The 115343-nt window shown below is 62.1% G+C and carries 98 protein-coding genes, 4 tRNA genes and 1 pseudogene (2 of these 103 only partly in view); 83 read left to right on the plus strand and 20 right to left on the minus strand.

The genetic code is table 11. From position 1 onward, the window contains the following. The 6 genes from J3T93_RS03420 to era form a co-directional block, all read left to right on the plus strand. Window positions 1–225, plus strand: partial view of a 16S rRNA (uracil(1498)-N(3))-methyltransferase gene (locus J3T93_RS03420; RefSeq protein ID WP_267399887.1) — the final stretch only. Its footprint begins 576 nt before the window's first position; 225 of the gene's 801 nt are visible here — the last part of the coding sequence; its start codon lies off the left edge, out of view; the stop codon is at window positions 223–225. 97 nt (window positions 226–322) lie between these two features. Then, entirely contained in the window at window positions 323–670 is a 348-nt protein-coding gene (locus J3T93_RS03425) for a histidine triad nucleotide-binding protein (protein ID WP_267399889.1), read from the plus strand. Between the two features lie 40 nt (window positions 671–710). Next, window positions 711–1826 carry a PhoH family protein gene (locus J3T93_RS03430; protein WP_267430504.1) on the plus strand — a complete coding sequence of 372 codons (1116 nt, stop codon included), beginning with the start codon at window positions 711–713 and terminating at the stop codon, window positions 1824–1826. Then, window positions 1823–2377, plus strand: a complete 555-nt coding sequence (ybeY, locus tag J3T93_RS03435; RefSeq protein WP_267399891.1) for an rRNA maturation RNase YbeY — start codon at window positions 1823–1825, stop codon at window positions 2375–2377. Before J3T93_RS03430 ends, ybeY begins: the two co-directional genes overlap by 4 nt. Continuing rightward, entirely contained in the window at window positions 2370–3782 is a 1413-nt protein-coding gene (locus J3T93_RS03440; RefSeq protein WP_267430505.1) for a hemolysin family protein, read from the plus strand. Before ybeY ends, J3T93_RS03440 begins: the two co-directional genes overlap by 8 nt. Then, window positions 3779–4732: a GTPase Era gene (gene era, locus J3T93_RS03445; protein WP_220235883.1), complete on the plus strand. Its 954-nt coding sequence runs from the start codon at window positions 3779–3781 to the stop codon at window positions 4730–4732. The genes J3T93_RS03440 and era overlap by 4 nt, the downstream gene beginning before the upstream one ends. A 6-nt stretch (window positions 4733–4738) precedes the next feature. On the opposite strand, the gene J3T93_RS03450 is transcribed toward era, so the two are convergent. After that, window positions 4739–6730, minus strand: coding sequence for an AMP-dependent synthetase/ligase (locus tag J3T93_RS03450; protein WP_267430506.1), 1992 nt, complete (start codon window positions 6728–6730; stop codon window positions 4739–4741). A gap of 265 nt (window positions 6731–6995) precedes the next feature. On the opposite strand from J3T93_RS03450, the gene J3T93_RS03455 reads away from it, so the two are divergent. The 3 genes from J3T93_RS03455 (at window position 6996) to J3T93_RS03465 (ending at window position 9923) form a co-directional block, all read left to right on the plus strand. Continuing rightward, window positions 6996–7619: a 50S ribosomal protein L25/general stress protein Ctc gene (locus J3T93_RS03455; protein ID WP_267399895.1), complete on the plus strand. Its 624-nt coding sequence runs from the start codon at window positions 6996–6998 to the stop codon at window positions 7617–7619. 187 nt (window positions 7620–7806) lie between these two features. Beyond that, the gene (locus J3T93_RS03460) at window positions 7807–8934 is read left to right on the plus strand and encodes a branched-chain amino acid aminotransferase (RefSeq protein ID WP_220235880.1); all 1128 of its coding nucleotides are present in this window, start codon (window positions 7807–7809) and stop codon (window positions 8932–8934) included. Between the two features lie 182 nt (window positions 8935–9116). Then, complete coding sequence (locus tag J3T93_RS03465; protein WP_267430507.1) at window positions 9117–9923, plus strand: trimeric intracellular cation channel family protein; 807 nt, start codon at window positions 9117–9119, stop codon at window positions 9921–9923. A gap of 36 nt (window positions 9924–9959) precedes the next feature. Here J3T93_RS03465 and rpsT read toward each other — a convergent pair whose 3' ends face one another. Beyond that, window positions 9960–10220 carry a 30S ribosomal protein S20 gene (gene rpsT, locus J3T93_RS03470; protein WP_015021872.1) on the minus strand — a complete coding sequence of 87 codons (261 nt, stop codon included), beginning with the start codon at window positions 10218–10220 and terminating at the stop codon, window positions 9960–9962. Between the two features lie 145 nt (window positions 10221–10365). Between rpsT and lepA the strand changes: the two genes are divergently transcribed. The 12 genes from lepA to metF all read left to right on the plus strand — a co-directional run bounded on the left by lepA (window position 10366) and on the right by metF (window position 30204). After that, entirely contained in the window at window positions 10366–12243 is a 1878-nt protein-coding gene (gene lepA / locus J3T93_RS03475) for a translation elongation factor 4 (RefSeq protein ID WP_267430508.1), read from the plus strand. Window positions 12244–12286: 43 nt separating this feature from the next. After that, complete coding sequence (gene hemW / locus J3T93_RS03480; protein ID WP_416378825.1) at window positions 12287–13591, plus strand: radical SAM family heme chaperone HemW; 1305 nt, start codon at window positions 12287–12289, stop codon at window positions 13589–13591. 124 nt (window positions 13592–13715) lie between these two features. Then, entirely contained in the window at window positions 13716–18290 is a 4575-nt protein-coding gene (gene gltB / locus J3T93_RS03485; RefSeq protein ID WP_267430510.1) for a glutamate synthase large subunit, read from the plus strand. A 1-nt stretch (window position 18291) separates the two neighbouring features. After that, window positions 18292–19839 (plus strand): glutamate synthase subunit beta, encoded by a 1548-nt coding sequence (locus J3T93_RS03490; protein WP_267399902.1) that lies wholly within the window; start codon window positions 18292–18294, stop codon window positions 19837–19839. A 45-nt stretch (window positions 19840–19884) separates the two neighbouring features. Then, the gene (locus tag J3T93_RS03495; protein ID WP_267430511.1) at window positions 19885–20337 is read left to right on the plus strand and encodes a tripartite tricarboxylate transporter TctB family protein; all 453 of its coding nucleotides are present in this window, start codon (window positions 19885–19887) and stop codon (window positions 20335–20337) included. Between the two features lie 2 nt (window positions 20338–20339). Further along, window positions 20340–21179, plus strand: coding sequence for an ABC transporter ATP-binding protein (locus J3T93_RS03500; protein ID WP_267430512.1), 840 nt, complete (start codon window positions 20340–20342; stop codon window positions 21177–21179). Window positions 21180–21322: 143 nt separating this feature from the next. Next, the gene (locus J3T93_RS03505; protein ID WP_267430513.1) at window positions 21323–23086 is read left to right on the plus strand and encodes an ABC transporter ATP-binding protein; all 1764 of its coding nucleotides are present in this window, start codon (window positions 21323–21325) and stop codon (window positions 23084–23086) included. Further along, on the plus strand, window positions 23087–25033 hold the full coding sequence (locus J3T93_RS03510) for an ABC transporter ATP-binding protein (RefSeq protein ID WP_267430514.1): 1947 nt from the start codon (window positions 23087–23089) through the stop codon (window positions 25031–25033). Window positions 25034–25039: 6 nt separating this feature from the next. Next, the gene (locus J3T93_RS03515) at window positions 25040–26173 is read left to right on the plus strand and encodes a tRNA (adenine-N1)-methyltransferase (RefSeq protein WP_267430515.1); all 1134 of its coding nucleotides are present in this window, start codon (window positions 25040–25042) and stop codon (window positions 26171–26173) included. Window positions 26174–26254: 81 nt separating this feature from the next. Further along, entirely contained in the window at window positions 26255–26815 is a 561-nt protein-coding gene (locus J3T93_RS03520; RefSeq protein WP_267430516.1) for a SixA phosphatase family protein, read from the plus strand. 178 nt (window positions 26816–26993) lie between these two features. Continuing rightward, window positions 26994–29330, plus strand: coding sequence for a 5-methyltetrahydropteroyltriglutamate--homocysteine S-methyltransferase (metE, locus tag J3T93_RS03525; RefSeq protein ID WP_267430517.1), 2337 nt, complete (start codon window positions 26994–26996; stop codon window positions 29328–29330). Continuing rightward, window positions 29323–30204 (plus strand): methylenetetrahydrofolate reductase [NAD(P)H], encoded by an 882-nt coding sequence (metF, locus tag J3T93_RS03530; RefSeq protein ID WP_267399909.1) that lies wholly within the window; start codon window positions 29323–29325, stop codon window positions 30202–30204. Before metE ends, metF begins: the two co-directional genes overlap by 8 nt. A gap of 58 nt (window positions 30205–30262) precedes the next feature. On the opposite strand, the gene J3T93_RS03535 is transcribed toward metF, so the two are convergent. The 3 genes and pseudogenes from J3T93_RS03535 to J3T93_RS03545 form a co-directional block, all read right to left on the minus strand. Then, window positions 30263–30583 (minus strand): hypothetical protein, encoded by a 321-nt coding sequence (locus J3T93_RS03535; RefSeq protein WP_024627982.1) that lies wholly within the window; start codon window positions 30581–30583, stop codon window positions 30263–30265. Between the two features lie 16 nt (window positions 30584–30599). Further along, window positions 30600–31361: pseudogene (locus tag J3T93_RS03540) on the minus strand (ATP-binding cassette domain-containing protein); the annotation flags it as partial. Between the two features lie 93 nt (window positions 31362–31454). Then, complete coding sequence (locus tag J3T93_RS03545; RefSeq protein WP_267430519.1) at window positions 31455–32648, minus strand: ROK family transcriptional regulator; 1194 nt, start codon at window positions 32646–32648, stop codon at window positions 31455–31457. 237 nt (window positions 32649–32885) lie between these two features. Between J3T93_RS03545 and J3T93_RS03550 the strand changes: the two genes are divergently transcribed. From J3T93_RS03550 to J3T93_RS03615, 14 genes are all read left to right on the plus strand, one after another. Beyond that, the gene (locus J3T93_RS03550; protein ID WP_121914824.1) at window positions 32886–34040 is read left to right on the plus strand and encodes a sugar-binding protein; all 1155 of its coding nucleotides are present in this window, start codon (window positions 32886–32888) and stop codon (window positions 34038–34040) included. A gap of 77 nt (window positions 34041–34117) precedes the next feature. Continuing rightward, entirely contained in the window at window positions 34118–35674 is a 1557-nt protein-coding gene (locus J3T93_RS03555; protein ID WP_267430520.1) for a sugar ABC transporter ATP-binding protein, read from the plus strand. Continuing rightward, a complete protein-coding gene (gene mmsB, locus J3T93_RS03560) occupies window positions 35671–36906 on the plus strand; it encodes a multiple monosaccharide ABC transporter permease (RefSeq protein WP_267430521.1) in 1236 nt (411 codons plus the stop codon). The genes J3T93_RS03555 and mmsB overlap by 4 nt, the downstream gene beginning before the upstream one ends. Before the next feature lie 972 nt (window positions 36907–37878). Continuing rightward, entirely contained in the window at window positions 37879–38556 is a 678-nt protein-coding gene (locus tag J3T93_RS03565; protein ID WP_267430523.1) for a hypothetical protein, read from the plus strand. Window positions 38557–38629: 73 nt separating this feature from the next. Further along, window positions 38630–38833 carry a helix-turn-helix domain-containing protein gene (locus J3T93_RS03570; RefSeq protein WP_416378826.1) on the plus strand — a complete coding sequence of 68 codons (204 nt, stop codon included), beginning with the start codon at window positions 38630–38632 and terminating at the stop codon, window positions 38831–38833. A 117-nt stretch (window positions 38834–38950) separates the two neighbouring features. Continuing rightward, window positions 38951–42031 carry a bifunctional [glutamine synthetase] adenylyltransferase/[glutamine synthetase]-adenylyl-L-tyrosine phosphorylase gene (locus J3T93_RS03575; RefSeq protein WP_267430524.1) on the plus strand — a complete coding sequence of 1027 codons (3081 nt, stop codon included), beginning with the start codon at window positions 38951–38953 and terminating at the stop codon, window positions 42029–42031. Between the two features lie 136 nt (window positions 42032–42167). Further along, complete coding sequence (pyrB, locus tag J3T93_RS03580) at window positions 42168–43109, plus strand: aspartate carbamoyltransferase (RefSeq protein ID WP_267430526.1); 942 nt, start codon at window positions 42168–42170, stop codon at window positions 43107–43109. Then, window positions 43106–43519, plus strand: a complete 414-nt coding sequence (locus J3T93_RS03585; protein ID WP_267430528.1) for an aspartate carbamoyltransferase regulatory subunit — start codon at window positions 43106–43108, stop codon at window positions 43517–43519. The genes pyrB and J3T93_RS03585 overlap by 4 nt, the downstream gene beginning before the upstream one ends. A 1-nt stretch (window position 43520) precedes the next feature. Next, window positions 43521–44945: a dihydroorotase gene (locus J3T93_RS03590; RefSeq protein ID WP_267430529.1), complete on the plus strand. Its 1425-nt coding sequence runs from the start codon at window positions 43521–43523 to the stop codon at window positions 44943–44945. Between the two features lie 2 nt (window positions 44946–44947). After that, the gene (gene pyrF, locus J3T93_RS03595; RefSeq protein WP_267430530.1) at window positions 44948–46009 is read left to right on the plus strand and encodes an orotidine-5'-phosphate decarboxylase; all 1062 of its coding nucleotides are present in this window, start codon (window positions 44948–44950) and stop codon (window positions 46007–46009) included. After that, the gene (locus tag J3T93_RS03600) at window positions 46006–46851 is read left to right on the plus strand and encodes a dihydroorotate dehydrogenase electron transfer subunit (protein WP_267430531.1); all 846 of its coding nucleotides are present in this window, start codon (window positions 46006–46008) and stop codon (window positions 46849–46851) included. The genes pyrF and J3T93_RS03600 overlap by 4 nt, the downstream gene beginning before the upstream one ends. Further along, window positions 46848–47795 carry a dihydroorotate dehydrogenase gene (locus J3T93_RS03605; RefSeq protein ID WP_267430532.1) on the plus strand — a complete coding sequence of 316 codons (948 nt, stop codon included), beginning with the start codon at window positions 46848–46850 and terminating at the stop codon, window positions 47793–47795. Before J3T93_RS03600 ends, J3T93_RS03605 begins: the two co-directional genes overlap by 4 nt. A 53-nt stretch (window positions 47796–47848) precedes the next feature. After that, window positions 47849–48541: an orotate phosphoribosyltransferase gene (gene pyrE / locus J3T93_RS03610; RefSeq protein WP_267430613.1), complete on the plus strand. Its 693-nt coding sequence runs from the start codon at window positions 47849–47851 to the stop codon at window positions 48539–48541. Window positions 48542–48696: 155 nt separating this feature from the next. Further along, window positions 48697–49797, plus strand: coding sequence for a DsbA family protein (locus J3T93_RS03615; protein ID WP_267430534.1), 1101 nt, complete (start codon window positions 48697–48699; stop codon window positions 49795–49797). 85 nt (window positions 49798–49882) lie between these two features. Here J3T93_RS03615 and J3T93_RS03620 read toward each other — a convergent pair whose 3' ends face one another. From J3T93_RS03620 to J3T93_RS03630, 3 genes are read right to left on the minus strand one after another with little or no spacing between them, the layout of a single operon-like run. Then, on the minus strand, window positions 49883–50821 hold the full coding sequence (locus J3T93_RS03620) for a LysR family transcriptional regulator (protein WP_267430535.1): 939 nt from the start codon (window positions 50819–50821) through the stop codon (window positions 49883–49885). A gap of 24 nt (window positions 50822–50845) precedes the next feature. Continuing rightward, window positions 50846–51628, minus strand: a complete 783-nt coding sequence (locus J3T93_RS03625; protein WP_267430536.1) for a 2,3-bisphosphoglycerate-dependent phosphoglycerate mutase — start codon at window positions 51626–51628, stop codon at window positions 50846–50848. A gap of 28 nt (window positions 51629–51656) precedes the next feature. After that, window positions 51657–53564: a bifunctional ADP-dependent NAD(P)H-hydrate dehydratase/NAD(P)H-hydrate epimerase gene (locus J3T93_RS03630; RefSeq protein ID WP_267430537.1), complete on the minus strand. Its 1908-nt coding sequence runs from the start codon at window positions 53562–53564 to the stop codon at window positions 51657–51659. A gap of 137 nt (window positions 53565–53701) precedes the next feature. On the opposite strand from J3T93_RS03630, the gene J3T93_RS03635 reads away from it, so the two are divergent. Beyond that, window positions 53702–54391 (plus strand): MgtC/SapB family protein, encoded by a 690-nt coding sequence (locus J3T93_RS03635; protein ID WP_267430538.1) that lies wholly within the window; start codon window positions 53702–53704, stop codon window positions 54389–54391. 12 nt (window positions 54392–54403) lie between these two features. Here J3T93_RS03635 and J3T93_RS03640 read toward each other — a convergent pair whose 3' ends face one another. Both J3T93_RS03640 and J3T93_RS03645 read right to left on the minus strand, forming a co-directional pair. Beyond that, complete coding sequence (locus J3T93_RS03640; RefSeq protein ID WP_267430539.1) at window positions 54404–56005, minus strand: ABC-F family ATP-binding cassette domain-containing protein; 1602 nt, start codon at window positions 56003–56005, stop codon at window positions 54404–54406. A gap of 117 nt (window positions 56006–56122) precedes the next feature. Continuing rightward, window positions 56123–57301, minus strand: coding sequence for a TspO/MBR family protein (locus tag J3T93_RS03645; protein ID WP_267430540.1), 1179 nt, complete (start codon window positions 57299–57301; stop codon window positions 56123–56125). A gap of 185 nt (window positions 57302–57486) precedes the next feature. Here J3T93_RS03645 and J3T93_RS03650 point away from each other — a divergent pair, with 185 nt between their 5' ends. The 12 genes from J3T93_RS03650 to hemH all read left to right on the plus strand — a co-directional run bounded on the left by J3T93_RS03650 (window position 57487) and on the right by hemH (window position 72233). After that, window positions 57487–58089, plus strand: coding sequence for a DNA-3-methyladenine glycosylase I (locus J3T93_RS03650; protein WP_267430541.1), 603 nt, complete (start codon window positions 57487–57489; stop codon window positions 58087–58089). 162 nt (window positions 58090–58251) lie between these two features. Next, on the plus strand, window positions 58252–61173 hold the full coding sequence (gene uvrA, locus J3T93_RS03655; protein ID WP_267430614.1) for an excinuclease ABC subunit UvrA: 2922 nt from the start codon (window positions 58252–58254) through the stop codon (window positions 61171–61173). Further along, window positions 61170–63470: an excinuclease ABC subunit UvrC gene (uvrC, locus tag J3T93_RS03660; RefSeq protein ID WP_267430542.1), complete on the plus strand. Its 2301-nt coding sequence runs from the start codon at window positions 61170–61172 to the stop codon at window positions 63468–63470. The genes uvrA and uvrC overlap by 4 nt, the downstream gene beginning before the upstream one ends. A 61-nt stretch (window positions 63471–63531) precedes the next feature. Continuing rightward, a complete protein-coding gene (locus J3T93_RS03665) occupies window positions 63532–64491 on the plus strand; it encodes a shikimate dehydrogenase family protein (RefSeq protein ID WP_267430543.1) in 960 nt (319 codons plus the stop codon). A gap of 2 nt (window positions 64492–64493) precedes the next feature. Further along, window positions 64494–65387 carry an RNase adapter RapZ gene (rapZ, locus tag J3T93_RS03670; RefSeq protein WP_324123863.1) on the plus strand — a complete coding sequence of 298 codons (894 nt, stop codon included), beginning with the start codon at window positions 64494–64496 and terminating at the stop codon, window positions 65385–65387. Window positions 65388–65507: 120 nt separating this feature from the next. Continuing rightward, on the plus strand, window positions 65508–66467 hold the full coding sequence (gene whiA / locus J3T93_RS03675; RefSeq protein WP_267399937.1) for a DNA-binding protein WhiA: 960 nt from the start codon (window positions 65508–65510) through the stop codon (window positions 66465–66467). 79 nt (window positions 66468–66546) lie between these two features. Further along, window positions 66547–67743, plus strand: a complete 1197-nt coding sequence (locus tag J3T93_RS03680; RefSeq protein ID WP_267430544.1) for a phosphoglycerate kinase — start codon at window positions 66547–66549, stop codon at window positions 67741–67743. A gap of 90 nt (window positions 67744–67833) precedes the next feature. Further along, window positions 67834–68616 carry a triose-phosphate isomerase gene (tpiA, locus tag J3T93_RS03685; protein WP_024628060.1) on the plus strand — a complete coding sequence of 261 codons (783 nt, stop codon included), beginning with the start codon at window positions 67834–67836 and terminating at the stop codon, window positions 68614–68616. A gap of 60 nt (window positions 68617–68676) precedes the next feature. Continuing rightward, window positions 68677–68925: a preprotein translocase subunit SecG gene (gene secG, locus J3T93_RS03690; protein ID WP_101432389.1), complete on the plus strand. Its 249-nt coding sequence runs from the start codon at window positions 68677–68679 to the stop codon at window positions 68923–68925. A 232-nt stretch (window positions 68926–69157) separates the two neighbouring features. Beyond that, entirely contained in the window at window positions 69158–69916 is a 759-nt protein-coding gene (gene hemQ / locus J3T93_RS03695) for a hydrogen peroxide-dependent heme synthase (RefSeq protein ID WP_267430546.1), read from the plus strand. A gap of 54 nt (window positions 69917–69970) precedes the next feature. Then, a complete protein-coding gene (locus J3T93_RS03700; RefSeq protein WP_267430547.1) occupies window positions 69971–71317 on the plus strand; it encodes an MFS transporter in 1347 nt (448 codons plus the stop codon). Beyond that, window positions 71310–72233, plus strand: coding sequence for a ferrochelatase (hemH, locus tag J3T93_RS03705; RefSeq protein ID WP_267430549.1), 924 nt, complete (start codon window positions 71310–71312; stop codon window positions 72231–72233). The genes J3T93_RS03700 and hemH overlap by 8 nt, the downstream gene beginning before the upstream one ends. A gap of 118 nt (window positions 72234–72351) precedes the next feature. On the opposite strand, the gene tal is transcribed toward hemH, so the two are convergent. Together tal and tkt are read right to left on the minus strand one after the other, a co-directional pair. Beyond that, entirely contained in the window at window positions 72352–73461 is a 1110-nt protein-coding gene (tal, locus tag J3T93_RS03710) for a transaldolase (protein WP_267399950.1), read from the minus strand. A gap of 156 nt (window positions 73462–73617) precedes the next feature. After that, window positions 73618–75720 carry a transketolase gene (tkt, locus tag J3T93_RS03715; RefSeq protein WP_267399952.1) on the minus strand — a complete coding sequence of 701 codons (2103 nt, stop codon included), beginning with the start codon at window positions 75718–75720 and terminating at the stop codon, window positions 73618–73620. Between the two features lie 184 nt (window positions 75721–75904). On the opposite strand from tkt, the gene hrcA reads away from it, so the two are divergent. Next, window positions 75905–76978 carry a heat-inducible transcriptional repressor HrcA gene (hrcA, locus tag J3T93_RS03720; protein ID WP_267400256.1) on the plus strand — a complete coding sequence of 358 codons (1074 nt, stop codon included), beginning with the start codon at window positions 75905–75907 and terminating at the stop codon, window positions 76976–76978. A gap of 84 nt (window positions 76979–77062) precedes the next feature. Then, a complete protein-coding gene (gene dnaJ, locus J3T93_RS03725; RefSeq protein ID WP_267399954.1) occupies window positions 77063–78199 on the plus strand; it encodes a molecular chaperone DnaJ in 1137 nt (378 codons plus the stop codon). Window position 78200: 1 nt separating this feature from the next. On the opposite strand, the gene J3T93_RS03730 is transcribed toward dnaJ, so the two are convergent. Next, entirely contained in the window at window positions 78201–78995 is a 795-nt protein-coding gene (locus J3T93_RS03730; protein ID WP_267399956.1) for a fructosamine kinase family protein, read from the minus strand. A gap of 145 nt (window positions 78996–79140) precedes the next feature. Between J3T93_RS03730 and J3T93_RS03735 the strand changes: the two genes are divergently transcribed. Both J3T93_RS03735 and J3T93_RS03740 read left to right on the plus strand, forming a co-directional pair. Then, the gene (locus tag J3T93_RS03735) at window positions 79141–80016 is read left to right on the plus strand and encodes an undecaprenyl-diphosphate phosphatase (RefSeq protein WP_220235834.1); all 876 of its coding nucleotides are present in this window, start codon (window positions 79141–79143) and stop codon (window positions 80014–80016) included. Between the two features lie 731 nt (window positions 80017–80747). Next, window positions 80748–81401 (plus strand): helix-turn-helix transcriptional regulator, encoded by a 654-nt coding sequence (locus J3T93_RS03740; RefSeq protein WP_267399957.1) that lies wholly within the window; start codon window positions 80748–80750, stop codon window positions 81399–81401. A 651-nt stretch (window positions 81402–82052) separates the two neighbouring features. Here J3T93_RS03740 and J3T93_RS03745 read toward each other — a convergent pair. From J3T93_RS03745 to J3T93_RS03760, 4 genes are all read right to left on the minus strand, one after another. After that, window positions 82053–82125 (minus strand) — tRNA-Val (locus J3T93_RS03745). Between the two features lie 31 nt (window positions 82126–82156). Next, window positions 82157–82228: transfer RNA gene (locus tag J3T93_RS03750), tRNA-Val, on the minus strand. 23 nt (window positions 82229–82251) lie between these two features. Beyond that, window positions 82252–82322, minus strand: a tRNA-Cys gene (locus J3T93_RS03755). Window positions 82323–82349: 27 nt separating this feature from the next. Next, window positions 82350–82422, minus strand: a tRNA-Gly gene (locus J3T93_RS03760). Between the two features lie 162 nt (window positions 82423–82584). On the opposite strand from J3T93_RS03760, the gene J3T93_RS03765 reads away from it, so the two are divergent. From J3T93_RS03765 to J3T93_RS03845, 17 genes are all read left to right on the plus strand, one after another. Then, window positions 82585–83415 (plus strand): PAC2 family protein, encoded by an 831-nt coding sequence (locus tag J3T93_RS03765; RefSeq protein ID WP_267399958.1) that lies wholly within the window; start codon window positions 82585–82587, stop codon window positions 83413–83415. 76 nt (window positions 83416–83491) lie between these two features. After that, window positions 83492–85537, plus strand: a complete 2046-nt coding sequence (thrS, locus tag J3T93_RS03770; RefSeq protein ID WP_267430550.1) for a threonine--tRNA ligase — start codon at window positions 83492–83494, stop codon at window positions 85535–85537. 3 nt (window positions 85538–85540) lie between these two features. Next, a complete protein-coding gene (gene pgsA, locus J3T93_RS03775) occupies window positions 85541–86215 on the plus strand; it encodes a phosphatidylinositol phosphate synthase (protein ID WP_267430551.1) in 675 nt (224 codons plus the stop codon). A gap of 4 nt (window positions 86216–86219) precedes the next feature. Next, window positions 86220–87230 (plus strand): phosphatidylinositol mannoside acyltransferase, encoded by a 1011-nt coding sequence (locus J3T93_RS03780; RefSeq protein WP_267430552.1) that lies wholly within the window; start codon window positions 86220–86222, stop codon window positions 87228–87230. Further along, window positions 87205–88482, plus strand: a complete 1278-nt coding sequence (locus J3T93_RS03785) for a glycosyltransferase family 4 protein (RefSeq protein ID WP_267430553.1) — start codon at window positions 87205–87207, stop codon at window positions 88480–88482. Before J3T93_RS03780 ends, J3T93_RS03785 begins: the two co-directional genes overlap by 26 nt. A 71-nt stretch (window positions 88483–88553) precedes the next feature. Next, window positions 88554–89309 (plus strand): YebC/PmpR family DNA-binding transcriptional regulator, encoded by a 756-nt coding sequence (locus J3T93_RS03790; RefSeq protein WP_267399963.1) that lies wholly within the window; start codon window positions 88554–88556, stop codon window positions 89307–89309. 4 nt (window positions 89310–89313) lie between these two features. Further along, complete coding sequence (gene ruvC, locus J3T93_RS03795) at window positions 89314–89895, plus strand: crossover junction endodeoxyribonuclease RuvC (RefSeq protein ID WP_267399964.1); 582 nt, start codon at window positions 89314–89316, stop codon at window positions 89893–89895. Between the two features lie 42 nt (window positions 89896–89937). After that, entirely contained in the window at window positions 89938–90549 is a 612-nt protein-coding gene (gene ruvA / locus J3T93_RS03800) for a Holliday junction branch migration protein RuvA (RefSeq protein ID WP_121914658.1), read from the plus strand. Between the two features lie 3 nt (window positions 90550–90552). Then, window positions 90553–91629, plus strand: a complete 1077-nt coding sequence (gene ruvB / locus J3T93_RS03805) for a Holliday junction branch migration DNA helicase RuvB (RefSeq protein ID WP_211120622.1) — start codon at window positions 90553–90555, stop codon at window positions 91627–91629. Between the two features lie 66 nt (window positions 91630–91695). After that, on the plus strand, window positions 91696–92253 hold the full coding sequence (locus tag J3T93_RS03810; RefSeq protein ID WP_267399965.1) for a preprotein translocase subunit YajC: 558 nt from the start codon (window positions 91696–91698) through the stop codon (window positions 92251–92253). A 108-nt stretch (window positions 92254–92361) separates the two neighbouring features. Further along, complete coding sequence (locus tag J3T93_RS03815; protein ID WP_267430554.1) at window positions 92362–92946, plus strand: adenine phosphoribosyltransferase; 585 nt, start codon at window positions 92362–92364, stop codon at window positions 92944–92946. 22 nt (window positions 92947–92968) lie between these two features. After that, complete coding sequence (gene sucC / locus J3T93_RS03820) at window positions 92969–94183, plus strand: ADP-forming succinate--CoA ligase subunit beta (protein WP_267399968.1); 1215 nt, start codon at window positions 92969–92971, stop codon at window positions 94181–94183. Further along, window positions 94180–95103: a succinate--CoA ligase subunit alpha gene (gene sucD / locus J3T93_RS03825; RefSeq protein WP_267399970.1), complete on the plus strand. Its 924-nt coding sequence runs from the start codon at window positions 94180–94182 to the stop codon at window positions 95101–95103. Before sucC ends, sucD begins: the two co-directional genes overlap by 4 nt. Beyond that, window positions 95100–96476, plus strand: a complete 1377-nt coding sequence (locus tag J3T93_RS03830) for a DUF6350 family protein (protein ID WP_267430555.1) — start codon at window positions 95100–95102, stop codon at window positions 96474–96476. Before sucD ends, J3T93_RS03830 begins: the two co-directional genes overlap by 4 nt. Window positions 96477–96528: 52 nt before the next feature. Beyond that, window positions 96529–98130: a bifunctional phosphoribosylaminoimidazolecarboxamide formyltransferase/IMP cyclohydrolase gene (gene purH / locus J3T93_RS03835; protein ID WP_267430556.1), complete on the plus strand. Its 1602-nt coding sequence runs from the start codon at window positions 96529–96531 to the stop codon at window positions 98128–98130. 131 nt (window positions 98131–98261) lie between these two features. Continuing rightward, window positions 98262–99635: an NAD-dependent succinate-semialdehyde dehydrogenase gene (locus J3T93_RS03840; RefSeq protein WP_267399975.1), complete on the plus strand. Its 1374-nt coding sequence runs from the start codon at window positions 98262–98264 to the stop codon at window positions 99633–99635. A gap of 133 nt (window positions 99636–99768) precedes the next feature. After that, window positions 99769–100116 (plus strand): DUF3017 domain-containing protein, encoded by a 348-nt coding sequence (locus J3T93_RS03845; RefSeq protein WP_267430557.1) that lies wholly within the window; start codon window positions 99769–99771, stop codon window positions 100114–100116. Window positions 100117–100122: 6 nt separating this feature from the next. On the opposite strand, the gene J3T93_RS03850 is transcribed toward J3T93_RS03845, so the two are convergent. Next, window positions 100123–101397: an MIP/aquaporin family protein gene (locus J3T93_RS03850; protein ID WP_267399977.1), complete on the minus strand. Its 1275-nt coding sequence runs from the start codon at window positions 101395–101397 to the stop codon at window positions 100123–100125. Window positions 101398–101567: 170 nt separating this feature from the next. On the opposite strand from J3T93_RS03850, the gene J3T93_RS03855 reads away from it, so the two are divergent. Beyond that, window positions 101568–102341 (plus strand): pseudouridine synthase, encoded by a 774-nt coding sequence (locus tag J3T93_RS03855; RefSeq protein ID WP_024627734.1) that lies wholly within the window; start codon window positions 101568–101570, stop codon window positions 102339–102341. After that, a complete protein-coding gene (gene der, locus J3T93_RS03860) occupies window positions 102338–104446 on the plus strand; it encodes a bifunctional cytidylate kinase/GTPase Der (RefSeq protein WP_267430558.1) in 2109 nt (702 codons plus the stop codon). Before J3T93_RS03855 ends, der begins: the two co-directional genes overlap by 4 nt. Window positions 104447–104663: 217 nt before the next feature. On the opposite strand, the gene J3T93_RS03865 is transcribed toward der, so the two are convergent. Next, window positions 104664–105392 carry an SdpI family protein gene (locus J3T93_RS03865; RefSeq protein ID WP_267430559.1) on the minus strand — a complete coding sequence of 243 codons (729 nt, stop codon included), beginning with the start codon at window positions 105390–105392 and terminating at the stop codon, window positions 104664–104666. A gap of 10 nt (window positions 105393–105402) precedes the next feature. Further along, window positions 105403–105741, minus strand: coding sequence for a metalloregulator ArsR/SmtB family transcription factor (locus J3T93_RS03870; RefSeq protein WP_267430560.1), 339 nt, complete (start codon window positions 105739–105741; stop codon window positions 105403–105405). Between the two features lie 284 nt (window positions 105742–106025). Between J3T93_RS03870 and J3T93_RS03875 the strand changes: the two genes are divergently transcribed. The 12 genes from J3T93_RS03875 to J3T93_RS03930 form a co-directional block, all read left to right on the plus strand. Further along, window positions 106026–106700 carry an HAD family hydrolase gene (locus tag J3T93_RS03875; protein WP_267430561.1) on the plus strand — a complete coding sequence of 225 codons (675 nt, stop codon included), beginning with the start codon at window positions 106026–106028 and terminating at the stop codon, window positions 106698–106700. Between the two features lie 120 nt (window positions 106701–106820). Further along, a complete protein-coding gene (locus J3T93_RS03880; RefSeq protein ID WP_267430562.1) occupies window positions 106821–107444 on the plus strand; it encodes an endonuclease III domain-containing protein in 624 nt (207 codons plus the stop codon). 251 nt (window positions 107445–107695) lie between these two features. Beyond that, window positions 107696–108736 (plus strand): zinc-dependent alcohol dehydrogenase family protein, encoded by a 1041-nt coding sequence (locus tag J3T93_RS03885; RefSeq protein ID WP_267430563.1) that lies wholly within the window; start codon window positions 107696–107698, stop codon window positions 108734–108736. A 335-nt stretch (window positions 108737–109071) separates the two neighbouring features. Further along, the gene (locus J3T93_RS03890) at window positions 109072–109782 is read left to right on the plus strand and encodes an ABC transporter ATP-binding protein (protein ID WP_267430564.1); all 711 of its coding nucleotides are present in this window, start codon (window positions 109072–109074) and stop codon (window positions 109780–109782) included. A gap of 32 nt (window positions 109783–109814) precedes the next feature. Continuing rightward, window positions 109815–110870: a hypothetical protein gene (locus J3T93_RS03895; protein ID WP_267430565.1), complete on the plus strand. Its 1056-nt coding sequence runs from the start codon at window positions 109815–109817 to the stop codon at window positions 110868–110870. After that, window positions 110867–111202 (plus strand): hypothetical protein, encoded by a 336-nt coding sequence (locus J3T93_RS03900; protein WP_267430566.1) that lies wholly within the window; start codon window positions 110867–110869, stop codon window positions 111200–111202. The genes J3T93_RS03895 and J3T93_RS03900 overlap by 4 nt, the downstream gene beginning before the upstream one ends. 312 nt (window positions 111203–111514) lie before the next feature. Beyond that, the gene (locus J3T93_RS03905) at window positions 111515–112048 is read left to right on the plus strand and encodes a ClbS/DfsB family four-helix bundle protein (RefSeq protein ID WP_267399988.1); all 534 of its coding nucleotides are present in this window, start codon (window positions 111515–111517) and stop codon (window positions 112046–112048) included. A gap of 210 nt (window positions 112049–112258) precedes the next feature. Beyond that, window positions 112259–112855 (plus strand): RNA polymerase sigma factor, encoded by a 597-nt coding sequence (locus J3T93_RS03910; RefSeq protein WP_267399989.1) that lies wholly within the window; start codon window positions 112259–112261, stop codon window positions 112853–112855. Window positions 112856–112869: 14 nt separating this feature from the next. Continuing rightward, window positions 112870–113715 (plus strand): hypothetical protein, encoded by an 846-nt coding sequence (locus J3T93_RS03915; RefSeq protein WP_267430567.1) that lies wholly within the window; start codon window positions 112870–112872, stop codon window positions 113713–113715. Window positions 113716–113824: 109 nt separating this feature from the next. After that, entirely contained in the window at window positions 113825–114442 is a 618-nt protein-coding gene (locus tag J3T93_RS03920; RefSeq protein WP_267430568.1) for a hypothetical protein, read from the plus strand. After that, window positions 114439–115197, plus strand: a complete 759-nt coding sequence (locus J3T93_RS03925) for a murein hydrolase transporter LrgB (protein ID WP_267430569.1) — start codon at window positions 114439–114441, stop codon at window positions 115195–115197. The genes J3T93_RS03920 and J3T93_RS03925 overlap by 4 nt, the downstream gene beginning before the upstream one ends. 31 nt (window positions 115198–115228) lie before the next feature. Beyond that, window positions 115229–115343 carry the 5' end (the start) of an ABC transporter ATP-binding protein gene (locus J3T93_RS03930; protein WP_267430570.1) on the plus strand. It continues 746 nt past the right edge of the window, so the window shows 115 of its 861 coding nt (coding positions 1–115); it begins with the start codon at window positions 115229–115231; its stop codon lies off the right edge, out of view.

Below are 115343 nucleotides of genomic sequence, written 5' to 3' on the forward strand. Positions count from 1 at the left end.
AAACGCGTAGACAAGCTGCCAGAGAGCTCGTCGGTCGCCGTGGTTGTGGGTCCTGAAGGCGGAATTGCCGATCAGGAGGTCCAGACCATGATAAGGGAGGGGGCCCTGGCAGTCCGGTTGGGGGACAATATCCTCCGGGCTGCCCTGGCTGGACCTGTGGCCCTGACCCTGCTGGCGGACATGCTGGGTCGCTGGAAGTCAGAGGCCCCTGAGCCCAGCGCATGAAGTCGCACGCAATATACATCCTCGACAATAAGATGGAAAACAGCGAAAACACCAAAAACAGCAATTTCGGCAAACAGTAAGGAAGCAAGGAGTGGTCATGAGCGATGACGATCGACAGGAGGACTGCATTTTCTGCAGAATCGTGGCAGGGGAAGTCCCCAGCGAAAAGGTCTATGAGGATGAGACCGTCTACGCTTTCAAGGATGCCAACCCCAAGGCCGCCGTCCATGTCCTGATCGTCCCGCGTCACCACTATGCGTCGGTGGCCGACCTGGCCAAGGCTGATCCTGACACTCTGGCCCACATCGTCCAGGTGGCGCAGCAGATCGCCGATCAGGACTATCATGGAGCCTACCGGCTGATTTTCAACACGGGGGAGGATGCCGGCCAATCAGTCTTCCATGTCCACGCACACGTCCTGACCGGACAGGTGTTGCCCGAGTGATGCCCGTGTTCACCATCGTCATCGTGCAGGAAGGGAATCCGTGGCGGTAACTACGCGAACCCTGGAGATTCCGGAGGGGATCGACCCGGTTCAGGTGCTGGGGCCGGAGGATGCAGTCATCGACAGGATTGAGCGCGCCTTCCCGGCAGTGTCCATCCTGGTTCGTGGCAACCAGATCATGCTGCAGGCTCAGGACCGGCAGGGGGACGTTCAGGCGGCTCAAATACGGGATCTGCTGACCGAACTCATGCAGACAGCCGACCAGGTCCCAGTGGATGCCGATCAGGTGGGGCGAATACTGGACCATCGCCGCTTGGGGACGGCCGACGCAGCCGATTACTCCCCTCCAGAAGGGCGGACAATTAACATTACAGACCGCAATTATCAGGAGACAGCCATTGCAGAGTCCGAGGGGGACAACACACTGGAAGGCATCAGCCAACTCCGCCAGGCGGCCCCCGCTGCAGTTCGTCGCCGCCCTCTGACCCAGGCCTCCAAGGGTCCGATCAGGCCCAAGACTGCTGGCCAGTCTGCTTACGTGGCCGCCATTGAAACGCATACCATCACTTTCGGCATCGGCCCGGCCGGCACCGGTAAGACCTATCTGGCGGTGGCCAAGGCTGTGCAGGAATTCCGGGCCGGGCGCATCGGGCGTATCATTCTGACCAGGCCTGCCGTGGAGGCGGGGGAGAGCCTGGGCTTCCTGCCTGGCACCCTCAATGAGAAGGTAGACCCCTATCTGCGGCCCCTCTACGATGCCCTGGCTGACATGCTGGGCACCTCGCGGCTCCATCGGCTTCTGGCTGATGAGACCATTGAGGTTGCCCCGTTGGCCTACATGCGCGGGCGTACCCTGAACGATGCCTTTGTGATCCTGGACGAAGCGCAAAACACCACCCGCAGGCAGATGAAGATGTTCTTGACCCGTCTTGGATTCAACACCAAGATGGTCATTACCGGCGACGTCACCCAGGTGGATCTGGGCGGGCCCGCATCTGGTTTGGCCACTATAGAACAGGTGCTGCACGGCATCAACGATATTGCCTTCGTACACCTGCAGGCGGCCGATGTTGTGCGCAACCGACTGGTTGGGCAGATTGTCCGGGCCTACGACCGTGCCAATCAAGCCAGCAACCGGGGACGGGAGCAGGCATGAGCGTAGAAGTGACCAACGAGACCCAATGGCTGATCGATGCCAAGACCTTCTCCGACTTGGGGGTGTGGGTACTGGACCAGATGCGGGTGAGCACCCAGTCCGACATGACCATCATCTTCAACGATCCCGAGCCCATGGCGGTGCTGCATGAGCGCTGGATGAACCTGGACGGTCCTACCGATGTCATGAGCTTTCCCATGGACGAGCTGCGCCCCGGCGATGAAAACCATCGGCAGGAGGGAATCCTGGGCGATATCGTCATCTGCCCCTGGGTGGCGGCGCAGCAGGCCTTGGCAGCCGGCCATTCCACCATGGAGGAGATGCTGTTGCTGGCCATCCACGGTACCCTGCATCTGCTGGGGTATGACCACGTCAGCAGGGAGCAGGAGGCGCAGATGTTTGGATTGCAGCGCCAACTCCTGTTGACCTTTTTGGCCCTGCGCCAGGGGCCCATCACGGATGCCGCGCTGCCGGCCGGGGCCACCAATGCTCTGGAGATCTATGAGCGGTACGGCCGCGAAGCCCATCAGGGAGGCAAATCCCATGAGTGAGCGGACCATCGCCGCCCTGGTGATCATGGCTTTGGCCGTAATCGCCCTGGTCGTGCTCTCCCTGGCGCTTGCCGAGGCCCAGGGTGCACTCAACCGGGTGACCCGATCCAGTCTCAACAATTTGATCTTGGGATTGCAGACCGATCAGGAACTCAGCCAGTTCTCTAGGATGAAGCGAATCGACCGTATTCATCGGGCCCACAGTCTGATCTCCCAACGGCAGGTGACCGGAAGCGCCTGTGCCTTTTTCCGCATCATCTGCGACATCATGGTCGGCGTCCTGGTGGCCAGCATGGCTGCTCTTGGCGGCCTGTCCCTCTGGGAGCAGCTGCTGTGTGGAGTGGTCATGGCCATCCTGGTGGCCGCCGTCTCCGTCACCCTGGGTCCGCATGGCCGCTCCCGCCAGCCTATGGAAACGCTGCTCAAGCACGTGCGTCTGGTCGGGCTGGCCGTTCTTCTGACGCCTTTCAAGCATCGGCGGCAGGCTGAGGCCCGTTCCCGCAAAAACCATCGTGGCGACCTTTCCGACGACGAGGAACTGGAGAAGATCCAGATCGAACAGGGCCGTGCCATGGTCGACCAGCTGGTGGAGGCCGGCGCCTTCGATCCGGAGATCTCCGAGATGCTGAAGAACGTGCTGACCCTGTCGACTACGCTTACCCGGGAGATCATGGTTCCTCGCACCGATATGATCTGCATCTCCAAGGATGCCACTTTGGATTCGGCCCTGAAGCTCTTCTCCCGGTCGGGATTCTCCCGCATTCCCGCCATTGGCGACGACGTGGATGACCTGGTCGGCATCGTCTACTTGAAGGATGTGGTCCGCGCCCTGGCCTTTAGCCGTAAGGGCGACAGATCGATCGCCTCCATCATCCGTCGGCCCGTCCTGGTGCCTGAATCCAAGCCGGTGGACGACCTCTTCCACTACATGCAGCGCTCCCGCCACCACCTGGCTGTGGTCGTGGACGAATACGGGGGCATCGCCGGCCTGGTCACCATTGAGGACGCCATCGAGCAGATCGTGGGCGAGCTGGAGGACGAGCATGACCAGGTCCAGCACGATGAGCCCAAGCAGATCGGCCCACACACCTGGCAGTTGCCGGTCCGCACGCCCATTGCCGACCTGGAGGAGCTCTACGAGATCACCATCGACGAGGACGATGTGGATACGGTCTATGGCCTGCTGACCAAGCTGCTGAGCTCCGTGCCAGTCTCAGGCTCATCGGCAGTGACCCGAGGAATCAGGCTGACCGCAGGAGAAGCCGTGGGTCGCCGCAAGAAGATCGCCACCATCGTGGTCGAGCCAGCCAACGGATCCAGCATCGCCCTGGAGGACGGTGTAGGGCAAGAAGACCAACAGGCCGACGGGGATCAACCCGGGCAGGGCAGTCAGGAGAATTCATGACCAAGGAAGAACACAGTGATGCCAAGGCGCCGGTCCACCGATCGGGGTTTGTGGCAGTAGTAGGCCGACCCAATGTGGGCAAGTCCACGCTCATGAACGCCCTGGTAGGCAGGCCCATCGCCATCGCCTCCTCCCGGCCGGAGACCACCCGCAAGGCTATTAGAGGGATTATGACCCGCCCTGAGGCCCAGGTGGTCTTGGTGGATACCCCGGGCATTCACCGTCCGCGCACCCTGCTGGGCCAGCGGCTCAACGACGTGGTGGAGGCCTCCCTGTCGGACGTGGACGCCATTGCTTTTTTGTTGCCTGCCGACCAAGCCATAGGCCCTGGCGACCGTCGCATTCTCAGCCGGCTGCGGTCCGACTTCGCCCGCAAGGACAAGGACGGCAAGTGGATCTGGCGCAAGCCCCTGATCGCCATAGTGACCAAGATCGACCAACTGGGCAAGAGCCAGCTGGTGGACAAGCTTCTGGAGATTGGCGCCTTTGCAGACTTCTCTCAGATCGTTCCGGTCAGTGCCATGGAGGCTGACAACGTGGACGAGGTGGCACAGGTTTTGATTGATGCCATGCCCGAGGGCCCCCAGCTCTACCCTGACGACCAGCTGACCGAGGAGCGTCCAGAAGATATGATCGCCGAGATGGTTCGCGGAGCCTACCTGGAAGAGCTCAACGACGAGCTACCCCATTCCCTGGCCGTCCGTGTGGAGTCCATCGAACCGGATCCGGAGGGCGGACGCGACACAGTTCAGATCGGCATTTATGTAGAGCGCGACTCCCAGAAGCCCATCGTCATCGGGCGTGGGGCCGAGCATCTGGTGCGGGTGAAGAAAAAGCTGCGTACCGCCGTCAACCGGACCATGGGTCGCAAGGTCCGGTTGGATCTGCACGTCAAGGTGGCCCGCAACTGGCAGACCGACCCCAGGCAGCTGGATCGCCTGGGGTTCTGATCGTGCTCAGCGGCGGGGTGCCGGGGTGCGCTTGGCCGTGTACATCCGGGTGTTCAGCAGGTCGGCATAGCGCTCGATGACCTTGGGCCGGATCACCTTCATGGATGGTGTCATCAGCCCGTTGTCCTGGGTGAACTCCTCGGGCAGAATGATGAATTTGCGCACCGATTCGGCCCGTGAGACGCCCTCATTGGCCCGGTCCACATACTCCTGGACTTCGGCCCGTACCACGGCGTTCTGCGCCGCCTCCTGCAGGGACATGTTGCGATCCAGCCCCTTGGATGCCAGCCAGGGCCGCAGGGCGGACTCGTTCAGGGTGACCAGGGCAGAAATGAAGGGGCGCTTGTCGCCCAGAACCAGGGCCTGGGAGACGATCTCGGAACGTTCGATGACCTCCTCGATGGGCCTGGGGGAGACGTTCTTGCCTCCGGCCGTGATGATCAGGTCCTTCTTGCGCCCGGTCAGGAAGAGGAACCCGTCTCGGGAGAGCCGCCCCAAGTCGCCTGTGGCGTACCAGCCGTCCCCAGTGAAGGAATCGCGGGTGGCCTCCTCGTTCTTGTGGTAGCTGTGGAATACGCAGACGCCCTTGATCTGCACCTCGCCGTCCGATGCGATGCGGATGGTGAATCCCGGGAAGGGGATGCCCACCGAGCCCCTGTGGTAGGGGGTGCCCAGAGGGTTGAAGGCGCAGGGCGCAGTGGTCTCAGTCAGGCCGTAGCCCTCATAGACCGGGACATTGGAGCCGCGGAAGAACCCCAGCAGCTCCGGGTCCAGAGGAGCGCCTCCGGAGACGATCCACTTGGCCCGTCCGCCCATGACTTGGCGTAGGGAAGAGTAGACCAGCGGGTCGTAGAGGGCTCTCCGCAGGGCGCTTCGCCTGGTTGGCCAGCCTTGGCGAGAGATGTCCTCCATATAGGTGCGTGCCGCCCGAGCAGCTCCGTTAAAGATTCTGCCCTTGATACCGTGCCCGGCCTTCTGGGAGGCGGCGTTGTAGACCTTCTCGAAAACCCTGGGCACGCCGATAATGACTGTAGGCTTGGACTCCTGCAGGTCGGACAGCAGGGTTGCCAGTCCAGAGGATATGTACACGTGCATGGTTCCGTAGACGACCCCGTAGCTGATGGCCCGAGCGAAGGTGTGTGCCTGGGGCAGGAAAAGCAGGATGGATCCATCCGGGTCAAGGGTCAGATTGGGGATGAAGGCGTTCAGGTTTCTGGCCAGTTGGCAGTAATGCTCATGGGTCATCTCCACGCCCTTGGGCGCCGCCGTGGAACCCGAGGTGTAGACGATGGAGCAGAGGTCAGTCTTGTGGATGGAGTTGATCCGCTCGTCAAGCTCGGTGTCGCTGACCGACTCCCCGTAGGCCTGCAGCTCCTGCAGGGCCCCGGACTCCAGACAGGCGATCCGCTCCAGGGTAGGGCAGTCCTTGTCGGCCCCCTCGGCCTTGGCGCGCATCTCTGCGGTCTGCACCACCAGCAGCCTGGCGTCGGAGTTGTTGACGATGAATCGAATCTGCTCGGCCGAATCGGTGTCGTAGATGGTGGCGATGACCCCGCCGATGGACAGGACTGCGGCATCTACGATGTCCCACTCGTAGCTGGTCCTGCACATGAAGGCCACGGCATCGCCCTTCTTCAGCCCATAGTGCAAGAAGCCCTTGGCGGTGGTTCTGATGTCATGCAGGATCTCACGGCCGGTCCGGTAGGTCCAGCTGCCGTTCTCTACGAAGTGCAGAACCGGCTGGTCGGGGGTGCGGCGGGCCCGGTCGGCGTAGATGTCATAGACAGTCATGTCGTCTGGCACCGGTCCCATGCCGGCGGTGGTGGCCGAAAGCAGCCCCGAGGCTGGATCCATGCGCGTGGTGGTGGCGTAGTCGGCCGACCAGAAATGCGTGTTGGGCAGGGCGAGTGACTCCTCGGCGGCCCGGGGGGAGGCCTGTGACGGATCCCCATTCTCCTCGCCAGTCGGTCCCTCCCCATGACCCACTTGGTGTGCCATAAAAGATTTGGCCGATGCTAGTAACGACACGTTGTCTCCTTCAATAATCGCGGGATATGTCCAGAATAGCCGCCTACTTGGAAAAGGGCAGGCTGGGTGCTAAAGTACATATGTTGCTTTGGCGAGGGAGGATTCATGGCCTCCGTTATCGACTCGGCTGGATCATCGGCGGCCTTTCCTTATGGGCGGTCCGGAATCCGACGCGGCGATGCGCCAGGACCGGCCTAGGTCGGTCTTGAGGAACCACTCAAGGAAGGAAGCCAGCATGGCTAACACAATTAAGCTCGATGGCGAAGTCCGCGACAAATTCGGCAAGGGAGCGGCACGCCGCATGCGCGTGGCCCAGCAGATTCCCGCCACCATCTACGCCGGCGGCGCCCAGCCCGACTACATCAAGCTGCCCATGCGCGAGACCACTCTGGCCCTGCGTCGCGCCAACGCCCTCTTCTCCATCAGCTTCGGCGGACAGACCAAGACGGCCGTGGTCAAGGACGTGCAGCGCAACCCGGTCAAGCGCCAGGTGGAGCACATCGACTTCTACGAGGTCCGCGCCGGCGAGAAGGTCACCGTGGAGGTGCCTGTCTTCGTCAGCGGCGAGACCAAGGGCGCCGCCGTGGCGCTGGTCGACACCCAGAACCTGCAGGTCAGGGCTGACGTGTCCAACCTGCCCGAGCGCATCGACATCAGCGTGGAGGGCCTGTCCGAGGGCGACAAGATCCTGGCAAAGGACGTCAAGCTGCCCGAGGGCTCCGAGCTGGTCATCGACGATATGGAGGATTCCATCGTCTCAGTCGAGATCCCCAAGGAGGAGAGCCTGGAGACCCCCTCCGAGGAGACCGAACAGGCCGATGCGGAAGCTGCTCCGGAGGCCGACGCCCAGGGCGAGTGAACCCAGAGTTCCGTTCTATAAGGCCGTGGGATCATCACGATCCTGCGGCCTTTTTGTCTGAGACGGTCACTATGCGAAATGCGCCGGACAGGTTTGGGTCTGCCTATGCGATAGTTCGGGTACCGGGCATCGCCATAAGCATCGCACCCGAGCAACCAGATACAGCAGCAAGAAGAAGTGGTAGATAATGGCAGAGCAATCACATCACGACCCGAAGGCACTCAATGAGTTAGCGGACGCTTTCCAGGTCATTCCCAACGATCATCCAGCCTCTGACGAGGAACGTGCCCGGCTGATTGACAAGCCCGCCTTCGGCCAGCTTTTCTCAGACAACATGGCCCACATGGGATGGACCTCGGATGACGGCTGGAAGGATCGCAGGGTTGAGCCCTACGGGCCGCTGAGCCTTGATCCAGGTGCCTCGGTGCTTCACTATGCCCAGGAGGCCTTCGAGGGGCTCAAGGCCTACTACCACGACGATGGTTCTATCTGGCTCTTTCGGCCCGATGCCAACGCCCAGCGCTTCTACAACTCAGCCAAGCGCCTGGCCCTGCCCCCGCTCGAGCCCAATGACTTCCTAGGATCGGTCGCGGCCCTGGTCCGCCGTGACGCAGACTGGGTGCCCAAGCGGCGCGAGTACACGCTCTATATGCGCCCCTATATGTTCGCCTCCGAGCCCTTCCTGGGCGTGCGCGCTCCGCATGCGGTGGACTATTGCGTCATCGCCTCGCCCTCGGGACCATACTTCGCCGGCGGTGTCAAGCCGGTCAGCATCTGGGTGGAGGACAAGTGGTTCCGCACCGGCCCCGGCGGCACAGGTTTTGCCAAGTGCGGCGGCAACTATGCGGCCTCCCTGCTGGGTGAGAACCGCGGTGCCGAGCACGGCTGCGAGCAGGTCTGCTTCGTCGATGCGGCCACCAAGACCTACCTGGAGGAGCTGGGCGGCATGAACATGTTCACCGTCCACAAGGACGGACACCTGGAGACCCCCAGCCTGACCGGAACCATTCTGCCCGGCGTCACCCGCAACTCCCTGATCGCTCTGGCACAGGACAACGGCAGGGACGTGACGGAAACCATGATCCGTCTGGACACCCTGCTGGATGACATCCGCTCGGGCGAGGTCACCGAGGTGTTCGCCTGCGGGACTGCTGCCATCATCACCCCGATCGGGCGCTTCAAGTCCGAGAACTTCGACGTTCAGGTGGCCGACGGAGGCTCGGGCGAGGTCACCATGGACTTGCGCAACGAGCTCCTGGGCATCCAGCTGGGTGAGATCGAGGATCCGCACGACTGGATGTGGAAGGTCTGCTGAACGCTGAACCCATGCCTGCCTGGCAGGTCTTAAGAGGAAGGCGGCGCAGGGCGACATTTTGCCCTGCGCCGCCTTCCGTTATCTTTGTGGCCTTGCGCACATCATCGGCCTGTTCAGCTGTGGGGTTGGCTAATCTATAGACAGACTTGAGTGCGGGGCGATTCCGGGAGGAGAAGCGCGGGATGAAGACGGCCTTGGAGGGGAACCTCATCTTCATGGTCATCGAGTACCTGGGCATCTTCAGCTGCGGGCTTTCAGGCGGTCTGGCTGCCGTCCGCAAGGGTTACGACATCATCGCCATCCTTTTGGTTTCATGGATCAGCGCTCTGGGCGGCGGAGTGGTCCGTGATGTCCTGCTGGGCCAGGTGCCCCCCAGCGGCATCACCGACAAGGGCTCGGTCATCGTCACCCTGGCATCAGGCCTGGTGGTGGCTGTCGCCCATCCCGAGATCAGCAGGATGACCTGGTCCATGCTGGTCACCGATGCCATGGCGCTGGGATCCTTCGCCGTCAACGGGACCGCCAAGGCACTGATGTGCGGAACCGGCGGCATGACAGCCATCTTCATGGGCATGGCCACGGCCCTGGTCGGGGGGCTCCTTCGAGACATCCTTCTCAACCAGGTGCCTGCAGTCATCCAGGACCAGCACTGGTACGCGCTGCCTTCCCTGATCGGCTGCTTGCTGACCCTGGCCTCCGCGCGCGCCCGGCAGCATGGGCTATATCCGGTCCGGGTCGACATGGCTCTGGACCTGGCCATCGTGGCCCTGGTGGTCGTCCTGCGCATCATCTCGGTAAAATTCGACATCCTGGTGCCTGGGGCAATGGACCGGCGCTCGGCCCGGCTGCCGCTCAACGATGCCCAGCTGACCATGGCCATCCGGCATCTGATGCGCGGCCGGTCGGACATCAGCGTCACCATCCAGCACGACGACGAGGATGCCAACGAGAATTCAAAAGGGGAGCCGGGCGTCAAAAAGGGCCGGTGATCCAAGCGCCTGGATCACCGGCCCTTGTGGGGCGCTTCAGAGGGCGTTGACGGCGTTGGCCAGACCGGACTTGCGGTTGGCGGCCTGGTTGCGGTGGATTACACCCTTGCCGGCGGCCTTGTCCAGACGGCGGGCGGCCACCTGGTAGGCAGCCTGAGCGGCCTCCTTGTCACCGGCATCCACGGCCTTGCGCACGGAACGCACGGAGGTCTTGATCGCGCTCTTGACCTCCTTGTTGCGCAGGTGCGCCTTTTCGTTGGTGATGACCCGCTTCTTCTGCGACTTGATGTTTGCCAATGTTGCTCCAAACGATGAATGTATCTGTACAGACAAACCACCATACTAGCACCTGACCGCGAGAAGAACCCTCCTGGAGCGGGCGCTTCGGCCCAGGGCATCGTCTAGAATCGTTAGACCAGACGTACGTGAGGAGAGCAGACCGGTGCAGGAAGCCAAGAACCAACCAGGATTCACCGACCAATCGCTGATCCGCAACTTCTGCATCATCGCCCACATCGATCACGGCAAATCCACGGTGGCCGACCGGATCCTGCAGCTGAGCGGGATTGTGCCCAAGCGCGAGATGCACGATCGGTTCCTGGACAGGATGGACATCGAACAGGAGCGCGGCATCACCATCAAGTCCCAAGCCGTTCGCCTGCCCTGGGTCAAGGATGGCGTCGAATACACCCTGGGCATGATTGACACCCCTGGCCATGTGGACTTCACCTACGAGGTCTCCCGGGCACTAGAGGCCTGCGAGGGCGCGGTTCTGCTGGTGGACGCCACCCAGGGCATCGAGGCGCAGACCCTTTCCAACCTGTATATGGCCCTGGAGGATGACCTGACCATCATCCCCGTCCTCAACAAGATCGACCTGCCTTCGGCCGAGCCGGACAAGCACGCCGAGGAGATCGCCAATCTGATCGGCTGCTCCACGGACGAGGTGCTCCGGGTGTCCGGCAAAACCGGCCAGGGGATCCGCGAGCTGGTGGATCGGATCGTGGACCAGGTGCCGGCCCCCAAAGGGGATCCCAAGGCCCCAGCCCGCGCCCTCATCTTCGACTCGGTCTACGACTCCTACCGGGGAATCGTCACCTACATAAGAATGGTGGACGGCGAACTCAAGGAGCGTCAGAAGATCCGCATGATGGGCCGGGGGACCGTGCACGACCCCATCGAACTGGGCGTGATCAGCCCCGACATGACCCCCACGAAGGCCCTGGGGGCCGGGGAGGTCGGCTACGTGATCACAGGCGTCAAGGACGTCAGCCAGTCCAAGGTGGGCGACACCGTCACCACCGAGTCCAACCCGGCCAAGGAGCCCTTGCCTGGCTATCAGGACCCCCAGCCCATGGTTTATTCCGGGCTCTTCCCCATCGACAACGCCCAGTTCCCCGAGCTGCGCGACGCCCTGGACAAGCTCAAGCTCAACGATGCCGCCCTGGTCTACGAGCCGGAGACCTCCGTGGCCCTTGGCTTCGGCTTCCGCTGCGGCTTCCTGGGGCTTCTGCACATGGAGATCGTCACCGAGCGCCTGAGCAGGGAGTTCGGCATGGATCTGATCGCCACGGCCCCCAACGTCACCTACCAGGTGACTATGGAGGACGGCAGCGAGCACACGGTGACCAACCCCAGCGAGTTCCCCGATGGCAAGGTTCGCCAGATTCTGGAGCCCGTGGTCAGCGCCGACATCATCACTCCTAAGGAGTTCATCGGACCGGTCATGGAGCTCTGCCAGGACCATCGCGGGCAGATGGGAACCATGGAGTACCTGAGCCCCGAGCGCGTCGAGATGCACTACCGCATGCCCCTGGCCGAGATCGTCTTCGACTTCTTCGACCAGCTGAAGAGCCGGACCAAGGGCTACGCCAGCCTGGACTACCAGCCCGACGGCACTCAGTCCGCCGACCTGGTCAAGGTGGACATCCTCATCCAGGGGGAGAAGATCGATGCCTTCTCGGCCATCGTCCACAAGGACAAGGCCTACGCCTACGGGGTGATGATGACCAAGAAACTGCGCAAGCTGATTCCGCGCCAGCAGTTCGAGATCCCCATCCAAGCGGCCTTAGGGTCGCGGATTATCGCTCGCGAGACCATCAGCGCCCTGCGCAAGGACGTGCTGGCCAAGTGCTACGGGGGCGACATCACCCGCAAGCGCAAGCTGCTCGAAAAGCAGAAGGCCGGCAAGAAGCGCATGAAGATGCTGGGACATGTCGAAGTGCCCCAGGAGGCCTTCATCGCCGCCCTGAGCACGGGCCAGGCCCAGGATAGGGACACCAAGGACAAGATCCGGGCTGCCGCCAAGAAGGAGGGCTGAACGGGTGGGATCCTACCAGGTCTACATCCATGTGCCCTTCTGCATGCGCCGCTGCGGATACTGCGACTTCAACACCTACACGGCCCGGGACCTGGGCGGGGGCGCCAGCCGGGAGCACTACGCCGACCTGGCCATTCAGGAGATGCGCATGGTCCGCGCCTGGCAGACTTCCCGGGGCCTGATAGAGCCGCCCGTGTCCACCATCTTCTTCGGCGGCGGAACGCCCACCATTCTGCCTGCCCAGGATCTGGTGCGCATGGTCGAGGCCGTGGCCGACCTCTGGGGGTTGACCCCGGGGGCCGAAATCACCACCGAGGCCAACCCTGACACCGTGGATCGGGCCTACCTGGAGCAGCTGCTCCAGGGGGGCATCAACCGGGTCTCCTTTGGTATGCAGTCAGCAGTGCCCAGCGTCCTGGCCACCCTGGACCGCACTCATACCCCGGCCAATGTGGCCACCGATGTAGCCGCCGCCAGGGATTTGGGTCTCAGGGCCAGCGTGGATCTGATCTACGGGACGCCGGGGGAGCGGCTTGAGGATTGGCGGACCAGCCTGCAGGCTGCCCTGGACCTGAGCGTGGACCATGTCTCCGCCTATGCCCTGACGCTGGAACCCACCACCAAGATGGGTCGTGCTGTGCGCCGGGGCCAACTGCCCGCCCCTGATGACGATGACGAGGCGGCCAAGTACGAGATGGCCGACGACATGCTCTCCCAGGCAGGCCTTGACTGGTACGAGATCTCCAACTGGGCCCGCCCCGGCCAGGAGAGCCGCCACAACCTGGGCTACTGGCACAACGTGGACTGGGCTGGCATCGGGCCCGGCGCTCACTCCCACTATCGTGCTCTGGAAGGCCAGGCCACGGGCATGGCACCGGTGGAAGCAACCCGGGAGCAGGAGCCCATGCCCTCCGTTTCGCCCGGGTTCAGAGCCACAGGAACGTCAACAGCGCAAGAGGCCCTTTCCATGGCACACTGGTGGCTTTCGCCGGAGCCCGGCCTGGAGGAGCGGCGTGCCCGGGCTATTCGCTCCTGGGACATCGCCCACCCCAGGGACTGGGCAGCCGCCATGGATGCCGGACATGTGCCCTGGCAGGATGCCGAGCTTCTGGGCTGGAGGCAGGACCTGGAGGAAACGGTCATGCTGGCCCTGCGCCTGCCTGAAGGCCTAGGAATGGATCGGCTGACCAGACAGGCGGGTCGTCCGGCCGACCCGAAGATTCTTAAGGTTTTGGTCGACCAGGGACTCCTGCATCCCGTGAGCGACAGGATCCAGGTGACCCGCCGGGGCCGCCTGCTCAATGATCTGGTCATCGATCAGGTCCTGGAGGCAGTAGGAATTCGTTAGACACTGCGGAACGTTACACGGATGTCACCTGTGAATGCATTATTGTGTTTATTCACCAATGACCAGGCTCTTCAAGGGTGGAGCATGCCGGCCCCGCCCGCGTCCCACGAATGAGGTGATTGCGGTGTCATTCACGGCCCCCCTCGATCTGCATGTCCACGGCCCGCAAGGTCTCTATGACCCTGATACGGAACACGATGCCTGTGGTTTCGGCATGGTGGCCACCCTCAACCGACAGGACGAAAGACTGATTGTTGAGCAGGGCATCCGCGTTCTGGTCAACCTGGACCACAGAGGGGCCGTGGGAGCCGAGCCCAACACCGGCGATGGGGCCGGCATCATGCTCTCCATGCCCGACGAGTTCATGCGCACCCGTGTCTACCAGGATTTGCCTGAAGCCGGCCGCTATCTGGCGGGCATGGCCTTCCTGGACAGGGATCCGGCACAGGCTGCCAGCCAGGAAGAGGCCATCGCATCGATTGCAGGCCAGGAGGGACTGCGTGTCCTGGCCTGGCGGGCAGTGCCCTCCGACCCGGGCGGACTGGGTCTTCAGGCTCTGGCCTCCATGCCGCGATTCCTTATGCCCATCATGTGCGACGCCGGCCCTCAGGGCCGCGGAGGACTGGACCTGGAGCGGCTGGGGTACCGGGTCCGCAAGCGTGCCGAGCACGAGCTGGGCGTCTACTTCGCCTCCCTGTCCTGCCGGACTATCACCTACAAGGGCATGCTGACCGCCAAGCAGCTGCAGGGCTTCTTCCCCGACTTGAGCGATCCGGCCATGAAGGCCCGCCTGGCCATCGTCCACTCCCGCTTCTCCACCAACACCTTCCCCTCCTGGCCCCTGGCCCAGCCCTTCCGGATGATCGCCCACAATGGGGAGATCAACACCATCCAGGGCAACCGCAACTGGATGTCGGCCCGCGAGGGAAAGCTGAGCTCGGAGCTCTTGGGCGACATGGCCCAGCTGCTGCCGGTCAATACGCCTGGCGCCTCAGACTCGGGCACCTTCGACGAGACCCTGGAGCTGCTCCACCTGGCCGGACGGTCCCTGCCCCATGCAGTCTCCATGATGATGCCTCCGGCCTGGCAGCAGGATCCGGACATGGACCCGGACCTGAAGGCCTTCTACCAGTACAACGACACACTGATTGAGCCCTGGGACGGACCGGCGGCCATCGTCTTCACCGACGGAACCCTGGTGGGCGCCCAGCTGGACCGCAATGGCCTGCGTCCGGGCCGCTGGCAGCTGACCGAGGACGGCCACCTGGTCCTGGCCTCGGAGGCCGGCGTCCTGGAGGATACGCCCCAGGAATCCATCGTCGTCAAGGGCAGGCTGGAGCCGGGACGCATGTTCCTGGCGGACACCAAAGAGGGCCGGATAGTGCCCGACAATGAGATCAAACACCAGCTGGCCGGTCTGCACCCCTACAGGAAGTGGGTTTCCGAGCGGACTGTCCGTCTGGACGACCTTCCCGAGCGCGAGCATGTCAATTACTCGCGCATCTCGGTTCACCGCAGGCAACAGGCTTTCGGCTACACCCGGGAGGACCTGGCCATGCTGCTGGGGCCCATGGCCGAAAGCGGCGGCGAGCCCATCGGGTCCATGGGCAATGACGCGCCCATCGCCGTGCTCTCATGCCGGTCCCGCTTGCTCTTCGACTACTTCACCCAGAAATTCGCCCAGGTCACCAACCCGCCTCTGGACTGGGAGCGCGAGAAGCTGGTGACCAGCATCGCCTCAGCCATCGGCCCTGAGCCCAACCTTTTGGAGGACACCCCCGAGCACGCCTGGAAAATCCACATCGACCTGCCTGTGGTGGACTCCGTGCAGATGGCACAGATCAAGCGCCTGGACCGGGCGCCAGTCCTGGAAGGCCGTTTCCGCCCCCGTCTGATCCGCGGCCTCTACCAGGTGGCCGGAGGCGGCAAGGCCCTCGAGGAGCGTCTGGAAGCCATCGAAAGGGAGGTGGACCAGGCCATCGAGGAGGGCTGCAATGTGCTTGTCCTGTCAGACAGGGACTCCAACCACATCTGGGGACCCATACCCTCCCTGCTGCTGACTGGGGCGGTCCAGCACCATCTGCTTCGTCAGCATACCCGCACGCTGGTCTCTTTGGCAGTGGAGGCCGGCGATGTGCGCGAGGTCCACCATGTGGCCCTGCTGATCGCTTACGGCGCCGCCTGCGTCAACCCCTACCTGGCCCTGGAGTCCGTGGAGAACCTGGCCAACAGCGGCGACCTGCATGTGGACGCCAAAAAGGCCTCTGCCAACCTGGTCAGGGCCCTGAGCACCGGGGTCCTGAAAATCATGAGCAAGATGGGCGTGAGCACCATTATGTCCTACCGTGGCTCCCAGCTCTTCGAGGCCGTCGGGCTGAGCCGTGAGGTCATTGACCGCTGGTTCACCGGCACCACCTCCCTGGTGGGCGGCATAGGCCTGGATGAGATAGCTGCCGAGGTGGCCCAGCGCCACCGGGTGGCCTACCCCATCGAGTGGACCGCCGGATCCGGGCATGATCTGGAGACAGGCGGCAACTACCACTGGCGGCGCACCGGCGAGGACCATCTGAACGACCCCGAATCCATCTTTCTGCTCCAGCAGTCCACCAAGCGCGGGGACTACGGGCTCTTCAGGGCCTACACCGACCATGTGAACGCGGCGGCCAAGCGGGGCATGACCCTGCGTGGCCTCATGGAGCTGCACTCCGGCAGGGCACCCATACCACTGGACCAGGTGGAGCCCGCCGAGTCCATCGTCACCCGCTTCTCCACCGGCGCAATGAGCTATGGGTCCATTTCCCAGGAGGCTCATGAGACCATGGCCCTGGCCATGAATCGGCTGGGGGCCAGGTCCAACTCGGGCGAGGGCGGCGAGTCTCCGGACCGGATTGCAGACCCTGCCAGGACCAGCCGCATCAAGCAGGTGGCCTCGGCTCGGTTCGGGGTGACCAGCGACTACCTGGTCTCGGCCGCCGACTTGCAGATCAAGCTGGCCCAGGGAGCCAAGCCAGGTGAAGGCGGACACCTTCCCGGCGCCAAGGTCCCGCCCTGGATAGCCCAGGTCAGGCGCTCCACACCCGGGGTCGAGCTCATCTCGCCTCCTCCCCACCATGACATCTACTCCATCGAGGACCTCAAGCAGCTCATCCACGACCTGAAGATGGCCAACCCTCGAGCCCGCATTCATGTCAAGCTGGTCTCCGAGCACGGGGTGGGAACCGTGGCCGCAGGCGTGGCCAAGTGCCATGCCGACGTGGTCCTCATCTCCGGCCAGGACGGCGGCACGGGAGCGGCGCCCCTCAATGCCATCAAGCACGCGGGAACCCCCTGGGAGCTGGGCCTGGCAGAGACCCAGCAGACCTTGGTCATGAACGACCTGCGCTCGCGGATCGTGGTCCAGTGCGACGGTGAGCTCAAGACCGGCCGCGATGTGGTCATAGCAGCTCTGCTGGGGGCCGAGGAGTTCGGCTTCGCCACCACGGCGCTGCAGGTGGAGGGTTGCGTCATGATGAGGGCCTGTCACAAGAACACCTGCCCCCAGGGCATTGCCACCCAGGATCCGGAGCTGCGTTCGCGCTTCACCGGTCGGCCCGAGGACCTGGTCAACTTCTTTATGTTCATGGCCCGCCAAGTGCGGGAGATCCTGGCATCCCTGGGCTTCACCAGCCTGGAGGAGGCGGTCGGCCACGTGGAGTGCCTGCGCCGGGACACCTCTGTGCACGCCTGGAAAAGCCAGGGCATCAATCTGGACGCCATCCTGCGCAAGCCGGGCCCCACCCCAGGCACTGTGCTGCATCACACCCAGGCTCAGGATCACGAACTGGACAAGTCCCTGGATGTGGACTTGATCAATCAGGCCGTCGACGCCTTGGATGAGGGTCGGCCGGTGGCCGTCAAGGGAGCCGTGCGCAACGTCAACCGGAGCGTGGGCACCATGCTGGGCTATAGGATCACTCGCAAATACGGGGCAGCCGGCCTGCCGCAGAACACCGTGGACATCACGCTGACAGGTTCTGCCGGACAGTCCCTGGGCGCCTTCATCCCCCGTGGCGAGACCATCCGGGTGATCGGCGAGGCTAACGACTATGCAGGCAAGGGCCTGTCCGGCGGTCGTCTGGTCCTCCACGCTGCCCAGGGAGTTCGCTTCGATCCGCACCAAACCGTCATCTGCGGCAATGTGGCAGGATTCGGTGCCACCTCAGGCGATATGTTCGTAGCTGGACGGGCCGGGGAGCGCTTTGCCGTGCGCAACGGGGGCGGCCGCTTCGTGGTCGAGGGCCTGGGCGACCACGGCTGCGAGTATATGACCGGCGGCCTGGTAGTGGTTCTGGGTTCCACTGGACGCAACTTCGGCGCTGGCTTCTCGGGAGGGGATGTCTACCTGCTGGATATGGATGCCTCACGGCTCAATCCTGAAGCCTGGAATGACGGCTCCCTGCTGGCCCTGGAGCCCGACCGGGACCAGGCGGCCATGCTCAGAGATCTCGTCGCCGAGCATGTCCGGCTGACCGGATCAAAGGCTGCGGCCGCCCTGATGGAGGACTGGCCAAGCGCGCTGGCTCGGTTCACCCATCTGGTTCCCCGCCGTTATCTGGCCATGAAGAAGGCCATGGAAGAGGCCGAGCGCGAGCAGGTGGACTTCAACGCGCCCGGCGTCTGGGACGCTACCTACGCCCAGGTCATGGAAGGAGCGCACTGATATGGTCGACCCCAAGGGATTCCTCAAGGTACGCACCCGGCACGAGCTCGCCGAACGCCCAGTGGCTGAACGCCTGAAGGACTGGCGGGACGTGCATCAGACCACTGGTCCAGGTCCCTGGACCGCCGAGCAGGCCGCCCGCTGCATGGACTGCGGCACCCCCTTCTGCATGACCGGCTGTCCCCTGGGCAACCTGATCCCCGAGTTCAACGACCTGCTGTCCCGAGGCCGCTGGGACGAAGCCTACGAGCGGCTCAGCCTGACCAACAACTTCCCGGAGTTCACGGGACGGATCTGCCCGGCTCCCTGCGAATCCTCCTGCGTGCTCTCCATCCACCAGCCGGCCACCACCATCAAACTGGACGAGCAGACCATCATCGACCAGGCCTGGTCCCTGGGCCTGGTCAAGCCCCGACCGCCTCAGAGGCTGACCGATATGACTGTGGCTGTGGTCGGGTCGGGCCCCGCAGGGCTGGCCTGTGCCCAGCAGTTGACCCGGGCCGGGCACACGGTCGTGGTCTACGAGCGCGCCGATGCCATTGGCGGGCTGCTGCGCTACGGCATTCCCGCCTTTAAGCTGGAGAAGTCCCTGCTGGACCGTCGGCTGGAGCAGATGGAGGCCGAGGGGACTCGATTCCGCACTAGCGTCGAAATCGGCCAAGACCTGGGCTGGGATCAGCTGCGGGCCCGCTATGACGCCTTGGTGGTGGCCATTGGTTCCACCGAACCCCGGCGGGTGGATCTGCCCGGACGGGAGCTTAAGGGCATCCACTACGCCATGGACTTCCTGCCCGACCCCACCCGCGAACTCATGGGCCGCGAGCCCATCAACGACATCGATGCGGCCGGCAAGGACGTCATCATCATCGGTGGCGGCGACACCGGGTCGGACTGCCTGGGCACGGCCCTGCGAGAGGGCGCCAAGTCGGTCACCGTCCTGCAGATCCGGCCCAAAGAACCCTCGTCCAGGCCCGATAACCGGCCCTGGCCGACCTACGCCCGGCTCTACAATCCCACCTCTTCCATGGAGGAGGGCGGTCACTACGAGTACGCGGTGGACAGCCTGGAATACCTGGGCGACGGTTCCGATGACCGGATCAACCTGGACCAGACCAGCGCCCCCACGGGCTTCGACCGGGACCATGAGGGACGGGTGCGCGGCGTTCGCGTGGTGGATGTCAGTCGTGACGATCAGGATCGAATCATTCCCCACCCCGACACCGAACGGGTTCTGCCTGCCGACCTGGTGCTGATCAGCATTGGTTTTGCCCATCCGGAGACGGCCACCCTGACCGGACAGACCGGCGTAGGGCTGGACGGGCGCGGGAACGTGGCGCGGGATGCCGACTACGCCACCGAACGTGACGGCATCTTCGTCTGCGGTGATGCCGGACGCGGTCAGTCCCTGGTGGTCTGGGCACTGGCCGAGGGCCGTTCCTGCGCTGCGGCCGTGGACCGGTATCTGACAGGCGCCACTGAATTGCCCGCCCCCATCCGAGCCGATGAGCGCGCTATGACCCTGCCTGCGGCCGACCGGCGCCCACGCTAATATGAAAAGGTATGGTGCCGATCGAAGGGATGGAGGCAGTGGGATATGACCAACCGCGCTGAACGTAGGGCGCAGGCCAAGCGGAACCGCCGTGGCGGCAATGATGACCGGAGGATGACAGCCAAGGGCAGGGCCGGAGTGATGGATGAACGGGCCTTGCAGGAGCGCTCCCGTCGGCTGGAGGCTGGCCAGGGCGCCGAGTGGAAGCCCACCGGGCACACCGATGACCTGGTGCAGAAGGACTCCGTGGACCCCAATGGCCGCAACCCCCGTCTGCTGAGGGCTCCCAGCGGCGTGCGTCAATGGCTGCGAATCCTGGTCTGGGCCCTGATCATCTGCTCCGGCCTGGCCTTCCTGGTCTGCATGTGGCTGCCCCACGTTCCCATCTGGGCCACCATCGCCATCGCGGCGGTCTTCTGCCTGGGCGTACTGGGACTCTTCCTGGTGGGCGGCAACCGGGACAATCCCCGTCTGGACTCCTACGGAACGGCCCTGTGACCATGAGCGAAGGCGTGGCAGAACAGCAGGCCGTGCGCATGCAGCACGTGGGATTCCGCCGTCAGGGCCGGGTCATACTGGACGATGTCAACCTTGAAGTGGGCCAGGGGCAGAAGTGGGTCCTCTTCGGACCCAACGGCGTGGGCAAATCCACCCTGGTGGTCATGATGAGCACCCGAGGCTTCCCCAGCACCGGCAGCGTAGAGATCCTGGGCAACCGGCTGGGCAAGGTGAACGTCTTCTCATACCGGCATCGGATAGGGCTGGCCTCGGCCGGCCTGGCCAAGACCATCAGCCCTCAGGAGGATCCCTACGATGTGGTGCTGACTGCCTTCAGCGACACCACCGGCCGTTGGAGGGAGACCTTCACACCCGAGCAGGAGGAGGCCACCCTGGCCCTGATGTACCGGTTCGGCATCGCCTACCTCAAGGGCAAGCGCATGTACCGGCTCTCCGAGGGGGAGCGCGGCCGTGTGCTGATATGCCGGGCGCTCATGGCCAATCCCGACCTGCTGATCCTGGACGAGCCGACCACCGGGCTGGATCTGGGTGGCCGGGAGCTGGTGCTCAGGGCCTTGAGCGACATTGGCCGTGAAGACAAGGATCGCACGGTCATCCTGGTCACACATCGACTTGAGGAGATCCCTCTGGGCTTCAACCGGATAGCCATGATGGGCCGGCGTCCTGCCGACACTGCAGACACCGGTGACCCGGATCCGGGCACCATCGTCTACCAAGGCCCCTTGGAGGGCGGACTGACCGGTCCGCGCCTGAGCGAGCTCTTCGGTCTGGACCTGACCGTAGTCCACCGCGACGGACGCTGGGGTGCCTTCGCCGTCTGAACGCCACTGCCTGCTGACCACGTTCTGACACGCCCATGTCAGCTCAAGGAATAGCAAATTTGTTCTCCAAGGCGCGGGTATAGACTGTGGTGGTTTGTCTGCCCGGGGACTGCGGCAGACCTGTATGCGTGAAGGATGTTGACGTGATCAAGATATGGACTCGCTACCTGCGGCCTTACTGGCTCCAGGTGGCCGTTCTGGTGCTCTTTCAAGTGGCGCAGACGGCCTTGAACCTCTACCTGCCCAACCTGCAGGCGGACATCATCGACAAGGGCGTGGCCGTAGGCGACCAGGATGCCATTTACCGGATCGGCTGGCAGATGATGGGGATCACCGCCATCCAGATCGTGGCCAACATAGTCGCCGTCTACTGCGCCACCCGGCTGGCCATGAGGATGGGCTACGAGCTGCGCAGGGACCTGTTCGCCTCGGTGGAGGGCTTCAGCCTCAACGAGATCGAGCGCTTCTCGGCCGGTTCCCTGATCACCCGCACCACCAACGACGTTCAGCAGTTGCAGATGACCACCATGCAGACCCTGATGATCATCCTGCAGGCCCCGGTCATGCTGATCGGCGGACTGATTCTGGCCCTGCGCCAGGACGGCCCCCTGACCTGGTCCCTGGCGGTTATCGTCCCCCTGATCCTCCTGGTGGCCCTGGTGCTCATGGGCAGGATGGGACCCCTGTTCACCCGCCTGCAGAACATGCTGGACTCCGTCAACCGTCTGGTCCGCGAACAGATCTCCGGTGTGCGGGTCATCCGCGCCTTTGTCCGCGAGAAGACCGAGGCCGCTCGCTTCGACAAGGCCAACCGCGATGTCTACGGCGTCCTGATCTCCACCGGTCGACTGATGAGCATGATGGTGCCGCTCATGTGGTTCCTGCTGAACATGTCCAACGTGGCCATCATGTGGTTCGGCGGCCGCCGCATCGACTCCGGGGCCATGCAGATCGGCGCCCTGCAGGCCTTCATCCAGTACCTGATGATCATCCTGTCTGGCCTGATGATGGCCGCCATGATGTCGGTCATGCTGCCCAGGGCCGCTGTGGCCGCCCGAAGGATCAACGAGGTCCTGGAGGCCACCAGCGAGATCGCCGCACCCGAGCATCCCTACCGCAACGAGCACCCCCAGGGGCTCTTGGAGTTCAAGCACGTGGACTTCAGCTACCCAGGTGCCCAGGACCCGGTCCTTTCGGACATCTCATTCACTGCCCGGCCGGGAACGACCACGGCCATCATCGGGGCCACGGGATCCGGCAAGTCCACCATCATCCGGCTGGCCAACCGCATGTTCGACGTCACCGACGGCCAGGTGCTGGTGGACGGGCACGACGTGCGCGAGTACGACCCCGACCAGCTGGCCCTGATCTTCGGGCCGGTCCCGCAGAAGGCCACCCTCTTCACCGGCACCATCCGCGACAACATGCAGTACGGGGACCCAAACGCCGACGACGACCGCATCTGGGAAGCCCTGCGCATCGCCCAGGCCGAGGACTTCGTCCGTGAGATCCCCGAGGGCTTGGATGCCCGCGTGGCCGAGGGCGGCACCAACTTCTCTGGCGGGCAGAAGCAGCGGCTCTGCATGGCCAGGGCCATCCTGCGCAACCCCCGCATCTACACCTTCGACGACTCTTTCTCCGCCTTGGATATGACCACCGACCAGGCCCTGCACGAGGCCCTGGTGCCGGTCACCCGCCAGGCCACCCAGATAGTCGTGGCCCAGAGGGCGGCGTCCATCCGCCAGGCCGACCAGATTCTGGTCCTGGATCGAGGCCGCATCGTCGGGCGGGGCACCCACGACCAACTTATGGAGGACTGCCCAACATATCAGGAGATCGTCCAGTCCCAGGGCGGGCAGAGTCCCGACGTGGAAGAGCTCAGCATTGACGAGGGGAGGGCCGAGTAGATGGCTAAGAACTTGAGCGTAAATACAGGCTCGCAGGCCGTGGGCGGCCGCCGTCACACCGTGGGCCGGCTGGTCCACTATCTGCTGGCCAGCCCCTGGAGGGTCATCGTCATGGTCCTCTCCGGCATGATCGCCGTGGCCATGATCGTCATCGGACCCAAGGTCATGGGCGAGGCCACCAACGTCCTCTTCGAGGGGCTGCTGGGGTCCATGCTGGTCAAAATGGGCGCCAAGCCCGGCACCCCCAAGCAGGCTGTGGTCACCTACCTGCAATCCCGCGGGCAGGACAAGTTCGCCCGGATGATCGACTCCATGAACGTCCAGGTTGGCGTGGGCATCGACTGGGGGCGCTTCGGCACCATCCTCATGTTCGTCATCGGCATCTACCTGATCTCCATCCTGGTCAGGCTGGTGCAGAACTTCCTGATGACCCGGCTGGTCTCCGACGCGGTCTACACCATGCGCAGGCAGATCGAGGACAAACTGGACCGGCTGCCCCTGCAGTACTTCGACCGGACCCCGCGCGGCGAGGTCATGAGCCGGACCACCAACGACATCGACAACATCTCGGGCACCCTGCAGCAGATCCTGGGCGAGCTGCTCTTCTCGGTCTTCTCCATCATCGGTGCCTTCATCATGATGCTGACCATCTCGCCCCTGCTGACCCTGATCGCCTTCATCATCATCCCGGTCATGGCCCTGTGCGCGGGCATCATCCTCAAGAAGACCCAGCCGCAGTTCACCCGGCAGTGGATCCGCACCGGCCAGGTCAACAGCCACGTGGAGGAGATGTTCTCCGGCCATATGGTCGTCCGGGCCTTCGGCCACCAGCGCAAGGCCGAGGAGGAGTTCGAGGAGCGCAACCAGGAGCTCTACCAGGCCAGCTTCAAAGCCTCCTTCTTCTCCGCCCTGGTCACGCCCATGTCCACCTTCTTCGGCAACCTGAGCTTCGTGATCGTGGTCATCATCGGCGGCGTGCACGTGCTCAACGGCAGCATGAGCCTGGGCGGCCTGCAGGCCTTCACCCAGTACACCCGTCAGGCTTCCCAGCCCATTGGCCAGCTGGCCTCCATGGGCACCATGCTCCAGTCCTCCCTGGCCTCCTGCCACAGGGTCTTCGACTTCCTGGACGAGACCGAAGAGGTGCCGGACATCGAGCATCCCGACCATATGGGTCAGGAGACAGGAGGCAAGGTCGAGGGGCATGTCCGCTTCGACCACGTCCGCTTCTCCTACGATCCGGCCGAGCCGCTGATCAAGGACCTATCCATCGAGGCCAAGCCCGGGCAGACCATCGCCATCGTCGGGCCCACCGGGGCGGGCAAGACCACCTTGGTCAACCTGCTCATGCGCTTCTACGAGATCCGGGGCGGACGCATCACCATCGACGGCGTGGACACCTCCAAGGTGACCCGCCACGACCTGCGCAGCCACTTCGGCATGGTCCTGCAGGACACCTGGCTCTTTGATGGGACCGTCCGCGACAACCTGCTCTACGGGCTGGACGAGGGACAGACCATCCCCGAGCAGACCATGATTGATGGCGCCAAGGCCACCCATGTGGACGAGTTCATCCGCAAGCTGCCCCAGGGCTACGATACCGTCCTCAACGAGGACAGCAGCGAGCTCAGCCAGGGCGAACGCCAGCTGATGACCATCTGCCGGGCCTTCCTGTCCGACCCGGACATCCTGATCCTGGACGAGGCCACATCCTCGGTGGATACCAGGACCGAACTGCTGGTCCAGCAGGCCATGAACACCCTGCGCAAGGGCAGGACCTCCTTCGTCATCGCGCATAGGCTGTCCACCATCCGCGATGCCGACCTGATCCTGGTGGTCAACCACGGCTCGGTGGTCGAGCAGGGCACCCACGACCAGCTATTGGAGCGCGGCGGGGCCTATGCCTCCCTCTACAACTCCCAGTTCACCAAGGGCGAGGAGGACTGAGGAGGCATGAGCCTTAAACGCGGTCCGCTGAGCGTAGGGGAGCGGGTCCAGCTGACCGACCGGCGTGGCCGCAAGCTGACGGTCATGCTGGAACCAGGCGGCCTGACCCAGACCGACCACGGTCTTCTGCCGCACGAGGCCATGATTGGTCTGCCCGAGGGCTCCGTGGTGGTGACCATCTCGGCCGACAAGTGGCGGCAGATGCGTCACAAGCAGGATGCCGACACCGACACAGGGGTGCCTGACAGGGCCAAGCCTTGGAAGTCCTCGCGAGGCATCGGAGGATGGGCCTTTACCGTCATGCGTCCAAGGCTTGAGGACTATATTCTTTCCATGCCGCGCGGCGCCCAGATCATGTACCCCAAGGATGTGGCCAGGGTCATTCTCCTGGGTGACATCCGTCCCGGCATGAGGGTCCTGGAGTCGGGAGCTGGCTCAGGGGCCATGAGCCTGGGTCTTCTGGATGCCATCGGCACCGCAGGAAAACTGACCAGCATCGAGCGGCGGGAGGAGTTCGCCAGGGTGGCCATGGGCAATGCCACCGTATTCTTTGGGCAGCGCCCTGTCCAGTGGGACCTGCGTACCGGCGACTTCGACACCGTTGCGGCCGACCTGCCAGAGGACGAATTCGACCGTATCGTTCTGGACATGCTGGACCCCTGGAACCGTCTGGAGCAGGCCTACCGGGTCATGGCCCCCGGCGGCGCGCTGACCGCCTACGTGACCACCACCACCCAGCTCAGCCGACTGGCCGAGGCCCTGCGCGCCGACGGTCGGTGGACCGAACCCGAGATCATGGAGAGCCTGGAGCGCTCCTGGAAGGCCGACGGTCTGGCGGTCCGACCCGAGCACGAGATGATCGGGCACACCGGCTTCCTCTTGACCAGCAGGGCCATGGCTCCCGGCCAGCAGGCTCTTCGCAAGCATATCCGGGCTACCAAGGACTACCAGACCGATGTGGATCAGGGGCGGCGGCCTGCCAAGATCAGCGGCTCAAATCACGAGCGCGAAAAGGAAGACCTGGAGGACCTCGAGGATTTGGAGTTGCGCCGGGTCTCCGATCGCAAGCTGCGCAAGGTGTTGCGTGATCTGGACCATCAGGTGCGCACTCTGGAAGACGGCAAGGAGCAAGAAGGCTGATCGCCCATGGCCCGCTCTTTCACCTGGCTCTGTCATAATGGAAAAGACGCCTGATAGGAACTTCGGGAAAGGAAGCATGGCATGGGTTTGCGAAAAGGTCTGAAGGCCGAGGATCTGCACAGGTGCAGCCGAACCCTCATGCTCATGCGTCATGCCAAGACGGAACGCCAGGGGTCACAGGGCGATCGCAGCCGCCAGCTGACCGACCGTGGCCAGAAACAGGCCCGGATCATGGGCCGTGGATTGACCGCTTTGGGCCTGGTGCCCGACCGCATCATCTGCTCGGGTGCGCCCCGGGCCCGTCAGACCCTGGACGGCATGCTCAAACCCCTGGGTGACGGACCCCGGGTCGACTACCGGGAATCCCTCTATGAGTCCGGCATGCAGGCGGTCTTCGACCAGCTGGCACAGACCGAGGACTGTGACCGCCGGGTCCTTATCCTAGGGCATGAGCCCACCATGTCTATCTGCTCACAGTGGCTGGCCGAGGACGACTCCGATCCTGACCTTTTGGACCTGCTCAATCTTGGACTGCCGTCGGCCACTATGGTCGTGCTGGGCTCCGAGCGGCCATTGACCGACTGGGGAACCCATCAGGCCCGTCTGCTTGGCATTCTGGGCCCCCAGGACCTGGAGGACTGACCGGCAGAACAAGCTCGAGGCAAACTTCTGCAGGCAGTCTTGGTGAGCATCAGTCCTGTGCCTGCCGTCTTGTCGTTATCGATTCAGGTTATGGCGACACCTTATTTGCACCAATTACCCGCCTCCCCCCGCCGCTGATAGGCTGACCAAAGATATCAGGACGAAACTGGGAGGTTTCATGGCAGCGATTACATCCGTGTCCGGATTCCCGCGCATCGGCGCGCACCGCGAACTCAAGAGGGCCATCGAGGGCTATTGGAAGGGCGAACGGAATCTGGACGAGGTTCGGCGCACGGCCGCTGATCTGCGGGCCAGACACTGGCAGCTTCAGCAGCAGGCAGGCGTCGACCTGATTCCCGTCAACGATTTCAGCTACTACGACCAGGTCCTGGATACCTCTATCCTCCTGGGCGTCGTGCCAGAGCGCTATCGGAAGCTGGGCCTGGGTCCCGAGGATACCCTCTTCGCCATGGGCCGCGGCTACCAGGGGGAGCAGGGTGACGTGACCGCCCTGCCCATGAAGAAGTGGTTCACCACCAACTACCACTACCTGGTGCCCGAGATCGATCAGAACACCAAAATCGCCCTGGAAGGCGATAAGCCCTTCAAGGAGTTCCAGGAGGCGCGCGAGCAGGGCATCGCGGCCAAGCCGGTGCTGATCGGCCCATATACCTTCCTCAAGCTGGCACGCGGTCCCCAGGGCGAGCTGCTGGATCCGGACCCGGCACTGGTGCAGGATCTGGCCAAGGCCTACGCGACCATACTGGAGCGGTTCATCGGCCTGGGCGCCGACTGGGTGCAACTGGACGAACCCTATCTGGTCCTGGACAAGGAACCGGGCGACCAGGACCTCTTCGAGACCCTCTACAAGCCCATCCTGAAGGCCCGCCAGAGCGACCGGGGCAAGGTCCGTATTCTGCTCAACACCTACTTCGGCCATGTGGGCGACTGTTACGATCGGCTGGCTGACCTGGGCTTCGACGGCATCGGCCTGGATCTGATCGAGGGCAGGGATGAGAATCTGGCGGCCCTCAAGGAGCACGGCGTGCCGGAGGGAACCACCATCTTCGCCGGCCTGATCAACGGCCGCAACATCTGGCGCAACGACTATGCGGTCAGTCTGGGCCTCCTGGATGCCCTGCACCAGGTGACCTCGAACGTGGTGGTGTCCACCGCATGTTCCCTCCTGCACGTGCCCTACACCGTGGCCGACGAGAACGGGCTGGATGCCGTCACCGTGCGGCCCCACTTCGCCTTCGCTCTGGAGAAGCTGGGCGAGTTGCACGACCTGGCCCAGCTGGCCGATGCCAATGAGGACCAGCGCCGCTCCAGCAAGGCCCTTGCTGACAATCAGAAGCTCTTCGACGGCAGCCGCGTCCAGCCTGACCCGCAGGTGCAGCAGCGCCTGGCCGGCCTTGAGGACGGGGACTTCGTGCGTACCCCTGCCCGGCCCGAACGCCAGAGGATCCAGACCCAGGAGCTGGGTCTGCCCCTGCTGCCCACCACCACCATCGGCTCCTTCCCCCAGACCGGCGAGGTCCGCGCCGAGCGGGCCCGCCTGCGCAAGAAGGAAATCAGCCAGGAGGACTACGACAACTTCATCGCCCGCAAGATCGACCAGGTCATCGACCACCAGGAACAGATAGGCCTGGATGTTCTGGTCCATGGCGAGTTCGAGCGCAACGACATGGTCGAGTACTTCGGCCAGAACCTTAAGGGCTATCTGTTCACCCGGAATGCCTGGGTCCAGTCCTATGGCACCCGCTGCGTCAAGCCCCCCATCGTCTGGGGGGACATCTCCCGCGCCCGGCCCATCACCGTACGCTGGTCCTCATACGCCCAGTCCCGCACCAACCATGTGGTCAAGGGGATGCTGACCGGTCCGGTGACCATTCTCAACTGGTCCTGGCCCCGTGAGGACATCGATCACGAGCAGCAGACCCGCCAGCTGGCCCTGGCCATCCGTGACGAGGTCCTGGACCTGGAGGCCGCAGGCATCCGCATCATCCAGATCGACGAGGCCGCCCTGCGTGAGAAGCTGCCGCTGCGGCGCTCCGACTGGCACAGCCGATACCTGGACTGGGCCATCCCCGCCTTCCGGCTGGTCCATTCCGGCGTCAAACCCACTACCCAAATTCACACCCACATGTGCTACTCGGAGTTCAACGACATCATCAAGGACATTGATGCCATGGACGCCGATGTGATCTCCTTCGAAGCCTCCCGCTCCGATCTGACCGTCCTGGATGCCATTCAGGAGGCCAAGTTCGAGACCGAGGCAGGCCCCGGAGTCTACGACATCCACTCGCCGCGCATCCCCTCCACCGAGGAGATCGTGGACCGGATCCACGCCATCCTGAAGAAGCTGGACGTGGCCAAGGTCTGGATCAACCCCGACTGCGGATTGAAGACCCGAGGCGACAAGGAGACATGGCCCAGTCTGGAGCACATGGTGGCCGCCGCACAGCAGGTGCGTGCGGAGCTATCGTCCAGTCAGGAGTCGGATCATGCATGAGCCTATCTTTTCCCTGGAGGTCTTTCCCCCCAAGCGCGATGCCCCGGTGGGCACCATCTATGACACCCTGGATGGTCTGGAAGGGCTGATGCCCGACTTCATCTCGGTGACCTACGGGACCGGCCGGCGCTCAGACCGTACGGCCACGGCTCGCATAGCCAAGACCATCCATACCGAGTACGGCATCCCTGCCGTGGCGCACTTGACCGCCCAGTATGCGGACCGCGAGGTGATCGATCAGGCCCTGGATATGTTCGACGACGCAGGGGTGGCAGCGGTGCTGGCTCTGCGCGGCGACAGCGTGGAGGGCCGCGAGCCTGCCGGAGTCTTCGACCATGCCAGCGACCTGGCAGCCTACATCCGCTCCCGTCGGCCCAACCTGTCGATATACGGAGCCTGTTATCCGGAGACCCACCCGGAGGCCGCCTCGCCTGAGGACGACATTGAGAATCTGAAAATCAAGGTGGATTCCGGCGTGGATCATCTGGTTTCGCAGCTCTTCTACGACAACGCCGATTTTTTGGACTTCCTGGACCGGGCCCGGGCAGCCGGCATCCAGGTGCCCATTGAGGCCGGCATCATGCCCATCACCAACGAGGGCCAGGTACGGCACATGAGCGAGGTCTGCAAGGCGCGGATCCCGGCGGCGGTTGAGTCCATCCTGGAGCGCTGGGGTGACGACCGGGCCAGCCTGCGCGAGGCGGGCATCATCTACGCCTCACAGCAGATCGCCGACCTGGTGGCGCACGGGGTGGATGGCATCCACCTGTACTCCATGAATCATTCTGGCGTCACCAGGCGCATCTGGCACAACGTCCGTCACCTCTTCCGGCAGGTGGGCGCCAAGGAGGAGCCGGTCAGCAGCCAAAAATAACTGCATAAAAGAGGGGAATGCCCCGCATCGATGAACGCAAAAGCGTGATTGCCAGCTTTCAGCGACGCTTTCGGCCTTGATTGTCGGTGCGGGGCCTCAGCCATGGCCAGACCTTGAGTGCAGCTCTGTTGAGCGGCGGTATCATGCCAATCAGCAGACCAAGGATCATCCCTCCGATGGTTACCCAGGAGGCCAGGTCACGTCCCAGCAGAATGAGAACGACCACCAGGCCGACCCCGATCAGGGATAGGATCGGTGTCCAGCGTTGCTGCGAGTCGGTCAGCCGGTCGTTTTTCTTTGGCAGAAATCCGTAGATCAGTCCCACCGCCAGCCCTACCAGGGCGCAGGCAATGGTCAGGAGGATATCGGTCAGCTGCATTCTAGGGTTCCTTCATTCATGATTGCTCAGGCAGGATCTTTCTGGTGCCGCGCAGGGCGTGGACGCGGGCGTTGGCTCTGGCCATGGCATCCAGTTGTTCCTGGTCCTGGATGACATCCTCGGGATCGATGCCTGAAATCAGCGCGATTACAGTCTCATAGGTGGTCTTGGCCGTAGGCAGGACCCCCACCAGCCGACCCTGGCGCATGACTGCTATGCGGTCGGAAACCGCGAAGACATCCGGCAGATCGTGGCAGACCATGAGAATGCTACGGCCCTCGGAACGCATGCGCTTGATGTAGTTGAGCACCTCGGCGGACTGCATGACCGATAAGGAGGCCGTCGGCTCGTCCATGAGGATCAACTCGGGATTGTCCAGCAAGGTTCTGGCGATTGAGACTGTCTGATTTTGTCCCAGGGATAGGGTGGCCATAGGTTGGCCTACACGGATGGGGGAGGACAGCGACTGCAGGACCTGACGGGTACGCCGACGCATGGCTTCGTCATCGCGACGATGGTGACGATCACGCAGTTCCTTGCCCAGGAAGAGGTTGGAGGAGACGTCCAGGTTGTCGCAGAAGTCCTGCCCTTGGAAGACGGCTGCGATGCCCAACTGATTGGCGACTCTGATCGAGGGAATGTTGGTTGGTCGGCCCTTCCAGATAAGCGTACCCCGATCGGGACGGATCAGGCCTGACAAAATCCTGACCAGGGTGGACTTGCCTGCTCCATTGTCGCCCACGACGGCAAGCACCTCGTGTTGGCGAATATCCAGGCTTACATGTTTGAGGGCCTCAACGAACCCGAACCTGATGCAGAGGTCGTCCATCTGCATCAGGACAGTGGTTTCATGCAATCCAGGTCACCTCCTCTACGATGATCGACCCGCGGATTCTGTGGACACATCAATGTGTTCGTTGACGCTATCGACAGCCATCATAGCCGCCCCCAGAGCCGATCCGTTAATCGGATAGCGGGCAGGGAGCACCTCCATGGGGACCATAGCATCGGGGAAGAGCATGCGCTGGAGAGTCTCCCGAAGGGGCTCCAGAAACACGTCTTCTGTTGTGCTCAGGATTCCTCCCAGGACCACTACCTCGGGATCCACGGCGTTGCAAAGATCAGCCACTACATTGCCGATGCGGATGGCGGCATCGCCTACGATCCGTCGGCAGCCCGGGTCCCCCTTGACGGCATTGGCCACCAGATCCTCCAGGGTCATGTTCCCATGGGTCACGCTCAGCAAGGAGACCAGGCGGTTCTCATCCACCACTGTATTCAGGCACCCACGGTTGCCGCAGATGCAGATATCGCCCAGGGGATCCACCTGAACATGGCCGATCTCGCCCGCAAGCCCGGTGGTGCCCCGCCAGACCTCGCCGTTGATGACGATCCCCGAGCCCACACCGTCGTTGGCGTGGATGTAGACAAAGTTTCGCCTGCCGACCGCCACGCCCATTCTCAGCTCGGCCATGGCCGCGAAGTTGGCGTCGTTGTCCACTTGGACCGGCACCTGGAAGGCCTCGTGGAAGGTGCCTATCAGATCCTCCTTGTCCCAGCCTCGCAGGATGCCGGGAATGGCCAGCTGGTGAGTCCTGCAGTCCACAGGGGCCCCCATGGCCAGGCCTATGCCGACAAGCTCGTCCGTTTGGGCACCAATGGAAGTCAGCGTCTCCTTGACGAGAATCATGGCCCGTTCCAGGGTGGTGTCCGGCTTATGCTGCCGTGGCAGGGCCATATCATGCTCTGCCAGGATGGCATGGCTGGCATCGACCACTTCCAGCCGCATCTCGTGACGGCCGATGTAGAGCCCAACCCCGAGGCCCTTGCGGCGGGCCAGCATGACCAGGGTGGCGCGACGGCCGTTTCTGGTGGTGGAGGATGTCTCCAGAAGTCCCTGATCGCCCATCAGACGTACCAGGTTGGAGACAGTTGCTGTTGAGAGCCCGGTATTTTCAGCCAATTCGATCTGAGTCATGGCGCCGAATCTTCGGATCGTATCCAGCAGGAGGGCACGGTTGGCCTCACGCAGTGAGGACTGTGAGCCGAATAATCGATGTGCCATAGGTTCCAGTGTAGCCAAGATCGTGGCTTGCCCCCGCCCAGTGAACCCCCTTGCGCCGGTGGAAGACCAAAGTTCGAGCGAATTATTAAATTCATGTACAAAACAGAAAAATAGGTAATCAGCTTTTTTGAGTTGATAAAGTTAACGCAATTGGGTATGCTGACCACTGGGCCTGCAATGAAGGGGTCCAGGCAGACGGAGATGCCTGCCCGAGAATTCAAGGATGAAGGAGTCTTCATGAAGATGATGCAACGAACCATGGCGGCTGTCATTGGGGTCGCCATGCTGACCGGACTGGGCGCCTGCGGCGGATCACGTGCCTCCAGTTCCTCCCAAGAGGGAGGGGCGATCAGCAAAGGCGCCACCATCGGTGTTTCCATGCCCACCAAATCCGAGGAGCGTTGGAACAAGGACGGCAACAATCTGAAGACCAAACTGGAGAAGGCCGGCTACAAGGTAGTGCTCTCCTTCGCGGATGACAAGCCCGCCCAGCAGAACGCCGACATCGAGAACATGGTCAACAAGGGCGCCAAGATCGTGGTGGTGGCCTCCAAGGACGGCACCGCCGTGGGGCCTGCTGTCGAGAAGGCCAAGGATGCCGGGGCCAAGGTCATCGCCTATGACCGGCTGATCATGAACACCAAGGCTGTTGACTACTATGCGACATTCCAGCTTGAGCGCACCGGCGTGCTGGAGGCCAACTGGCTGATCGATCAGCTGGGACTCAAAAACGGAGCCAAGGGTCCATTCAATATTGAGCTCTTTACCGGTTCTCCCGACGACAACAACGCCAAGTATTTCTTCAAAGGCGCCTGGGAGCTGCTGCAGCCCTACTTCAAGTCGGGCGTTCTGGTCAGCCCCTCCCAGCATGGCGGCGGCGTGACCAAGGACTTCAAACTCTCCGACTGGCAGAAGATCTCAGTCCAGTCCTGGAAGACCGAACAGGCCCAGAAGGATATGGAGTCCATTCTCGATTCCACCTACGCCCATGGCGAGCGGCTGGATGCCGTGCTGAGCCCCTATGACGGCATAAGCCAGGGGGTCATCAACGCCATCCAGTCCAAGAGGCCTGACATCCAGCCCAATACTGACAGCTGGCCCAAGATCACCGGACAGGACGCCATGGAGATCTCCGTGGCCAACATCTCCAAGGGACTGCAGGGTCAGACCGTCTTCAAGGACGTCAACAAGCTGGCCGAGGCCGTCTACGACATGATCATCGAAATTGCCCAGGGCAAGAAGGTTACCGGCATCAACGGCACCTTTGACAACAACAGCATCAAGGTGCCCTCGAAGCTGCTGGATCCCAAGGCCATCACCAAGGACAACCTGACCGATCTGGTCAAGGCGAACTACCTGACCCAGGAACGATTCGATCAGCTGACCAAGTGAGGTCGGCATCACAGTCGCGCCGGACCGTCCCGCTTCCTGTTAAGGGGAGGGACGGTCAGCGCACAGGAGGTGAAAGCATGTCCGACGAGGACGTCTTGTTGCGAATGCAGGGGATCACCAAGACCTTCGGTCCGGTAAAAGCCCTGTCCAATGTCGACATGGACGTGCGCAAGGGCGAAATCCATGCCATCTGCGGGGAAAACGGGGCCGGCAAGTCCACCCTGATGAACGTGCTGTCCGGGGTCTACCCGCATGGCAGCTATACCGGCGAGATCCTGTTCGATGGCAAGCCTTGCCGCTACCGCACCATCAATGATTCGGAGGACGACGGCATCGTCATCATCCATCAGGAGCTGGCGCTGAGCCCCTTCCTGTCCATTGCCGAGAACATCTTCCTGGGCAATGAACAGGCCCACAATGGCGTAATGGACTGGGACACCACCAGGGCCAAGGCCTCGCGTCTCTTGGAGCGTGTGGGCCTGAACGAGAAACCAGACACCAGGGTCATGGATCTTGGAGTGGGCAAGCAGCAGCTGGTGGAGATCGCCAAGGCGCTGTCCAAGCACGTCAGGCTGCTGATTCTGGATGAGCCCACAGCCGCCTTGAACGACGATGATTCCGAGCATCTGCTGGATCTGGTCAGGCAGTTGCGTGACCAGCAGGGAGTGACCAGCATCCTCATCACCCACAAGCTGGGCGAGGTGGGACAGATTGCGGATGGTGTGACCATTCTGCGCGATGGCTCCACGGTGGGCGGTATGAGAATTGATGCGGACCATCCTCTGGATCAGGATCTGCTCATCCAGAAGATGGTCGGCCGTGAGCTGACCAACCTCTATCCCGAGCACGTGCCGCACATCGGCAAGGAGGTGCTCAAGGTCAGCGATTGGACCGTCCACCATCCGCAGGATCCCTCCCGCACCGTGGTCGATCATGCCAATCTGGTGGTTCACCAGGGTGAGATCGTCGGATTGGCGGGACTGATGGGTGCGGGTCGCACCGAAATGGCCATGAGCATCTTCGGGCGGTCCTATGGCAGCCATATCAGCGGCAGAATCGAGATGCATGGCCGTCAGGTCGAGCTGCCGAACGTCCGGTCGGCCATCGATTCGGGCCTGGCCTACGCCACTGAGGATCGCAAGGTTTTCGGACTCAACCTGCTGCAGAACATCAGGGAAAATGCCTCCATGGCTTCGCTCAAGAAGATGAGCAGTCACGGGGTCATGAACGAGAACCTGGAGAGGGCACGGGTGGAGGAGTACCGCAAGGACTTCAACATCAAGTGCAGCAACATCGACGTGCCCGTTTCCACCCTTTCCGGCGGCAACCAGCAAAAGGTCGTGCTGGCCAAGTGGGTGATCTCGGATCCTGATGTGCTCATCCTGGACGAACCCACCCGAGGCATTGATGTGGGAGCCAAGTATGAGATCTACGAGATCATCGACCGGCTGGTCGACCAGGGCAAGGCTGTGGTGGTCATCTCCTCGGAGCTACCCGAGCTGATCGGCATCTGTGACCGGATTTATACGGTCAGCCAGGGAGTCATCACCAACAACGTGGAGCGTCAAGACTTCTCGCAGGAATATCTGATGAAGGGCATGACCCAGGAAAAGAAGGGAGTGGCAGCCAGATGAGCTCGCCCAACAGCAACAAGAGCACCGCGCAGGCGGTGGAACAAGAACAGGCAGGACCGGGCATTCTGGCCTCCCTGGCCAGCAACGCCCGCCAGTATGGCATCGTCGGCGCTCTGGTGGTTATCGTGGTCGTCTTCGAGATACTGACCAAGGGTGTGCTGCTCAAACCCAACAGCTTCGTCTCGCTGATCCAGCAGAACGCCTACGTGATCATTCTGGCCATCGGCATGGTCATGGTCATCATCGCCACCCACATTGATCTGTCCGTGGGCTCCTTGGTGGCCTTCATCGGTGGCGTGTGCGCCATCCTCATGGAACATATGGGAGTCAACTGGATCCTGGCCATCGGCCTGTCCCTGATCGTGGGCCTGCTGATCGGCATCTGGCAGGGATTCTGGGTCGCTGTCATCGGCATTCCAGGATTCATCACCACCCTGGCCGGCATGCTGATCTTCCGTGGTCTGGCCACAGTCATCGTCGGCGAGTCCGTGCCCATCACCTCCGCTCAGTTCAGGGGGATCGCCCGTGACTACCTGCCCAACATCCTGGGATGGTGGGGGCCATTCGACGGCCTGACCGTGGTGCTGGGCATCATCTGCATCCTGGCCTATGCCTGGTCGCAGATCGCCCGCCGCCGCAAGACCCTGGCCGTAGGTCTGGTTCCCGAACCCAAGGCCTTGATGACCGGCAAGATCATCGTGGCCGCAGTCGTCATCCTCTTCGTGACCTACCTGCTGGCCTCCTCCGGCAATGAGAACCAGGGCGGGACACCCATAATGCTGGTCATTGTGGCCGTATTGGTCCTGATCTACAACTTCATCCTCACCAGGACCGTCTTCGGTCGGCATGTCTACGCAGTGGGCGGCAACCGCAAGGCCGCTGTGCTTTCGGGCATCAACGCCAAACGGGTGGACTTCACGCTCTTCGTCCACATGGGCTTCCTGTCGGCCGTGGCAGCCATCTGCATGCTTTCACGACTGGCCTCGGCCACAGCTCAGGCAGGCATGGAGTTCGAAATGGATGCCATCGCCTCCTGCTTCATCGGCGGCACGGCTGTCACCGGCGGCATCGGAACCATTCCCGGGGCCGTCGTTGGAGCCTTCGTCATGGGTGTGATCAACCAAGGGCTGTCCATCATGGGCGTGGACACGGCCATCGTCAAGACCATCAAGGGGCTGGTCCTCCTGCTGGCCGTGGCTATTGATGTCATGTCCAAGCGCCGCAAGAGCTAACCGCCGGTCAGGAGACCTCAACCAAATGCAAGTCCCGGGTCGGGCCAACGGTCATCGGTCCGGGGTACACGGCAGGTCACTATCAGCGCAACCACCAAGGAGTGTCATATGAAAATCAATGAAAAGGGCCGTTCAAGACTGTACTGTCTGACTGCGGCGGCGTGTGCCCTCTGGCTGATTCAGTCCCTGAGCGAGGCTTCGAGGGATGGTAGCCTGCTGAGCTGGCCCACCATCGTTTTTTCGCTCTGCCTAACGGTTGTAACCCTGCATTGCGCGGTTTGCGCCTGGAAGGAGGGCCGGAAGGCGGGGAAGGAAAACGGGGGCCGGGACAATCGGGATTCGCGGTCACGGAACTGAGGCGTCTTGAGCGAACAGCTTCCGACCTGACGATGAGTACCATGCACAAACGGAAATAACGGGTTCGGAATTCTTCATTCCGACCTTGTCCAAGTCGAGTGCAGGAATGAGGAAGTCCGAAATCGTTCGAGCGGCTGCCCGTCTGCATCTTCATGGAGCTGGGGGATTACGGTCCTCGTCCAAGAGCAATCGGATGATACCCCTGCATATTAACCACGATGATGCCACAGCGGGCACCCTGCCGAGGTTCGGCAGTATGGATGGTTCCCGGTATGTCCTGCGGCGAAATGGTCTGGTGGAGGCCGGAGTGCCCGTTGAATCGTTCGCGAGAATCTCGGGGTACGCGCATAGCCGTCTTCCCGTTTCGTCGACTACGGGTGAGGGCGGTACGGATGCCACGCCGGCATGAACCCCGGAGGATCGGGTTCATGCTCGTTGATCCATTGGAACGGCCGGCGGATTCGAAATGTCGAGAATTGGCGTAGGTTCGTGTTGTGCCTAGGTGAAGACTGTTTGCGGCGCGTCTCGTATCCTAATGATCGCGTATCGATAAACGATATGTTATACTGTCGCTGACGTTACGTTGCTTCTTTATTCGATGACGAGGATGCCAACATGTATAAACCGCAGCCGATGGATCGTTTCCTGCACAATCTGACACGTGGTCTGGAGTACCTGCACTGGGCAGGGGCATTGGTGGTCGTTGTGGGAATGACCGTTCTTCCCTGGTCCAATCTCCCCTTCAGGTTGCTGGGGTGTACCGATGCCCTCCTGCCCAACGTCTATAGCGTAGGGCTGAACGTTACACGGTCGAACGGGCCCAGTATCCGGATCCAGGCGGTAATCTCCTATCTTCTTGCCGCCATCATATTGGTCCTGCTGGCATCGTTCTTCCATGACCTTGCCGCCATGTCGACCTATGCGAAATCCGATAGTGAGGAGCGCACACCCGTGACCCCCTTCAACCAGGCCAACCTGCGTCATCTCCATGGCATGGGCCGCTGTCTGATTGCTCTGGCCGTGATTTTTTCAGGCGTGCCTATGGTCATTGGATTTGCTGAAGGAGCCATGGAAGCAACTGCCGAATATACGGCCACAGGGGCCTCCGCCGATCGGTACGGGCCGATGCGGGAATCCGGCCTTGCTGGATACGAAAGCCCGATTCACATTACGATGGAAGACAACTTTACGGTCGTTGCGCTGTTGATTTTGGCCGCTATCGTCGTCTATGCCCTGGCTCGAATTCTTGCATACGGGATCACGCTGCAGAGGGAGGATGATGGTCTCATCTGAACAGGAGAAGGCCGGACCTTCTCAGCGCACGGAACACATTCCTCAAGGTCGGATCGTCCTGAGGCTGGACAGGATCATAGCGGAGCGGCGGATGACCTTAAAGGAACTGGCCGCCAGGGTGGGCATCACCCCGGTCAACCTGTCCAAGATCAAGAACAACCGTGTCTCGGCCATTCGCTTCACCACCCTGGCTGGTATTTGTCGGGAACTGCACTGCCAGCCGGGGGATATCCTGGAATACCGACCAGCGGAACATGGAGACGAGAGCATCAGGTAGGACATGCGTCCAGGAGCAGGTCGGAGCGTCCGCCGGGCGCCTTGACTCCGGCGGTCGGTTTCGATTTTTACCTATAATGACCTGGGGATCTCCTTACAAGTATCGGGTGGAGGCGGCATGGCGGAAGGTGAGCAGCGGCAGCTCAAGGCATCGGACTTGATCCGGCTGGGTCTGCAGGACCTGGACCGGGCCAGGGTCGATCTGATCCGCCTGGACGGGTTGGGCCTGGACGGACGGATCAAGGATGCCCTGATCGGTGCCCTGGAATCGGCCTGCGATCCGGATGTCGCCCTGTCCTCATTGGTGATGATTCTTGACCAGCGTTCCTCCGGTGGACCCCCAGGCTTTCTCCGAGGACAGGCAGAGCTGGCCTGCCCGGCCATCAGATCACTCGTTCGCGTCCTAGGGGCTTCTGAGGCCATGGGCAGATTGATGCGCTCGCGCCCAGCCCTGGTCGAGACAGCGGCCTGTGATCCCTTTCATCTGAGCGACTGCCCTCTTCAAGTCCGAAAGAAAAGGATCGCCAAGGCACTAGATGCCGAGGGGGGTGAACCAGCAGGGGAAGGGACCCTGGCCGAAGAGGTCGATGCCCTTCGCGCCGAATATCGGACACAGCTGGTCGCTGTCATGGCTCGCGACCTGGCCGCCGCGGATCCCGAAACCGTGCAACCGGAGATCAGCCTGTCCCTGTCGGATCTGGCCGAGGCCACCTTGGAAGGGGCGCTGACCATTGCCAGGAAGCAGGTTCCATCGTCGGAGCATTGCCGTTTCTCCGTCATCGGAATGGGCAAACTGGGTGCCAGGGAGCTGAATTACGTGTCCGACGTCGACCTGATCTACGTAGTTGAACCATCCGGAGAGATTGCCGATCAGGACCTGATCGGCATCGGCACCAAGATTGCCACCCTCCTGCAGAAGGTCTGCCAGTCCATCATTCCCGGATCTACTGAGCCGCCCCTGTGGAAGGTTGATACCGCCTTGCGGCCCGAGGGGAAGGACGGGCCCCTGGTGCGCCGTCTGGAGTCTCATGCCGACTACTACCGGTCCTGGGCCGAAAGCTGGGAGTTCCAGGCCCTGTTGAAAGCACGTCCAGTTGCCGGCGATGCCGTGCTGGGATCTGCATACCACGACATGGCCCAACAATTCGTCTGGGGGGCATCCCAACGCAGGAACTTCGTCTATGATTGCCAGGCCATGCGGGCCAGAGTGGAACGGAACATACCCGAAAAACTCAGGGATCGGGAGATCAAGCTGGGCCAGGGCGGATTGCGGGACGTGGAATTCACCGTCCAGATGCTTCAGCTGGTCCATGGCTCCAGCGACCAGGATCTGCGTTGTCCTGCAACCCTGGATGCTCTGCAGGCCCTGTCCCGCGGCGGCTACATTTCACGCAAGCACGGCGACCAGCTGGACCACGACTACCGATTCGAGCGGGTCATGGAGCATCGACTGCAGATGTGGCAACTGCGTCGCACCCATCTCTTTCCGAAAACCAACCGTTCAGGCACTTCCGGCCGGCGGCCGCTCAGCCTGCAGGAGCTGGAGAACAACCGCGATCTGAGACGGCTGGCCCGGGCATTCGGTCTGCACGCCGACCAGATGCTGGCCCAATATCAGGCCACCAGGATTGAGGTCCGCAATCTTCACCAGGCCATCTACTTCCGTCCCATGCTGCCCATCAACGCCCAGGTGGACGAGGACGAGGTTAGCCTGCGCCCCCAGGCAGCCCGTGCTCGGTTCGCATCCATCGGCTTTGCCGATCCCGATGCGGCCATCCGCCACGTTACGGCCCTGACCACAGGAGTTACCAGGTCGGCGCGGATCAACCGTATTCTCATGCCTGCTGTCCTCCAGTGGCTGGGTGAGGGGCAGGACCCCGACATGGGGCTTTTGGGCTGGCGAACCCTTGAGGAGCACTTCGGCGGCAAGAGCACCTACTTGGGCTTCCTGCGGGACTCCACCTCGGCCGCCCGTCGCCTCTGCCACGTCCTGTCCAACTCCCGCTATTTGTCCCGCGCCCTGGCCCGGTCCGTTCAGTCGGTGACCTGGCTGGGCCATGACCAGGACATGATTCCCCGTGATCGGGCCACCTTGGACAAGCGCGCCGCGGCCTATCGAACCCGGCATGCGGATTCGCTGGAGGAGTTCGCCACTGCAGTCCGGGCCATGCGTCGCCAGGAGATCGAGCGGATCGGGCTGGGCTGGATGAGCGGAGTGGACGATCAGCAGGCCTGCCTGGCAGGCATGTCGGATGTCTACGATGCAGCCATCAATGCAGCCTTGGACTGGGCCGTGGACCACCGTCTGGAACAGGCTAGCGCACCAGCCGATCTGGCCGTGATCGGCATGGGTCGCTACGGGGGCAGAGAGGTCAACTTCAACTCGGACGCCGACATCATGCTGGTCTACCGTCCCGTGTCAGGCGTCGACCAGAACCGGGCGGCGGAATTCGCGCGTGGAGTGACCGCCGACCTGCGGGCCGTCCTGGCAGGAAAGGCCAGTCTGGAGCCAGGCATTGACCTGGACTTCGACTTGCGCCCCGAAGGACGCCAGGGGCCTCTGGTGCGTTCCCTGGACTCCTACCAGCGCTACTACCGCGACTGGTCTGAAACCTGGGAACATCAGGCCCTGATTCGGGCCAGATTTGCAGCAGGGAATGCCGGCCTGGCCAAGGACTTTCTGGTGGGCATAGCCAATCCGCTTCGCTACCCTCAGCAGCCGCCCAACGAGGAGGAGCTGGGGCAGATTCGCCGTCTCAAGGCCAGGATGGAGGCGGAGCGGCTGCCGCGCGGGGTGCGTCGGGACCGGCATCTGAAACTGGGCCGGGGAGGGCTGTCTGACGTGGAGTGGACGGTCCAGCTTCTCCAGCTGTGTCACGCCCACGATCTGCCTGAGCTGCAGGTCACCGGAACGATGACCGCCCTGGACGCCTTGGAGAATTCGGGATTCATAGAAGCCAGGGATGCCAAGGCCCTGCGCCGCGGCTGGGTGCTGTGCACCGCAGCCCGCAACGCCAATTTCCTTTGGTCTGGAAGGGTATCCCAGGCGGACATCCTACCTGACGATGGTCAGGTTCTGGGGGGCATCGCAGTCTGTCTGGGCTACCCGGCCCGCCGAGGACAGCACTTTGTCAACGAACTGCTGGCTGCCATGCGCCGCTGCAGGCAGGTCATGGAACGGCTCTTCTACGGAGGCTGACCCTGGGTCCATCCGCGGTCGTATGCTTGTTCAGGTCACATAAGGTGGCCACCTTGAGGAAGGTGAGCCGTTGTCCCAACAAGTTGATCACGCATCCGACACTTCTTCCGCCGTCTTTCCGCTTCGTGGGCGAAGTATGGTAACCCTCGACGACATTCCCATGACCCAGATCCTGGATCTGCTGGACCGGGCGGCCTACATCGACAATCATCGTCGTCAGGTGGCCCACACCTGCGACGGCCGGGTTCTGGCTACGCTCTTCTATGAGCCCAGCACTCGAACCAGGCTCAGCTTCGAGACGGCCATGCTCCGTCTGGGCGGCCAGGTCATCGGATTCGCCGGCGCCCAACTGGCCAGCGTCTCCAAGGGGGAGTCCATCAGCGACACCCTGAAGACTGTCTCCAACTACGCTGACATCGTGGCCATCCGCCATCCCAAGGAGGGCGCCGCCCTGGTGGCCTCCCAGGCGGCCACGGTCCCTGTCATCAATGCCGGCGACGGTGGACACATGCACCCGACCCAGACCCTGACCGACCTGGCCACCATCCGCGCCCGCAAGGGTCGGCTGAACCACCTGACTATCGGCCTGTGCGGGGACCTGACCTTCGGACGCACCGTCCACTCTCTGATCACCACCCTCTGCCGCCTGGGCCACGTGGATTTTGTTCTGATCAGCCCCGGCGAGCTGCGCACCCCCGAATACGTCCTGGAGAGGATTCGTTCCTCGTCCGATTGCACCTACCGGGAGACCGGAGACCTGAACGGGGTCATCGGCGACCTGGACGTGCTCTACATGACCCGTGTCCAGCAAGAGCGTTTCTTCAACGAGGACGACTACCTGCGGCTGCGCGACACCTACATTTTGGATACTGACAAGCTTCGGGCTGCGCGCTCTGACATGGCCATCCTCCACCCCCTGCCCAGGGTCAACGAGATCGCCGTGGAGGTGGACGATGATCCGCGTGCGGCCTACTTCCAACAGGTCCGCAACGGCATGCTGGTCAGGATGGCCCTGGAGAGCGCCCTGCTGGGCGACGAGCTGCCCGGTTACCGCGAACAGAAGGAGGTGGCGGCATGAAGGTCACCAGCATTGTTGACGGAATCATCATCGACCACGTTCGTGCGGGTACAGCCCTGAAGGTCTTGCATTACCTGCGTGTGGACCCGTCGAAGACCCGGCTCGCCCTGATCATGAATACGGACAGCCTCAAGTACGGATCCAAGGACATCATCAAGATCGAGCAGACCGGGGACCTGGACCTGACCGCCCTGGGGTTCATCGCCCCCGAGGCCACCGTCAATGTGGTCCGGCAGGGCAGGATCGTCAGCAAGCATCAGCCGGACCGCCCCAGCCGCCTGGTCAACGTCATCACCTGCGTCAACCCCCGTTGCGTCACCACGGTGGAGACCAGCGTGGACCAACGCTTCCACCTGGACGATGCTGGGGTCTACCGTTGCGACTACTGCGACGAGAAGGCTGAAGACTGACATGCGGCTGCTGGGGTTGACTGATTGGCGCAGCAGACGGGCGGTCGATCTGGTACTTCCCCAGACCATTGACAGTACGCTGGTTGATGAGACCGGTGCCATGTCGACAGAGGTGGATCAGATAGACGCCCGGGGGTTGGTGCTGGCTCCTGCTCTGGTCGACCCCCACGTCCACCTGCGCGACCCCGGGCAGACCGACAAGGAGGACATGGTCAGCGGTACGGCTGCCGCAGCGGCCGGAGGCTACGGGCTGATACTGCTCATGCCCAACACCCAGCCCGCCATGGACGGCCGCACCAGGATGGCCGACGGGCGCACAGTTATCGACTATCTGGAGTCCTACGAGCGGGACCGTGGGCTGAGCCTGCCGGTGGACTACGCCCTCTGTGTGGCTGCCACCGTGGACCGGACTGGCCGCCAGGCCTCAAACCCAGACGACTGGTCGAAGCACCTGGCCGGCCAGGGGTGGACACATCCTGTAGTGGCCATCAGCGACGACGGCTCGGCAGTGACCGACCAAACCCTGGAGGCTGTGGCCGCCAATGCCCGGTCTTTCGACCTGCCCGTTTTGGATCACTGTGAGCACCACGAGCACGGTCAGGTCAACCTCGGATCAGTCAGTCGCCAACTGGGGCTGGAAGGGATTCCCGCCTCAACCGAGACCGCCGTCATCAATCGCGACATCGACCTGGCGGAGCGCACCGGCACCCGGGTGCATCTGCAGCATGTCAGCACCGTCGGCGGATTCGAGGCTGTCAGACGGGCCAAGGCCCGTGGACTGCCAGTCACCTGCGAGACCGCGCCCCACTATCTGGCCCTCTGCGACGAGGACCTGCTGCGCTGCGGCAGCATGGCCAAGATGAACCCTCCGCTGCGCTCCCGCGCCGACCAGCAGGCAGCCCTTGAGGCGGTGGCTGACGGCACTGTGGACATGATCGCCACCGACCACGCGCCGCACACCACCGCTGAGAAAGCCCTGGGGATCAAAGACGCTCCCAACGGCATTATCGGCCTGGAAACTGCCTATGCGGTCTGCAACCAGGTCCTGGTCAAGAGCGGGCTCATCGGCCATGACCGTCTGATCGAGCTCATGTCCCTGGCCCCGGCCGAGCTTATGGGCATGCATCGGCTACTGCCGGAAGACCTGCCCTCGCATACAGCTGACAAGGTCAGTAAGGCCGGCACCGGTCACCTTCAGCTGGAGGTCGACCAGCACAGTGATTCCGGCCAGCCGCCTGTCGACTTGGTCATCTTGGACCCTGCAGCCAAGTGGAAGGTGGATCCCAGCCGTTTCCACTCCAAGGCGAGGAACACCCCTTTCGCCGGGGCGGAACTGGTCGGACGGGTCCTGGCCACCATCAAGGAGGGGCGTCTGGTTTTTTCCCGTCTGCCCGCAAACCGCGTCATCACCAGGGAAAGGATCTGAGCATGGACCGACTGACCGCGCTCATCGAGGACAAGCACAATCCGACCGTGGTTGGTCTGGATCCGCGACCGGAACTGCTGCCCAGCCAACTGATTGAACAGGCCAGGCAGCGTACCGCCGGAACCATGACAGAGATGGGCCTGGACCCCAAGGACCCGCAACAGACCCAGGACGAGCAGGCCCAGGCCGTCTGGGCAGACCATCTGGCCCGGGCCTATCTGCGCTTCAACCTGGCCATCCTGGAGGGCGTGGCCGGCCTAGTGCCCGCAGTCAAACCCCAGATCGCCATGTATGAGGCCTTGGGACCCTGGGGCATCAGGGCCTACACCGGCACCTGCCGGGCCGCAGCCGACCGTGGCCTCTACGTCATCGGGGATGTCAAACGCGGGGACATCGGCTCCACGGCCGAAGCCTACGCAGCCCATCTGGATGGGCTTCCCCTGCCCTTCGCACCAAGGCAGGAAGTAGATGGCCCGGCCCGAACAGGCGGGCGATTCCCCTGGTACGAGGATGCGCTGACCATCAACGTCTACCTGGGTTCCGACGGGGTGGAACCCTTTCTGCAGGCGGCGGAGCACATCCATGGTGACCTCTTCGCTCTGGTGCGCACCTCCAACCCTTCGGGCGGCCAGATCCAGGAACTGGGCCTGGATAGGGACTCGGGCGGCGGCACCATCTATCAGCGCCTGGGCGACCTTGTCGAATCCTGGGGGCAGCCCTCCATCGGTCAGTCGGGCTACTCCAGGCTCGGAGCCGTGGTCGGCGCCACCCACTCCGAAGACGGCGCCCTTCTGCGCCGGGCCATGCCCCACACCTTCTTCTTGGTCCCTGGCTACGGAGCCCAGGGCGGTTCGGGGGCCGATGTGGCGCCCATGTTCGACCGGTTCGGAGGCGGCGCTGTAGTCAACTCCTCACGGGGAATCATCGGAGCCTGGCGGAAGGATCCGGGCTACAGCCCGCAGCTCAGCGTTCAAGCGGCCCTAGGCATGGTCACCCGCGATGCCCGCCAGGCCGCGCAGGCCATGAAAGACGATCTCAATCAGGCGATCAAGGAGGTCCGATGAAACCCAACCTCTTCATATCCACCAGCCAGGTGGAGGAGCAGGCCCGACAGGCAGGCCGGCTACCCGGACGGCGCACCGCCCTGGTCACCGGCATGGAGCCCCTGGACAGGCAAGTCTGGCGGATGACCATCCGCGACCCCTACCTGGCATCCCACGCCCCGGCAGGAGCCTTCATCAATCTCTACTCGGCAGACCGTATAACCATGATGCCCAGACCCTTCGGCATCAGCCGAGTTCTGGATGGCGAGCAAATCGAGATCATCTTCGCCGTGGTGGGCCAGGGGACTTCTGAATTCTCCCGACTGCGGCCAGGCATGGCTGTGGACCTGCTCGGGCCTCTGGGCCATGGCTTCGACCTGGAGAAGCCCGCTCACTATCTGTTGGTGGGCGGCGGCTTGGGCGTCCCTCCGCTTATCCGCGCAGCCCAGTGCCTCCAAGACCGGTCTGGAGCGCGCACCACCGCCCTGCTGGGCTACCGGGATGATCGGTTCGCCGATGCCATCATGGGCTCGCTGACCGACCGGCTTGAGTCCATCGACAACGCCTCAGGGGATGTCATAACCCTTTTGGACCGGGTTCGCGAAGACATCAACCCCGAGCAAACCATCATCCTGACCTGCGGCCCCTTACCCATGATGCGGGCCGTTGCCGCCTGGGCCCGTAAAGTCGGCCTGCCGACCCAGTGCTGCATGGAGTCCCGTATGGGCTGCGGCTATGGCACCTGCGTGGCCTGCGTGGTCAACACCGTGGACGGCAGGCTCAAGGTCTGCAAGGACGGCCCGGTCTTTGCTGCCGACCGTCTGATTTGGAATACAGACGAGGACAAGAAGGAGACACGATGAGCGGGCTGACAATCATGGATCCTTTGGAGCCGCACGCCTGGCGGCATGGAACCGTTGTGGCCGGAACGCTCTGGAAGAACCCGGTGGGCACGGCCTCGGGCACCTTCAACCTGGATGCCTGCGGGGGCTATTATGACGTCTCCCAGATGGGCGCCATCTCCACCAAGGGGGTTTCGCCGGTTCCCTGGGAAGGCAACCCCACCCCCAGGACCGCCGAAAGCCCAGCCGGCATGGTCAACTCCGTGGGCCTGCAGAACCCGGGCGTGGACCATTACCTGGTGGATGAGCTGCCCAGACTCAAGGCCCTTGGAGCCAATGTGATCACCAATGTGGCTGGTCACAGCGACGAGGACTATGCCACGGTCGTGGAACGGTTGGCCGACTCCCCGGCGGACATGCTGGAGATCAACGTTTCCTGCCCCAACGTCTCTCATGGGGGGATGTCCGTAGGCACTGACGCCAAGGCCCTGAACCGGCTGATCACCCGCCTTCGGGCCCTGACCGACAAGCCCATGGTGGTCAAGCTGACCCCCAACGTCACCGACATCGTGGAGGTGGCCCGGGCGGCCGTCGATGGGGGAGCGGATGCCCTCAGCCTGATCAACACCCTGGTGGGCATGCGCATCGATATCAACACAGGCAGACCTATCCTGGCCCAGGGCACCGGCGGTGTCTCAGGCCCCTGTATCCTGCCTATTGCCTTGTCCTTCGTCTGGCGGGTGCGTCAGGCACTGCCCGAGGTTCCCATCATCGGCATCGGGGGCATCGACTCGGGGCTCACGGCCTTGGAATTCCTCTATGCGGGGGCCAACGCCGTGGAGGTCGGGGCTGCGGCCCTGGTAGACCCTGTGGCGCCCATGAGGGTGGCCCGGGAGCTGGACGATCTGTTGGACGAGCGGCCCGAGCTGGCCGATTTGCTCGAGAAAGGGGAGTGCTGGCGATGAGCTCATCCGCAGCCGAAAACACGACCAATCAAGACGGGGAAGCCCAGGAGCAGATCCGCCGAATCCAGGAGGGCTTCACCAGCTTCCTGCTGCAGAGCGGGGCTCTCAAGTTCGGTGACTTCACCCTGAAGTCAGGGCGGCGCTCGCCCTACTTCATCAACGCCGGAGCCTTCAACGACGGGCGGTTGATCGCCCTGCTGGGGGAGTTTTACGCCCGGACCATCGTGCAGGCCGAGAAGCAGGGGACCCTGCCCGCCGACATCGACACGGTTTTCGGCCCGGCTTATAAGGGGATTCCCTTGGCCGTCTCCACAGCCATCGCCCTGAGCGGGGCGCACGACATGCCGGTCGGCTACACCTTTGATCGCAAGGAGGTCAAGGACCATGGCGACGGAGGCCTCATGGTCGGCACCCAGCTCAGAGACCGCATGAGGGTGTTGCTGGTGGATGACGTCATGACCGCAGGGACCGCGGTACGCCAGGTGGTGCCCAAGATCATGTCCCAGGCCAAGGTGACCATCGTCGGCCTGGTGCTCTCCGTGGACCGGATGGAGCGCACCGGACAGGGCCAGGGCTCGGCTGTCGAGTCCATCATGGACGAATTCCACTTCCCGGTCATCAGCATTGTTAACGTCCGTCAGATCTTCGATGCGGCTGCCTCCATGAAGGGCCCGGACGGGTCGCCCATTCTGGATCAGCGCACGGCCGATGCCGCCAGGGACTATCTGGAGCGCTACGGGGCCTGAGCAAGGACCGGCTCATATCGGCAGGCCTATTGTGGATGCAGGCCACATGAGCGCACATTCTTCGGACGGTCATGCTGTCGGCCGACCCTCGTGTAGATTGGTAAAGGTCCGGCGGGCAGGCCGACGGATCATCATCGCAAGGAAGGCCATGGATCATGACAAAACCTCTGGGACAGAACAGTCATGAGGAACCGGACCAGACTACAGCAGACGCGGTGGATGCGACCAAGCCTGCCGTTTCGGCCACTTCGGCTGATGCAGCAGAACCTGCTGATGGGCGAATTGCCACTGAGGAGAAACCCGTAGAGACAGGTCAGCCTCAGGAGAGTGGCTCTGAAGACAGTGCACCCGCACTGAGCCCGCGGAGGGTTCCGTTGATACTGGTGGCGGTAGCTCTTGTGCTGGTGCTTGCGGCAGGTATATACATGCTTTGGGCTGATCATTCCGCAGGCAACCAGTCAGCCCAAAAGCCTTCATCAGGAGCGTCGGCCGCGCAAGTCAGCCAGGGTCCCAGCGGGGATGCCAAGGCCTACAAGGCCCTGCAAGAGGTTACAGTCAAGCCTTCGGTGGCCGACGATCAGGGAGGGCTGACTGTTTCAGCCAAGGGGGTCGGCAGCAAGAAGAAGGTTGCCGACGCACCGACCCTTGAGATCTTCATGGACCCCATGTGCCCCTGGTGCGGCAAGGTGGGCCGGGTCATCGATCCCCAGCTGCAGCGCATGATCAGCGCCGGTCAGATCAACGTCACCTACAACTTTTTGAACTTCCTGGATTCGGCCTCCAGCGACCAGTACTCCAGCCGCGTGGACAACGCCCTGGCCATGGTGGCCCAGGAGGATCCGGATCATCTGCCGGCCTTCGCTGCCGCCGTCTTTGCAGCAGACTTCCAGCCCAATGAAAGCTCCTATCAGGCGGTCTCCGATGCACGTCTGGCCGACAAGGCCGTGGGCGTGGGCGTGCCCAGGACTTTGGCAGACCGTTTCGCCCAGGGCACCTACAGGCCATGGGTGGACAAGGTCAATGCCTATGCCATCACCCGCAAGGACGCCAAGGACGCCAAAGGGGAGTTTTCGACTCCCACCATCATGATCAACGGCAGGGTCTGGGATCTGACCGCAGCGGCCAAGAGCCAAGGCGGATTGGAACATCTGGATCGAGCCCTGCTCAAGGCCCTGGGACTCAAATCGCAGGATGTGAGCCACCAGGGGAAGATGCCCTCCATCGGAGCGCAGGGAAAAGCGCTTGCAGTAAAGTGAACCGCGACTAGTGACCAGCGGCGAAGTTCACTCGTCACCGCTGCAGGAGGAACTGTTACCTCTTGGACTGTCGCTTGCCTGGCTCTTACTTGTCTGACTCCTGTTCAATCAGCGAATATCCGTGGTTGGACACCACCTGGCGCAGCTTGTCCAGATAGAGGTCGGCGGCATGGGACAGTTTGGTCCGGCTGTTGACGATCCAGCCCACCAGCATGGATTCATCCGACTCCAGGGGGACGCTGACGATTTTCTCGTTGTTCAGATCTTCGTTGTCGATACCGGTGCAGACCGTGTAGGCGTTGAGCCCGACGATGAAGTTGAGCATGGTGGCCCGGTCACTCACGGTGATCTGCTTGGGGGAGTAGTCGGGCCAGACCGCCTCCTCAGCGAAGTAGAAGGAACCCTCTTCGCCCTGCTCGTACTGCAGGAAGGGGTAGGGCTCAAGATCCTTCATGGTCACCATGGCCCGATCGGCCAGGGGGTTGGTCCTGGCAAGGAAGACATGCAGGTCCGCCCGGAAGAGGGGGTGGAAGTCCAGATGTTTCTCGCGGAGCATCTTGGAGAGGACCCGTTTGTTGAAGTCGGACTCGTAGATGATGCCGATCTCGGACTGGAGGGTGGCCACCTGGTCGATGATGTCCCTGGTACGCGTCTCCCGTATGGTGAATTCGTACTCGTCCGAATCGATGGAGTTGATCATCTCCACGAACGCTTCCACGGCGAACATGTAGTGCTGGGTGGAGACCCGGCAGAGCTGCTTGCGGGGCCTGACCTGTCGGTATCGGGCCTCCAGCAGGTCGGTCTGGTCCAGAATCTGCCGGGCGTAGGTCAGGAATTCCGCACCGTCCACGGTCAGAGCAATTCCTTGCGAATGGCGGGTGAAGATTTCGATGCCCAGCTCGTTCTCCAACTCCTTGACCGATGAGCTCAGGGCCGGCTGAGAGATGTAGAGCTCATGCGAGGCCTCGTTCATGGAGCCGCATTCGACAATCTTGACGATGTAGCGCAGTTGGAGCAGTGTCATATAAGCCAATCTATACCCAAGGCCCTATCGGCCCAGGGCCGCGGTTTCAGCCATGCCCTGGTTTGCGGCCTCCTGATCCAGATAGCGACCCGGGCCCTGGACCTGGGGGCTGCCGTCTTCATCGGTCTCGAAGCTGTAGACCATAGGCACGCCGGTGGGCACATTGATGGATCGGATGTCCTTGTCATCTACGCCCTCAAGGACCTTGATCAGGCTGCGGACCACGGAACCATGGGTGACGATGAGCACGGTCCGGCCCTGGGCCAGGTTGGGGGCTATCCGGCTGCGCCAGTAGGGATGCAGACGAAGCAGCAGGTCCTTGAGGCACTCGGCGCGGATCTCGGCCGGATTCTGGCTGTCCAACCCGTCGCGCATGGCCGGGGCATAGCGCGGATCCCCTCCCTGAAAGTAGGGTGAATCGGTTTCGATGGCCGGAGGCCGAACATCGTAGGAACGTCGGTAGATATTGAATTGCTGCTGGCCGTAGCGTTCCAGCATGGCCGGTCGCGTCTGTCCCTGGAAGGCGCCATAGTGGCGTTCGTTCAGCCTCCAGGTGCGCTCCACCGGAATCCAGGCCCGATCAACCAGATCCAACACCGTGTTGGCGGTGACGATGCTGCGGGTCAGCAGTGAAGTGAAGACCATGTCGGGCAGCAGACCTGACTCCTTGAGCAGCTGTCCGGCATGGCGGGCCTGGTCCAGTCCGCGATCCGTCAGAGGCACGTCCACCCAACCGGCGAAACGGTTGACCGACTTCTGAGTCCAGACGCTTTCCCCATGACGCATGACGATGAGCTGCGAGGTCATCGAATCTACTCCTTTCCTGATGACGTGGTCAGAACCAGAGCGAGCTGTTCTCAAAGAACTGAGAGACATCGTCCACATCTTGGATGGATTGGTCGATCTGCTCGGCAGTCCCCTCGGTTCTGGACATGACCATACCTATGGCCCTGGGCAGGGCATCCGCTATCTGTCCAGCACGGATCGGCTGCCCCATGCGTCCCGTAACGACTCCCTGGCCTTTCGGTTGGTTATCCTGGGCTACCAGATCCGCAAAGTCCTGAGGCTTGCGGGGATCGAAGATCAGCGGCTGCTCCCAGCCGGTCTGTCTGCCGCCGCTGGCCAGGGAACCGGCAAGGCCATGCAGGAAGGCCGCCGCAGCTGTCAGATCCACCATCAGCGTGGCATCATCCTGAATCGGTCCGGCGTTCTGGGCCAGCATGGCCCCTATGGTTCCGGAGAGCACGTCCCCTGAGCCGGCCGTAGACAGCCAGGCCGGACCGAAACCGGTGGTCATGACCCGAGGGCGGTCGGTGCCGTCCTCGCCGACCACCAGCGTAATGGCCCCCTTGAGCAGAATGGTGGCCCCGGTCAGCTGGCAGGCGCGGACAGCCCAGCGCAGGGGTTCGGCCATGACCTGGTCACCATCCACGTTCTCGCCATGCGAGTTGAGCAGGGCGGCCATCTCGCCGGCGTGCGGGGTCAGTACGGTGCGAGGGCCCAACCGGTCCGGCAGCAGGTCCAGGGCTCCGGCATCGGCCACCACCGGCGGATCGGCTGCTGCCTCGTCCTCGTCCAGATCTGCGGACTGACGATTGAGTATTTCGGCGATCAGATCCCGCTGCCCGTCCTGGCATTCAGGCCCTGCGGCCTCCTGGGCCTGCCGGGTGGGTACGCCCGAGCCCAGCACCCAGGACTCGACCCGTCCACGGCCCAGGACCGTTTCGGGCAGCTCCTGTAGGATCAGGTCACCCACCTGTTCGGGACCGCAGTATCGGATCATGCCTACGTTGCCGCTGGCCGCTGCCCTGCTGGAGAGCAGCCCCGCTCCATGGTAGAGGGCGGATCCGGTGACCAGGCCGACCACGCCCCGGCTGTACTTGGTGTCATCGACCCTGGGCGCCCGCAGAAGTCCGGCGCAGTCCTCGGCGTTCATGCAGGAGACGCTGGGAACCAGGGCCGAGGTGTCGAAGCCGAAGTCCACCAGGACGATTCTGCCGCAGACGTAGGCGGCCGGAGGCAGCATCAGGCAGGGCTTCATGGCCCCCATGGTCACGGTCACATCAGCCGGGATGTAGGCCCCGGGCAGGGTGCCTTCATCAATGTCCACGCCGGAGGGGGTATCCACGGCCAGCACCAGGGGCCCATCCTGACTGGCGGGGTCGTGCCAGGCGGGTCTGTCCGGCAGACCGCCATCCATACCGAGGTCTGCGGCCAGAGCGGCGGGAATGCCGCGCAGCGCCCCCTTGAGGCCGATACCCGTCATGGCATCAATGATCAGATCCGCCTGCCGGCATAGCTCCAGGGTCTGGTCCAGCTCCTCGGAAGCCTGATCCGGTCCGGCCGGTGCCTCGCAGCCGGGGATGGCTGCCTGGGGATCCAGGGCCGTAACCACTCCGCCGGCGCGCAGGAGGGCGTCCAACCCGCCCTGATGCAGGCTGCGTCCGGTGGCCACCACGGTCACGTCGGCCCCGTGCCCGGCCAGATCAGCCGAGGCATAGAGCCCGTCGCCGCCATTGTTACCGGCCCCTGCCAGCAGGACGATCCTGGCTCCTGCCGGCTCCAGCCCGGCCTGGGTCAGCATGACGTCGGCCACGGAGGCCAGGGATCCGGCGGCGATACGCATCAGGGGCACCCCGTCATCCAAAAACGGCTGCTCCAGGGATCGGATCATGTCGGCGGAATAGGCACTGGTAGCCAGAGTCCGGCGGGCTTCGCGGCGTTCATCTGGTGACGGCTTCATGGCATCACACCCCTCATTCAAAAGGTCCACGTGCGGCGGCGGCGCGGCCGGCCACGTGCTGGCTCCACTCTATCCGATGGCCTTGTCCTGCAAGCGTTATAAGGTCTGCCTATTTACCAGGGCAGGAAGGGAAATACATGCAGGGATCCGCAATGCCGAACCAGGGCCAGATTATGGCGGTAGTCCTGACGGTGGTGCTCTGTGGCCTGATCGGCTTCGAACGCGAGTTCCTCAAACACGACGCCGGCATCCGCACCCACATTCTGGTGGGGCTGGGCAGCTGCCTGTTCACCATGGTCTCCCTCTACGGCATCCAGGCCGCTGTGGGCAACTACTCCTGGGACGCCTCGCGAATTGCGGCGAGTGTAGCCTCGGGCATCGGCTTCATCGGCGCCGGAGTCATCTTCTTCAACCACGATTCGGTCAAGGGTCTGACCACGGCCAGCGCCATCTGGGTGGCCGCCGCAGTGGGCATGGCCTGCGGGGTCCAGCTCTTCGCCATCGCCATCCTGGCGGTCATCTTCTACTTTCTGGCTGTCCTGGTCATCGCGCCCATCCTCAAGTGGTTCCTGCGCAACCGTCAGAATACGGTTCTGCGCATCATATATCAGGACGGCCACGGCTGTCTGCGCGAATCCCTGCTGCTGGCCACCCGCATGGGATTCGAATCCCGGGTGCTGACCATCCATGAGCTGCACCGGGATGCCTGGAAGGGCGCCGATGTCACCGTCAACCTGCTGGGCAAGGGGGATGTGACTGAGCTGGTCGAATCCATTGGCCAGACTCCAGGGGTCAAGGGCGTGGAGGTCCTGGGGGAGGACGACTGACCCCCTTCCGCTTTACTCTTCGGCCACCAGATCCAGGTAGTCGTCGCTCCAGAGGTCCTCATCCCCGTCGGGCATGAGCAGTACCCGCTCAGGGTTGAGCGCCTTGACGGCCCCCTCGTCGTGGGTGACCAGCACGATGGCCCCCTTGTACTTGGCGATGGCCTTGAGTATCTCGTCGCGCGAAGCGGGGTCCAGGTTGTTGGTGGGCTCGTCCAGCAGCAGGACGTTGGCACGGCTGGTCACCAGGGTAGCCAGGGCCAGGCGGGTCTTTTCACCGCCCGAAAGCACCTTGGTGGGCTTCATGGCGTCGTCCCCTGAAAAGAGGAAGGTTCCCAGGATGGTCCGCGCCTGGGTGTTGTCCAGGTCCGGGGCCACATGCTGCAGGTTCTCCAGAACGGTGACATCGTTATCCAGGGTGTCGTGCTCCTGGGCGAAGTAGCCGATCTTGGCCCCATGCCCCAGGGTCACCTTGCCCGTGTCGGGCTGCTCGATGCCGGCCAGCAGGCGCAGCGTGGTGGTCTTGCCAGCGCCGTTGTACCCCAGGATGACCACCCGGGAGCCCTTGTCGATGGCCAGGTTGATGTCGGCGAAGACGATGTTGGAGCCGTAGGCCTTGGACAGATCCTCGGCCATGATGGGCGTACGGCCGCAAGGAGCAGGATCCGGGAAGCGCAGGTCAGCCACCTTCTCGGCCTTCTCCGCCTCCTGGGTGTCGGCCAGCAGGCGTTGGGCGCGGCGCATCATGTTCTGAGCGGCCACGGCCTTGGTGGCCTTGGCGTGCAGGCGAATGCCCTGCCGCATCAGACGGTCGGCCTTCTTCTCGGCCACCTCCCGCTCGCGGCGTCGGCGCTCCTCGTCCACCACCCGCTGGCGCAGGTAGGCCTTCCATCCCATGGTGTACATGTCGATGCAGGAACGCTGGGCATCCAGGTGCCAGATGCGGTTGACGGTCTCGTCCAGCAGCTCGGTGGAGTGGGAGATGATCAGGAAGCCGCCCTCGAACCGGCGCAGGTATCCCTTGAGCCATTCGATGGAGTCGGCATCCAAATGGTTGGTGGGCTCGTCCAAAATCAGGGTGTCAGCGTCGGAGAAGAGGATTCTGGCCAGCTCGACCCGTCGGCGCTGACCGCCGGAGAGGGTGCCCAGTGCCTGCTGCAGGGTCTCCTGGCTCAGCCCCAGGCTCTCACCCATGACGATGGCCTGCGATTGGGCCGCATAGCCCCCGGCATTCTCGAAGTCCTGTTGGGCCTTGTCGTAGCGCTTCATGGCCTTTTCCATGACCTTGGGATCGGGACTGGTCATCTCGGTCTCGGCCTTGCGCATCCGCTGGATGATGGATGCGATGTCTCTGGCGCTCATGACCCGGTCCAGGGCGCTCTGCTCGGAGTCACCTGCATGGGTGGACTGGGGCAGGTATCCCAGCTGTCCGGTCACCCGCACCTTGCCGGCCGAGGGGAGCATGTCGCCGGTGATGACCCGGGTCAGCGTGGTCTTGCCTGCGCCGTTGCGGCCCACCAGGCCGATCCGGTCGCCCTTGGTCACGTGGAAGTCGGTGGCTTGCAGCAGTAGTCGGGCACCTATCCGGATCTCAAGTCCCTGCGCCTCAATAGCCATGCCGCCTCCGACCCCACTTTCCTCATGGATTCAAAACTTGCAAGGAATCATGGTAGCAAGAAGCAAGCCCCGCCAGTGCGTCTCGGCTGACGGGGCAATGGATGCATCATGGATGGATCAGCGGCGGACCACCCTGAACTTGTTCCAGGGGAAGTAGACCAGGAAGGCGCCTACGGCGGTCAGCGCGATGACCAGCACACCCATGGCGGCCGCGAAGGAGAAGATCCTGATGCCGATGCCCAGGCAGGCCCAGATGACCACCAGGCCGAAGACCCAGTCCTTGCCATGCCTGTTCATCAGATAAGCGACGGCCAGGAGGGCGCCGACCACAATAATGGTGGCGAATCCCTGGACGGCACTGCCGACCTTGTGCCCGGCGACCACCATGTATCCGGCGTTGACCAGGGTGGCCACGCTCAGCCAGCTGGCGTAGATGGACAGGGGAATCCAGTCCAGGGCCTTGGCTGCGGTGGGGGTTCCGGCCTTGGTGGCGTCCCTGCGTACCAGGGCGTAGAGCATCCAGGTCAGTACGGTCAGAATCAGGATGATGACCAGGGCCCAGAAGTTGCGTTCCATGTGCCACAGGGCCAGCCAGGCGATGTTCAGGCAGCAGGTGGCCACGAAGAGCAGTCCGCTCAGTGTAAAGGGCAGGAAGCCCAGACGTTTGCGGCTGGGACCTGCCAGGCAGAAGCGGAAGAGCCAGATGGCCAGGGCGATGTAGATGACCCCCCAGATGGCGAAGACATAGCCGGCGGGCATGATCCACAGATCGACCTTGCGAGCCAGACCGCCCACGGTCGTGCCATTGAAATGGTAGACCTCCGCATAGCCGTTGAAGCCCACCATGGCCACCCAGGCCACCCAGAGCAGGATGTCCTCGAAGAGCTTCCAGCCGCGTCCCTTGGAGGATTCCTGCTCCTTCTCAGGCTGACCCTGCCTTTTGGTCTGATTTGATTCCTGTGCTGCCTCAGTGCTGCTGTTATCAGAGTGTTTCTCGCCTCTATTGGCGGTCTCATTGGCGCTGGTTTTTTCAGTCGATGACTTCTTCGACGAGTCACCAGACTGCTTGGCTGCGGCACTTGAAGACGATGAACCTGAGCTAGACGAATTTGAAGTCGAAGAATTTGAAGTCGACGCACTAGAAGATGCTGAACTCTCATTCCTCGAACTCCGGGCTGCCGATGACGAGCCCGAGGTTGATTGGTTGCCCTGCATGGCAGGGGAGGTGCGCTTGGCCCTCTCGATCGGGTCCTCATCGTCGGTCCAGAGTCTGCGCGGATTGTCCTTGTCAGTCATGGCACATGCTTCCTCTCCTTGCCGGTCGCAACCATACTGCCGCCATGGGGATGGCCCCGGGCATGGGCCCGACCGGCCTCTATTCCAACTTTAAAGCGGCCCGCCTGGCTCAGTGGTATTGACCACCCGGTCTGGGTGACCGCCGGTGCTAGCCTGAAGCCAAATACTGGAGAGGGGAGTGTGAAGTGGCCGAACCTTTATATCGATGCGACTGGGCTCGGGTGGACGATCCGCTCATGCGTAGCTACCACGACCACGAGTGGGGCCGACCCCTGCACGGTTCCCAGAGGCTCTTCGCCATGCTCTCCTTGGAGATATTCCAGTGCGGGCTCAGCTGGCAGCTGGTCCTGCACCGCCGCCAGGCCCTCTTCAAGGATTTCGACAACTTCGATATTCAGGCCGTCGCAGCCTTCGACGCCGACCGCATCAACCGTCTCATGGCCGACCCGGCCATCATCCGCAATCGGCGCAAGATCGAAGCCACGGTGGCCAACGCGGCCCTGATCGCCCGCCAATTTCCCGGGGAGGCATTCGACCGCTACTGCTGGTCCTTCACCGGCGGGCTGACCATCAACCACGACTACCCGGACGATCCGTCCATACCGCGCTACGACCACCTGTCGGCCATCGTCTGCAAGGATATGCGCGACCTGGGTCTGCGATTCCTTGGACCGGTGACCGTCCACTCCTTCCTGCAGGCGGCCGGCATGATCAACGACCACCAGCACGACTGTTTCCTCAACGGCTGCAGCCACCCGACCCTGGATCCGCCCGCCCCGATCATCTAAGCCATCATCGAACACCTGTTCGAATTATTCGGCCCCGGCGATAGTATGGTCAGGCTTTGGCCTCAGCCTTGGCCATGGGTCTTCAGGGAAGCGGATGGGAAGCACGTGAAGCAGCAGAACAAGCCTAAGTCGACAGTGGACGCGGCCATCGAAAACCCGCGCATGATCGAATCCAAGGGGTCCCTGGTGGCGGACCTGTCCATGGTGCCCAACGACCGCAAGATCGTCATCCAGGGCGCCCGGGCCCACAACCTCAAGAACGTCAACCTGTCCATACCCCGCAACCGGATGGTGGTCTTCACCGGCCTGTCAGGCTCCGGCAAGTCCTCCCTGGCCTTCGACACCCTCTTCGCCGAGGGTCAGCGCCGCTACGTGGAGTCCCTCTCCGCCTATGCCCGCCAGTTCCTGGGCCAGATGGACAAGCCCGACGTGGACTTCATCGAGGGCCTGAGCCCGGCCGTCTCCATCGACCAGAAGACCACCAACCGCAACCCCCGGTCCACCGTGGGCACCATCACCGAGGTCTACGACTACCTGCGCCTGCTCTTCGCCAGGACCGGCATTCCCCACTGCCCGGTCTGCGGGGCCGAGGTACGCGCCCAGTCGCCGCAGCAGATTGTCGACACCCTCATGTCCAGGCCGGAGGGGACCCGCTTCCAGCTGCTGGCCCCCATCGTCAAGGGCCGCAAGGGCGAGTTCGTGGAGACCCTGGAGCTCCTGCGCTCCGACGGCTACTCCCGGGCCATCATCGACGGGGACATGCACCAGCTGTCCGACTCCATCAAGCTGACCAAGCAGAAGAAGCACACCATCGAGGTGGTGGTGGACCGGCTGGTCATCCGCGAGGGCATGCGCCAGCGGCTGACCGACTCCGTGGAGACCGCCCTGCGCTTGGCCAAGGGCACCGTGGTGGCCGACTTCGTGGATCTGGATGCCAAGGACCCCGAGCGTCGCCAGCCCTTCTCCGAGAAGCGGTCCTGCCCCAACGGCCACGAGCTGGAGCTGGACGAGATCGAACCCAGGACCTTCTCCTTCAACGCCCCCTACGGAGCCTGCCCGGCCTGCACCGGTCTGGGATTCAACCTGGAGATCGACCCCGAGCTGGTGGTGCCCGACCCGGCGAAGAGCCTCAAGGACGGGGCCGTGGAGCCCTGGAGCGGCACCAAGAGCCAGCAGCGCTTCTATGGCCACCTGCTGGACGGTTTGGCCAAGGAGATGGGCTTCTCCACCTCGACCCCTTGGAAGGATCTGCCCGAGGAGGTCCGTCACGCCGTCATGTACGGGCACGACTTCAAGGTGGACGTCTCCTACCGGAACCGCTGGGGCCGCCTGCGCGAGTACACCACCGGGTTCGAGGGCGTGGTCCGCACCCTGATGCGTCGCCACGACGAGACCGACTCGCAGCCCATGAAGCAGTACTACGAGTCCTACATGCGCGAGGTGCCCTGCCAGGTCTGCCAGGGCAAGCGCCTGAAGCCAGAAGTCCTGGCCGTTACTGTTGACGGCCTGTCCATCGCCCAGGTCTGCGACATGGCCGTGTCCGCCAGCCTGAAGTGGATTGAGGGCCTGCATATGGAGGGCGCCCAGGCCAAGATCGCCGGGGAGGTCCTCAAGGAGATTCGTGCCCGTCTGCGCTTCCTCAACGACGTGGGCCTGAACTATCTGACCCTTTCCAGGGCTGCAGCCACCCTCTCCGGCGGCGAGGCCCAGCGCATTCGTCTGGCCACTCAGATTGGCTCTGGCTTGGTGGGCGTCATGTATGTGCTGGACGAGCCCTCCATCGGCCTGCACCAGCGGGACAACGACCGGCTGATCAAGACCCTGCAGCGGCTGCGCGACCTGGGCAACACCCTGATTGTGGTCGAACACGACGAGGACACCATCCGCCAGGCAGACTGGCTGGTCGACATCGGCCCGGGGGCCGGCGAGCATGGCGGGGAGGTCATCTTCTCTGGGCGCTCGCAGGACCTGGTCAAGGCCTCCCGCTCCATCACCGCCGACTACATCGCCGGACGCCGGTCCATCGAGGTGCCTAAACGCCGCCGCAAGACCAACAGGACCCGCCAACTGACCGTGGTGGGGGCACGCGAGAACAACCTGAAGAACCTCAAGGTCTCCTTCCCGCTGGGGGTCATGACCCTGGTCACCGGCGTCTCCGGCTCCGGCAAGTCCACCCTGGTCAACTCCATCCTCTATCCGGTGCTGGCCGACCAGCTCAACAACGCCCGCATCGTGCCCGGCAAGCACACCAGGGTGGAGGGCGTGGACCAGGTGCGCAAGGTCATCCACGTGGATCAGAACCCCATCGGCCGCACCCCGCGCTCCAACCCGGCCACCTACACCGGCGTCTGGGACAAGATCCGCCAGCTTTTCGCCAAGACCCCCGAGGCCCAGGTGCGCGGCTACGGGCCAGGCCGATTCTCCTTCAACGTCAAGGGCGGCCGCTGTGAGACCTGCCACGGTGACGGAACCATCAAGATCGAGATGAACTTCCTGCCCGACGTCTACGTCCAGTGCGAGACCTGCCACGGCAAGCGCTACAACAGGGAGACCCTTGAGGTCACCTATAATGGCAAGACCGTCTCGGATGTGCTGGACATGCCCATCGAGGAGGCCGCCCACTTCTTCAAGGCCTATCCCTCCATCGCCCGCTACCTGGACACCCTGGTAGACGTGGGCCTGGGCTACATCCGCCTGGGCCAGCCGGCTCCCACCCTGTCCGGAGGCGAGTCCCAGAGAGTCAAGCTGGCCACCGAGCTGCAGCGGCGCTCCGACGGCAAGACCGTCTACATCCTGGACGAGCCCACCACGGGCCTGCACTTCGAGGATGTCCGCAAGCTGCTCAAGGTCCTGCACGGCCTGGTCGACAAGGGCAACACGGTCATTGTCATCGAACACAACCTGGATGTGATCAAGACCGCCGACTGGATCATCGACCTGGGACCCGAGGGCGGCGACGGCGGTGGCACCGTGGTGGCCCAGGGCACCCCTGAGCAGGTGGCCGCCAATCCGAACAGCTGGACCGGCAAGTACTTGAAGCCCATGCTGGATCCCGCCAAGGTAGCCAAGGCCACCCGATCATGACTCGTAGCTGCTTCGAGCGGCACACGCCGCAGGTATGGCGACGCACCGCCCAAGCCCTGGAGGAGGAGTCCGCCACCGGCACCACGACAGGCGTCAACAAGAACGGCGCACCCCTGCTGGGCGACAGCCGGGACCTCTTCCGTCCCAAGACCTCGGACATTCCCACTCAGCCGGGGGTCTACAAGTGGCGGGACGGCGACGGCCGGGTCATCTACGTGGGCAAGGCCAAGAACCTGCGCAACCGTCTGACCAACTACTTCCAGCCCCTGGAGAACCTGCACCCGCGCACCCAGACCATGGTGCTGACGGCCCGGAGCCTGGAGTGGACCGTGGTGGGTACCGACCTGGAGTCCCTGACCCTGGAATACACCTGGATCAAGGAGTTCGATCCCCGCTTCAACGTCAAGCTGCGGGACGACAAGACATACCCCTACCTGGCTGTATCCGTGGGGGAGGAGTTCCCCCGGGTATGGATGACCCGCGTGCGCAAACGGCACGACACCCGCTACTTCGGCCCCTATGCCAAGGTCTGGGACATGAAGCACACCCTGGATGCCCTGCTCAAGACCTACCCGGTGCGTACCTGCACCCCCGGCGTCTTTCGCAAGGCCAAGCTCAGCGGCCGTGCCTGCCTGCTGGCCTCCATCGGCAAGTGCTCGGCCCCCTGTGTGGGCCGGATCAGCGCCAGCGACCATCGTCGTCTGTGTACGGAGCTGACCGGGGTCATCACCGGCAGGCTGGGCAAGAGCTACCGGGCCAGACTGACCAGGAGCATGCAGAAGGCCAGCGAGGATCTGGACTTCGAGAAGGCCGCCCGCCTGCGCGACCAGATCGCCATGCTGGACACGGTCATCGAGCAGAATGCCGTGGCCTTCGCCTCCAACGTGGATGTGGACGTCTTTGGCGTGGCCTCGGACGAACTGGAGGCCTCGGTCCACGCCTTCTTCGTGCGCTCAGGGGCCATCCGCGGCGAACGCAACTGGAGCGTGGAGCGGGTCGAGGACGTCTCCGACAGCGAGCTGATCAGCGACCTCTTGGTGCAGGTCTACTCGGACCTGATGAATGAGAACGATAGCGAGCTGCACAAGCTGCCCGGAGAGTCGGATACCCCTGTCTCCATCAGCCAGGACCGGGATGCCATGGGCTCCACCCAGAAGGTCACAGCTCTGGATGCCGAGGCCCGGGCCAAGGCCACCAGGAGCCGGCACCGCCATCAGGATCAGACCGGACGTGCCGACCTGCTGGCCCCCATCTCGCCGGTGCCTCCCGAGGTCATTGTTCCCATCCAGCCGGATCGGACCGGTGACCTGCAGGAGTGGCTGCGGGAGCTGCGCGGATCCGCAGTGATCATCCGTGTAGCCAGCCGGGGCGAAAAGAAGTCCTTGATGGACCGGGCCAACGCCAACGCCCGCCAGGCCCTCCAGCGCAGCAAGCTCAGCCGCATGAGCGACATGGGCACCCGCACCCAGGCCATGAACGACGTGGCCAAGGCCCTTGAGCTGGACCGTGCCCCGCTGCGCATCGAGTGCTACGACATCTCCAACACCGTGGGCGGCCAGTTCCAGGTGGCCTCCATGGTGGTCTTCGAGGATGCTGTCCCCAAGAAGTCCGAGTACCGCCGGTTCGCCATCCGCGGTGAGGACGGCAAGGGCGCCGTGGACGATATGAGCGCCATCTACGAGACCCTGACCCGGCGCTTCCGTCACGGTAACATCGCCGGCGACAGCGGCGACAGCATGGAGGCCGAGCGAAAGGCCAGCGACAAGGCACCCGAATTGGTGGAGCAGGAGGAGGGGGCCATCGTCCAGCAGAACACCGCCGCCCGCCACTTCGCCTACAAGCCCAACCTGGTCGTGGTCGATGGCGGCAAACCCCAGGTGACAGCTGCGGCCCGGGCCCTGCACGACTGTGGTGTGGACGATGTGGCCCTGTGCGGGCTGGCCAAGCGCCTGGAGGAGGTCTGGGTGCCTGACGACGACTATCCCATCATCCTCAAGCGCCAGTCCGAGGGCATGTACCTACTGCAGCGGGTGCGCGACGAATCCCACCGGTTCGCTATCACCTACCACCGGCAGACCCGGCGCAAGGGTGCCCTCCGGTCGGCCCTGGATGAGATTCCGGGCATCGGCCCCGCCTATCAGAAGAAGCTGCTCAATCATTTTGGGTCGGTCAAGCGCATGCGTCAGGCCTCCCAGGAGGAGCTGGAGGCCGTCAAGGGCATCGGCTCAGCCAAGGCCGAGGCCATCTACCAGGCCCTCCACAGTGACCAAGATCAGACCGGGGACAGCCAGCGATAAAATGGCTCAGAAGGCTGGCAGAAGGCCATGCCCTGATCTTGATTGGTGCGTGATTGCGGATATGAATGGACCTGATCGTCGTTGTGCCGTCCTGGGCGACCCCATCAGCCATTCCCTTTCACCCCTCCTGCATCGCTCAGCCTATGCCGCACTGGGCCTGGACGGCTGGCGTTACGACCGTGTGCGCATGGACGCCGATGGTCTGGCGGACTTTATCCACGGCCTTGACCCGTCCTGGGCCGGTCTCAGCCTGACCATGCCCTTGAAGAGTGCCGTTGGCCCCTTGGGAGATTTTTGTGACTGCTGGTCTAAGACCCTGGGAGTGGCCAACACAGCAGTCTTTGCACAGGGCGGCCCAGCCAAGGGTCTGTCCCTGTACAACACCGACGTGGAGGGAATCGTGGCAGCTCTGCTGGAGGCTGCCGACCGTTGCAGGGCTGACGAAGATCCTCACGATCTGACCGCCCTGCTTGAGGCAGCCGGTCAGGGACGGCAAGACCGGCTTCCCGACCAACCGTATGGGGGAGCGAGATCCCTGGTCATCGGCAACGGGAACACCGCCGAGTCCGCCTTCTGTGCCTTGAAGGTGCTAGGAGTTGAGCGTGTGGACCTGCTGGCCCGCAGCCCGGAGCACTGTGACCACATGCTGGACCTTGCCTCCCGGCTGGGTCTGCCCGAGCCAACCGTCACCGCCATGGACGAGACAGAGGCAGCCGAAAGGGCCCTGACCAGGGCCGATATTGTCGTCTCCACCCTGCCTTCGGGTGCAGCTGACCCCCTAGCTGATCTGATCAGTACCGTTGATGACGACGGGCGCTTGGGCCCAGTCCTACTGGATGTGGTCTATGATCCCCGGCCCACTCCGCTCATGAAGGCTTTCCGCCGCCAGCCAGGTGCACGGACCATCAGCGGCGAACGAATGCTGCTCTATCAAGCCGTGCGTCAGGTGGCGCTGATGACCGGCCGACCCCTGGCCGCTGTTCCGGTGGCCGCCATGGACCGAGCCTTGAGGGAGGCATGACGATGACGACGGAAAAACCGCCCTTCGCAGGCTTTGAGGTACTGCTGATCACAGGCATGTCCGGCGCAGGCCGCTCCCGCGCCGCCGACTCCATGGAGGACATGGGCTGGTATGTGGTCGACAACATGCCCCCGCGCCTGCTGGTGCCCCTGGTCGACATGATGACCTCGGCCGGAAGCTCTCTGCACCGCCTGGCCGCCGTCATCGACGTCCGGTCCCGCTCCTACTTCGACGACCTGTCCGCCGTGCTCAGCCACCTGGACGACCTGGGTGTGCGTTGCCGCATCCTCTTTTTGGATGCCTCTGATCAGGTGCTGGTCAAGCGCTATGAATCCGTCCGCCGACCCCACCCCCTGCAGGGCTCGGGCCGTCTGATCGACGGCATCCAGGAGGAGCGCCGCCTGCTGAGCGGACTCAAGGAGCGTGCCGACATGGTCATCGACACCTCCAACCTGAGCATCCATCAGCTGTCCACCCACCTCTACGAAATGGTCCTGGGCTCCGGTCCGACCACCGTGGGCGTGCACATCATGAGCTTCGGCTTCAAGTACGGCCTGCCCATCGATGCCGACTTCGTGGCCGACGTGCGCTTCCTGCCCAACCCTTACTGGGTTCCCGAGCTGCGGGACCTGAACGGCCATGACGGCCCGGTTCGGGACTATGTGATGGCCAGCGAGGGCGCCAAGGAGTTCCTGGATGCCTACACCACCGCCATTCTGACTGCGCTCAGCGGCTATGCACGCGAGGACAAGCACTATGTGACCATCGCCTTTGGCTGCACCGGCGGACAACACCGCTCAGTAGCCATGGCCGACGCTCTGGCCGCCCGATTGCGGTCCCGGGGAATGGAGGTGACCGTCTCGGCCCGCGAGCTGCCGCACCGTTCCCGCGGATAGCCAAAGGCGCAATTTGTCCAAGATATTCGGTATCACAGTAATCCGGTGGTCGGCACGGCAGGTGTGTCGCGCGGCCAAGAAGTATTCATTTTTCAGTATTTTTTCGTAGGAGGACGGCTCTTGGCCCTACTTGATGATGTCAAAAGCGAGCTGGCCGCGATTGACAACGAACCCCCCTCTGCCAAGAAAGCACAATCGGCGGCTATGATCCGCTTCGGCGGCGGTCTGCACATCATTCAGCGTCACATTGTGGTGGAAGCGCAATTCGACTCCCTGCCGGCAGCGCAGTGGTTGCAGAACACCATCAGGGACGTCTACGGCCATGATTCCGATCTGATCCAGGTCAAGCGTCAGGCCCCCACCGGCAACCTGACCCGCTACTCGGTCCGTGTGCTGCGGGCAGGTGGCGCCCTGGCCCTGCAGACCGGTCTGCTGGATCGCCGTAAGCATCCGGTTCGCGGTCTTCCCGCCGACATCGTCTCCGGCAACATCGCCCAGGTCAAGGCCGCATGGCGAGGAGCCTTCCTGGCCCATGGCGAGCTGTCCGACCCGGGCAAGGCCTCCTACCTGGAGATCGTCTGCCCCGGATCCGAGGCCGCCCTGGCATTGGTGGGCGCCGCCCGCCGTCTGGGCATCAACGCCAAGGCCCGCCAGGTGCGCAGCTCCGAGCGCGTCACCCTGCGTGACCCGGACGTCATCGAACGCATGCTCAACCTGATGGGCGCCCCTAAGTCCTCCCGTGAGTGGACCGGCAAGCGCAGCGATGGGGAGTCCCGCGGCAAGGCCAACCGCCTGGCCAACTTCGACGATGCCAATATGCGCCGGTCGGCCAAGGCTGCCGTCGAGGCCAGCGCCAAGGTCACCAAAGCCTTCGAAATCCTTGGCGACGACATACCTGAGAATCTGCGTGCGGCCGGCCAGCTTCGTCTGGATCACCGTGAGGCCTCCCTTGAAGAGTTGGGCCGCCTTGCCGACCCACCGGTCACCAAGGATGCCATCGCCGGACGTATCCGCCGTCTGCTGCAGCTGGCCACCAAAGTCGAAAAGAAGAAGACCGAGGAACTGGCCAAACAAGAGTGAGATAGCTCACACAGGTCGGTCTGCCTGAGTACCATGGCAGGGGAGCGGGCGCATTGACCCGCGGTCAGAAAGGATACGCATGAAAACACTGAATAGCCTCGGTGATCTCAAGGGCAAGCGCGTGCTCGTCCGCGCGGACTTTAACGTGCCGCTGGACGGCACCACCATTACGGACGACGGCCGCATCCGCGCCGCCTTGCCAACAATCAAGCAGCTTCGTGACCAGGGCGCCAAGGTTATCCTCATGGCCCACCTGGGTCGACCCAAGGGCAAGGTCGTTCCCGAGCTGAGCCTGGCCCCCGTGGCCGCTCGCCTCAGCGAGCTGCTGGGCGTGCAGGTTCCTCTGGCTGAGGACACCTATGGCCCAGATGCCCATGCCAAGGTGGCCGCCATGAACGACGGCGACGTGGTTCTGCTGCAGAACGTGCGCTACAACCCCGAGGAGACCAGCAAGGACGAGGCCGAGCGTGACGCCTACGCCCGCAAAATCGCCGACCTGGGCGACGTCTTCGTCTCAGACGGCTTCGGTGTAGTCCACCGCGCCCAGGGCTCAAACTACTCCGTGGCCAAGTTCCTGCCCTCCGCAGCAGGCCTGCTGGTCGAGAAGGAAGTCAAGGCACTATCCAAGGCGACCGAGAATCCCGACCGGCCCTTCACTGTGGTCTTGGGCGGCTCCAAGGTCTCTGACAAGCTGGGCGTCATCGAGAACCTGCTCAGCAAGGCCGACCGTCTGGTCATCGGTGGCGGCATGGTCTTCACCTTCCTCAAGGCTGAGGGTTATGAGGTGGGCTCCTCCCTGCTGGAAGAGGATCAGGTCGACACTGTCAAGGGCTACATTGCCACTGCACGCGAGAAAGGCGTGGAGCTCGCCCTGCCCACCGACATCGTGGTGGCTGACGAGTTCAAGGCGGATTCACCCCACCAGGTGGTTCCCGCCGATGGCATCCCTGCAGACAAGATGGGTCTGGACATCGGCCCTGACTCCCAGAAGCTCTTCCATGACAAGATCGTGGACTCCAAGACCGTGGTCTGGAATGGACCCATGGGCGTCTTCGAGTTCCCGGCATTCGCCGATGGCACCCGGGCTGTGGCCCAGGGCCTGGTCGATGCCACTAAGGCTGGAGCCTTCACCATCGTCGGTGGCGGCGACTCTGCCTCGGCCGTGCGCAACCTCGGCTTCCCTGAGGACGGCTTCTCGCACATTTCCACCGGTGGCGGTGCCTCGCTGGAGTTCCTTGAGGGCAAGGAGCTTCCGGGTCTGAAGGTGCTGGAGTAAAATCGGCAGACAGGCGGGCAATGCCGGGTCACCGGGTTTCGCATCCGGCGGCCCGGCATTGCTGTTGGTACGCGGATGGAAAGGTCTGGTATGGCACGCATTCCCCTGGTGGCCGGCAATTGGAAGATGAATTTCGACCACCTGGAAGCCACCTATTTCGTGCAGAAGCTGGCCTGGCTCCTGCGCGACGCCCACTTCGACCGCAGGCGTTGCCAGGTGGCGCTGATGCCCGCCTTCACTGCCCTGCGCTCCGTCCAGGTGCTGGTGGAGGCCGACAACCTGCCCATCGAGTATGGGGCGCAGGCCGTCTCCGTCACCGCCCAGGGAGCCTTCACCGGGGATGTGTCCGCTGACATGCTGGCCCAGCTGGGCTGCAGCTACGTCATTGTGGGCCACTCCGAGCGACGCAAGTACCATCCCGAGGACGACGCCAACATCGTCGACCAGGTCCGTGCCGTCCTGGCTGCGGGCATGAAGCCCATCCTCTGCGTGGGGGAGAGCTACGAGGAGCGCCGCCAGGGCATCCAACTGGACTTCGCCGTGGGCCAGGTCAACGACGTCACCCGGGACCTGGCCAAGGAGGACATGGAAAACCTGATTGTGGCCTACGAACCGGTCTGGGCCATCGGCACCGGCATGGTGGCCACCCCGGACACCGCCCAACAGGCCGCCCGGGCCATCCGCGACCACATCTCAGGCAAGTTCGGAGAGCCTGCCGGCCAGGCCGTGCGCATCCTCTACGGCGGCTCGGTCACCTCCAAGAATGCCTCCCAGATGATCACCCAGCCGGACGTGGACGGCTTTCTGGTGGGCGGCGCCTCCCTGGACGTGGAGGAGTTCGCGCGGATCGTGCGACTGGCTGCCAAGGGTTGATGCGTTTTTCCCCGGGTATCTGTATACTTGTTCCCAGTTCCTTACATGGAGGTATGTGCCATGACCATTGTCAAGATTGTGCTCGAAGTCGTTGTGATCCTCGCCAGCATACTGCTGACCATGCTGATTCTGCTGCACAAGGGCAAGGGCGGCGGCCTGTCCGATATGTTCGGCGGCGGAATCGGCTCCAACGCCGGCACCTCAGGTGCAGCTGAGAAGAACCTGAACCGGCTGACCATCATCGTGGCCCTAATCTGGGTGGCCATCATCATCGCCTTGGATCTCATTACCAAGTACAAGCTGGCCTGATTCCATCAGACAATACCTAAAATATTTGACCCCGGCATTGACCGGGGGTTTTGCATATCTGGACGACTTTAGTGCGGGCTTCTAGTCCTTGACTATTACCACAATATGTCATTCACAATGCACCGATAATCCAACGATTCAGCCGCCTGACGGATAGAGTAGAGAATGGTGTGCCCGACGAGCAGCGCATCACACAATGTCGTGCAAGCTAAGCAAGCGAAAGGAAGTGCTCATGGCTGAGCAAGCTGCACCGAGCCTGGAGGGCTGGTTCTGCCTCCACCTCTTCTGGAAGATTGATTGGGCCAAGTGGCGCAGAGCGCCGCAGGACGAACGCCGGGAATGCTTGGATCAGTTCAAGGCCCTTGCCGCACAGCTGGACGCGGTCCAGTCCCAGGGCAAGGGAAGCCACTACTGGTGTCAAGTCAATGGGCAAAAGGCCGACCTGGGCCTGATGGTCCTCAGGGAGACCCTGGAACAGTTGCAGGAGGTCGAAACCTCCCTGGAGAAGCTGCGCTTCTCCGATTATCTGGAGCCGACCATCTCCTATGTGTCGGTCACCGAGGTGGGCCTCTACTCGGGCAAGCCGACCACTGACCGCGGTTGGTCCTACGTCGACGCCAGCCTGCATCCCAAGACGCCCAACAAGCCCTACATTTGCTTCTACCCCATGTCGAAGACCCGCGTCCCCGGCGCCAACTGGTACACGCTGCCCTACGACCAGCGCAAGGCCTATATGCACGACCACGGCAAGATCGGCCGTTCCTACGCCGGGAAGGTCTCCATCATCCTGACAGGTTCCATTGGTCTGGACGACTACGAGTGGGGCGTTACCTTGTTCGCCGACGACCCCATCGAGTTCAAGAAGATCGTCACCGAGATGCGCTACATCGAAGCCAGCTCCATCTATGGCGAATTCCCCTACTTCCTGGTAGGCACCCAGACCGATCCTGAGCGCATTGACAGGCTGCTCACGGACCAGATGGGACAGTAGCACATGACGACAAGAGAGGGAAGATCAATCCTCGCCACGCCCTTATGGTTCTTCATGGTCATCGTTTTCATCACCCAGCTGGATGGGGGAGCGGTGCCGACCATGATGCCGTCCATCACACGGACCTTCGGCCTGACCACCATCGGCTCCTCCTGGGTGGTTGGCCTGTACACCCTGGGCCTGGTGGTGGGCACTCCCATCACATCCAACCTCTCCGATGCCCACGGGACCAGGAAGGTCTTCCTCTGGGAGCTGGCCTTCTGGTTCCTTGGATGTCTGATGACTGCGGTCTCGCCCAACTATGCAGTCATGCTGCTGGGCCGGTTCATCCAGTCTCTGGGAGACAGCGGCATCATGGTCCTGTCCATGAACGTCCTTCTGCAGCGCGCCCGGAGGAACAGCCAAGGCAGGAAGGTTTCCACGGTGGGCATCATCGCCGGCCTTTCCGCCATGGTCAGCCCGGTCCTTTCGGGCATGCTCCTGGGCATCACCCACGGATGGCGTGCCTACTACTTCATGATGCTGCCCTTTTTAGCCATTTTGTTCATACTGGCCTGGTTCATGATGGGCGATTCCCAGACCGACCGCGCCTGGAAGACCGACTACCTGGGCCTGGGCTCCTTCAGCGTAGCTCTGGCCCTGCTGATGGTAGCAATCACCTTCCTCCAGTACGGAACCACCTACCTGCTCCTGATCATCGGATGCCTCCTGGTCGCAGTGATGGCCGGCGCGGTATTCCTGTTGCATGAGCGTAATCTGGGCGGCTCAAGCGAGACCATGCCCTTCCTGCCCATCCGCCTGCTGAAGCTGCCCTCCTATGGGCTCACCCTGCTGCTGGGAATGCTGGGAGGCATGTTCTTCTCCCTCTTCGTATACATTCCAACCTATGTCCATTCAGTCTTCGGGCTCCCGGTCCGTTCGGCCGGCATGGTCATGGTTGGCGTCGGGCTCGGTTCTGTGGTCGGGTCCTGGCTGGGCGGGCTGCTGGTCGACAAGTTCGGCTACCGGACCACGCTTGTCTTCTCATCGTCTTTGATAGGCCTGATGGCCCTGATGATCACTCTGACCCTGCACAATCTGCAGCTCTTCATGCTGCTGTCTTTCCTGATGGGGGTCGGCATGGGCTCGATGATGTCCTCGCCGCTCCAGGTGATCGCCGGAAGGCTGGCCGGGCCCGAAAACCGTATGCAGGCCATAGGCGGGCTGTCCGCTTGTAAGAAAATCGGCACCACCATCGCCCCCCTGCTCTTCGCCTCGGCCATTGAACTGGGCAAGGTGGGCGGACAGGCTAGACTGGCCTCTTACAGGAACATGTTCCTGGTGGTCATCGTCATAGCCCTGGTCAATATCGGCCTGACATACTGCATTTCATTTTCACAGAAAGAAGTTGCTGATGACTGAACCTACAGCTGTCCTCCTCATGGCGTACGGCACCCCCTACCAGGAGTCCGACATAAAGGGGTACTACACCAACATCCGCCACGGGCAGGAGCCGCGCAAGCCGCTCATGGACCAGCTGGTCGGCCGCTACAAGGCCATCGGTCTGCCCTCGCCCCTGGCCAGGATCACCAGAGCCCAGCGCGACGGTCTTCAGGCTGCGCTGGACAAGGCCCATCCCGGCGCCTACAAGGTCTACGAAGGTTTGAAATACATCGCACCCTTCATCAAGGATGCAGTCGACCAGATTGCCGCCGAAGGCATCACCAGGGTGATTGGCCTGCCGCTGGCCCCTCAGTATTCCTCCTATTCGAGCGAGGACTACCACAACCGTGCCAGCAGGGCCATCGAGTCCCATCCGGGCATGGGATACCTGCCGGTGCGGTCCTGGTGGAACCACCAGGCACTGATCCGCTTCTGGAGCGATCAGCTGGTGGCCATGAAGGATCTGACCGACCGGCCGGACACCAAGGTGATCTTCAGCGCCCACTCACTGCCCCTGCGCATCATCCAAGGAGGGGACCCCTACAAGGATGAGGTCATCGGCCTATCCAATGCCGTGGCTCAGGCCGCCGACCTCAATGAGGACCAGTACGTGCTGGCCTGGCAATCGGCAGGCCGCACCCAAGAGCCTTGGATCGGCCCTGATTTCGTCAATGTGGCCAAGGATCTGATTACCAAGAGCGGCATGAAGACCATCGTCTCCGCCTCCATCGGCTTCATCGCCGACAACCTGGAAATCTGTTATGACGTGGACATTGAGCTGACCAGGGCCATTGAATCAGCTGGCGGCACCCTGACCAGGTTGAACTTGCCCAACGACAGCCCCGCCCTGATTGCCGCCCTGCAGCAGGTGGTCGAAGAGACCGAGACAGAGTAGTCGTATAAGAGTAGTCGCATATCTACTTGGATTTTTGTTGAGATATCGATTGTGCCCCGCAGGTTTGAACCTGCGGGGCACAATCGATAATCGCTCGCGACGGCTGTCAGTCAGGCGCTCAGCCGTTGACGCGATCGATGCCCTTCTGTACGTCGGAGAGGACCGAATCCCAGGAGTCGATGAAGGCGGCGACGCCATCGGCCTCCAGCTTGTCGGTCACGTCCTTGATGCTGATGCCCAGGTCGGCCAGCTTCTGCATCACCTGGTGGCTCTCCTGGTAGGTGCCTTTGACCGAGGGAGCGCCATTGCCGTGATCAGCCAGAGCATTCAGGGTCTTCTCTGGCATGGTGTTGACCACGTCAGGGGCCACGAGCTCGTCCACATACTTGCAGTCGGAGTAGGCGGCGTTCTTAGTGCCGGTGGAGGCCCAGAGCGGACGCTGACGCTTGGCTCCCTTGGCTTCCAGGCCAGCCCAGCGAGGATCGTTGTCAAAAGCCCTCTCGAAGAGCTCATAAGCCAGGCGGGCATTGGCCACAGCGGCCTTGCCCTCCAGGGACTTGGCCTCGTCAGATCCGTTGGCCTCCAACAGTTTGTCAACCGCAGTATCCACGCGGGAGACGAAGAAGGAGGCCACCGAGCCCATGTGCTTCAGGTCATGGCCGTTCTTGTCAGCCTGGACCATGCCCTCTATGAAGGCATCAATGACCTGCTTGTAGCGCTCCAGGGAGAAGATCAGGGTCACGTTGACTGAGATGCCCTTGGCCAGGGTGGCGGTGATGGCGGGTAGGCCCTCTAGGGTAGCGGGAATCTTGATCATGGCGTTGGGCCGGTCGACCTTGTTCCAGAGCTCTTCGGCCTGCTTCTCGGTCTCTTCTGTGTTGTGGGCCAGACGAGGATCGACCTCGATAGAGACGCGTCCATCCACGTAATCGGTCTTCTCAGCAACCTCGCGGAAGATGTCGGTGGCGTTACGCACGTCGGTTGTGGTTAGCTCGCGGACGGCCTCCTCAACGGGTATGCGACCCAGTTGCTTGAGCTGTTCGTCATAGGGGCCCACCTGGCTCAAGGCCTTCTGGAAAATCGAGGGGTTGGTGGTCACGCCCACCACATTGCGCTCGGCGATCAGCTGCTGCAGATTGCCCGACTCGATGCGTGTGCGGCTCAGGTCGTCCAGCCAGATCGAGACACCTGAATCGCTGGTGCGCTGGGTGTTTGCATTTTCTGCCATCTTGTCACTCCTTATTTGGGTTCCCGATGGAATCACATTCACTATGCTCTACCGGGAAGTCTATTGCTGTATTCCCCCAGGCCCGCGTTTCGGACGTGTTTTGCAGGGGAGGGGGCCGGCATCGCGGACGGCCCCCGATTAATCACGATGCCGGGTTCAGCGTGCCCGACGGACTTCCTCCAGGGATGCCTGTGCTGCTTCGACCACATGATCGGCGGTGATGCCCAGGTCGCGCATGTTCTCGTCGCCGCTGCCCTGCAGACCGAACTGCTCTATGGAGACGGGCTTGCCATAGCTGCCCAGGTACTTGTACCAGGGCGTGGCCAGGCCAGCTTCAACCGAGACGCGGGCCTTGACGGAGACGGGCAGAACAGCTTCCTTGTACTCGTCGTCCTGCTCCTCGAACCACTCAAGCGAGGGCACGGAAATGACACGGGCCTTGACGTCCTGCTCAGCCAGGGTCTTGGAGGCAGCTACAGCGAGCTGCACCTCGGAGCCGGTGGCCATGATCAGTACATCCGGCTGGCCCTCGGTGTCGACCAGCACATAGGCGCCCTTGCGAACGCCTTCACGGGCCTTGGCCTTGGTCTCTTTCAAGGTGGGCACGCCCTGCCTGGTGAGAATCATGGCTGTGGGGTGGGTGTTGCCCTTCTCGAAGAAGGCGCGATAAGCTTCAGCGGTCTCATACTGGTCGGCCGGGCGCACAACCTCCATCTGAGGGATGGCACGCATGACGGTCAGGTGCTCGATGGGCTGGTGGGTGGGGCCATCCTCGCCCAGGGCCACGGAGTCGTGGGTCCACACATACAAGTTGGGGATGTCCATCAGAGCCGCCAGACGCACCGAGGGGCGCTCATAGTCGCTGAACTGGAAGAAGGTCCCGTTGTAGGGCCTGGTGTCCGAACCCAACAGGATGCCGTTGGTGATGGCGCCCATGGCGAACTCGCGCACGCCAAAGTGCAGCTGGCGGCCGTACTTGCTGGCCTTGGGCCACTGAACGGTTTCGTCGGCCTCGGGAGCGAAGGAGACAGCACCGTTGATGTTGGTGTTGTTGGAGCCGCCCAGATCAGCGGATCCCCCCCAGAGCTCGGGCATGATGGGGGCCAGGGCGTTGATGACTGCGCCGGAAGCCTTGCGGGTGGCCACCTTGGAGCCGGGCTCGAAGCCAGCCTCCAGGTCGTCCAGGGCCTTGTCGAAGCCCTCGGGCAGCTTGCCGGCATGGATGCGGTCGTAGAGAGCAGCCTTGTCGGGGTTGGCCTTGCGCCAAGCCTGGAACTTCTCGTCCCAGTCCTTGTGGGCGGCCAGGCCGCGCTGAGCGACCTCGCGTGCGTGAGCCAGGGCCTCCTCGTCGATCTGGAAGCTCTGCTCAGGGTCGTAACCAAGGGTTTTCTTCAGGGCGGCGACAGCCTCGGGGCCCAGGGCAGAGCCGTGGGCTGAAGGATCGTTGGTCTTACCGGGGGTCGGCCAGGCCATCAGGGTGTCCACCTTGATGAACTTGGGCCGGTCGGTGACCTGCTCGGCCTTCTCCAGGACGGCAGCCAGGCCTTCGACGTCCTCCTTGTAGGAGCCGTCGGGCTGGATGAAGCTGAACTCGTCTGTGTACCAGCCGTAGGCCTGGTAGCGCTTGAGGATGTCCTCGCCCAGGGAGATGCGGGTGTCGCCCTCGATCTGGATGTGGTTGGCATCGAAGATGACAGTCAGGTTGCCTAGGCGCTGGTCGCCGGCCAAGGAGCTGGCCTCGGAGGAGACGCCCTCCTCGACATCGCCCTCGCCGCAGATGACCCAGACCTTATGGTCGAAGGGGGACTGCCCCTCGGGTGCGTCAGGATCCAGCAGACCACGCTCGTAACGCTGACCATAGGCGAAGCCCACAGCCGAGGCCAGACCCTGGCCCAACGGGCCCGTGGTCATCTCGATGCCGGGGGTCAGGCCGTACTCGGGGTGGCCGGGGGTCCGGGTGCCTGCGGTGCGGAAGCGCTTCAGATCGTCCAGGGTCAGTCCGTACCCGGAGAAGTAGAGCTGCACGTACTGGGTCAGCGAGGCGTGGCCGCCGGAAAGAATGAACCGATCACGCCCAACCCAGTCGGGGTCGTTGGGATCGTGACGGATGAAGTGCTGGTAGAGCGCGTAGGCGATGGGCGCCAGCGAAATAGGGGAGCCAGGGTGGCCGCTTCCGGCCTTCTCGACCGCGTCGGCCGAGAGGACCTTGGCCATCTTGACAGCCCGCTCATCGAGTTCGGACCATGTGAAATCTGCCATATGGTGCTGCTTTCCTTCCAATCTAGAGGTCTCCATGTTCGACTTGTGTCGAAAATGTTCGGTTACCTTCACAATGCGTTTCCATCGTATCGGTTTGAGACGACACAATTCGGCTCTTCGCGCGACGTTTTGGCACTCTCTTGGCCCGAGTGCTAATAATGAAACCATGACGGGAGAAGCGACATTGCCTAATACCAGACGCATGCTGGTGCTGCGGGCGGTTGTCGAGGACTACATTCGTTCTCGTGAGCCGGTGGGGTCGGGTTCGCTCACCAGAAGTCATCAGCTTGGAGTCAGCTCCGCAACCGTGCGCAACGACATGGCGGCCCTGGAGAGCGAGGGCTACCTGGTTCAGCCCCACACCTCCGCCGGCCGCATCCCCACCCAGAAGGGCTACCGTTACTTCGTCGACAGGTTGGCCACCATCGTGCCCCTGTCCTCCGCCCAGCGCCGGGGCATCAACGCTTTCCTGTCCGGGTCGGTCAACCTGGAGGACACCCTGCAGCACGCCGCCCAGCTTCTGGCTCAGATCACCGGGCAGATCGCCGTGGTGGCCTCGCCCTCCCTGGCCAGCTCAAACCTGCGCCGGGCCGAGCTTATAGGACTGAGCCGGGGGACCGTACTTATGGTGGTAATCACCGATACCGGCCGGGTGGTCCAGCGCACCCTGCACGGGCCCCTGCAGGAGGACCCGAACGCCTTGGCGGGCCTGTCCGACCAGATCAACCGGCAGTGCCAGGACCTGCCCCTGGACCGTGCAGCCGACCGCTGCCGCATACTGGCCGACTCCCTTACCGAGGGCCGCGACAAGTCCACGCTGCGCCTGGTGGCCGCGGTCTTCGACGAGATGGCCACCCGAGAGCAGACCAGTGGCCTCTACATGGCCGGCACCTCCCAGCTGACCCACAGCCAGGCCGTCTCCTTGGGGGACTTGGGCTCGCTGCTGGACGCCTTGGAGGAGCAGGTGGTGCTCATGCGGCTCATGCGGGCCCAGAGCGAGCTTTCGCGCGAGAGCAACGGGGTCAGCGTGGCAATCGGCACCGAGACCCGGACTCCCGAGCTAGTCCACGCCTCAGTAGTCACTAGTGGATACGGTCATGCCAGGTCCAGGCAGACCGACGGCTCGGAAGCCGACGAGCCAGTGGCCTTCGTAGGCTCCATCGGCCCGACCCATATGGACTATCCGGCTACCATGAGCGCGGTTCGTGCCGTGGCCTCGTATTTGACCGGTTTCCTGGCCGGCGACGGGGAGCCATGACCGTTAAGGCAGCGGCATAAGTCATAGGTATCGTGGGCCCATGCAACTATGGGTCGAGAGGGCATCAAACGAAAAGGATGATCGGTGGCAGATTACTACGAGGTTTTGGGAGTCGAGCGCGGCGCGAGCGATCAGGACATCAAGCGTGCCTATCGCAAAATGAGCCGCAAGTACCACCCGGACATCGCCGGGCCTGAATACGAGGACAAGTTCAAGGAGGTCAACAGCGCCTACGAGGTGCTCTCGGATCCTGAGAAGCGGCGCATGTACGACGCGGGCGTGGACCCCAATGACCCCCAGGCCTCCCAGGGAGCCGGCCCCTTTGACATGGGCGACGTCTTCAACCAGTTCTTCGGCGGCGGCTTCGGGGGCACGACCCAGGGGCCCATTCCGCGCACCCAACCCGGTCGGGATGCCCTGGCCCAGGTCTCTGTGGACATGAAGACCGCCATCTTCGGCGGCGTTGTACGCACCCCCATCAGCACCTATGGCCTCTGTCAGGAGTGCGGCGGATCGGGGGCCCAGAAGGGGACCTCCCCGGTGACCTGCCCTGTATGCCATGGCAAGGGCTATGCCCAGAAGGTGGTGCGGACCCTGCTGGGGCAGATGATGAGCCAGGCTCCCTGCGAGCGGTGTGAGGGCCACGGCACCGTCATCGAGCACCCCTGCCCGGTCTGCAACGGCCACGGCCGTGTACGCACCCGCCGCGAGGTGGGCGTCAACGTGCCAGCAGGCGTGGCTGACGGCTCACGCCTGCGGTTGGCCTCCCAAGGCGAGGTGGGCGAAGGCGGCGGAGCGGCCGGCGACCTGTACGTGGACATCGCCATTAAGCCCGACAAACACTACACTCGCAGTGGCCAGGACCTGCACTGCTGGATCGCCGTGCCCATGACCTGGGCCGTGCTGGGCCACCAGGTGGACCTGGAGACATTCGACGGCCAGCGCCAGGTGGAGATCCCCGTCGGCTGCCAGCCCGACCAGGAGATCACCATCAAGGGCCTGGGTGTCACCAGACTGGGCAACCGGGAGGAGCGCGGCGACATCATTGTCCACGTGCTGGTCCAGATCCCCACCAAGCTGGACGACAATCAGCGCCGCCTGATTGAGGACTTCGCCGACAGCCACGACTCCGAAGCCAAGCAGGTCCCGCAGAGCGCCAAGCCTGCCGGAGCCGGAGGCCGCAAGGGAATCTTCGGCAAGCTCAAGGACATCTTCAGCTGATTCATCCCAGCAGCGACCGGCACATGGACCGATATTCGCTCACATAGCCGCCGCCGAAGAAGGCGCAGTGCCCGGCGATGGCGTAGAGTTGCCAGAGCGTAGTCCGGTTCTGGTAGCCGGCCACCAAGGGATGCACGCTCTGGTAGCCGTCCAGAATCTGCCCTAGGTAGGGGATGCCGAACAGCTGCAGCATGGCCAGGTCTTCCTCACGATGGCCTCCGTGGGCCGCAGGGTCGATCAGGACAGCCTGCGTCTGCCCGTCTTTCCTGGCCCACATGACGTTGCCGCTCCACAGGTCCCCGTGGACCCTGGCGGGCTTGTCATTGGCGGCGGCACCCAGCAGTTCCGGCAGGGCCTGGATCACTTCTTGGGTCATCTCCATGTCCTCGCGGTTCAGCGCCCGCCGATCCATGGCCATGCCCACCATGGGCTCCAGCCGTCCCTTGGCCCAATAGGTGGCCGGGTCGTCCCAGGCGCCCACGTCCATGGGCAGCGGATCCTGCAGGGGCCCGAAGTAGCAGGTGCCCGTGTAGCCCTCGGGCGCAGAGCCAAAGTGGTCGGCCCCGGCATCATGCATATGGGCCAGCTGGGCGCCAAAGCGGTAGGCCGCGCCAGACGTGGGGGAGGCGGAGGTTACCTCCTCAATGTCCAAATAGTCCGGGCCCCAGTCGTAGACATCCACCACTCGGGGACCGCCCTGCGCCTGAGCCTGGCCCAGCCATTGCAGACCGCGCCCTTCGCACTCGAAGAATCCCGCCGGGGCCCCGCCCCTGGATTTTCTGTAGGTCTTGGCCATGATGATCCACACCCCTAATCGTCGAGTCGTCGATTCCGACAAGATCCATTGTGGGCATTCTGCGAGACATGCCCGGCCCTTGGCTCTTCCTGCCCTGCGCGGTGGCTATGCTTGCCATTGTTGTCCGACATAGCAAGAGGGGTCCATGAATTTCTTCGAAGCCATTCTGTTCGGCCTGGTGCAGGCCCTGACGGAGTATTTTCCCGTCTCATCCAGCGCCCATATCCGCATTGTGGGTGGCCTGCTGGGCCAGGACCCGGGCGCGGCCTTCACAGCCATCATCCAATTCGGCACCGAGCTGGCGGTTCTGCTCTACTTTCGGCATGACATTGTCCGCATATTGACCCACTGGTTCCGTTGCCTGGCTGGCAAGGACGGCTCCTCCTGGCGGGAGCGGATGGGCTCCAAGGACCATGACGCAGCATTGGGCTGGTACATCATCCTGGGAACCCTGCCCATCGTCGTGGCGGGACTGCTCTTCCAGAAGATAATCGAGACCAAGCTGCGTAATCTATGGATTACCGTGGTGGTACTGATCGTCTTTGGCCTGCTGCTGGACTACTTCGACCGCCATGGCCGTCAGACCAAGGAGATCCGGCAGATGAACGCCCGTGACGCCCTGCTCTTCGGCATCGGGCAAATGCTGGCCCTGATCCCCGGCGTATCCCGTTCGGGCGGCACCATGACCTTCGGCCGCGGCTTGGGCTATACCCGCGAGGCCGCAACCCGGGTCAGCTTCCTCATGGCCATTCCCGCCGTCTTCGGCGCCGGAATCCTAGAGACGGTCAAGTCCTTGAAAAACATCAATGCAGATGCTGCTTTCCCCGGCTGGGGGGCCACCATCTGCGCCACCGTGGTCAGCTTTCTGTTGGGCTACATCGTTATCATCGCCTTTTTGAAGATCGTTTCACGCTTCTCCTACCGGGGATTTGTCATCTACCGAATCGGCCTGGCAATCTTCGTGGCCATCATGCTCATGGTCGGCGCCCTGCCTGCCGTGGGCGGCGTTGCAGCCAGCTGACCCCCTGATGAAGAACTTCGTCGAGGATCAGACGATCCCAATGTCGCGTGACAGCATTCTTTCATGTACTGCCCTGGTTTCGCGGCAGTGGAGTCAGCACACAGACCTGCATGCATTGCGCGGCCAACGGGGGATCCCGATTTTTTCTGGGAGATTTGCAACGGTTGTGCCATATAGGTTTGGCCTGTAATAGCTCATGACGGCACTAGTGCTGATGCCCCTCCTCATAGTAAATGGCAAACAAGGCCATGCGGCCATCCAGGGCATGGCAGACTTCAGGGCCTTCAGACATCGACACACGTGATCAGGCTCACATTGAGTTCACATCCTGCCTGAAATCCATAACGAGGACCAGCAATCAGCTTCCGGAATCATTGACTTTCCCGGGATTTTTGGGAATCTGTACTTACTCCACATGCCCGATTCAGGAATATCGGTCATAAAAGGCACCCGCCCCGGACGATCAGCCGGGCAGCAAAAGCAGCTTTTAACCATCATCTTGCGTTAACATGAAAATCCCTCGGCGCTTGGTTACCCCCGTGGATCAGCTGGGCCATGGACGGCGGACCGGGAACCGAAGGGCAAAAGAGAAGGTCTAGTATACGGAACTAGAGGAAGCCGTCTGGCAGGTATAGAAGTAATGGAACATATCACTCCCTCCCAAGCCTTTCGCTTCCCGCAGCACCAACCGGCGGCCGCAAACCGCCCTGTTAGGATGTTGAGGATCAGCCATGCATTTCACAGTTGACAACCTTGAAGAGATTTTTCCCCTTGCAGAATTCATGGCCGATTCCTTCGGCCCCATGGCCGAGATCGCCGTGCATGACATCACTCGCCTCGAGAATACCATAGTGTTTATTCGCAATGGTCAGCTTTCCGGACGCACCCTGGGCGACACCGTGACCAACCAGACCCGCCAACTGGCCATGCGGGCCGAACGCGATGGGGCCGACTTCGTCTCCGACTACCGCGGGCGCCGCCTGAACATGCACGAGTTCCGCGTCTCCTCATACCTGATACACGACAGGCAGCAAACCGTCATCGGCCTGCTCTGCATCAGCATCAACATCACCGAGCTGCAGCAGGCGGCCCATGTGCTGCAGACTCTGACCGAAACCGACTCCGACGATGTGCAGATCTCCACAGAGGCCTCCCGCAGCCACATGACTGAAGAGCCTCAGGAGAACATCCGTAGGATCACCAGGGAGGCGGTCCGCCAGTTCAACATTCCCATGGATAAGCTGACCAAACAGGACAGGCTGAACATCATCAGCGACATCAAGGACCGGGGCATTTTCCTGATCAAGGGCGCGGTAGGAATTGTGGCACCCGAGCTCAGAATATCCATTCCCACTCTCTACCGGTACCTGCAGGCCCTGAAATAGGGACCAAAACAGCTAATAAGTAAAACCCCCGGCGGCAGGAGAGGGGGGTATAATTCTGCGCCGCCGGGGGAGCTTTACAACACGGCCGCCGTGAATTGCACGACAACCGGAACGCGACCCTACACGCGGGCCACGCAAGTATCACATAGGTAGAACAAAGAGTCCACGGTTTCCTCAAGCTGTGGGGGGAATGGCAGATTCAGCCACGGCAACAACTTGCCCTCATAGGCCACGGCTTTTCTGCATGTTATCACCTCGTTAAGGACACATCGGGTTACTCCTGTTTCTGGCGGGTCCCCCGACCTGCAGATAAGAGTAAATTATCACAAAGCCACGGACATGCCAAGCGTTCGGTTCAAAGTCTGACCCTAATACGAATGACGTCCATCGGCCGAACTCGCAGCAGGCAGGAAATAGAGCGCACGATCTGGTTCAAACAGGGGAATATCGGATGTCCGTCGATGGGAGACGCCCAAGACAGGAGGCCAAAGCCTTGCCGCGGCATTGAGAAAACCGGTTTGAACCACCACAAATAAATTATTACCAAAAAGCCCATGACCAGAAGAGCCCGATAGGACAAAAAGCGGATCAAACTTCCCTGCCTGCTAATGGATTTTCAGAGAGAAGACGGAGAAAGACTATGCATCCAGGTGGGCGATGCAGGAATCGAACCTGCGACCCCTTCGGTGTGAACGAAGTGCGCTAGCCGCTGCGCCAATCGCCCGGATTGGGAAAGACCACCGAAGTGATCCTCGTGGGCGATACTGGATTCGAACCAGTGACCCCTTCCGTGTCAGGGAAGTGCGCTACCTCTGCGCCAACCGCCCGGGTCATTCTCGTTTCGAGAGAGAGGTGGGTACGAGAGTCGAACTCGTCTATACGGCTTTGCAGGCCGCTGCCTAACCGCTTGGCTAACCCACCGTATTGGTTAAACTGCTCGAAACCTCGAGCGGGCAACGGGACTCGGACCCGCGGTCTCGACCTTGGCAAGGTCGCGCTTTACCAACTAAGCTATGCCCGCACATTCAACCCTCACCCTAGTAGTGACAGCCGAAGCACGTTGCACTACTGTAGCGTAGACCCCAGCACTTGGCAAAAAGAGCGTGTCGCCGCGTCATAGAGCCACCCTCCGCTGACGGCAAAGCCACGCTATACAAGGCTTCCTACCGGTAGGGTGAGAGATATGAGTGAAGAAGCCAGGCAGCACTGCACCATGGTGGCCGCCTTCGACGGCTGGAACGACGCATGCTCAGCCTCGACCAACGTCATCCGCCACCTGTTGAACGTTTACGAGTCCCACGAGATCGGCAGCATTCCAGGCGACGGGTTCTACGACTACCAGATGTCACGGCCCATGCTCTGCCATGTGCAGGGTAGGCGTCGGATTATCTGGCCCTCCACCAAGATCTACCGAGTGCAGATTGATGACACCCACACCCTCCTGCTGGAGATGGGCCCGGAGCCCAACTACCACTGGAGCGATTTTTGTCGGCGCAGCATCCATTGGGCCGAAGACGATGAGGCGGATGCCATCATCACCCTGGGTGCCATGTTTGCCGACTGCCCCCACACCAGGCCTCTGCCCATTGACGATCTGGCTGGTGACCAGCCGAAGACCGACACCGACGGACACTCCGGCCCAATAGGCATCCCCACTGTTCTGGATGCCCTGGCCACCCAAGACGGCTACAGCACCGAATCCATCTGGGTCTCCGTGCCCCAGTACCTGGGCAGCGACGAGTGCGCCCAGGGCACCCTGCAGCTCCTGCAAAGGCTCTCGGCCATGCTTGGGGTCCACCTTGACGAGGGGGAGCTGCCCCGCAAGGCAGCCGAGTGGAAGGCCCAGGCCGGAATGCTGCTGCGCTGCAATGACGACCTGGCAAACTACGTACACCGTCTGGAGATGGATGTCGACCAGGCCCAGGTAGACGAGCCGGCTGCCGAAGAGCTGGTCCGGGAAGCCGAGGATTATCTGCGCTCCATGGGCAACAAAGGCCCCTCCTTGTCTGAGTGACGACCTAGGCTGTGGCTCGATAACCATGTCCAGCCTGCACCCTGTAACGCGGGCTCCGATAGCAAGGACGGCATTCATGACACAGTCGAGCATCTCCATCATCGTCAAGGGCGAACGAAAGGAGGTGGCGGCGGATCAGACTGGCGTCCAGCTTTTCGCTGACGACAAGGACATCATCGCCGTTGACCTCAACGGGCAGCCACGCGACCTCTGCACACCCCTGCACGAAGGCGACGAGGTCGAGCCCATCACCTTGGAGAGCGACCAGGGACTGGCCATCATGCGGCACTCGGCCACCCACGTCATGGCCCAGGCCGTCCAGGAGATCCGCCCTGACGCCAAGCTGGGCATCGGCCCGGTCATCAAGGATGGCTTCTACTACGACTTCGACGTGGACAAGCCTTTCACCCCCGACGACCTCAAGCAGATCGAACAGCGAATGAAGCGGATCATCAAGTCCTCCCAGAGCTTCCGCAGGCGCGTTGTCACTGAGGAGGAGGCCCGCAAGGAGGAGGCCGACCAGCCCTACAAGCTGGAGCTGATCGGTGCCAAGGAGGCCGAAATCAACAGCGAGGAGGCCACCGAGGTGGCCACCGGCGGCGAGCTGACCATGTATGACAACCTGGACCGTGAGGGCAACACGGTCTGGAAGGACCTCTGCCGAGGCCCCCACCTGCCCAACACCCGCTACATCCGCTGCTTCAAGCTCATGCGCACAGCCGCCGCCTACTGGCGCGGGGACGAGAAGAACCCCATGCTTCAGCGCATATACGGCACCGCCTGGGCCAACAAGGACGACATGAAAGCCTACACCGCCCGTCTGGAGGAGGCCGCCCGCCGCGACCACCGCAAGCTGGGGGCCGAGATGGACCTCTTCTCCTTCCCGGACGAAATCGGCCCCGGCCTGCCAGTCTTCCACCCCAAGGGCGCAGCCGTCATCAACGCCATGGAGGACTACTCCCGGCAAATGCACCGGCGCAACGGATACTCCTTCGTGCAGACCCCGCACATCACCAAGGGCCACCTCTACGAGATCTCGGGCCACCTGCAGTGGTACAAGGACGGCATGTACCCGCCCATGCACCTGGACGAGGAGAAGGACTCCAAGGGCAAGGTCACCCGCCAGGGCTTCGACTACTACCTGAAGCCAATGAACTGCCCCATGCACAACCTGATTTTCAAGTCCCGCCAGCGCTCCTACAAGGAGCTGCCCCTGCGGCTTTTCGAGTTCGGCACCGTATACCGCTACGAGAAGTCCGGGGAGGTCCACGGCCTGACCCGTGTGCGCGGCCTGACCCAGGACGACTCCCACATCTACTGCACCCGGGACCAGATGAAGGGTGAGCTGACCAACCTGCTCCAGTTCGTGCTCAAGGTGCTCAAGGACTTCGGCCTCAACGACTTTTACTTGGAGCTGTCCACCAAGGATCCCAACAAGTTCGTCGGCTCCGACGAGGTCTGGGAGGAGGCGACCAACACCCTGGCCGAGGTGGCCAAGGACTCTGGCCTGGAACTGGTTGACGACCCCGAGGGCGCAGCCTTCTATGGGCCCAAGATCTCCGTCCAGGCCCGCGATGCCATCGGGCGCACCTGGCAGGTCTCCACCATTCAGCTGGACTTCAACCTGCCCGAGCGCTTCCAGCTGGAGTACATCGCCGCCGACGGCTCCCACCAGCGGCCGGTCATGATCCACCGGGCCCTCTTCGGATCCATTGAGCGCTTCTTCGCCATCCTGCTGGAACACTATGCCGGCGCCTTCCCGGCCTGGCTGGCCCCGGTCCAGGTGCAGGCCGTGCCCGTGGCCGACGAGTTCGCCCCCCACCTGGAGCATCTGCTGGACGAGCTGCGCGACGACATGGTCCGCTGCGAGATCGACCGCTCCGACGACCGCTTCGGCAAGAAAATTCGCAACGCGGCCAAGTCCAAGGCCCCCTTCATCCTGATCGCCGGCGAGGAGGATGCCTCCAAGAACGCGGTCTCCTTCCGCTTCCGCGACGGCAGTCAACTCAACGGCGTGCCCGTGGAGCAGGCCCGTGCCTGGATCAACGAGGTCATCAGGGTCCGCGCCCAGATCAACTCGGCGGATGACTTCCGAGCGAACACCTCCTGCAGTCAGGACTGACCAATGTTCGAGCATCTACGGCGCCCCTGGAAGCGCATCATCGCCCCCATCGCCCGCGGCCTGGTTCGTCTGGGCGTGAGCGCCAATGGTGTCACGATCAGCGGAGCCATAGGCACCACCCTGGTCGCCATCGTGACCGGGTTCACCGGCTGGCTCCTGCCCGGGGCCATCGTCCTGGCCATCCTGGTGGCCTTCGACTCCCTGGATGGTTCCGTGGCTGCGCTGACCGGCGGGGGCACCCAGTTCGGAGGCTTCCTGGACTCCACCCTTGACCGGATAGCCGACTGGGCCGTCCTGACCGGGGTCATCATCTACCTGCGCCGCCACGAGCTGGCCTGGGTGGCAGATGGCAGCCACCTGGGTCCAGACATCTGGGCGCAGGTTGGCATGGCTGCAGCGCTCTTCGCCATCATGACCTCCTTCGTCACCTCCTACGCCCGGGCCCGGGCCGAGGCCGAGGGGTTCGAGGCCAAGAATGGCATTGCCACCAGGTCGGATCGGCTGGTCATCATCCTAGTTGGCATGGCCCTGACGGGAGCCGGGCTGCCCCTGGCCGTGCTCAGCTGCTTCCTGGTCCTGCTGGCCCTGTTGGGCATCGTCACCGTCTGGCAGCGGATCAGCCACGTCGCCAAGGACATGAGCCGCAACCCGCAGCCTGCCAACCCCAACCACGAGTGAGCCTATGCTGGACCGACTGCTCATCTTCCTGGCTCAGCACGCGCGTCTGGTGCCCGAGCGGCTGGTGCGCGGCCTCTTCCTGGCAGCAGCCGACCTCTGCTGGCTGTTTCGGATAGGCGGCGTAAGACAGCTGGAGCGCAATCTGGCCCATGTCATGCCAGAGGCCGACCCTCGCAGCCTGCGGCACACCTCGCGCCAGGGCATGCGCTCCTACTTCGTCTACTTCGTCGAGGCCCTGACAGTGGGTGCCCGCACCAAGGAGCAGCTGCTGGCACGCATACACGGTGGAGGCAGCGCCTACCCGGATCCGGCCAAGACCGACATCGGCCTGCGGTCCCTGCCCATCGGCATGGGCCACCAGGGCAACTGGGACTATGCGGGCTTCTGGGCCTGTTCGACAGTCGGTCAGGTCACTACGGTGGCCGAGCGGTTGCGGGACCAGGGAATGCTGGACACCTTTGCAGACATCCGTCGCCGCCTGGGCATGAACATCCTGCTGACCGGCGAGCCGGACATCACCGACCGTCTGACAACCCTGCTGCGGAAGCCGGACCAGGTGGTGCCCCTGCTGGCCGACCGCGATCTGAGCCGCCGAGGCGTCTTCGTCAGAGCCTTCGACTCCTGGATTCGCGTGGCCGCAGGCCCTGCCGTCATAGCCTTGGACGCCCGTCTGCCCCTGTACACCGTCAACATGCACAGGGAGAGGCTGACAGGGGAGCGCCGCCGACAGGCCAAGTCCCCCTATGGCTATGTATGCCAGGTGGACGGGCCAATCGCCATTGAGCCCTACATGGACATGCCCCGGGAGCAGGCGATCAACTCTCTGACGCAGGCCTGGGTGGATCAGTGGGCCCGGGGCATTCGGGAGCATCCCGAGGACTGGCACATGCTTCAGCCGATTTTCCTTGAGGACCTGGATCTTTCCCGGATGCACGACCTACCGGACTTCATACTGGCCCAGGCACCAGGAAACAAGGGGGGTGAAAGGCATGAAGGCACCCAAGCAAAGGCCTGAGCAGGAGCCAGAGCGGGCTGCCATCAAGGCACCTCTGCGAGTGGGGATCATCTCGCCCTACTCCTTCGAGACTCCGGGCGGCGTCCAACTGCATATTCGCGACTTCGCCAGACATCTTATGGACCGTGGCCATCAGGTGCAGGTTCTGGCTCCGGGCCGACGCACCCAGGACATGCCCCTCTGGGTGCAGACCACCGGCTCCTCCTTCTCCATTCCCTACAACGGATCCGTGGCCAACCTGAGCTACTTCGGCGTGGCCGGCCACAAGACCCGGCAGTGGGTCAGACAGGGTCACTTCGACATCGTGCACCTGCACGAGCCCGAGGTGCCCTCCCTGAGTCACAAGCCCCTGCAGCCCGGATTTATTCCCTGCCCCTATGTGGCCACCTTCCATGCAGCCTTCGATTCGCCGCCCCTGGCCCTGAGGCTGACCAGGCGGTACCTGCGGCGATACCTGGCCAGCATCAGCCAGGCCATCTTCGTCAGCCCATCAGCCATGCAGAATGCGCAGAACCTGCTGGAGCCGGGCATACCCAGCCAGATCATCCCCAACGGCATCGAGACCAAAGCCCTGCGCAATGCCCGGCCGCGCCCGGAATGGCAGGGGAGCGAGCGGGAACCCACCATCGGATTCCTGGGACGGATGAAAGAGGAGCGCAAGGGGTTCAGGATTCTGGCCCAGGCGGCACCTGCCATTCTGCAGCGCGTGCCGGGAGCCCGCTTCCTGTGTGCGGGAGACGGTCAGGGGGAGGCACGAAAGATACTCGAGGCCGTCGATCCCGGACTGGCCCAGCACTTCACCTTCCTGGGTCGGATCAGCGACGAGGACAAGGCCTCCTTCTACCACAGCCTGGACCTCTATCTGGCTCCGCAGACCGGGGGAGAAAGCTTTGGCATCGTGCTGGTCGAGGCCATGGCTGCAGGCTGCCCGGTGGTGGCCTCGGACCTGCCTGCATTCAAGGATGTCTCCCAGAATGGCCACAGCGCGCGTCTGTTCGCCAATGGAGACCCCCTGGACTGCGCCCGGGCGGTCCTTGACCTGCTGGACAACCGAACTGCCCGCATGAATCTGGCCTCGTGCGGAATGCGCCGGGCCAGCGACTACGACTGGGAACGGGTCACCGACCAGGTTCTGGATGTCTATGCCCGCGCCCTGGCAGCCCGGCCTGATCATCGCCGTGGCCTGCTGGGCAGACTGGTGGGCCTGAAGGCTGGTTCTCTTTACGATGAAGCCCACCACGGAAGGGCCTGAAAACTCATAAAATTGTCGAAGAGCGGAACTAGAATTCCATTCGTTTACGCATTCGTACCGTCAGGAGACATATGTCAGGGCATTCGAAGTGGGCGACCACCAAGCACAAGAAAGCAGCCATCGACGCCAAGCGTGGCAAGCTCTTCGCCAAGCTGATCAAGAACATCGAGATTGCTGCCCGCACCGGCGGCGGTGACCCCGATGGCAACCCCACGCTCTACGATGCCATCGTCAAGGCCAAGAAGTCCTCCGTGCCCGCAGACAACATCACCAGGGCCGTCAAGCGGGGCTCGGGCGAGGAGGCCGGAGCGACCAACTACGAAACCATCGTCTACGAGGGCTACGCTCCCGCCGGCGTGGGCATCATCATCGAATGCCTGACCGACAACCGCAACCGTGCGGCCGCCGAGGTACGTTCCACCCTTACCAAGGGCGGCGGCTCCCTGGCCCAGAACGGGTCGGTCAGCTTCAACTTCGAGCGCAAGGGCCAGATCATCGTCCCCTCGGAGGGCCTGGACTACGATACTGTCTTCGAGAAGGCCGCCGAGGCTGGTGCCGAGGACGTGCAGGACAACGGCGAGAGCTACACCGTGCTGACTGCCCCCGGCGACATGGTCAACGTCCGTAAGGCCCTGCAGGAGGCGGGCATGGACTATGACTCCGCCGACCTGGTCCTCAACCCCAAGAGCGAGGTCACCCTGGACCTGGACTCAGCTCGCAAGGTCTCCAAGCTGATCGACAACCTGGACGACCTGGACGACGTGCAGGAGATCTACAGCAACTGGACTGCGCCTGACGAGGTCATGGCCCAGTTGGACGACGAGTGACCTTATGATTGTTCTCGGCGTCGACCCGGGGCTCACCCGATGCGGCGTTGGCGTCATTGAAGCCGGTGCATCGCGCCGGCTTTCCTTTGTTCATGTGGATGTCGTGCGCTCAGACCCCGAACAGAGCCAGGATCTGCGGCTGCTGGCCATCTACCAGGGGCTGACGGCCGCCCTGGACCGTTTCAGCCCCGATGTGGTATCTATCGAGCGGGTCTTTGCCCAGTCCAATCACAACACGGTGCTGGGAACCGCACAGGCGGCCGGGCTGGCCATGCTGGGTGCGGCACAGCGAGGGATTCCCGTGGCCCTGCACACACCCACCGAGGCCAAGATGGCCGTGACAGGCAACGGCCAGGCCGACAAAATCCAGGTGCAGCGGATGGTGACACGAATTCTTGGTCTCAACCAGCTGCCCAAACCAGCAGACGCCGCAGATGCTCTGGCCCAGGCCATCTGCCACGCTCTAAGGCCCGCCGGAGCCATTCAGGGCGGGGAGCGCGAAGAGCATCTGACCCAGGCCCAGCGCCAGTGGGCGCAGGCTTCCGCCAAGTATGGCAAGCACCGGGGAGTCCAGCGAGACATGTAAGCTGATTCGAACAGACGTTCGATTCCATCGAGGGGTGATCAAGTGCTGGCAATGCTGACCGGGCGGGTGGCCGCCATCGAAACAGGCTCTGCCGTCATCGATGTTTCGGGTGTGGGTTTCGAGGTGCGCATGCCCCAATCGGATCTGGCCTCCATGCGGGCCGAATCCACGGTCACCGTCTACACCGCCCTGTCCCTGACCCAGGACGCGCTGACCCTCTACGGATTCCTCAGCCGCACCTCCAAATCCCTCTTCGCCCAGCTACAGAAGGTCAGCGGCATCGGACCTCGCGTGGCCCTGTCCATCCTCGCCACCCTGAACTCGGACCAGCTGGCCCAGGCCGTGGCTGACGGCGATGCTGCGGCCCTGTCTCGTGCGCCGGGCCTGGGCAAGAAGGGCGCTCAGAAGATCATCCTCGAACTCTCCGGCAAGCTGGATCTGGATGCCGGCACAGGCAAGCAGGGACCTGCCCAGACCGACGACGGCGCCCACCAGGTGGTTGAGGGACTGATCTCCCTGGGCTGGCTACAGCGTGATGCCGAGCAGGCCGTGGAGCAGACCTGCAACGAGGGCGGCTACACCCTGCCCCTGCAGTCGGCCGACATTCCCAAGGTGCTCAAGCAGGCCCTGACCCGGCTGGACAGGGGGCGCTGACCCATGGCTGATAAGCAGATCTCTACGGGATACATCGACTCCCAGAATGGCGATGCCCAGGAGGAATCCCTGCGGATGGTCTCGGCCCGGCCCATCGAAGGCGAGCCGGTCAGCGACGAGGAGCTGCGGCCGGAAACCCTGGACGGGTTCATCGGCCAGCCCCGGCTCAAGGCCCAGCTGGGGCTCTTCCTGGAGGCTGCCAAAAAGCGGGACGTGGCCCCGGACCACATCCTGCTGGCAGGCCCTCCAGGCCTGGGCAAGACCACCCTGGCCATGATCGTCGCCCACGAGCTGGAGGTGCCCATCCGCGTCACTTCGGGCCCAGCCGTTCAGCATGCCGGCGACCTGGCCTCCATCCTGAGCTCTCTGGAAGCCGGCGAGGTGCTCTTCATCGACGAGATCCACCGCCTGCCCAGGGCCGCCGAGGAGCTGCTCTACATCGCCATGGAGGACTTCCGCGTGGATGTCATGGTGGGCAAAGGCCCCGGAGCATCCTCCATTCCGCTGACCCTGCCCAGGTTCACGGTCATCGGCGCTACCACCCGTGAAGGCATGCTGCCCTCACCCCTGCGGGCCCGTTTCGGATTCACCGCCCACCTGGACTTCTACCCGGAGGAGGAGCTGGAGAAGCTGGTCGAACGGTCGGCCAAGGTCTTGGGCATTGTCCTGCAGGATGATGCCGCCCATCAGCTGGCCCTGCGCTCCCGTGGCACGCCCAGGATCGCCAACCGCCTACTGCGCCGGGTGCGCGACTGGGCCATAGTCCACGATCTTCCCCAGGTCGGCCCCGATGACGTCAAGCAGGCCCTGGCCCTCTACCAGATTGACTCTGAGGGGCTGGACCGCCTGGATTTGGCCGTCCTCAAGGCCATCGTCAACAGTTTCGACGGCGGTCCCGTGGGCCTGAACAATCTGGCCGCCATGGTGGGCGAGGAGGCCGAGACGGTCGAGACGGTCTGTGAGCCCTACCTGGTGCGCGAGGGCTTCCTGGTGCGCACCCCAAAGGGCCGTGTGGCCACAACCAAGGCCTGGGAGCACCTGGGCCGCAAACCGCCCGAGGATGTCATGAAGCTGTTCTAGACTGGGGTCTTTGCAGCAATGCACATCGCCGTTTGATGCCCGCCAAAACAAGGAGTGGAAACAACCATGGGATCCATGCTTTTCATGATCGTCATCATCGCCCTGATGATCGCCATGATGTGGGGAAGCTCCCGCAAGAGCAAGCAACAGCAGGCCGCCGTCCAGGACTTCCGCCAATCCCTGCAGCCCGGTGACGAGGTAGCCACCACCACTGGTCTTCTTGGCAAGGTCGTCTCCGTGGACCTGGAGAAGGAGCAGGTGGTCATCGACTCCGAGGGTTCGCAGTCCCGTTGGCGCATCCAGGCCATCACCAAGCCCCCCATCGTCCCCGCCTATATCCACGACGACGAGGTTGACGAAAACGGCAACCCCCTGCCCGAGAATGCGGATGCCCCAGCCGAGGTCACCGACGCTGAAGACACCGCCGCCGACGATGCTGCCACAGAGAACTCTGCCGCTTCCGAGGACAAGGATGAGGCCGAATCCAAGTCGGATTCCGAACCAGAGCCGGAAGACGAATCAGACAAGGCCGAGACTGAGGATGAGGAAAAGTCCGATGACGCTGACGAATCGGATGCGTCCAAGGATTCCAAGGCTTCGGATTCGACTTCCGCCAAGTCCTGAAGGTCATGCGCGCGCCACACCTTCCGTCAGGCTAACTCCGAACGGAAACGCGGCGCGCGTATGATGGCCCCGGCAACCACTTCCAAGGAGCAAAACAGAAAGAAGATCATGGCTCAATCGGACGATATCAAGGTTGGAGAACTTAAGCAGGTGGGCGATGACGACGCCGCTTATCTGATCTCATTGATCCGTACCATTCCGGACTTTCCCAAGAAGGGGATCCTTTTCAGGGACTTCATCCCGGCCATGTCGGATCCCAGGGGATTAGCCATTATTCTCGACGCCATGAAGCGCACCCTGCCCGTCAAGCCGGAGGACTTCGACCTGGTCGCCGGGCTTGAGGCTCGCGGCTTTCTGATCGGCCCCCAGCTGGCCTGCGATCTGGGTAAGGGCTTCCTGCCCATGCGCAAGGCTGGCAAGCTCCCCGATCCTACCTACAGCCAGGAATACGCACTCGAATACGGCAACGCCCGCATCGAAATCGAGCAGGGCTCCCTGCGCCCTGGCCAGCGAGTCCTGATTGTCGACGACCTGATCGCTACCGGCGGTTCCGCCCAGGCAGCTGCACGTCTGGTGGAGCAGGCCGGAGGCCAGGTGGCCGGTCTCAGCTTCGTCATGGAGCTCAACGGTCTGGACGGTCGCAAGGCCCTGGGCGCCTACCCGGTCACCTGCCTGATGAACATGCCCGCCTGAGCACGATTGGGGGACCATCACCATGGATTTGTACGAATACCAGGCCAGGCAGCTGCTCGCTGAACATGGCATCTCCCAGCCAAGGGCCGTCTATGCCTCAACCGCTGAAGAGGCCGGCCAGGCAGCCGACATCATCGGCTATCCCTGCATGATCAAGGGCCAGGCCACCATCGGCCACAGGGGACAGGCGGGAGCCGTCAAGCGAGCCGAGAATCACGAGCAGGCCGTGGCACTGGCCGAGGCCATCCTGCCCATGAACATCGATGGCCATCCGGTCAGCGGGATCCTGGTCACCGAAGCTCGCAACATCCTGCACGAGTACTACCTGTCCATTTCGGTGGACCGCACCTCCCGGGACTACGATGTCCTGGCCACGGCCAGCGGCGGCACCGAGGTGGAGACCATCGCCCGCGAGCATCCCGAATCGGTTCGGCGCCTGCACATCGGCCCCCTGGAGGATTTCGACAGGCAGGCCGCCCGCACCATGGCCGAGCGCATCGGCTTCTACCATGCCGATCTGGAGCAGGCCGCGCAGATACTTCTGGGCATGTGGCACACCTTCCAGGACAGCGATGCAACCCTGGTCGAGATCAACCCCCTGGCCAAGGTGGGCGACCCGGACGACGAGGCCACCAAGCACCTGGATGCCCTCGATGCCAAGATTTCCCTGGACGGGAACGCAGCCTTCCGGCACGACGGATGGAAGCGGTTCACGGACCCAGCTCAGGTCGACCCCCTGGAAGCCAAGGCCAAGGCTGCGGGCTTGCACTACGTCCATCTGGACGGTCAGGTGGGTGTTATCGGCAACGGCGCAGGACTGGTCATGAGTTCCTTGGATGCGGTGGCCGGGTCAGGACACCGCCAGGGCCTTCCTATCGGACCCGCGAACTTCCTCGACATCGGCGGCGGAGCCTCTCCTGAAGTCATGCGTACCAGCCTGGACGTGGTCCTCTCCGATCCCAAGGTCCGTTCGGTCATGGTCAATGTCTATGGAGGCATCACCTCCTGCCAGCAGGTGGCCCAGGGCATCCTGGCCGCCGTGGATGCCGAGGGTGAGCAGGACCAGAACGACGACCGGCCCATTGTGGTCCGCTTCGACGGCAATGAGGCTGCCGAGGGGCTGGACCTGCTGACCAAGGCCCAACAGCCTCGGCTCAAGGTGGCCCGCACCATGGAGGAGGCGGCAGACCAGGCCGTGGCCCTGGCCGCCCAGGCAGGAAAGGAGACGGGACGATGACCCTCTTCATTGAAGACGGCGCCCCCGTCATGGTCCAGGGCATGACCGGTCACCAGGGCATGGTCCACACGGCCCACATGATGGCGGCAGGCACCAATATCCTGGCCGGAGTCAATGCCCGCAAGGCTGGAATGACGGTCGACTTCGACGGTCCGGACGGCCAGACCCGTCATGTGCCCGTATACGCCGACTGCGCAGCCGCCCGTCAGGCGACCAGAGCCCGCACCTCCGTGGTCTTCGTCCCGCCCAGGTTCGCCAAGGATGCCATGGTCGAGGCCATCGAGGCCGGCATCACCCTGATTGTGGTCATTACCGAGGGCATTCCCGTGGCCGATACCGCATACTGCGTGGCCCTGGCCAGGGAACGCGGTTGCCGCATCGTCGGTCCCAACTGCCCAGGACTGATGACCATGTCCGACCGACCCAACGGCGTTGGCGTAGACCTGGGCATCATCCCGCAGGGCATCGCCGGTCGCGGCCCGCTGGGACTGGTCTCCAAGTCCGGCACACTGACCTATCAGCTCATGGGGGAGTTGTCCTCCATCGGTTTCACCGCCTGCCTGGGCATCGGCGGCGACCCCATTGTGGGCACCACCATGCTGGAGGCCCTGCAAGCCTTCAACCGCGATCCAGAGACCAAGGCCTGCGTCATGATCGGCGAAATCGGCGGCTCGGCTGAACAGGAGGCCGCCCACTGGGCCTCCACCCACATGACCAAGCCCATCGTGGCCTATATCGCCGGCTTCACCGCCCCAGAGGGCAAGCAGATGGGCCACGCCGGGGCCATCATCTCGGGCGGCAAGGGCACAGCCGCCGACAAGAAGGAAGTGCTTGAGTCCGTCGGCATCAAGGTGGGCACCACACCCGGCGAGACGGCCCGGCTAACCCGCGACCTGCTACGGGAGCATGCCATCATATGACCGACAGGGTGAAAGTGTGGCTCCGGGGGGCCCTCGAGGCCTTCCTAGCCATACTTATCTACACTGTCGCCCTAGGCTCCTGCATGGCCCTGCTCCTGCTCATCATTTCCATTGAGGAGGGCGGGCCATCACTGTCCATGGCCACTGTGGCCCTGACAGAAACCATCACCCTGCTCACCCAGGGCTGTGGGTTCACGGCCGGGGCCTTGACCCTGACCATCATCCCCCTGCTGCTGACCGGTCTGCTGATCTGGATGATTCGCTCCCTGGTCAGACGGCTGGGCATGTCCGTCGGTGGTTGCATTGCCGGCCTGGTCGTCTGGGTGCTGTGCAGCCTCATCCTCATGCAGGGCAGCCAGACCGTCCAGGTGGATACCACCCCGGTCATTCTTTTGCGGACCAGCCTGGTCTTCCTATTGGGTTACGGCTGGGCCTGGGTCCGCTCTGAACCGTTCCGCCAGGCTTTCACCAAACGCATCAAAGAATCTTTACCAATTCAGGTCCGCAGGACCATTGGGCTGGGTCTCACGGCCGGATTGATGCTTTTGGCCGCCATGCTGGTCGCCGGCCTGATCGCCTTGATTGTATGGGTCGCCCTCTATCACGGAGACGTGGGCCGCCTGTTCAAACTGACGCGTATGGGCACCGCCTCGGCTGTAACGACCAGTCTGGCCTCCTTGGCCTGGCTACCCAATCTGATCATCTGGACTGCCTCCTGGCTCTTCGGCAGCGGTTTCAACATCGGCGGGCTGGCGACCTTCACCCTCTGGTCCGGACACGCCTCAAGTCTGCCCTCGCTGCCCCTCTTCGGGCTGTTCCCAGAGCCGGTCTCCCGGCAGGAGGTTCGTCTGCTCCTGCTCAACCTGCCTTTGCTGGCCGGAGTGGTTGCGGGCATTCTGCTGTTGACCGGACCATGGGGTGTCAGAATTCACGCCGCTGTGCACCAAGCGGGACTGAAATCCCGAGATACCGCAGTCTGCTTCCTGATGGCAACCTTGGCCATGGCCCTGACCTGGCTGGTCACCCTGCTCGGTCTTGCCCTGCTTTTCCAACTCTCCAACGGGGCCCTGGGCCGCCAGCGACTTGCCGGAGTGGGCGTGCCCATAGCCTCCTCCCTGCGCATGATCGGGACCTCCCTGGGGGTAGGTCTGCTGGGAGTATGGCTGCTGGCACTCGTCATCGCCGCCCTGAACATCATCAAGGACATCCTGATTGACTATCTGCGCCAGGCAGACACCATAAAAAATTCCGCCAAGGCGAAAAACAAGGAAAAACACAACCAATCACGCGGTCAGGGGAGAAAGGAGTCCAAGGCAACCGACCGAGCAGACACACCACGACAGGTTTCGTCCACCCGCAGACCAGGCAAGTAGGTCCGAAGGTGGCGGGGCGCCTCGGCATTCAAGCATAGGAGTAGGAGTTTCCATGGTCACCACGAATCGAACCATCAACCGAGCACTGGTCTCGGTCTACCACAAGCAGGGTCTTGAGGCCATGGCATCGGCCTTCCGCCAGGCAGGCACCGAGGTCGTCTCCACCGGCAGCACCGCAAAGAAGCTGCAGGATCTGGGCGTCCAGGTCACCCCGGTGGAAAAGGTCACCGGTTTTCCGGAGAGTCTTGACGGCCGGGTCAAAACCCTGGATCCGCATATCCACGCCGGGCTGCTGGCCGACATGACCAATCCCGACCATGTCCAGCAACTCAAGGACTTGGGCATAGCCCCCTTCGACCTGGTGGTGGTCAACCTCTACCCCTTCGAACAGACCGTCCTCGAGGGCGCCGATGCTGACCAGTGCCTGGAGCGCATCGACATCGGTGGCCCTGCCATGATCCGGGCCGCCGCCAAGAACCATGCCAGCGTGGCTGTGATCACCGACCCTGATGACTATGCCCTGGCCGCTGACCGCATCGCCTCAGGCACCGGTTTCAGCCTGGCCGAACGCGGACGTCTGGCTGCCGAAGCCTTCGCCTTGACCGCCTCCTATGACGCGGCCATCGCCGAGTGGACAGCACGCACATGGGTTGACGACAAGCAGGACAAGGCCGAGGATCAGAAACCAGCCCAAGCGTTGACCCGCACCTGGCGTCTAGCCAGCCAACTGCGCTACGGAGAGAACCCCCACCAGAAGGCCGCCCTCTACCTGGACCCGCTGGACCGGGACGGTTTCGCCGCCGCAGAGCACCTGGGCGGAGCCAAGGAAATGAGCTACAACAACTACGTGGATGCGGATTCCGCCTGGCGCTCGGTCTGGGACTTCCCCGACCTGCCCGCAGTGGCCGTGGTCAAGCACTCCAACCCCTGCGGTCTGGCCGTGGGGGAGGACATCGCCCAGGCCCACCGCCGCGCCCACGCCTGCGACCCCATGAGCGCCTATGGCGGGGTCATCGCCGCCAACCGCACGGTCACCCTGACCATGGCCCAGCAGATCAAGCCGGTCTTCACCGAGGTGATTGTGGCTCCAAGCTATGAGCCCGAGGCCCTGGACCTGCTGCGAACCAAGAAGAACCTGCGCATCCTGTCTGTGCAACGCCGCCCGCGTCAGCGCCCGATCATCCGTCAAATCGACGGGGGAGCCTTGGTACAGACGCCCGACCTGATCGACGCCCCGGGGGACGATCCCTCCACCTGGCGTCTGGTCTCCGGCAACCCAGCCGACCAGACGACCATGGATGATCTGACCTTCGCCTGGCGGGCCATCCGCTCGGTCAAGTCCAACGCGGTGCTCCTGGCCAACCAGGGAGCCACCGTGGGTATCGGTATGGGCCAGGTCAACAGGGTTGACTCCAGCCACCTGGCAGTCGAGCGGGCCAACACGCTGGATGAGGGCCGTAACCGGGCCAAGGGCTCAGTGGCCGCATCCGATGCCTTCTTCCCCTTCGCGGATGGTCTGGAATATCTGATCCAGGCCGGCATCAGGGCCGTGGTGCAACCGGGTGGCTCCATCCGTGATCCTGAGGTGATCAAGGCCGCCCTGGACGCCGATCTGACCATGTATCTGACCGGGACACGCCACTTCTTCCACTGATGAAACCGGACCCTGCGGTCAAATGTCGCCCTGCGGCAAATTCTTTGACCGCAGGGTCCAATGCGGTGATATGCTGAATGAACTGACCAGCGATGATGCTGACTAGGTACCCATAATTCGAAGGAGATATTGTGACCTATCAGACAGTCAATCCTTTTAACAACCAACTGATCAAGACCTATCCAGATGCCACCGATGAAGACCTGGAGAACGCCCTGGCCCGTGGCCATGACCTCTACAAGACCTGGCGCAAGCAGGAGGGCCCCGGTGACCGTCCCGCACAACTGCGTCAGGTCGCCAAGCTCTTCCGTCAGAACGAGGACACCCTGGCAGCCAACCTGACCCTGGACATGGGCAAGCTGGTGGGCGAGGCCCGCGCCGAGGTGGAGCTGTGCGCAGACATCGCCGACTACTTCGCCGACCACGCGGAGGAGCTGCTGGCTCCCGTCCCCCTGGACAACCCCGCTGGCAAGGCCTACTACGTCAAGCAAGCCACCGGCATCGTGTTCATGGTTGAACCCTGGAACTTCCCCTATTACCAGATCATGCGCGTGTTCGCCCCCAACTTCATTCTGGGCAACCCCATGATCCTCAAACACGCCTCCAACGTGCCGGGTTCGGCTGTGGCCTTCGAACAGACCGTGAAAGAAGCAGGAGCCCCCGAGGGCAGCCTGACCAACCTCTTTGTCAACTATGACCAGGTGGACCGTGCCATCGCCGATCCCCGCGTCTCTGGCGTGGCCCTGACCGGGTCGGAGCGCGGCGGCGCCTCCGTGGCCAAGTCGGCTGGAGCCAACCTGAAGAAGTCCTCCATGGAGCTGGGCGGCAACGACGTCTTCATAGTCCTGGATGACGCTGACTGGGATCTGCTCAAGAAGGTGGCCCCGGGTGCCAGGCTGACGAACGCCGGCCAGGTCTGCACCTCCTCCAAGCGTTTCATCGTCACGGAGAATCGCTACGATGACTTCGTTTCGCTCATCGTCGATGCCTTCTCGCACGCGGTTCTGGGCGATCCCAGCAACCCCGAAACCACGCTGGCCCCCATGTGCATGGTCTCCGCACGCGACAACCTGGCCAAGCAGGTCGAAAGCGCTGTGGCCGGTGGAGCCAAGGTCGCCTACGGCAACAAGCCATACGATTCGCCGGGGGCCTTCTTCACCCCGACGGTTCTGACGGACATCGACCGTAACAACCCCGTCTACAACCAGGAGATGTTCGGCCCTGTGGCCTCCATTTACAAGGTGGCCAACGAGGATGAGGCCATTGAACTGGCCAACGACTCCAGCTACGGCCTGGGCGGTGTGGTCTTCTCCTCGGATACCGACCATGCGGATGTCCTGGCCCGTCGCATCGAGACCGGCATGACCTTCATCAACGGCGGATGGGTGACCATGCCTGAACTGCCCTTCGGTGGCGTCAAGAACTCCGGCTACGGCCGCGAGCTCTACAGCCTGGGCTTCGACACCTTCGCCAACGAGCATCTGATCTTCCAGCACAAGAACTGATCGGACTGCTCCGGCTCCTTGTTGAAACAGCGACCGTGCCATCATCGTCCAAGGGCGATGGCGGCACGGTCGCTTTGCGTCAACAGCACTGGTAGGCTCGAACCGACAGAGCATATGCAGAAGGCAGGAGAACATGGCAGACGCGGCTAAGACCGAAAATCCGAACCTCAAGCCCCCGCAACCGCCCAAGACTTCTGGTCGAGGCCACCCCTTCGTCTCGGAGGCTCAGGAGGGTCGTCCTATCTGCGAGGCCATCATCTTTCTCGTGGTGCTTGTCGCCGCGCTCGTGGCCTTCTGCGGATACACATGGGCCGCGACTGGACTGGTGTCCGTCGCGGCCCTGGTTTGCGGCGCCCTGCGCCTGATCCTCAATGAACGCAGCCCCTGGAAGGTGCGGTCGGTGCCCTTCGATGCCTTCATCAGCATCGCCCTGGGCATCGGCCTGCTGGTCACCTACACCAGCATTCAGCTGATGCTGTGACCCCTCTCAGCTTTCAGTAGGCTTGTCTTCGGATTGATCATCACTGTCTTCTGTTTCCGAAGCAGTATGAAGGGGCTCGACCTGCAGATCGGGAATGGTTCCTGCATTAGCGGGGGCAACAGCATCCTTTCCAGCATCAGCATCTTGCTCTGCATCGGAATCGGATAGAGACGATACATCGACGGTCTGAGCAGTGGTGTCCGCAGGGGCGACCGTGTCAGTTGTATCAGCAACAGGGGTTTGAACCGGAGCAGGTGATGCCTGGGCCGATTGATCCTGAACCTGGGCACCAGCAGGAGCAAAGGCTTCAGCCTGAGCATCCGGGCCCAACTGAGCCTGAGCACCGGGGGCAAAAGCATCAGCTTGTGCTTGTGCCTGAGCATCTGCATCCACCTGTGCAACTCGCTGCGCATCAGTGGCAGCGCCCATGGCGCGCATGGCCATGTTGTCGGTGATGATGCTGGTCATGATGATGACCAGGGCCACCAGAGAGGCAGCCAGCAGCGGGCAGATCCAGAAGAGCCAGAGCTGGGAGATCGGGCTGACGGCCATGTGCTTGGACTGGGCGAAGATGGCGATACCGGTGGAGCGAGCCGGGTTCAGTCCCGAGCAGGTGATGGGGTAGGTGACCAGCACGCCGACGCCATAGGCCAGCCCGGTGTAGAGAGCATGATTGCGGCGGGCACGGCCGTCAGAGCGCAGGGTGGTGATGGCCGCAGCCACCACGATCATGCAGCCGATCAGCTCAACCACGATGGCCATGGGCGCCCCGAAGGCGATGTGCTGCTGACCCAGGGTGGCCGCAGCGGGTGAGCCGCCGGAAAAACCGTTGACCGAGAACATGAGCCAGGTCCTGTCTGGCACGGATTTGCTGACCGGCACAAGGGCAACGGCAAGTGCGCCAGCGCCGATAGCGCCGATCACCTGGGCGACGATGTAGATCAGCCCGTCCACCATGCTGATCTGTGAGGTGAACATGGCCGCCACGGTCACGGCGGGGTTGAAGTGTCCGCCGGAGACGCCGCCCAACATGGCCGTCACGACCAGGTAGGTCAGGGCGGTTCCCAGGACCGGCAGCACCACACTGGGCTGGCCCATGACCAGCTGGCCGAAGCTGTAGGACAGGTAGATGACCGCGCAGATCAGGAAGGTGCCCGCCAGCTCGGCGGCGGCACGAATCCAACGAACATCACGAGGCCTGATCCGCCTGCGGACGGGCTTTGCGGCAACCTGCCCGTCGGCCTGTTCGAGGACCGGCTCAGCACTTGCTTCCATAGTCATGTTCCCCACCTTGCAATCCCTTCGACGACAATGAACAACAACAGCTTCCAGCTTAGGGCAAGCCAACAACACTTCCCTAGGCTCCGATATAGTATGATATGACCTTTTGGCGGCTGCGGTCGCCCGGAACGTTAACCGTTACATATCTATCAGGCCACGTTGGGAGAACGATGCCACATCCATACACGCAGGCGATCAGAGCGCGCGAACAGGGGGAGGAAGGCATCCGCCTCCAAAAGGTGCTGGCCCAGGCCGGATTCGGCTCTCGTCGCAAATGCGAGCAGATCATCACCCAAGGCAGGGTCGAGGTCGACGGCGAGCTGGTCACCACCTTGGGCAGCCGGGTGGACCCATCCCACCAGCAGATCCGCGTTGATGGATCGCGCATCCATCTGAACGACAAGCATGTCACCCTTGCCCTGAACAAGCCGCGCAAGGTCCTTTCGACCATGGACGACCCCAAGGGTCGGTTCACTCTGCGCGACATCATCGGGGACCGCTACGAGCGGGTCTTCCACATGGGCAGGCTGGACTATGACTCCGAGGGCCTGATCCTCATGACCGACGACGGTGAGCTGGCCCAGCACGTCATGCACCCGCGTTACGAGGTGGAGAAGACCTATATCGCCACGCTCAGCGGCCACATTGGCGGCAATGTCTGCCGGCGGCTGGTCACCCAGGGCGTGGAGCTGGATGACGGCCTGATCCGCCTGGACCATTGCGCCATCATCGACCACAACCGCGAGCACACCATCGTCAAGGTGGTTCTGCATTCGGGCAAGAACCGGATAGTCCGGCGCATCTTCGGTGCCATCGGCTACCCAGTGACCCGGTTGGTGCGCACCCAGATCGGCCCCATCCGGCTGGGCGAGATTCGTCCTGGCTCCTATCGGGTGCTCTCCGCCGCCGAGATCAAGGCCTTGGATAAGGAGGTCGGACTGTGATCACCGTCGCCATCGATGGCCCTGCGGGAGTGGGCAAGTCCTCCACCTCACGGGCCCTGGCCAAGCATTTCGGCCTGGCCTACCTGGACACGGGCGCCATGTACCGGGCGGTCACCCTATGGTGCATGGACCGCGGGCTGGACCTGGACGCGGACCAGCCCGACCAGGAGGCGATCACCGAGGCCGTGGCCGAATCCATCACCGGTGGCCACCTGGTCATGGGACTCGACCCCGAACATCCCACTGTCAGCCTGGACGGTCGTGACGTGGATGAAGAGATACGCTCTACCAGGGTCTCCGAGCATGTTTCCGTGGTCTCTTCGATTCCGGCCGTGCGCCGGGTTCTGATAGCTGCCCAGCGGGCCATCATGGCCGACCAGGAGCGCGGCGTGGTGGCCGAAGGACGGGACATGACCACCGTGGTGGCCCCGGATGCCCAGGTCCGTGTACTCCTGACAGCCCGTGAGGAGGTCCGCCAGGCCCGCCGCAGCGGCCAGGCCCAGGCTGGATCAGCCGGCGCCGAGGATCTGGCTGCCCGGGATGCCCGGGATTCCAAGGTCACCTCTTTCATGAGCGCAGCCGACGGGGTGACCACCGTGGACAACTCCGATCTGACCTTCGAGCAAACCTTGCAGATCCTGATCGATCTGGTCTCCTCGGCCATGGAGGAGGACTCCTACGACGAGTACGCCCGCAATCTGGACGACTATGAGCTGGATGAAGAAGACCGTGCTCTGCTGGAGGGCGGCTCAGAGAGCCAGGATGACCAAAACCAAGGCCCCAAGGCCGTGGGCGTGCTGGCCGTGGTGGGAAGGCCCAACGTGGGCAAGTCCACCCTGGTCAACAGGATTCTCGGCCGCCGTGCTGCCGTAGTCGAAGACACCCCTGGCGTGACCCGGGATCGTGTCAGCTACGAGGCTGAATGGGCCGGCACCCAATTCAAGCTGGTGGACACCGGCGGCTGGGAAAGCGATGTGGAGGGCATCGAATCCGCCATCGCTTCCCAGGCGCAGGTCGCCGTGTCCCTGGCTGATGCCGTCATTCTGGTCGTGGACGGCCAGGTGGGGCTGACCGCCAGCGACGAGCGGATCGTCACCATGCTGCGGGCTGCCGGCAAGCCGGTCGTCCTGGCCGTCAACAAGCTGGATGACCGTATGGCCGACTACACCGCCTCCGAATTCTGGAAGCTGGGCCTGGGCGAACCCTATGCCATCTCCGCCATGCACGGCCGGGGGATAGGTGATCTGCTGGACGCCGCGCTGGAACAGCTCAGCAAGGCTGAGAAGACCTCGGGATTCCTCACCCCGGAGGGCCTGCGCCGGGTGGCCCTGGTCGGCCGGCCCAACGTGGGCAAGTCCTCCCTGCTCAACCAGCTGGCTCACGAGGAGCGGGCCGTGGTCCACGATGTGGCCGGCACCACCAGAGACCCGGTCGACGAGGTGGTACAGGTGGACGGCGAGGACTGGCTCTTCATCGACACCGCCGGCATCAAGCGTCGCCTGCACAAGATCTCGGGTGCCGAGTACTACTCCAGTCTGCGCACCCAGGCGGCCATCGAACGCTCAGAACTGGCACTCATCCTCTTCGATGCCTCCCAGCCCATCGCCGATCAGGACTTGAAGGTCATGAGCCAGGCCGTGGATGCGGGTCGGGCCATCGTCCTGGTCTTCAACAAGTGGGATCTGCTGGACGACTTCGGCCGACAGCGTCTCGAGCGGCTCTGGCAGACCGAGTTCGACCGGGTCACCTGGGCCGAACGGGTCAACCTGTCTGCCAAGACCGGCTGGCACACCAACCGGCTGGCCAAGGCCATGCGCACTGCTCTGGAATCATGGGACAAGCGCATACCGACCGGCAAGCTCAACTCCTTCCTGGGCAAGGTTCAGGCTGCACACCCGCATCCGTTGCGAGGCGGCAAGCAACCGAGGATCCTCTTCGCCACCCAGGCTTCCACCAGGCCGCCGCGTTTTGTAACCTTCGCCACCGGCTTCCTGGAGCACGGTTACCGCCGCTATCTGGAACGCTGCCTGCGCGAGGAGTTCGGCTTCGAGGGCACTCCCATCCAAATCTCCGTGCATATCCGCGAAAAGAAGAAGCGCAAATGAAGAAGGTCCCTGGCCCAGCTCTTAAGTCGGCCCAGGGACCTTGCCTTCTCGACTAGACGGCCTTGTCTGCAAATCCTTGTAGAAAGAACTGTGTTTCTGGACATTTGTTGTATTTAGGGGACCTCCAAATCCTTCCAAAAGATTCAGATAGTCCCCATTACGTATATGCAGATCTGCTATTTGCAGTCTCCTTCAAACCACTAATTGCATATAAGCACTAGCGGTGGTACACGGGTCCGCCCTGCCCGGCATACTTTCTGCCAGCGTATGAACCATAGGCACATATGAGTACAAGGACGATTGCCAGAGCCGTTCCACAGGTCCAGTAGAGTCTGACTCCGCTATAAGCCAAGGCAGACAGGATCATGACCACGCCCAGAATCATGAAGAGCACCCCGCCAAACTGCTGACAATGGCGCCAAGCCTCGCGGCTGGCGTAGGCACCTGGCACTCGAAAACCGCTGATGCCGTTGGATCTGGTTTTAGGAGCAAGATTGCCGATGACTATGAGAGTCAGACCGGTCAAAAGCATGGCGACCTTATCAATGCCGAAATCCGTCGGCCACCATCCCCAATGAGGATCAGCAACAGCTAATCCGAACAGATCTATAACAGTGAAAATAATCTGCATGCATAGACCACCAAGCAGAAAAACGGTCAAGGTATGTCCCACTTCATCACCACGTTTAATCAAATATGCGCGCAGGACGAGCATGAGGATGGTCCAAATCAGCGCAATGACAAGACAGAAGCAGGGCATCCAAACCAGCTCCTGGGGAGAGCCCCAGCGATCCACCTGGTTCTGTGCGTTCCAATGAAGCGGGACCTTTTCGTTTGGCAGACGATTGACCACTAAGCAGCTTACGCCCAGCATGATCATCCCCGGCAACCACTGAGCCACGACCAAGGTCGGGACGAACCGACCCGCTTTGCCGCCATCAGCCATGAGAATCTCCTTAGGACTCGGAAACCGCCGTCGAACCAGTTTCCTTGCTCACAGTCTGCGGCTCAGACACACTTCTCTTGTCGCTGGCGCTGGTCCGCAGGCGGTAGAGCCACTGAATAGTGTTGTCCAGCACACTCAGATTGAGTTCGTAGATGACCCTGGTGCCCTGCTTGTGGCCGACAATCAGATCTGCTTCTTTCAACTTCCGCAGATGATAGGACAGCTTGGATGGCGTCATTCCCAGTTTTTCGGCCAGGCGTCCCGCCTCCATGCCGCCCTGCTCCAAAAGATCCAGCACACGACGACGCAGGGGATCAGCCAGAGCCGCTGTTGTTTCTTGAATAGCCATAAGTCTCCTTTTTCGATGATTTTCTCTAGTATTTGCATGCTAACATTGTTTCAACCAATATTGTATATCTTCTTCAACTTTTATACGCTTTTCACTCACTGAGCGCAAAATAATTGACAATCGCCCAGATTGATGCCTGTCGTGGCGACATTAAACTGTTGAACATACCTACTTTTCTGAAGCCAAGGCTGATTGGGGAGAACATTGGCTCAAACCCGGTGAGCCAGACCCGATCTGAGGTCATGCTACTATGAATAACTTCGGCGAATAGGAGAATTTGCGGCATGGGCGAAAATGGAATAAAAGTCAACGTTGGTAAGGCCGCCATCTTCGATCTCGACGGCACTCTTCTGGATTCTATGGGAGTCTGGAAGGAAATCGACCAACGATTCTTCGCTCGTCGCAACATCCCCATGCCGGACGATTACGCATCTGTAGTGGCCTCTATGCAGACCGGTGCCATCGCCAGATACACCATCGACCGCTTCCACCTTGACGAGCGCCCAGAAGATCTTGTGGAGGAATGGAACGAGGACGCGCTCCTGCTCTACGCCACAGCTGTACAACCCAAGCCACACGCACTCGATTACCTGCAAGCGCTAAAAGCCAGCGGTGCCGCCCTGGCTGTGGCAACCAGCCTCCCTCCGCGCCTGCGACAGGCTGCTCTGAAGCACGCTGGGATGACCGATTGTTTCGACCAGGTCTGCAGCGTGGATGATGCCAAAAGCATTGGCAAGGAGGAACCGGAAATCTACCTGTTGGCTTCGCGGATGCTGGGCCTACCACCTGACCACTGCACTGTGTTCGAGGATCTTCTGGTCGCCGTCGATTCGGCCAAACGCGCTGGGATGAAAGTCTGGGCCATGTACGACCAGTCTTCGGCCAAGGATTGGGATGCCATTCGCTCTGAGGCCGATGGCGCTATCACTGACTTCGCCCAGGCGCCTACCACTCTCTGACTCGCTCCGCACCGGCTGGAGCCAGCTGTTACCATGAAAAGCGTCAAGTAATTTGGTGGAGGCGTCATGGGCAATTCAGGCAGGATAAATGCCGGTTGCTCAAGGTGGCTGTATTCACGTTTGCTCGCTCGTCTGGGATTGCAGAATTGGTGGCCGGCAGAGACCGACTTCGAAATGATGATCGGAGCGGTGCTGGTCCAGCATACAGCCTGGGGAAACGCGGCCATGTCCATCGAGCAGCTGCGCGAAGCCGATCTGCTCAACCCCTGCAACATGGCCGACGTCGACCTGACAAGGCTGACAAACTTGATCAGATCAAGCGGCTTCATGAAGGCCAAGGCACGCACCTGCAAAGCCCTGGCTCAGTGGCTGCTGGCTCATGGCATCCGCACGGCCGATGTTGAGGACTGCACGGATGAAGGCCTGCGTGACGACCTGCTCACCATTGCCGGGGTTGGACGCGAGACGGCGGATGTCATACGGCTCTATGCCTTCGGCCAGCGCTGCTTCATTTGGGATGCCTATGCACGCCGAATGCTGGACGGTCTGGGTTGGGCCTCCCTGCGGTCATACCAAGAGGGTGAAGAGTACGAGGCGGATTTTATTCGGGTTGATCAATGGCCACTGAACGATCTGCGCGAATATCACGGGCTGATCGTTCAAGCGGGTAAAAACCATCGCAATCCCCAGGCCTATGCCGCCTTCCTTAAGGAACTTGGCAGTCCTAAAAGCTCTTCCAAGTGAGTTGATCCCTTGTGGTTCGGTTCGGCCGAGTCACAAGACATATGACGGTATCCCGATACGCCACCCTTATACGGCATATATGACTGCATCTTATGACCGTATTCCCACGTAACAATCTTGTCCGAACCTCGGTGAATCGCGCACAATAAGGCATCGACTTGACTTCAAGCGGATTGAACTCCGTAGACTATGTTTCATCCGCATACTTGGCAGGCGAATATGCCAGGTAGTGAAGAATGGGGAGCAAGAGCATGAAGGCAGCAAAGTTTGTAAAGCCGGGCCGCATCGAGCTGGAGGAAGCGCCGATGCCGACCATTGAAAAGCCTGGAGTTGCCGTGATTCGGGTCATCCGGGCCTGCGTGTGCGGATCCGACCTATGGTGGTACCGGGGTATTTCCTCAATGCCCTCAGGCAGTCAAGTAGGGCACGAGGCCATCGGCCTGGTCGAAAAGGTGGGCTCGGAGGTCACTCATGTCAAGCCAGGGGACTTCGTCATCGCGCCCTTCACTCATGGCTGCGGGCACTGCGCGGCCTGCAGGGCCGGCTTCGATGGTGACTGCCTTGATCCGGACAGGCGGGGGAGCGGCGGCTACCAGAGCGAGTATCTGCGATTCACCAAGGCGGACTGGGCCTTGGTGCAGATTCCTGGCCAGCCTGAGGACTACAGCGACGACATGCTCGACTCCCTGCTGACCCTCTCCGACGTGATGGCCACGGGTTATCATGCAGCCGCTACAGCCCAGGTCAAAGATGGCGATACGGTCGTGGTCATGGGCGATGGAGCGGTGGGTCTGTGCGGAGTCATAGCAGCCAAGCTGCGTGGGGCCGAACGCATCATCGCCATGAGCCGGCATGAGGACCGCCAGAGGTTGGCGCGTGAATTCGGAGCCACTGACATCGTGGCTGAACGTGGCGACGCTGCTGTGGAGCAGGTCATGGCCCTCACCGACGGAGCAGGAGCCGATGCGGTTCTGGAATGCGTAGGCACCGAACTGTCCACAGATACCGCCGTCAAGGTGGCTCGGCCCGGCGCAGTGGTCGGCCGGGTCGGCGTACCGCAGCAGGCTACCATGGACACCTCTAAGCTGTTCTGGCGCAATGTTGGGCTGCGAGGAGGCACGGCCGCAGTCACCACATATGACAGGCATCTGCTACTTGATCAGGTGCTCAAGGGCAGCATCCAGCCAGGCAAGGTCTTCACCCAGCGCTTTGCTTTGGATCACATCCAGGAGGCCTATGAGGCCATGGACCAGCGCACCGCCATCAAATCCCTGCTGCTTGTTAGCGAATGAGGCTGCAACAGTAATCAGCTGATTCTCGGCGCTGCTGACATTACCGGTGGCGCCGCGTAAGCATGCCCTCCTGATCATGCCTCTTATTTCGAAAAATCAGGGCCGTGTCAGGGATAATTCAGGGTAAATCAGGGTATTTCATCCCTTCTTTCGCTGATATCAATGGAATTGACTGATGACGACAAGGATGACCGTCATGCAGGGTCAAGCGACGAACGAGGGCACATGACATCTGCGAGGCGAATCAGCATTACTGGGCGTAGATGCCTCGGTCTGGAAGGTCGTCGATGATCATCCAAGGGAAAGATGCAACTATGAATAACCCCAGCATAAGCGTGAGCAGAGGACCGACACCAACGATTGAAGCTACGGGGCTGTCCATGGTGGTCTCCCCGCGCCGCGGCGATTCACTGACCATTCTCAATGGCATAGCGTTCACTGCCTATCCGGGGGAGATGACCGGCATCATCGGGCCGTCAGGCAGCGGCAAATCGACGCTGCTGTACTGCCTGGCTGGGCTGGAGAAGGCCACTAGCGGCACTGTGCTTCTGCTGGGCAAGGACATAACCCGTCTGGGGCTGTCGGCCATGACCAAGTTCAGACGCCAGCATCTAGGCTTCGTATTCCAGTCCTACAACCTGATCACCAGCATGACAGTCGAACAGAATCTGGCTCTGCCATTCACTCTTCGCGGATCCCGCTTTCCCAGAAAGACGGCGGATTCCCTCTTGAAGTACTTTGGCTTGATCGATCAGAAAAAGAAAAGCGTCACCCTGCTGTCGGGCGGCGAGCAGCAACGTGTTGCCCTGGCCCGCGTCCTGTTGTCCGACGTAGACGTGGTATTCGCGGACGAGCCGACTGGCGCCCTGGATCAGGAATCCGGAGAAAAGGTCATATCGGTGCTGAAGGAACTTGCCAACCACGAAAAGAAAACCATCGTATTGGTGACACATAACAATGAGGTGGCGGGTCAGTGCGATCGGCTTTTTGCCGTGCGCGATGGCCGAATCAGCCAGTCATTCTCTGCGAAAGCGCCCATGGCATGAGAGGCGCCCTGTCCGAACTCAAAGCAGCGCACATGGTCTGGAGCGCCGTCTTGCTGGCCATGGTCGTATCCCAGACTGTCATCTGCTCCCTCATTGCGGTCGCCGCAATCATTGATCAGGACTATCAGGGCCCGGAGCAGGAACTTGGATCCACATACACTGGTCCCGCCTTAACATTCAGCGTGATCATCACCGTAGCTGTGTTGCTATGGGTCATGAACTCAGCACTGAATCAACGACGGCATCAACTGGCGCTCATGGTTTTACAAGGCGCTCTGCCTAGGCAACTGCTGGCCTGGAATCTGCTGATAGTCATGGGATTATTCATCCTGTCTATTGCAGCCACCTGCCTTTTGCTGCCAGTGATTACGCCCTTGATCTTCGCCATGGTGACAAATCCACTCGATTTGCATTTGACATATGCCAGCAGCCACCTGTTCAATTCGCTGGGCAAAGGCCTCGCTTTCAGCGTTGCGCCCATCTTCATAAGCACCCTGTTGACTATCCGTTCGCTCTCGAAAATACGACCAATGGAAGCCCTCAGACAATCCCAGAACCCGCCAAAGCAGATAGGTGTCTTCCGCTTCCTCCTGGGAATCGTATGCTTGATTGGCGCGGGCTGTATGTTGCTGATTCCAGCTTTTGCACTTGCAACTAACCCTCCTGCCAGTCAGATGAGCAGCAATGCCGCTGCGGATCGGATGACGGTATTTCTCGCCTTCGCCATGGGCGGCATGTTCCTCCTGATATTCTCGCTTGCAGCTTTCGCGCCATACCCCCTGCCCGGCTTCACGGCGATATGGACGCGTATTGTGGCGTTGCGATCCAGAACCTGGAGGCTGGCAGGCCAGCAGGCTGTCGGCAGCATACAGCGCCAGGGAGCGGCGATCATCCCGATGACTGCAGGTCTGTCATTGCTGATGACCGTCAGCGGAGGGTTGAGCACGATGATCACCACCATGCAAGTCACTTTGCCCCCCACACCAGATAGCACTGTTCCGGCGACCGCAGACATGTTTGCAAGTCTCTTGGCGGTCACTGGACCGCCACTGATCATCGCGATAACAGGTGCAATTGAGGCACCTTGATCACTTCCAAAGGCAGAGGGCTTGATCTGGCGCTGACCTACGTATCAGGTGCTGGAATCGGCCAGCTCAGAGTATTGGGCGCACTTGATGGCATCATCACTATGATCACCAGCACACTGTTCTCCCTGGTCACCACCTTGCTTTGCACCTCATCCCTGACCTTCATGCTCTTGCGCTTCATGGGCAAAGCACAGATGAGCGTGCAATGGGGCGCTTGGATCGTAGTGGTGCTCATCGCATCCCTGCTTGGTGCCGCAGCCACAGGAATCCAAGCTCTGACCACCAGATTCGAGAACTCTGTCAGTGTCATATCTCATGCCATAGGCGAGTAATAAAGTCCTGCTGCCTAAGCCCGGTTACATATTTGAGCCACAGCAAACCTGCCGACCTCTGCCATTCCCTCATGCCTCTTGTTAAATAAATTAAGTCGGTATATGCAGCGCTCGGCTTGATGAATTAAATTGGTAGGTGCATCTGTGAGCACTTGATGGCTTCCCACCAATACAGGTAAACACAGGAGTATGCGACGATTTCCTACACACGAGCATTTGCAAGGCCCATATAGGGTACAGTCAATGACATACCGTGACAGGTGACGATGAACCAGTCAAACCTTGTCAACAACAGACAAATGGAGGACCGTCATGGCGCGACCTACTACCAAGGAAGAACTCATCAAGGCGGCTGATGATGGCTTCGACAAACTCGTGGCGCTGCTTGAGCCGCTGACACCTGAAGAACGCAATGGCCGCTTTTCCTTCGATCTGAGCAAGGAGAAGGGGGCCCATTGGGCACGCGACAGGAACATCAAGGATGTGCTCGTCCATCTCTACGAGTGGCATCAGCTGCTGTTGAATTGGGTGGAGGACAACCAGCAGGGCAGGACCCACGACTTTCTTCCTGACGGCTACAACTGGCGTAATTACGGCGAAATGAATGTGAAGCTGCGTGACAAGCATGATGACACCACCTACGATCAGGCCTTGAACCTGTTTATCGAATCCCATAAGAAGGTCATGGCCCTGGCGCAATCGTTCACCAACGAACAGCTATTCACCAAGGGCGCCCTCCCATGGACAGGAAACTCTACCTTGGGCTCTGCCTTCATCTCTTCAACCTCCAGCCATTACGACTGGGCCCTGAAGAAGGTACGGAAGTATTTGAAAGGACGCAAATAAGCGCTAGGACACCTGAAAAGAACCAGCTTCATACACAGACAGTAATGGGTTGCCCTGCGACTTCGCGACTAAATTCACAGTATGGGCGACCCTAAAATCAGCATCCCAGTACATTCGTAATAGTAATGGAGCATAACCACGATAACCGCTTGCATAACAGTATGCAGAACGATATCTAGGATGTAGACAACACAGAGAAGGACATCATCAGTGAAACGATCTCGCATTGATCCAGATGCTGATGATATAAGGCTGATCAAGATGGTGGCTGACGGCGATGAATCGGCCTTTGAAACACTTTACAATAAGTATGCTCATACCGTCCAAGCCTTTATTTCCCTGCGAATATCCGACGATGAAGATGCCAGTGAAGTTTTTACTGACACATGGCTGGGCTGCTGGCGTTCCTCAAAAACCTTCCGCGCAGACAGCAAGGTGCTTACCTGGATACTCAGCATTGCCCGGCGGCAAATCTATATGAAACGTCGCAAACCGAAACCACCTGACCAAATGGTTCAGGTGGAACTTGACTCGATAACCGATGATCAGCTGGGGCCTGTAGAACTGGTCAATAAGGATCTGACGATGGAAATAATACGGCAAAGGATTGATGCACTCCCAGCAGAAATGGCATACACGGTGACGCTGGCCTGGCTCCACGAGTTACCCTACCCGGAAATAGCCTCCCTGCTCGACGTTCCAGTTGGGACTGTGAAATCTCGCATTGCCCGGGCAAGGCAGATCCTGCGCCCGCAGTTGACCGACCTCGCTCCAGTCAAAACCCAAGAAGTGCCGAGCCAGAGATAATTGAAGGCGTGATTATGACAGACCGATATAAGAGCACAAGCCCAGATAGCACAGGCCCAGTCACCGAAGAATACCGGGGTGAAGTTCAAGAGGCGCTTAGGGAAAAAGAGCAGAATGCCCGGCCGGCAGTTCCGGCTTTTACTAGCGTAATGAAGGCCATCCACCAGAAGCCGCCGCTGGCAACGGATCAACCGCTTCCGTTCATGCGCCAAGTACGTTCCTGTGGCCCACTTATTCGGGCCCAATTCCGCCTCATACCGCGATATATCTTACTGGCAGAAATTGCGATAGCAGCGTGCTACGTCTTAATTAGCAACCTTATGCAAGGTGTACGTTACGGCAGTCTCGGTATGCATATCTTTTCAAATATGCTCATGCTCAACATGGCACTGACAATTATCCTGGTCTTTTCCATTAAAGACGATCGTGAATTAATGCTCAGTATGCCCCTAGGACCTCAAGTTGTAGTAGCTACTAGGCTATTGCTGGCTTTTATCTCCAACATTGTCGTCGGGGGAGCAGCCTTGTTGATTGTCACTGTCATCAACCCTGGAATAAGGCCTTTGCCAGTTATTGCCCAAACAATAGCCCCCATAACACTCCTGGCGAATATTGTGGCCCTCTTATGCATATGGCAATGCTCGTGGATTGCACTGCTCCTAGGGGTACTTGCACCGCTATTGAGAACTTTGCAGAACTTGAGGTCATCATTTTTCCTACCGGCATGGGTCAATTCGGTACCCACTACAACCGCAGCCTGGGCAGGGACCATCGTACTGACGGTGGGACTCCTATCTGCTGTTATCCTTACAGCCCCTCTTGCCTGGCATACTCAACTCGCCGGTGGAGATAAAAATTAATATGAACCTTTTCATCCTCTCTCGCTACTAACTAAGCAGACGGAACAAGCAGCGAGCAATGTCTGGCAGCAGCCGAGGCCAAAACCAGATATGGGGAAGGTGGACGAGGTTGGCTTTCGTAGGTATACAGCTCAAGAGGCTTTATAGGCTGGTATTACTGCCGTTCATACTGACTGCAGGCATTCTTTTTGTGGGCTCCTTACTGGAGGGCATTTGGTCACCGGGCCGCATACGGCTGGTTATGATGGCTCTTACTCAGGTGCCAGTAATTGCTACTGGCCTATCTACAGCTTTTGTGCTCAATGGCGACCCAATCGTTGAACTTGCTGAATCAACTCCAACTGGATGGCGGAAAGTTCAAGTGACCAGGCTGCTTATCATTACCGGAGCATTTCTTGCTGCCGCAGGCCTTCTTTTTATCGGCTTGCATATGATGCGACTTTGGCCACGTGACATGGGATGGGTGAGCATCATTACCCCGGTTGGCAGTATATTCATTGTCAGTTGTCTAGTTTTCCTTATAGCCGTACTCACCACGTCTATGCCAACATCATCACTGGCTTCCATAGCTATTTGGCTGTTTTTATGTTTTATATGGGATCCATACATCACAGATCCGGTCCGGCAACGACTCATTCCATTGTTTGTTGCAGCGGCAGGCGCAATCTTCGGATGGAACATGTGCGGTGATACGGAACGCAATGTTCTAAAGGTGGCAGCCCTATGAGGATACTGAGCCTTGTACGCATCACGCTACTGATGTTTTATCGGCGCAAAGCCTTGTGGATAGCCAGCATACCGCTGGCGCTCTTCGCCCTCTTTTTGGCCTATGCTTCTCCTATGTCACCTGGATTCAGCAACCCAGACGGTCTTGTCTTTACCGGACAGGTTCTTGCTATGTTCACCCCGTTGGCATACGCAGCATCTTTTAGCGACCTTATGACTGCCGGCAGGCGAACAGGTATGGACGAACTTGAATCCACCTCCCCCTTGCCGATGGCCGTCATCCGCTCAGCTCATGTCTTGGGAGCCTGGGTCATCTGCATATCATCTTCCCTGCTTTTCCTTGTATTGATCGCGGTCCACCAAGCCATTAACGGCAACGGTAAGGCAATACTTGTGGCCCTGGCAGTAGCATTTGTCATACTCGCGCCATCAATACTGATCGCTATGGGGATATCCGCCCTGCTGGGAGCCCTGTTGCCCACGATCGTAGCCCGAATTCTTGCCGTCCTGGTATGGGCTTGGCTGGCTTTCTATACCCCCCTCTTACCACTTCCAACACTCAATGGTGGCCCGCTGGCAGTCATTGGCGATCCCATTGCACAGGGATGGTTCCATACCGATCCTGTGTACGCACCAGCGAACGGCCCCTTTACCGTCCAATCAGGAGTCATATCCCTGCTCTGGCAGGTGTGTATTATCTTCCTCCTTTTCACTGGTGCAAACATAGCCTCCAACCGCATAAAAGCTCGGATCTGACTTTCATCTGACTTTGAAAGGAATTACCCACATGTTTATCTCTATTGACCATCTGACCAAGGATTTTCGGGGGAGACCGGCCGCTTTAAACGATCTGACCGTCGATCTTCCACAGGGCATGATAGGACTTATTGGTCCAAATGGTG

Origin of the sequence: Bifidobacterium sp. B4111 (assembly GCF_026537235.1) — a bacterium.
Taxonomy (GTDB): domain Bacteria; phylum Actinomycetota; class Actinomycetes; order Actinomycetales; family Bifidobacteriaceae; genus Bombiscardovia.

Excerpts from the sequence above, each read along its gene's own strand:
- J3T93_RS03785 (WP_267430553.1), top strand. The coding sequence starts at position 87,205 with ATGAAGGCACCCAAGCAAAGGCCTGAGCAGGAGCCAGAGCGGGCTGCC.
- J3T93_RS03790 (WP_267399963.1), top strand. The coding sequence starts at position 88,554 with ATGTCAGGGCATTCGAAGTGGGCGACCACCAAGCACAAGAAAGCAGCC.
- ybeY (WP_267399891.1), top strand. The coding sequence starts at position 1,823 with ATGAGCGTAGAAGTGACCAACGAGACCCAATGGCTGATCGATGCCAAG.
- J3T93_RS03585 (WP_267430528.1), top strand. The coding sequence starts at position 43,106 with ATGAAGGTCACCAGCATTGTTGACGGAATCATCATCGACCACGTTCGT.
- J3T93_RS03630 (WP_267430537.1), bottom strand. The coding sequence starts at position 53,564 with ATGAAGCCGTCACCAGATGAACGCCGCGAAGCCCGCCGGACTCTGGCT.
- uvrA (WP_267430614.1), top strand. The coding sequence starts at position 58,252 with ATGATCGAATCCAAGGGGTCCCTGGTGGCGGACCTGTCCATGGTGCCC.
- uvrC (WP_267430542.1), top strand. The coding sequence starts at position 61,170 with ATGACTCGTAGCTGCTTCGAGCGGCACACGCCGCAGGTATGGCGACGC.
- era (WP_220235883.1), top strand. The coding sequence starts at position 3,779 with ATGACCAAGGAAGAACACAGTGATGCCAAGGCGCCGGTCCACCGATCG.
- J3T93_RS03605 (WP_267430532.1), top strand. The coding sequence starts at position 46,848 with ATGAGCGGGCTGACAATCATGGATCCTTTGGAGCCGCACGCCTGGCGG.
- tal (WP_267399950.1), bottom strand. The coding sequence starts at position 73,461 with ATGGCAGAAAATGCAAACACCCAGCGCACCAGCGATTCAGGTGTCTCG.
- J3T93_RS03495 (WP_267430511.1), top strand. The coding sequence starts at position 19,885 with ATGACCAACCGCGCTGAACGTAGGGCGCAGGCCAAGCGGAACCGCCGT.
- J3T93_RS03625 (WP_267430536.1), bottom strand. The coding sequence starts at position 51,628 with ATGACCTCGCAGCTCATCGTCATGCGTCATGGGGAAAGCGTCTGGACT.
- J3T93_RS03740 (WP_267399957.1), top strand. The coding sequence starts at position 80,748 with ATGCATTTCACAGTTGACAACCTTGAAGAGATTTTTCCCCTTGCAGAA.
- J3T93_RS03810 (WP_267399965.1), top strand. The coding sequence starts at position 91,696 with ATGGGATCCATGCTTTTCATGATCGTCATCATCGCCCTGATGATCGCC.
- J3T93_RS03780 (WP_267430552.1), top strand. The coding sequence starts at position 86,220 with ATGCTGGACCGACTGCTCATCTTCCTGGCTCAGCACGCGCGTCTGGTG.
- tkt (WP_267399952.1), bottom strand. The coding sequence starts at position 75,720 with ATGGCAGATTTCACATGGTCCGAACTCGATGAGCGGGCTGTCAAGATG.
- J3T93_RS03555 (WP_267430520.1), top strand. The coding sequence starts at position 34,118 with ATGTCCGACGAGGACGTCTTGTTGCGAATGCAGGGGATCACCAAGACC.
- J3T93_RS03425 (WP_267399889.1), top strand. The coding sequence starts at position 323 with ATGAGCGATGACGATCGACAGGAGGACTGCATTTTCTGCAGAATCGTG.
- thrS (WP_267430550.1), top strand. The coding sequence starts at position 83,492 with ATGACACAGTCGAGCATCTCCATCATCGTCAAGGGCGAACGAAAGGAG.
- J3T93_RS03865 (WP_267430559.1), bottom strand. The coding sequence starts at position 105,392 with ATGGCTGATGGCGGCAAAGCGGGTCGGTTCGTCCCGACCTTGGTCGTG.
- J3T93_RS03875 (WP_267430561.1), top strand. The coding sequence starts at position 106,026 with ATGGGCGAAAATGGAATAAAAGTCAACGTTGGTAAGGCCGCCATCTTC.
- J3T93_RS03925 (WP_267430569.1), top strand. The coding sequence starts at position 114,439 with ATGAGGATACTGAGCCTTGTACGCATCACGCTACTGATGTTTTATCGG.
- J3T93_RS03520 (WP_267430516.1), top strand. The coding sequence starts at position 26,255 with ATGGGTTTGCGAAAAGGTCTGAAGGCCGAGGATCTGCACAGGTGCAGC.
- metF (WP_267399909.1), top strand. The coding sequence starts at position 29,323 with ATGCATGAGCCTATCTTTTCCCTGGAGGTCTTTCCCCCCAAGCGCGAT.
- J3T93_RS03620 (WP_267430535.1), bottom strand. The coding sequence starts at position 50,821 with ATGACACTGCTCCAACTGCGCTACATCGTCAAGATTGTCGAATGCGGC.
- pyrF (WP_267430530.1), top strand. The coding sequence starts at position 44,948 with ATGGACCGACTGACCGCGCTCATCGAGGACAAGCACAATCCGACCGTG.
- J3T93_RS03515 (WP_267430515.1), top strand. The coding sequence starts at position 25,040 with ATGAGCCTTAAACGCGGTCCGCTGAGCGTAGGGGAGCGGGTCCAGCTG.
- hemQ (WP_267430546.1), top strand. The coding sequence starts at position 69,158 with ATGGCTGAGCAAGCTGCACCGAGCCTGGAGGGCTGGTTCTGCCTCCAC.
- secG (WP_101432389.1), top strand. The coding sequence starts at position 68,677 with ATGACCATTGTCAAGATTGTGCTCGAAGTCGTTGTGATCCTCGCCAGC.
- J3T93_RS03845 (WP_267430557.1), top strand. The coding sequence starts at position 99,769 with ATGGCAGACGCGGCTAAGACCGAAAATCCGAACCTCAAGCCCCCGCAA.
- metE (WP_267430517.1), top strand. The coding sequence starts at position 26,994 with ATGGCAGCGATTACATCCGTGTCCGGATTCCCGCGCATCGGCGCGCAC.
- J3T93_RS03830 (WP_267430555.1), top strand. The coding sequence starts at position 95,100 with ATGACCGACAGGGTGAAAGTGTGGCTCCGGGGGGCCCTCGAGGCCTTC.
- hemH (WP_267430549.1), top strand. The coding sequence starts at position 71,310 with ATGACTGAACCTACAGCTGTCCTCCTCATGGCGTACGGCACCCCCTAC.
- pgsA (WP_267430551.1), top strand. The coding sequence starts at position 85,541 with ATGTTCGAGCATCTACGGCGCCCCTGGAAGCGCATCATCGCCCCCATC.
- J3T93_RS03645 (WP_267430540.1), bottom strand. The coding sequence starts at position 57,301 with ATGACTGACAAGGACAATCCGCGCAGACTCTGGACCGACGATGAGGAC.
- J3T93_RS03915 (WP_267430567.1), top strand. The coding sequence starts at position 112,870 with ATGACAGACCGATATAAGAGCACAAGCCCAGATAGCACAGGCCCAGTC.
- J3T93_RS03455 (WP_267399895.1), top strand. The coding sequence starts at position 6,996 with ATGGCTAACACAATTAAGCTCGATGGCGAAGTCCGCGACAAATTCGGC.
- J3T93_RS03665 (WP_267430543.1), top strand. The coding sequence starts at position 63,532 with ATGAATGGACCTGATCGTCGTTGTGCCGTCCTGGGCGACCCCATCAGC.
- J3T93_RS03450 (WP_267430506.1), bottom strand. The coding sequence starts at position 6,730 with ATGGCACACCAAGTGGGTCATGGGGAGGGACCGACTGGCGAGGAGAAT.
- J3T93_RS03550 (WP_121914824.1), top strand. The coding sequence starts at position 32,886 with ATGAAGATGATGCAACGAACCATGGCGGCTGTCATTGGGGTCGCCATG.
- ruvC (WP_267399964.1), top strand. The coding sequence starts at position 89,314 with ATGATTGTTCTCGGCGTCGACCCGGGGCTCACCCGATGCGGCGTTGGC.
- J3T93_RS03730 (WP_267399956.1), bottom strand. The coding sequence starts at position 78,995 with ATGGCCAAGACCTACAGAAAATCCAGGGGCGGGGCCCCGGCGGGATTC.
- J3T93_RS03700 (WP_267430547.1), top strand. The coding sequence starts at position 69,971 with ATGGTCATCGTTTTCATCACCCAGCTGGATGGGGGAGCGGTGCCGACC.
- J3T93_RS03600 (WP_267430531.1), top strand. The coding sequence starts at position 46,006 with ATGAAACCCAACCTCTTCATATCCACCAGCCAGGTGGAGGAGCAGGCC.
- pyrB (WP_267430526.1), top strand. The coding sequence starts at position 42,168 with ATGGTAACCCTCGACGACATTCCCATGACCCAGATCCTGGATCTGCTG.
- J3T93_RS03500 (WP_267430512.1), top strand. The coding sequence starts at position 20,340 with ATGAGCGAAGGCGTGGCAGAACAGCAGGCCGTGCGCATGCAGCACGTG.
- J3T93_RS03615 (WP_267430534.1), top strand. The coding sequence starts at position 48,697 with ATGACAAAACCTCTGGGACAGAACAGTCATGAGGAACCGGACCAGACT.
- sucC (WP_267399968.1), top strand. The coding sequence starts at position 92,969 with ATGGATTTGTACGAATACCAGGCCAGGCAGCTGCTCGCTGAACATGGC.
- J3T93_RS03575 (WP_267430524.1), top strand. The coding sequence starts at position 38,951 with ATGGCGGAAGGTGAGCAGCGGCAGCTCAAGGCATCGGACTTGATCCGG.
- J3T93_RS03590 (WP_267430529.1), top strand. The coding sequence starts at position 43,521 with ATGCGGCTGCTGGGGTTGACTGATTGGCGCAGCAGACGGGCGGTCGAT.
- ruvB (WP_211120622.1), top strand. The coding sequence starts at position 90,553 with ATGGCTGATAAGCAGATCTCTACGGGATACATCGACTCCCAGAATGGC.
- J3T93_RS03735 (WP_220235834.1), top strand. The coding sequence starts at position 79,141 with ATGAATTTCTTCGAAGCCATTCTGTTCGGCCTGGTGCAGGCCCTGACG.
- J3T93_RS03535 (WP_024627982.1), bottom strand. The coding sequence starts at position 30,583 with ATGCAGCTGACCGATATCCTCCTGACCATTGCCTGCGCCCTGGTAGGG.
- J3T93_RS03635 (WP_267430538.1), top strand. The coding sequence starts at position 53,702 with ATGCAGGGATCCGCAATGCCGAACCAGGGCCAGATTATGGCGGTAGTC.
- J3T93_RS03855 (WP_024627734.1), top strand. The coding sequence starts at position 101,568 with ATGCCACATCCATACACGCAGGCGATCAGAGCGCGCGAACAGGGGGAG.
- J3T93_RS03815 (WP_267430554.1), top strand. The coding sequence starts at position 92,362 with ATGGCTCAATCGGACGATATCAAGGTTGGAGAACTTAAGCAGGTGGGC.
- purH (WP_267430556.1), top strand. The coding sequence starts at position 96,529 with ATGGTCACCACGAATCGAACCATCAACCGAGCACTGGTCTCGGTCTAC.
- rapZ (WP_324123863.1), top strand. The coding sequence starts at position 64,494 with ATGACGACGGAAAAACCGCCCTTCGCAGGCTTTGAGGTACTGCTGATC.
- J3T93_RS03440 (WP_267430505.1), top strand. The coding sequence starts at position 2,370 with ATGAGTGAGCGGACCATCGCCGCCCTGGTGATCATGGCTTTGGCCGTA.
- J3T93_RS03905 (WP_267399988.1), top strand. The coding sequence starts at position 111,515 with ATGGCGCGACCTACTACCAAGGAAGAACTCATCAAGGCGGCTGATGAT.
- J3T93_RS03870 (WP_267430560.1), bottom strand. The coding sequence starts at position 105,741 with ATGGCTATTCAAGAAACAACAGCGGCTCTGGCTGATCCCCTGCGTCGT.
- J3T93_RS03490 (WP_267399902.1), top strand. The coding sequence starts at position 18,292 with ATGGTCGACCCCAAGGGATTCCTCAAGGTACGCACCCGGCACGAGCTC.
- J3T93_RS03850 (WP_267399977.1), bottom strand. The coding sequence starts at position 101,397 with ATGACTATGGAAGCAAGTGCTGAGCCGGTCCTCGAACAGGCCGACGGG.
- J3T93_RS03465 (WP_267430507.1), top strand. The coding sequence starts at position 9,117 with ATGAAGACGGCCTTGGAGGGGAACCTCATCTTCATGGTCATCGAGTAC.
- J3T93_RS03640 (WP_267430539.1), bottom strand. The coding sequence starts at position 56,005 with ATGGCTATTGAGGCGCAGGGACTTGAGATCCGGATAGGTGCCCGACTA.
- J3T93_RS03510 (WP_267430514.1), top strand. The coding sequence starts at position 23,087 with ATGGCTAAGAACTTGAGCGTAAATACAGGCTCGCAGGCCGTGGGCGGC.
- J3T93_RS03895 (WP_267430565.1), top strand. The coding sequence starts at position 109,815 with ATGGTCTGGAGCGCCGTCTTGCTGGCCATGGTCGTATCCCAGACTGTC.
- mmsB (WP_267430521.1), top strand. The coding sequence starts at position 35,671 with ATGAGCTCGCCCAACAGCAACAAGAGCACCGCGCAGGCGGTGGAACAA.
- hemW (WP_416378825.1), top strand. The coding sequence starts at position 12,287 with ATGCGCCGCTGCGGATACTGCGACTTCAACACCTACACGGCCCGGGAC.
- J3T93_RS03680 (WP_267430544.1), top strand. The coding sequence starts at position 66,547 with ATGAAAACACTGAATAGCCTCGGTGATCTCAAGGGCAAGCGCGTGCTC.
- J3T93_RS03885 (WP_267430563.1), top strand. The coding sequence starts at position 107,696 with ATGAAGGCAGCAAAGTTTGTAAAGCCGGGCCGCATCGAGCTGGAGGAA.
- tpiA (WP_024628060.1), top strand. The coding sequence starts at position 67,834 with ATGGCACGCATTCCCCTGGTGGCCGGCAATTGGAAGATGAATTTCGAC.
- sucD (WP_267399970.1), top strand. The coding sequence starts at position 94,180 with ATGACCCTCTTCATTGAAGACGGCGCCCCCGTCATGGTCCAGGGCATG.
- J3T93_RS03460 (WP_220235880.1), top strand. The coding sequence starts at position 7,807 with ATGGCAGAGCAATCACATCACGACCCGAAGGCACTCAATGAGTTAGCG.
- J3T93_RS03545 (WP_267430519.1), bottom strand. The coding sequence starts at position 32,648 with ATGGCACATCGATTATTCGGCTCACAGTCCTCACTGCGTGAGGCCAAC.
- J3T93_RS03765 (WP_267399958.1), top strand. The coding sequence starts at position 82,585 with ATGAGTGAAGAAGCCAGGCAGCACTGCACCATGGTGGCCGCCTTCGAC.
- J3T93_RS03565 (WP_267430523.1), top strand. The coding sequence starts at position 37,879 with ATGTATAAACCGCAGCCGATGGATCGTTTCCTGCACAATCTGACACGT.